The sequence below is a fragment of the Stenotrophomonas sp. NPDC078853 genome, assembly GCF_044901215.1.
Taxonomy (GTDB): Bacteria; Pseudomonadota; Gammaproteobacteria; order Xanthomonadales; family Xanthomonadaceae; genus Stenotrophomonas; species Stenotrophomonas lacuserhaii.
Window position 1 is genome coordinate 170,275 of the sequence record NZ_JBJDOQ010000003.1, and the last position, 115,343, is coordinate 285,617.

General features: G+C 67.2%; 90 protein-coding genes, 2 pseudogenes and 2 riboswitches (2 of these 94 only partly in view). Of the genes and pseudogenes, 47 read left to right on the forward strand and 45 right to left on the reverse strand.

Annotation, left to right across the window (positions count from 1 at the left end):
- Both smrA and ACI2JH_RS04675 read right to left on the reverse strand, forming a co-directional pair.
- A protein-coding gene (smrA, locus tag ACI2JH_RS04670; protein ID WP_182655385.1) for a multidrug efflux ABC transporter SmrA crosses the window boundary here: on the reverse strand, window positions 1-1,366 show its 5' portion. It extends 467 nt beyond the left edge of the window; 1,366 of the gene's 1,833 nt are visible here — the first part of the coding sequence; it begins with the start codon at window positions 1,364-1,366; the stop codon falls past the left edge of the window.
- Between the two features lie 89 nt (window positions 1,367-1,455).
- Window positions 1,456-3,015, reverse strand: coding sequence for a serine hydrolase (locus ACI2JH_RS04675; RefSeq protein WP_404735559.1), 1,560 nt, complete (start codon window positions 3,013-3,015; stop codon window positions 1,456-1,458).
- Between the two features lie 107 nt (window positions 3,016-3,122).
- Here ACI2JH_RS04675 and ACI2JH_RS04680 point away from each other — a divergent pair, with 107 nt between their 5' ends.
- Window positions 3,123-3,953: a DUF72 domain-containing protein gene (locus ACI2JH_RS04680; protein WP_404735560.1), complete on the forward strand. Its 831-nt coding sequence runs from the start codon at window positions 3,123-3,125 to the stop codon at window positions 3,951-3,953.
- A gap of 39 nt (window positions 3,954-3,992) precedes the next feature.
- Window positions 3,993-4,910 (forward strand): DMT family transporter, encoded by a 918-nt coding sequence (locus ACI2JH_RS04685; protein WP_101099933.1) that lies wholly within the window; start codon window positions 3,993-3,995, stop codon window positions 4,908-4,910.
- 5 nt (window positions 4,911-4,915) lie between these two features.
- Here the strand turns inward: ACI2JH_RS04685 and ACI2JH_RS04690 are convergent, their stop codons facing one another.
- The 4 genes from ACI2JH_RS04690 to ACI2JH_RS04705 all read right to left on the reverse strand — a co-directional run bounded on the left by ACI2JH_RS04690 (window position 4,916) and on the right by ACI2JH_RS04705 (window position 11,949).
- Entirely contained in the window at window positions 4,916-5,638 is a 723-nt protein-coding gene (locus ACI2JH_RS04690) for a pseudouridine synthase (RefSeq protein ID WP_404735561.1), read from the reverse strand.
- A 39-nt stretch (window positions 5,639-5,677) separates the two neighbouring features.
- Window positions 5,678-7,342, reverse strand: coding sequence for a diguanylate cyclase (locus ACI2JH_RS04695; protein WP_101099932.1), 1,665 nt, complete (start codon window positions 7,340-7,342; stop codon window positions 5,678-5,680).
- A 108-nt stretch (window positions 7,343-7,450) separates the two neighbouring features.
- Window positions 7,451-9,868: a putative bifunctional diguanylate cyclase/phosphodiesterase gene (locus ACI2JH_RS04700; RefSeq protein ID WP_404735562.1), complete on the reverse strand. Its 2,418-nt coding sequence runs from the start codon at window positions 9,866-9,868 to the stop codon at window positions 7,451-7,453.
- Between the two features lie 176 nt (window positions 9,869-10,044).
- On the reverse strand, window positions 10,045-11,949 hold the full coding sequence (locus ACI2JH_RS04705) for a DEAD/DEAH box helicase (RefSeq protein ID WP_404735563.1): 1,905 nt from the start codon (window positions 11,947-11,949) through the stop codon (window positions 10,045-10,047).
- A gap of 233 nt (window positions 11,950-12,182) precedes the next feature.
- Between ACI2JH_RS04705 and ACI2JH_RS04710 the strand changes: the two genes are divergently transcribed.
- Complete coding sequence (locus ACI2JH_RS04710) at window positions 12,183-12,416, forward strand: RNA-binding S4 domain-containing protein (RefSeq protein ID WP_101099930.1); 234 nt, start codon at window positions 12,183-12,185, stop codon at window positions 12,414-12,416.
- 30 nt (window positions 12,417-12,446) lie between these two features.
- On the opposite strand, the gene ubiM is transcribed toward ACI2JH_RS04710, so the two are convergent.
- The 4 genes from ubiM to ACI2JH_RS04730 all read right to left on the reverse strand — a co-directional run bounded on the left by ubiM (window position 12,447) and on the right by ACI2JH_RS04730 (window position 15,885).
- Window positions 12,447-13,628 (reverse strand): 5-demethoxyubiquinol-8 5-hydroxylase UbiM, encoded by a 1,182-nt coding sequence (gene ubiM, locus ACI2JH_RS04715; RefSeq protein WP_404735564.1) that lies wholly within the window; start codon window positions 13,626-13,628, stop codon window positions 12,447-12,449.
- 90 nt (window positions 13,629-13,718) lie between these two features.
- Window positions 13,719-14,108, reverse strand: coding sequence for an MAPEG family protein (locus tag ACI2JH_RS04720; RefSeq protein ID WP_101099929.1), 390 nt, complete (start codon window positions 14,106-14,108; stop codon window positions 13,719-13,721).
- A gap of 3 nt (window positions 14,109-14,111) precedes the next feature.
- Window positions 14,112-14,669, reverse strand: coding sequence for a DUF4019 domain-containing protein (locus tag ACI2JH_RS04725; protein WP_101099928.1), 558 nt, complete (start codon window positions 14,667-14,669; stop codon window positions 14,112-14,114).
- Window positions 14,670-14,727: 58 nt separating this feature from the next.
- Window positions 14,728-15,885, reverse strand: a complete 1,158-nt coding sequence (locus ACI2JH_RS04730; RefSeq protein ID WP_404735565.1) for a hypothetical protein — start codon at window positions 15,883-15,885, stop codon at window positions 14,728-14,730.
- A gap of 146 nt (window positions 15,886-16,031) precedes the next feature.
- Here ACI2JH_RS04730 and ACI2JH_RS04735 point away from each other — a divergent pair, with 146 nt between their 5' ends.
- The 7 genes from ACI2JH_RS04735 to ACI2JH_RS04765 all read left to right on the forward strand — a co-directional run bounded on the left by ACI2JH_RS04735 (window position 16,032) and on the right by ACI2JH_RS04765 (window position 23,423).
- Complete coding sequence (locus tag ACI2JH_RS04735; RefSeq protein WP_404735566.1) at window positions 16,032-17,507, forward strand: AlkA N-terminal domain-containing protein; 1,476 nt, start codon at window positions 16,032-16,034, stop codon at window positions 17,505-17,507.
- Window positions 17,504-18,001, forward strand: a complete 498-nt coding sequence (locus ACI2JH_RS04740; protein WP_349999679.1) for a methylated-DNA--[protein]-cysteine S-methyltransferase — start codon at window positions 17,504-17,506, stop codon at window positions 17,999-18,001. The genes ACI2JH_RS04735 and ACI2JH_RS04740 overlap by 4 nt, the downstream gene beginning before the upstream one ends.
- A 46-nt stretch (window positions 18,002-18,047) precedes the next feature.
- Entirely contained in the window at window positions 18,048-19,307 is a 1,260-nt protein-coding gene (locus ACI2JH_RS04745; RefSeq protein WP_404735567.1) for an ectonucleotide pyrophosphatase/phosphodiesterase, read from the forward strand.
- 295 nt (window positions 19,308-19,602) lie between these two features.
- Window positions 19,603-20,757 (forward strand): D-alanine--D-alanine ligase family protein, encoded by a 1,155-nt coding sequence (locus ACI2JH_RS04750; RefSeq protein WP_404735568.1) that lies wholly within the window; start codon window positions 19,603-19,605, stop codon window positions 20,755-20,757.
- A 308-nt stretch (window positions 20,758-21,065) separates the two neighbouring features.
- Window positions 21,066-21,929, forward strand: coding sequence for a pirin family protein (locus ACI2JH_RS04755; RefSeq protein WP_101099924.1), 864 nt, complete (start codon window positions 21,066-21,068; stop codon window positions 21,927-21,929).
- A gap of 91 nt (window positions 21,930-22,020) precedes the next feature.
- Complete coding sequence (gene aqpZ, locus ACI2JH_RS04760; RefSeq protein WP_319273887.1) at window positions 22,021-22,743, forward strand: aquaporin Z; 723 nt, start codon at window positions 22,021-22,023, stop codon at window positions 22,741-22,743.
- Window positions 22,744-22,961: 218 nt separating this feature from the next.
- Entirely contained in the window at window positions 22,962-23,423 is a 462-nt protein-coding gene (locus ACI2JH_RS04765) for a hypothetical protein (protein WP_349999684.1), read from the forward strand.
- 56 nt (window positions 23,424-23,479) lie between these two features.
- Here the strand turns inward: ACI2JH_RS04765 and ACI2JH_RS04770 are convergent, their stop codons facing one another.
- Window positions 23,480-24,331: a pirin family protein gene (locus ACI2JH_RS04770; RefSeq protein ID WP_404735569.1), complete on the reverse strand. Its 852-nt coding sequence runs from the start codon at window positions 24,329-24,331 to the stop codon at window positions 23,480-23,482.
- A 218-nt stretch (window positions 24,332-24,549) separates the two neighbouring features.
- Here ACI2JH_RS04770 and ACI2JH_RS04775 point away from each other — a divergent pair, with 218 nt between their 5' ends.
- Both ACI2JH_RS04775 and ACI2JH_RS04780 read left to right on the forward strand, forming a co-directional pair.
- A complete protein-coding gene (locus ACI2JH_RS04775) occupies window positions 24,550-26,631 on the forward strand; it encodes a carbon starvation CstA family protein (protein ID WP_101099920.1) in 2,082 nt (693 codons plus the stop codon).
- A complete protein-coding gene (locus ACI2JH_RS04780) occupies window positions 26,631-26,855 on the forward strand; it encodes a YbdD/YjiX family protein (RefSeq protein WP_057509146.1) in 225 nt (74 codons plus the stop codon). Before ACI2JH_RS04775 ends, ACI2JH_RS04780 begins: the two co-directional genes overlap by 1 nt.
- A 39-nt stretch (window positions 26,856-26,894) precedes the next feature.
- Here the strand turns inward: ACI2JH_RS04780 and ACI2JH_RS04785 are convergent, their stop codons facing one another.
- The 3 genes from ACI2JH_RS04785 to ACI2JH_RS04795 form a co-directional block, all read right to left on the reverse strand.
- Window positions 26,895-28,145, reverse strand: a complete 1,251-nt coding sequence (locus ACI2JH_RS04785; protein ID WP_101099919.1) for a DUF819 domain-containing protein — start codon at window positions 28,143-28,145, stop codon at window positions 26,895-26,897.
- A gap of 133 nt (window positions 28,146-28,278) precedes the next feature.
- The gene (locus tag ACI2JH_RS04790; RefSeq protein ID WP_404735570.1) at window positions 28,279-29,559 is read right to left on the reverse strand and encodes a sensor histidine kinase; all 1,281 of its coding nucleotides are present in this window, start codon (window positions 29,557-29,559) and stop codon (window positions 28,279-28,281) included.
- On the reverse strand, window positions 29,549-30,247 hold the full coding sequence (locus ACI2JH_RS04795) for a response regulator transcription factor (RefSeq protein WP_404735621.1): 699 nt from the start codon (window positions 30,245-30,247) through the stop codon (window positions 29,549-29,551). Before ACI2JH_RS04795 ends, ACI2JH_RS04790 begins: the two co-directional genes overlap by 11 nt.
- Before the next feature lie 132 nt (window positions 30,248-30,379).
- Between ACI2JH_RS04795 and ACI2JH_RS04800 the strand changes: the two genes are divergently transcribed.
- The 4 genes from ACI2JH_RS04800 to ACI2JH_RS04815 all read left to right on the forward strand — a co-directional run bounded on the left by ACI2JH_RS04800 (window position 30,380) and on the right by ACI2JH_RS04815 (window position 36,677).
- Window positions 30,380-32,083: an ArnT family glycosyltransferase gene (locus tag ACI2JH_RS04800; RefSeq protein ID WP_404735622.1), complete on the forward strand. Its 1,704-nt coding sequence runs from the start codon at window positions 30,380-30,382 to the stop codon at window positions 32,081-32,083.
- Window positions 32,084-32,190: 107 nt separating this feature from the next.
- On the forward strand, window positions 32,191-32,949 hold the full coding sequence (locus ACI2JH_RS04805) for a phosphatase PAP2 family protein (protein ID WP_404735623.1): 759 nt from the start codon (window positions 32,191-32,193) through the stop codon (window positions 32,947-32,949).
- Window positions 32,946-34,592, forward strand: coding sequence for a phosphoethanolamine transferase (locus ACI2JH_RS04810; RefSeq protein WP_404735571.1), 1,647 nt, complete (start codon window positions 32,946-32,948; stop codon window positions 34,590-34,592). Before ACI2JH_RS04805 ends, ACI2JH_RS04810 begins: the two co-directional genes overlap by 4 nt.
- Window positions 34,593-34,691: 99 nt before the next feature.
- Window positions 34,692-36,677, forward strand: coding sequence for a M2 family metallopeptidase (locus tag ACI2JH_RS04815; protein WP_404735572.1), 1,986 nt, complete (start codon window positions 34,692-34,694; stop codon window positions 36,675-36,677).
- Between the two features lie 70 nt (window positions 36,678-36,747).
- On the opposite strand, the gene ACI2JH_RS04820 is transcribed toward ACI2JH_RS04815, so the two are convergent.
- Both ACI2JH_RS04820 and ACI2JH_RS04825 read right to left on the reverse strand, forming a co-directional pair.
- The gene (locus tag ACI2JH_RS04820) at window positions 36,748-37,140 is read right to left on the reverse strand and encodes a hypothetical protein (RefSeq protein ID WP_101099914.1); all 393 of its coding nucleotides are present in this window, start codon (window positions 37,138-37,140) and stop codon (window positions 36,748-36,750) included.
- 58 nt (window positions 37,141-37,198) lie between these two features.
- The gene (locus ACI2JH_RS04825; RefSeq protein ID WP_101099913.1) at window positions 37,199-38,437 is read right to left on the reverse strand and encodes a multidrug effflux MFS transporter; all 1,239 of its coding nucleotides are present in this window, start codon (window positions 38,435-38,437) and stop codon (window positions 37,199-37,201) included.
- 284 nt (window positions 38,438-38,721) lie between these two features.
- A riboswitch (glycine riboswitch) is annotated at window positions 38,722-38,824 on the forward strand.
- A 61-nt stretch (window positions 38,825-38,885) separates the two neighbouring features.
- Between ACI2JH_RS04825 and gcvP the strand changes: the two genes are divergently transcribed.
- Complete coding sequence (gcvP, locus tag ACI2JH_RS04830) at window positions 38,886-41,753, forward strand: aminomethyl-transferring glycine dehydrogenase (RefSeq protein WP_404735573.1); 2,868 nt, start codon at window positions 38,886-38,888, stop codon at window positions 41,751-41,753.
- Between the two features lie 278 nt (window positions 41,754-42,031).
- Window positions 42,032-42,262: a hypothetical protein gene (locus tag ACI2JH_RS04835; RefSeq protein ID WP_182655369.1), complete on the forward strand. Its 231-nt coding sequence runs from the start codon at window positions 42,032-42,034 to the stop codon at window positions 42,260-42,262.
- Window positions 42,263-42,309: 47 nt separating this feature from the next.
- Here the strand turns inward: ACI2JH_RS04835 and ACI2JH_RS04840 are convergent, their stop codons facing one another.
- Both ACI2JH_RS04840 and ACI2JH_RS04845 read right to left on the reverse strand, forming a co-directional pair.
- A complete protein-coding gene (locus ACI2JH_RS04840) occupies window positions 42,310-43,692 on the reverse strand; it encodes an amino acid permease (RefSeq protein ID WP_101099910.1) in 1,383 nt (460 codons plus the stop codon).
- Window positions 43,693-43,774: 82 nt separating this feature from the next.
- The gene (locus ACI2JH_RS04845; protein ID WP_042613521.1) at window positions 43,775-44,485 is read right to left on the reverse strand and encodes an AraC family transcriptional regulator; all 711 of its coding nucleotides are present in this window, start codon (window positions 44,483-44,485) and stop codon (window positions 43,775-43,777) included.
- 119 nt (window positions 44,486-44,604) lie between these two features.
- On the opposite strand from ACI2JH_RS04845, the gene ACI2JH_RS04850 reads away from it, so the two are divergent.
- Both ACI2JH_RS04850 and ACI2JH_RS04855 read left to right on the forward strand, forming a co-directional pair.
- Window positions 44,605-46,719 (forward strand): catalase, encoded by a 2,115-nt coding sequence (locus tag ACI2JH_RS04850; RefSeq protein ID WP_404735574.1) that lies wholly within the window; start codon window positions 44,605-44,607, stop codon window positions 46,717-46,719.
- 21 nt (window positions 46,720-46,740) lie between these two features.
- Window positions 46,741-46,920 (forward strand): annotated as a pseudogene (locus ACI2JH_RS04855) (hypothetical protein); the annotation flags it as partial.
- A 28-nt stretch (window positions 46,921-46,948) separates the two neighbouring features.
- Here ACI2JH_RS04855 and ACI2JH_RS04860 read toward each other — a convergent pair.
- Window positions 46,949-47,722, reverse strand: a complete 774-nt coding sequence (locus ACI2JH_RS04860) for a hypothetical protein (RefSeq protein ID WP_349999701.1) — start codon at window positions 47,720-47,722, stop codon at window positions 46,949-46,951.
- A 167-nt stretch (window positions 47,723-47,889) separates the two neighbouring features.
- Here ACI2JH_RS04860 and ACI2JH_RS04865 point away from each other — a divergent pair, with 167 nt between their 5' ends.
- Both ACI2JH_RS04865 and ACI2JH_RS04870 read left to right on the forward strand, forming a co-directional pair.
- Window positions 47,890-48,864 (forward strand): L,D-transpeptidase family protein, encoded by a 975-nt coding sequence (locus ACI2JH_RS04865; RefSeq protein WP_404735575.1) that lies wholly within the window; start codon window positions 47,890-47,892, stop codon window positions 48,862-48,864.
- Window positions 48,865-48,868: 4 nt separating this feature from the next.
- Window positions 48,869-49,564: a M23 family metallopeptidase gene (locus ACI2JH_RS04870; RefSeq protein ID WP_404735576.1), complete on the forward strand. Its 696-nt coding sequence runs from the start codon at window positions 48,869-48,871 to the stop codon at window positions 49,562-49,564.
- A 102-nt stretch (window positions 49,565-49,666) separates the two neighbouring features.
- Here the strand turns inward: ACI2JH_RS04870 and ACI2JH_RS04875 are convergent, their stop codons facing one another.
- The 6 genes from ACI2JH_RS04875 to hflK form a co-directional block, all read right to left on the reverse strand.
- Complete coding sequence (locus ACI2JH_RS04875; RefSeq protein WP_404735577.1) at window positions 49,667-50,101, reverse strand: pyridoxamine 5'-phosphate oxidase family protein; 435 nt, start codon at window positions 50,099-50,101, stop codon at window positions 49,667-49,669.
- Window positions 50,102-50,305: 204 nt separating this feature from the next.
- Entirely contained in the window at window positions 50,306-51,523 is a 1,218-nt protein-coding gene (locus tag ACI2JH_RS04880; protein ID WP_404735578.1) for an adenylosuccinate synthase, read from the reverse strand.
- Window positions 51,524-51,729: 206 nt separating this feature from the next.
- Window positions 51,730-54,000, reverse strand: a complete 2,271-nt coding sequence (locus ACI2JH_RS04885) for a hypothetical protein (protein ID WP_404735579.1) — start codon at window positions 53,998-54,000, stop codon at window positions 51,730-51,732.
- A gap of 104 nt (window positions 54,001-54,104) precedes the next feature.
- Window positions 54,105-54,290: a DUF2065 domain-containing protein gene (locus ACI2JH_RS04890; RefSeq protein ID WP_404735580.1), complete on the reverse strand. Its 186-nt coding sequence runs from the start codon at window positions 54,288-54,290 to the stop codon at window positions 54,105-54,107.
- A 64-nt stretch (window positions 54,291-54,354) separates the two neighbouring features.
- On the reverse strand, window positions 54,355-55,218 hold the full coding sequence (gene hflC, locus ACI2JH_RS04895; RefSeq protein WP_042613511.1) for a protease modulator HflC: 864 nt from the start codon (window positions 55,216-55,218) through the stop codon (window positions 54,355-54,357).
- A complete protein-coding gene (gene hflK, locus ACI2JH_RS04900) occupies window positions 55,215-56,348 on the reverse strand; it encodes an FtsH protease activity modulator HflK (RefSeq protein ID WP_101099902.1) in 1,134 nt (377 codons plus the stop codon). Before hflK ends, hflC begins: the two co-directional genes overlap by 4 nt.
- A gap of 143 nt (window positions 56,349-56,491) precedes the next feature.
- On the opposite strand from hflK, the gene ACI2JH_RS04905 reads away from it, so the two are divergent.
- Both ACI2JH_RS04905 and pilH read left to right on the forward strand, forming a co-directional pair.
- Window positions 56,492-57,487, forward strand: a complete 996-nt coding sequence (locus ACI2JH_RS04905; protein ID WP_101099901.1) for a YhdH/YhfP family quinone oxidoreductase — start codon at window positions 56,492-56,494, stop codon at window positions 57,485-57,487.
- A gap of 88 nt (window positions 57,488-57,575) precedes the next feature.
- Window positions 57,576-57,947 (forward strand): twitching motility response regulator PilH, encoded by a 372-nt coding sequence (gene pilH, locus ACI2JH_RS04910; RefSeq protein WP_101099900.1) that lies wholly within the window; start codon window positions 57,576-57,578, stop codon window positions 57,945-57,947.
- A gap of 508 nt (window positions 57,948-58,455) precedes the next feature.
- Here pilH and ACI2JH_RS04915 read toward each other — a convergent pair.
- Window positions 58,456-59,355, reverse strand: a complete 900-nt coding sequence (locus ACI2JH_RS04915) for a DnaJ C-terminal domain-containing protein (protein WP_101099899.1) — start codon at window positions 59,353-59,355, stop codon at window positions 58,456-58,458.
- A gap of 190 nt (window positions 59,356-59,545) precedes the next feature.
- Between ACI2JH_RS04915 and ACI2JH_RS04920 the strand changes: the two genes are divergently transcribed.
- A complete protein-coding gene (locus ACI2JH_RS04920; RefSeq protein ID WP_404735581.1) occupies window positions 59,546-60,028 on the forward strand; it encodes a peroxiredoxin in 483 nt (160 codons plus the stop codon).
- A 41-nt stretch (window positions 60,029-60,069) separates the two neighbouring features.
- Window positions 60,070-60,639, forward strand: a complete 570-nt coding sequence (locus ACI2JH_RS04925; protein WP_101099897.1) for a bacterioferritin — start codon at window positions 60,070-60,072, stop codon at window positions 60,637-60,639.
- Between the two features lie 7 nt (window positions 60,640-60,646).
- Here the strand turns inward: ACI2JH_RS04925 and pbpC are convergent, their stop codons facing one another.
- The 6 genes from pbpC to prpB form a co-directional block, all read right to left on the reverse strand.
- Window positions 60,647-63,019 carry a penicillin-binding protein 1C gene (gene pbpC, locus ACI2JH_RS04930; protein WP_404735582.1) on the reverse strand — a complete coding sequence of 791 codons (2,373 nt, stop codon included), beginning with the start codon at window positions 63,017-63,019 and terminating at the stop codon, window positions 60,647-60,649.
- A 46-nt stretch (window positions 63,020-63,065) separates the two neighbouring features.
- Window positions 63,066-68,000: an alpha-2-macroglobulin family protein gene (locus ACI2JH_RS04935; protein WP_404735583.1), complete on the reverse strand. Its 4,935-nt coding sequence runs from the start codon at window positions 67,998-68,000 to the stop codon at window positions 63,066-63,068.
- A gap of 200 nt (window positions 68,001-68,200) precedes the next feature.
- On the reverse strand, window positions 68,201-69,385 hold the full coding sequence (prpF, locus tag ACI2JH_RS04940) for a 2-methylaconitate cis-trans isomerase PrpF (RefSeq protein WP_319278560.1): 1,185 nt from the start codon (window positions 69,383-69,385) through the stop codon (window positions 68,201-68,203).
- Between the two features lie 36 nt (window positions 69,386-69,421).
- A complete protein-coding gene (gene acnD, locus ACI2JH_RS04945) occupies window positions 69,422-72,037 on the reverse strand; it encodes a Fe/S-dependent 2-methylisocitrate dehydratase AcnD (protein WP_404735624.1) in 2,616 nt (871 codons plus the stop codon).
- A 149-nt stretch (window positions 72,038-72,186) separates the two neighbouring features.
- Window positions 72,187-73,344, reverse strand: coding sequence for a 2-methylcitrate synthase (gene prpC / locus ACI2JH_RS04950; RefSeq protein ID WP_101099894.1), 1,158 nt, complete (start codon window positions 73,342-73,344; stop codon window positions 72,187-72,189).
- A 30-nt stretch (window positions 73,345-73,374) separates the two neighbouring features.
- Entirely contained in the window at window positions 73,375-74,265 is an 891-nt protein-coding gene (gene prpB / locus ACI2JH_RS04955) for a methylisocitrate lyase (RefSeq protein ID WP_101099893.1), read from the reverse strand.
- Window positions 74,266-74,419: 154 nt separating this feature from the next.
- Here prpB and prpR point away from each other — a divergent pair, with 154 nt between their 5' ends.
- Complete coding sequence (gene prpR / locus ACI2JH_RS04960) at window positions 74,420-76,009, forward strand: propionate catabolism operon regulatory protein PrpR (RefSeq protein ID WP_404735625.1); 1,590 nt, start codon at window positions 74,420-74,422, stop codon at window positions 76,007-76,009.
- 44 nt (window positions 76,010-76,053) lie between these two features.
- Here prpR and ACI2JH_RS04965 read toward each other — a convergent pair whose 3' ends face one another.
- Window positions 76,054-76,521: a DoxX family protein gene (locus ACI2JH_RS04965; protein ID WP_404735584.1), complete on the reverse strand. Its 468-nt coding sequence runs from the start codon at window positions 76,519-76,521 to the stop codon at window positions 76,054-76,056.
- 136 nt (window positions 76,522-76,657) lie between these two features.
- On the reverse strand, window positions 76,658-77,257 hold the full coding sequence (gene pdxH / locus ACI2JH_RS04970; RefSeq protein ID WP_404735585.1) for a pyridoxamine 5'-phosphate oxidase: 600 nt from the start codon (window positions 77,255-77,257) through the stop codon (window positions 76,658-76,660).
- A gap of 86 nt (window positions 77,258-77,343) precedes the next feature.
- Here pdxH and ACI2JH_RS04975 point away from each other — a divergent pair, with 86 nt between their 5' ends.
- Window positions 77,344-78,123: a kinase gene (locus tag ACI2JH_RS04975; protein WP_404735626.1), complete on the forward strand. Its 780-nt coding sequence runs from the start codon at window positions 77,344-77,346 to the stop codon at window positions 78,121-78,123.
- A 26-nt stretch (window positions 78,124-78,149) separates the two neighbouring features.
- Here the strand turns inward: ACI2JH_RS04975 and ACI2JH_RS04980 are convergent, their stop codons facing one another.
- Window positions 78,150-78,353, reverse strand: coding sequence for a dodecin family protein (locus tag ACI2JH_RS04980; RefSeq protein WP_404735586.1), 204 nt, complete (start codon window positions 78,351-78,353; stop codon window positions 78,150-78,152).
- Between the two features lie 97 nt (window positions 78,354-78,450).
- Between ACI2JH_RS04980 and ACI2JH_RS04985 the strand changes: the two genes are divergently transcribed.
- The 5 genes from ACI2JH_RS04985 to mdtD all read left to right on the forward strand — a co-directional run bounded on the left by ACI2JH_RS04985 (window position 78,451) and on the right by mdtD (window position 83,052).
- Entirely contained in the window at window positions 78,451-78,993 is a 543-nt protein-coding gene (locus tag ACI2JH_RS04985; RefSeq protein ID WP_319278570.1) for a shikimate kinase, read from the forward strand.
- Window positions 78,990-80,102 (forward strand): 3-dehydroquinate synthase, encoded by a 1,113-nt coding sequence (gene aroB / locus ACI2JH_RS04990; RefSeq protein WP_404735587.1) that lies wholly within the window; start codon window positions 78,990-78,992, stop codon window positions 80,100-80,102. The genes ACI2JH_RS04985 and aroB overlap by 4 nt, the downstream gene beginning before the upstream one ends.
- Window positions 80,103-80,190: 88 nt before the next feature.
- Window positions 80,191-80,430, forward strand: a complete 240-nt coding sequence (locus ACI2JH_RS04995; RefSeq protein WP_101099886.1) for a WGR domain-containing protein — start codon at window positions 80,191-80,193, stop codon at window positions 80,428-80,430.
- A gap of 55 nt (window positions 80,431-80,485) precedes the next feature.
- Complete coding sequence (hemE, locus tag ACI2JH_RS05000; RefSeq protein ID WP_349999605.1) at window positions 80,486-81,559, forward strand: uroporphyrinogen decarboxylase; 1,074 nt, start codon at window positions 80,486-80,488, stop codon at window positions 81,557-81,559.
- A gap of 95 nt (window positions 81,560-81,654) precedes the next feature.
- Window positions 81,655-83,052 (forward strand): multidrug transporter subunit MdtD, encoded by a 1,398-nt coding sequence (gene mdtD / locus ACI2JH_RS05005; RefSeq protein ID WP_319278579.1) that lies wholly within the window; start codon window positions 81,655-81,657, stop codon window positions 83,050-83,052.
- 54 nt (window positions 83,053-83,106) lie between these two features.
- On the opposite strand, the gene ACI2JH_RS05010 is transcribed toward mdtD, so the two are convergent.
- A complete protein-coding gene (locus ACI2JH_RS05010) occupies window positions 83,107-86,631 on the reverse strand; it encodes a two-component regulator propeller domain-containing protein (RefSeq protein ID WP_404735588.1) in 3,525 nt (1,174 codons plus the stop codon).
- 156 nt (window positions 86,632-86,787) lie between these two features.
- Window positions 86,788-90,336 (reverse strand): ATP-binding protein, encoded by a 3,549-nt coding sequence (locus ACI2JH_RS05015; RefSeq protein WP_404735589.1) that lies wholly within the window; start codon window positions 90,334-90,336, stop codon window positions 86,788-86,790.
- 261 nt (window positions 90,337-90,597) lie between these two features.
- On the opposite strand from ACI2JH_RS05015, the gene ACI2JH_RS05020 reads away from it, so the two are divergent.
- The 3 genes from ACI2JH_RS05020 to ACI2JH_RS05030 are packed head-to-tail and all read left to right on the forward strand — an operon-like array spanning window position 90,598 to window position 92,334.
- Complete coding sequence (locus ACI2JH_RS05020; protein ID WP_404735627.1) at window positions 90,598-91,188, forward strand: YceI family protein; 591 nt, start codon at window positions 90,598-90,600, stop codon at window positions 91,186-91,188.
- Window positions 91,185-91,754 (forward strand): cytochrome b, encoded by a 570-nt coding sequence (locus ACI2JH_RS05025; RefSeq protein ID WP_404735590.1) that lies wholly within the window; start codon window positions 91,185-91,187, stop codon window positions 91,752-91,754. The genes ACI2JH_RS05020 and ACI2JH_RS05025 overlap by 4 nt, the downstream gene beginning before the upstream one ends.
- 4 nt (window positions 91,755-91,758) lie before the next feature.
- The gene (locus ACI2JH_RS05030; protein WP_101099882.1) at window positions 91,759-92,334 is read left to right on the forward strand and encodes a YceI family protein; all 576 of its coding nucleotides are present in this window, start codon (window positions 91,759-91,761) and stop codon (window positions 92,332-92,334) included.
- 36 nt (window positions 92,335-92,370) lie between these two features.
- Here ACI2JH_RS05030 and ACI2JH_RS05035 read toward each other — a convergent pair whose 3' ends face one another.
- Window positions 92,371-92,601 carry a glutaredoxin family protein gene (locus ACI2JH_RS05035; RefSeq protein ID WP_404735591.1) on the reverse strand — a complete coding sequence of 77 codons (231 nt, stop codon included), beginning with the start codon at window positions 92,599-92,601 and terminating at the stop codon, window positions 92,371-92,373.
- A 96-nt stretch (window positions 92,602-92,697) separates the two neighbouring features.
- On the opposite strand from ACI2JH_RS05035, the gene ACI2JH_RS05040 reads away from it, so the two are divergent.
- Both ACI2JH_RS05040 and ACI2JH_RS05045 read left to right on the forward strand, forming a co-directional pair.
- Complete coding sequence (locus ACI2JH_RS05040; RefSeq protein ID WP_101099881.1) at window positions 92,698-94,080, forward strand: L-serine ammonia-lyase; 1,383 nt, start codon at window positions 92,698-92,700, stop codon at window positions 94,078-94,080.
- Window positions 94,081-94,194: 114 nt separating this feature from the next.
- Entirely contained in the window at window positions 94,195-95,184 is a 990-nt protein-coding gene (locus tag ACI2JH_RS05045; protein ID WP_404735592.1) for an alpha/beta fold hydrolase, read from the forward strand.
- A 115-nt stretch (window positions 95,185-95,299) separates the two neighbouring features.
- On the opposite strand, the gene ACI2JH_RS05050 is transcribed toward ACI2JH_RS05045, so the two are convergent.
- From ACI2JH_RS05050 to ACI2JH_RS05060, 3 genes are read right to left on the reverse strand one after another with little or no spacing between them, the layout of a single operon-like run.
- Window positions 95,300-96,388: a homoserine dehydrogenase gene (locus tag ACI2JH_RS05050; RefSeq protein WP_404735593.1), complete on the reverse strand. Its 1,089-nt coding sequence runs from the start codon at window positions 96,386-96,388 to the stop codon at window positions 95,300-95,302.
- The gene (locus ACI2JH_RS05055; RefSeq protein WP_101099878.1) at window positions 96,385-97,623 is read right to left on the reverse strand and encodes an O-succinylhomoserine (thiol)-lyase; all 1,239 of its coding nucleotides are present in this window, start codon (window positions 97,621-97,623) and stop codon (window positions 96,385-96,387) included. The genes ACI2JH_RS05050 and ACI2JH_RS05055 overlap by 4 nt, the downstream gene beginning before the upstream one ends.
- Window positions 97,620-98,651, reverse strand: a complete 1,032-nt coding sequence (locus ACI2JH_RS05060) for a homoserine O-succinyltransferase (protein ID WP_191771836.1) — start codon at window positions 98,649-98,651, stop codon at window positions 97,620-97,622. The genes ACI2JH_RS05055 and ACI2JH_RS05060 overlap by 4 nt, the downstream gene beginning before the upstream one ends.
- Before the next feature lie 79 nt (window positions 98,652-98,730).
- Window positions 98,731-98,848, reverse strand: a riboswitch (SAM riboswitch).
- A gap of 251 nt (window positions 98,849-99,099) precedes the next feature.
- Between ACI2JH_RS05060 and ACI2JH_RS05065 the strand changes: the two are divergent.
- From ACI2JH_RS05065 to ACI2JH_RS05080, 4 genes and pseudogenes are all read left to right on the forward strand, one after another.
- Window positions 99,100-99,570 (forward strand): annotated as a pseudogene (locus ACI2JH_RS05065) (M23 family metallopeptidase); the annotation flags it as partial.
- Between the two features lie 77 nt (window positions 99,571-99,647).
- Window positions 99,648-101,249, forward strand: a complete 1,602-nt coding sequence (locus ACI2JH_RS05070) for a peptide chain release factor 3 (RefSeq protein WP_404735594.1) — start codon at window positions 99,648-99,650, stop codon at window positions 101,247-101,249.
- Between the two features lie 91 nt (window positions 101,250-101,340).
- Window positions 101,341-101,973, forward strand: coding sequence for a hemolysin III family protein (locus ACI2JH_RS05075; protein WP_101099874.1), 633 nt, complete (start codon window positions 101,341-101,343; stop codon window positions 101,971-101,973).
- A 444-nt stretch (window positions 101,974-102,417) separates the two neighbouring features.
- Window positions 102,418-104,394: an AsmA family protein gene (locus ACI2JH_RS05080; RefSeq protein WP_101116116.1), complete on the forward strand. Its 1,977-nt coding sequence runs from the start codon at window positions 102,418-102,420 to the stop codon at window positions 104,392-104,394.
- A 38-nt stretch (window positions 104,395-104,432) separates the two neighbouring features.
- Here ACI2JH_RS05080 and ACI2JH_RS05085 read toward each other — a convergent pair whose 3' ends face one another.
- From ACI2JH_RS05085 to mtgA, 3 genes are read right to left on the reverse strand one after another with little or no spacing between them, the layout of a single operon-like run.
- The gene (locus ACI2JH_RS05085; protein WP_182656827.1) at window positions 104,433-104,864 is read right to left on the reverse strand and encodes a CBS domain-containing protein; all 432 of its coding nucleotides are present in this window, start codon (window positions 104,862-104,864) and stop codon (window positions 104,433-104,435) included.
- Window positions 104,824-105,843, reverse strand: a complete 1,020-nt coding sequence (locus tag ACI2JH_RS05090; protein ID WP_404735595.1) for a glycosyltransferase family 2 protein — start codon at window positions 105,841-105,843, stop codon at window positions 104,824-104,826. The genes ACI2JH_RS05085 and ACI2JH_RS05090 overlap by 41 nt, the downstream gene beginning before the upstream one ends.
- A gap of 13 nt (window positions 105,844-105,856) precedes the next feature.
- Window positions 105,857-106,597: a monofunctional biosynthetic peptidoglycan transglycosylase gene (gene mtgA / locus ACI2JH_RS05095; RefSeq protein WP_404735596.1), complete on the reverse strand. Its 741-nt coding sequence runs from the start codon at window positions 106,595-106,597 to the stop codon at window positions 105,857-105,859.
- Window positions 106,598-106,679: 82 nt separating this feature from the next.
- On the opposite strand from mtgA, the gene ACI2JH_RS05100 reads away from it, so the two are divergent.
- The 3 genes from ACI2JH_RS05100 to ACI2JH_RS05110 all read left to right on the forward strand — a co-directional run bounded on the left by ACI2JH_RS05100 (window position 106,680) and on the right by ACI2JH_RS05110 (window position 111,808).
- Window positions 106,680-107,573, forward strand: a complete 894-nt coding sequence (locus ACI2JH_RS05100; RefSeq protein ID WP_404735597.1) for an Hsp33 family molecular chaperone HslO — start codon at window positions 106,680-106,682, stop codon at window positions 107,571-107,573.
- 144 nt (window positions 107,574-107,717) lie between these two features.
- Entirely contained in the window at window positions 107,718-108,566 is an 849-nt protein-coding gene (locus ACI2JH_RS05105; protein WP_042615260.1) for a hypothetical protein, read from the forward strand.
- Between the two features lie 239 nt (window positions 108,567-108,805).
- Entirely contained in the window at window positions 108,806-111,808 is a 3,003-nt protein-coding gene (locus ACI2JH_RS05110) for a TonB-dependent receptor domain-containing protein (protein WP_404735598.1), read from the forward strand.
- Window positions 111,809-111,946: 138 nt separating this feature from the next.
- Here the strand turns inward: ACI2JH_RS05110 and ACI2JH_RS05115 are convergent, their stop codons facing one another.
- A complete protein-coding gene (locus ACI2JH_RS05115; RefSeq protein ID WP_042615262.1) occupies window positions 111,947-112,546 on the reverse strand; it encodes a TetR/AcrR family transcriptional regulator in 600 nt (199 codons plus the stop codon).
- A 139-nt stretch (window positions 112,547-112,685) separates the two neighbouring features.
- On the opposite strand from ACI2JH_RS05115, the gene ACI2JH_RS05120 reads away from it, so the two are divergent.
- Both ACI2JH_RS05120 and ACI2JH_RS05125 read left to right on the forward strand, forming a co-directional pair.
- The gene (locus tag ACI2JH_RS05120) at window positions 112,686-113,603 is read left to right on the forward strand and encodes an alpha/beta fold hydrolase (RefSeq protein ID WP_404735599.1); all 918 of its coding nucleotides are present in this window, start codon (window positions 112,686-112,688) and stop codon (window positions 113,601-113,603) included.
- Window positions 113,600-115,343, forward strand: the 5' portion of a protein-coding gene (locus tag ACI2JH_RS05125; RefSeq protein ID WP_101116102.1) for an acyl-CoA dehydrogenase. The gene runs 737 nt beyond the window's last position; 1,744 of the gene's 2,481 nt are visible here — the first part of the coding sequence; its start codon is at window positions 113,600-113,602; its stop codon lies off the right edge, out of view. Before ACI2JH_RS05120 ends, ACI2JH_RS05125 begins: the two co-directional genes overlap by 4 nt.

The following is a 115,343-nucleotide window of genomic DNA, read 5'->3' on the forward strand; positions in this document are numbered from 1 at the left end:
ACAGGTTGTCGCGGATCGAACGATGCAGCAGCGACGTATCCTGTGTCACCACGCCGATCTGCCCGCGCAGGCTTTCCTGGGTGACCCCGGCGATGTCCTGCCCGTCGATCAGGATGCGTCCGCTCTCCAGGTCATACAGGCGCAGCAGGACGTTGACCAGGGTCGACTTGCCCGCGCCCGAGGGCCCGACCAGGCCGATCTTTTCGCCCGGCTTCACCCGCAGTTCCAGCCCGGCGATCACCCCGCCGCGCTTGCCGTAGTGGAAGTGGATGTCCTGGAAGTGCACGCCACCGGCACTCACCTTGAGCGGCACTGCGTCATCGCGGTCCTGCACGGTAAGCGGCTGGGAAATGGTGGTGATCCCGTCCTGCACCGTGCCGATGTCTTCGAAGATGCCGTTGATGGTCCACATGATCCAGCCGGACATGTTGTGGATGCGGATGACCAGGCCGGTGGCCAGGGTGATCGCACCGACCGTGATCAGCCCATCGTTCCACAGCCACAGCGCCAGCCCACAGGTGCCGGCGATCAGGAACCCGTTGACGATGGCGATGGTCAGGTCCATACCGCTGGTGATGCGCGTCTGCCGGCGATGCTTCTCCGCCAGTTCCTGGATCGATTCGGCGACGTAGGCCTGCTCGCGTCCGCCGTGGGCGAACAGTTTCAGCGTCGGAATGTTGGTATAGCCATCTACGATGCGGCCCATCGCCTTGGAACGCGCTTCGGAGGCGATCCAGGCGCGCTCCTTCGCACGCGGCACGAAGTACACCATGATCACCGCGTAGGCCAGCATCCACAGCACCAGCGGAATCATCAGCCGCCAGTCGGCCTGGGCGAACAGGAACAGCGCGGTGCCGGTGTAGACCACGATGTACCAGAGCGAATCGACCATCTGCACCGCCGATTCGCGCAGCGAGGTACCGGTCTGCATCACGCGGTTGGCCACGCTGCCGGCGAAATCGTTGTGGAAGAAGGTCAGGCTCTGGCGCACCACGTAGTTGTGCATCAGCCAGCGCGAGCGGTTGCTCAGGCCCGGCACGATGGCCTGGTTGACCAGCAGGTTGTGCAGCCCGACCAGCACCGGCCGGGCGACCACGCACACCGCCACCATCCACAGCAGGTCCGATGCGTGGCGCTGGAAGAATCCGGCACCGGGCTGCTCGGCGACCATGTCCACGATGCGGCCGAGGAAGTCGAACATCGCCACTTCCACCAGTGCCAGCAGCAGGCCGGCGACCAGCGTGGCCAGCAGCACCGGCCACACCGGGCGCAGGTAGAACAGGTAGAACTTGAACACGCTGCGCGGCGGCATACGCGTGTCCACCGGCGGAAAGACCGGGATCAGGGATTCAAACCAGCGGAACATCACAGTCGCTCACAACGGGGTAACCGGTTGATTATCCCATCGCAGGCCTGTCGTGGAGTGACGACCACTGGCCGTCATCCCCGCAAGCTTCACCCTTGCGGCACGAACAACAGATCCTGGAAGTCGAAGCTGAAATCGGTCAGCTCGGAGATCGCCTGCATGCGGACCTCGCGGACCTTCCCGTCCGGGTCCAGGCTGAAGTTGACGAACGCATCGGCGTTGAGCGAACGGTCGTCCCAGCGCACGATGAAGGTGTCGTGCTGCCAGTGTTCGAGCGTGCCGACCAGCTGCGCGGTCTTGTCGAACCGCAGGCGCAGCGCCTTGCCGTTGCCGGTGATGTGCATGTCCCCGTACCAGCGGTCGCGGTAGCGCCCGGCATACCGCTCCAGGGCCAACGATGGTGTGGTGCGCGCGGTGCGTGCCGCCTGGTGTTTGGCCCAGGCCGCGTCTGCCTTGTCACGGCTCTTGTCCACGGCCTTGCCGTAGGCATCCACCCAGTCATGCCGGTCACCACCCAGATAGGCATCGAGCACGCTCAGGGTGATGGCATTGAAGGCCGCGCCGGCTTCCTGGTTGGTCAGTACCACCACGCCCAGGTTCTCACCGGGCACCAGCGTCACCCGGGACACCATGCCCGGCCAACCGCCGGTATGCCATACCAGCCTGCGGCCGCGGAAATCGCTCAGGCTCCAGCCTTCGGCGTAGCCGGCGAAGTTCGGCCGCGCCGGCGCCAGTTCCGCCACCGCCGGCTCGGCCACCACCTGCGGGGTGATCATCTGCCACATCTGCTGCTGGCTCTTCGCTGTGAACAGCGCACTGCCGTCAGCCAACCTTCCCTGCGCCAACTGCACCTGCATCCAGCGCGCCATGTCATGCACGCTGGAGTAGATGCCACCGGCGCCGGCATTGTTCTGCCAGGTCAGCGGTGCCACCGTGCGCAGGTCCTTGAAATCGAACTTGGCATGGCCGACCGCGGCGTTGTCGCCGGGGCGCAGATGGTCGGCGTTGTAGCGGGTGCCGGCCATGCCGACCTTGTCGAAGATGCGTTGCTGCAGGAAGTCCTGATAGGACTTTCCGGAGACCTTCTCGATCACCTGCTGCGCCACCGCGTACAGGATGTTGTCGTAGGCATAGCGTTCGCGGAAGCCGCCCTTCAGCGGCACCTTGCCCAACCGTTCCACCACCTCGGCGTTGCTGTAGCCGGTGGTCGGCCAGAACAGCAGGTCACCGGCGCCCAGGCCCAGCCCACTGCGGTGCGAGAGCAGGTCGCGCAGGGTCATCTGCTGGGTCACGAAGGGATCGGACAGGCGGAACGACGGCAGGTGGTCGACCACCTTGTCGTCCATTTTCAGCTTGCCTTCTTCGGCCAGCAGGTTCAGCGACAGCGCGGTGAACGCCTTGGTGTTGGAGGCAATCGCAAACAGCGTATCGGCCTGCACCGGCTCCGGACGGCCCTGCTCGCGCACGCCCCAGCCCTGCTCCAGCACCACCTTGCCGTCCTTGACCACGGCCACCGCGATGCCCGGCACGTCGAAGCGCGCGCGTACCCGCTCCACGGTGGCATCCAGATCCTGCAACGGGGCCGGAGTCGCCGCAGTCGCCAGGGTGGTAAAGGCCAGCAGCATCGCGCCTCCGATCAGGGACTTCATCACGCACGTTCTCCAGAGTGGATGGCCGCGCCGAGCGGGCGCGCCGGGAATTCTCATCATGGTAACGGCCGGCGGTGCAGCCTTCCCCGTGCCAAAGGAGGGGTGGGATGGAGACAGGTGGAAAGACCAGAGGGGGTTCGACTTCCGCGCCGATCCGTTGCGGCATCGGCGGCTGGGTATTCCCGGAGTGGCGCGGTGGCATGTTCTATCCGGAAGGACTGCCACAGCGCGAGGAACTGGCATTCGCCAGCAACGCCCTGCGCTGCATCGAAATCAACGGCACGTTCTACCGCACGCCGACCCAGGCCCAATGCGCGCAGTGGGCCGCGCAGACACCGCCAGGCTTCCGGTTTTCGATGAAAGCCCCGCGTTACCTCGTGCAGCGGCGCGACTTGTCCGGCGTTGCCGAGGCCGCGCAGCCATTCCTGCAGGCCGCGCTGGGCCTGGGTGACCGGCTGGGCCCGCTGCTGTGGCAGTTCGCCCCCACTCACAAAGCCGATGCCGGCGCGCTGGCGGAGTTCATGCGGTCACTGCCAGCGACCCTGCAGGGCGTGCCGCTGCAGCACGCGCTGGAGGTACGCAACGCCGCGGCAGTGAATGCCACGCTGGTGCAGGCCGCACGCGCCCACAACGTTGCCCTGGTCATCGAAGACAGCGACGAGGCCCCGCTGCACGGCGACCTCAGCGCCGACTTCGTCTACGCCCGGATCAAGCGCAGCCAGCCGCGCCTCCGTGCCGGGCTGCCGGCCCCGTTACAGCAACGCTGGGCCGCGCGCGCGCAGGCGTGGGCACAAGGCGCTGCGGTCGAAGATCTTCCGTTGATCACATCGCCAGCCGATCCGACGCCGCGCGAGGTCTACCTGCTGTGCATCGGGGCGGGCAAGCGGCGCAACCCGGCAGCCGCCATCGCCCTGCAGCAGCGCTGCGACACACGCTGACCCATCGCCGCCGACGCTGGCTTGACGCACAATACCGCGATGAGCAGCCCCGATACCCGCAAAGCACTTTTCCAGATCCACTTCTGCGTGCTGCTGTGGGGCATCACGGCCATCCTTGGCAAGCTGATCACCCTGCCCGCACTGCCGCTGGTGTGGTGGCGCATGCTGCTGGTGGTGGCCATGCTGGCGCTGCTGCCGCGGGTGTGGCAGGGCCTGCGCAACATGCCCTGGCGGGTGGTCGCGGCCTACTCCGGCATCGGCGCGCTGGTCGCGCTGCACTGGCTCACCTTCTACGGCGCGGTGAAGCTGGCCAATGCCTCGGTCGCCGCCACCTGCATCGCGCTGGCCCCGGTGTTCACCTCCATCATCGAACCCTGGGTGGCCAAGCGGCCGTTCCAGCTGCGCGAACTGCTGTTCGGCATCGCGGTGCTGCCCGGCGTGGCGCTGGTGGTGGGCGGGGTGCCCGAAGGCATGCGCCTGGGGGTGCTGGTGGGTGCGATGTCGGCGCTGCTCGTGGCGGTGTTCGGTTCACTCAACAAACGCATGGTCAGCCATGCCGATCCACTGACGGTCACCGCGCTGGAACTGGGCGCCGGCACCCTGACCTTGACCCTGCTGGCACCGCTGATGCCGTTCCTGCTGCCCGCCCTGGCCAGCCCGCTGTGGGTGCTGCCGGACGTGCACGACGGCATCCTGCTGCTGGTGCTGGCCGGCTTCTGTACCCTGCTGCCGTTCGCGCTGGCGCTGGTCGCGCTGCGTCACCTCAGCGCCTACACCGTGCAGCTGGTGACCAACCTGGAGCCGGTGTACGCGGTGATCCTGGCAGTGGTGCTGCTGCGCGAACAACATGAAGTCGCAGGTTGGTTCTACGTCGGCGTCGCGGTCATCGTCGGGGCGGTCTTCCTGCATCCCCTGCTCAACCGTCGTCGCCCCGTCCAGCATCCCGAACTGATCTGACCTTCCTACCAGTCGACCTGCCCCGGCAGCAGCCCGCGCAGTTCCGGCTCGCTGAGGTTGCGCCACTGGCCCGGCTTGAGCGCGCCGATCTTGATGTTGTCGATGCGTACGCGGCGCAGCTGGGTCACCCGGAAACCGAATTCAGCCGCCATCAGGCGGATCTGCCGGTTCAGGCCCTGCTGCAGGGTGATGCGGAAACCGAACTTGGCGATGCGCGAGGTGCGGCACGGCAGGGTCATCTGGTCATGGATGCGCACACCACGCGCCATCGCGCGCAGGAACTCGTCGGTCACCGGCTTGTTCACCGCCACCAGGTACTCCTTCTGGTGGCCGTTTTCGGCGCGCAGGATCTGGTTGACGATGTCGCCGTTGCTGGTCATCAGGATCAGGCCTTCGGACTCCTTGTCCAGCCGGCCGATCGGGAAGATGCGCTGCTCATGCCCGACGAACTCGACGATGTTTCCCTTCACCGAACTTTCGGTGGTGCAGGTCACCCCGACCGGCTTGTTGAGCACGATGTAGACGTGGCGGCGGCCGCCCGGACGGCTGGCCTGGCGGGCGCGCAGGGGCTGGCCGTCGACCAGCACCTTGTCCTCCTCGCCGACCACCGCGCCGGTACCGGCGGGACGTCCATTGACAGTGACACGGCGTTCGCTGATCAGCCGGTCGGCCTCGCGACGGGAGCAGAAGCCGGTTTCGGCGATGTATTTGTTGATGCGGATGGTCATGCCCGCATTATCCGGCATTGTCGCGCCCACGGCATCCGTTCATAGCGGACGCACCGCGTCCAGCTGCTCACCATCCATCACCCGGTCACGCCCCGCGCGCTTGGCGCCGTACATCGCATGGTCGGCCCGGCGCAGCAGTGCGGCCAGGTCATCATGGTCGGGCCGCCACTGGGCCAGGCCGATGCTGGCGGTCAATGCCAGGCCGTCCACCTGCAGCGCCACCCCGGCCTCGGTGATCCGGCGCCCCACCTGCTGCAGCCGCGCCGCAGCGACATCGCGCGGAGCGCCCGGCAACAGCAGCAGGAACTCCTCCCCGCCCATCCGGAACACCTCGTCACGGCCTCGCAGGGCGCCGCGCAGGGCCCCGGCGACCGCCTGCAGCACCGCATCGCCGGTGTCGTGGCCGTGGCGATCGTTGATTTCCTTGAACAGGTCGATGTCGAGGAAACCGATCACCAGCGGTGCGCCCTCGGCACGTGCGCGTTCGATCTGCACGCCCAGCTCGCGCAGCCCGGCGCGGCGATTGGGCAGGCCGGTCAATGCGTCGGTGTCGGCCAGCTGGCGCATCTCATCACGTTGTTCGCGCAGGTTGCCCAGCCGCTGGTTGAGCGCATAGGCGGCCATCATCAGCAGCCAGGTCACCGCCAGCTGCAGGGCTTCGACACGGTGGGCCAGCAACCACTGGGCGCGCGCCAGGTCGGCCACGATCATCAGCAGGAACGGTGCCAGCGCGACCAACCCGATACTGGCCCAGCGGTCGTTGCGCGACCACGCCCATACCCCTGCCAGCAGGGCCGCCACGCAGCCGGCAAAATGGGCCGCCTCCAGCACATCCGACGTCCAGCCCAGCAACGTCCAGTCCATCCAGGGCACCAGCAGCGCCACCGCGAACAAGGCGCAACTCACGGCCGACACCACGCCACGCGACCGCGGCCAGGCGCGATGACCTGCATTGAGTCGCCATAGCATGGGTAGCAGCACGGCCTGTGCGCAGGCGGTCAGGCCTACCAGCCACCAGGCACTGTCCACCCCGATCGGGAACCATGGCTCGGGATACCCGCTCAGTCCCCCCAGCACCGCCTGCCACAGCACGAACACAGCGCAGGCACCGATGTACATCAGGAAAATGCGGTCACGGGAGGTAAAAAATCCCATCAGGGACGACAGCGCCAGCGCCAGCGCGACCGCCACGCAGGCGGTACGCACCAGCAGCCGGGCGGTATCACGCTGCTGCACCGGGCTCGGCGCGCCGAGCCGCAGCGTGGGCCCCCAGCGCTCCTTCAGCGGGGTCGCCCAGGACACATGGATCGGTTCGCGGCTTCCGGCACGCGGCACGGTCACCATGCCGATGCCCGCGCGGAACCGCGAGTCACGCGTACGCGCATCGCCCATGTTGCCGCAGATCTCGCGGTCGCCATGGCGGATGGACACCTCACCGGCGAACACATTGAACACGTCCAATGCCTGCGGCTGGCCGGACCATCCCCCCTCCGGCGCGGGGATATCCAGCTGCTGGCGCTGTCCGCGCAGCATGTAGCCCTCGCACGCGCGATGTGGCGTCGGCTCGTCGGTCGCCCCGCCCAGCAGCAGATAGTCGCGCACCGGCTGCGGCGCGGCGGCGGCATTGCACACCCACAGCAGGCTGGAAAGCAGCACCGCAGCCAGCCCCCATCCGCTCCTGTTCCAGCGGCCCGACCGTACCATCGTGCTCCCCACGCAACACCCGCCTGCTTGCCATCCGTGTCCGGAGATTATCGCAGCCCGGCCGATTTCACGCCGGACCGCCGCCGCGCGCGGGAGCGACGACGCGCTTCAACCGCGACCCAGCCACTTCCCGTGCGTGTCATGCCGCACCGGGTGCAGGGCGGTCTGGGTGATCCGCTCCAGCGGCTGCGGGCGTTCGATCGCATAGCCCTGCAATCCCTGCACGCCCATCTCCACCAGCTGCGCCGCCTGCTCTTCGGTTTCCACCCACTCGGCGATCACCTCCAGCTGCAGTTCGCGCCCCAGCGCGGCGATGGCGCGCACGGTGGCACGGCTGACCGGGTCGGTCTGCATGTCGCGCACGAAGGTTCCATCGATCTTCAGCAGGTCCGCTGACAGCTGCCGCAGGTAAGCAAACGAGGAAAGCCCCGAGCCGAAGTCATCCAGCGCGATGCGGCAGCCACGCGCCTTCACTGCATCGATGAATTCCCGCGCTTGAGCCAGGTTGCTGATCACCGCCGTTTCGGTGATCTCGAAGCACAGCCGCTTGGCCAGCGTGCGGTTGCGTTCCAGCAGGTCGTTGACGAAGGTGAGGAAACCTGGCTCGGCGATCGACTGCGCCGAGACGTTGACGTTGCACAGGCCCAGCCGCGCCACGTGCGCCGGACAGACCTGCAGGTGGCGGAACAGCATGGACAGCACGCAGCGGTCCAGCGACATGCCCATGCCATAGCGTTCAACGGCGCCAATGAATTCGCCCGGACCATGCAACACGCCCTGCTCATCGCGCATGCGCACCAGCACTTCGTAATGCAGGTAGTCCGGGGCGCCGACGGTGGCTATGCGCTGTGCGTACAGCAGCATCCGGCCGTCGGCGATGGCGTGGCTGACCCGACGCAGACGCTCGGCCTCGCCGCGGTGCTCGTCCAGCGCCAGCCGGTCTTCGTTGAAGCAGTGCACCCGGTTGCGCCCGCCCTGCTTGGCGGCGTAGCAGGCGCTGTCGGCCGCGCCCATCAACCAGTTCACGTCCGGCGTATCCGTGCGCACTTCGACCACGCCCACGCTGCAGCTGATCTTCAGCGTGTCGTCGCCGAACTGGATGCTGGCCTGGCCCAGCGTGCGGATCACCCGCTGCAGTACCCGCCGTGCCTCCTCCTGGCTCGCGCCGGCGAGAAACACCGCGAACTCGTCTGCTCCCAGCCGGCCGACCCAGTCCCCTTCGCGCACCGCCCCCTTGAGGTGTTCGGCGAAGGCACGCAGCATCTGGTCGCCTGCCGCGTGTCCGACCGCTTCATTGACCAGCTTGAAGTGGTCCAGGTTGAGATGGCACAGCGCATGCACGCCGCTGTCGTGGCGCACCTGCTGCAACGCCAGTTCAAGCTGCCGCTCGATCTCGCGGCGGTTGATCAGGCCGGTCAGCACATCGTGGCTGGCGTGGTGCTGCACCTGCCGGGCCAACACGTGGTTCTGGGTGACATCTTCGACAATGGCGAAGATCGACGTGCCCTGCTTGCCGCGGTGGACGGCGGTGCCGCTCCAACGCCCCCACATCAGGCTGCCATCGGCGCGCAGGAAGCGCAGCTCGCCGGCCTCCAGCTGACGGGGCCAGTCGATCTCCCCTTCGCCGTCCAGTACCAGCTCTCCTTCGGCCAGCAGCTGGCGCAGGTGCATGTGCACCAGCTGCTCGCGGGGCCGCTGGAGCAGATCGGACAAGGCCTGGTTGACCTCCATCAGGCCGCCGCCGCTGTCGATTTTCAGCATGCCCACGCTGGCCTGGTAGAACGCCGCACGGAAGCGCGTCTCCTGTTCCATCAGATCGATGCGTACACGCCGGGCCAGCAGCACCGCCACGATCGCGATCGCCACCACCGACAGCGCGCCGACGACGAGGGTGGTCATGCGCACCAGCGCGGACATGTTGACCAGCGCCAGCGAGAACCGGCGCGCCGTGTCCTGCAGTTGCAGGTCCAGTTGCTGCAGCCGCCGCTCATACCGCACTGCGTCCTGGGCCGGGATGGCCCCGCCGGACAGCCGCTGCTCCAGTTCGTTGCTTATCGCGGCGATTTCCAGCAGCGGCGAATCGGTTTCCCGCCACAGCTGCGAGGCCTCGCGGAAATAGGCGAGGTCGCGCCCATACCGGTAGGACAGGATCAGCCGGTTCACATCGCCGCGTGCATTTCCCCCGCGCAGGAACGCCGCGCGGGCCGCGTTGGTATCCGGCGGCTGCCGCTCCAGCGCCTGACGCGCCTGCAGATCAGCCAACGGCACGTCGAGCTGCGTGCGTGCCTGCTGCAGATCCGCCGCGTGGCCGCTTTCCAGATAGCGGTGCAGCGAGGCGACCGCCTGCTGTTGGGCACGCGACCAGTGGCTCTGGCCGACGATCCAGGCGGTAGAGGCAGCCTGCAGTTCCTGGATGAGCGCGGAGATGCCCACCAGGCCGACCGCCATGCCGGTGAGCAGTGCAAAGCGCAGTGTCAGGCCGCGTGCCCTTGCACGCTGCCGCGTCCCCGCACCGGCCTCAACCATACCTGGAACCCCCCGAATCCGTGGTAGATCCTGCTTGCTGCCTGCGCATCATGCACGCTGGAATCGGCGCTGTCTGCATCCCCGGTAGACCGCCCGCCGCTGGCCGGATGCCTGTCCAGGGACAAAAAAAACGCCAGCCCGGAGGCTGGCGTTGCATTCATCGGATCATGCGCGGATCAGGCGTTGCGCGGACCACGCGGCTTGAAGCCTTCGCGACGCGGCGGACGATCACCGCCACCCGGCGCACCCGGACCACCCGGACCGCTGCGGCGCGGACCGCCCTTGTCGAAGCGCGGCTTGGACGGCGCACGTGGTGCCTGGCTGATGTCCTCGCCCGGCTCCACGCGGCGCATGTTGAGCTGCTGGCCGGACACCCAGACTTTCTTCAGGTGGGTCAGCACGTCCTGCGGCATGTCGATCGGCAGGTCGAGCACCGAGAAACCGTCGTGGATGTCGATGCGACCGATGAAGCGGCTTTCCAGGCCGGCTTCGTTGGCGATGGCGCCGACGATGTTGGCCGGCTTCACGCCATGCTGGTGGCCCACTTCGATGCGGAAGGTTTCCATGCCCTGCTCCGGTGCACCGCGCGGCGGCATCTCACGACGCGGACGCTCCTGGAAACCTTCGCCTTCGGCGCGCGGGGCGCGGTCGAACTTCGGGCGCTCGCCGCGATCGAAGCGATCATTCCGCTCCGGACGGTCGGTGCGCTCGAACCGCTCGCGCGGGGCACGCTCTTCGCGCGGCGCACGCACCGGCGGCTGCAGCAGGAACGGGGTGTCACCCTGCATCATCTTGGCCAGCGCGGCCGCGATGTCGATCGCCGGCACGTTGTTCTCGCCTTCGAAGCGCTCCAGCAGCTGCCGGTAGAAGTCCAGGCCGCCCTGGCCCAGCGTTTCGCTGATGCGCGCGGTGAACTTGTTGACGCGGTTGTCGTTGACCGCTTCCACGCTGGGCAGCTGCATCTCTTCGATCGGCTGGCGGGTGGCGCGCTCGATCTGGCGCAGCATGCCCTTCTCGCGCGGGGTGGCGAACAGGATCGCCTCACCGCTGCGGCCGGCACGGCCGGTACGGCCGATGCGGTGCACATAGCTTTCGGTGTCGTACGGGATGTCGTAGTTCAGCACGTGGCTGATGCGTTCCACGTCCAGGCCACGCGCGGCCACGTCGGTGGCGACGAGGATGTCCAGCTTGCCTTCCTTCAGCATGGCGATGGTGCGCTCACGCTGGGCCTGCTGCATGTCGCCGTTGATGGCGGCGGCGGCCAGGCCGCGGGCCTGCAGCTTGCCGGCCAGCTCTTCGGTGCCGGCCTTGGTGCGGGCGAAGATGATCATCGCATCGAACGGCTCGACTTCCAGGATGCGGGTCAGCGCATCCAGCTTGTGCATGCCGCTCACCCACCAGTAACGCTGGCGGATGTTCGCCGAGGTGGTCGTCTTGTTGACGATGGTGACTTCAGCCGGATCCTTCAGGTAGGTCTGGGCGATGCGACGGATGGCCGGCGGCATGGTGGCCGAGAACAACGCCACCTGACGCTTCTCCGGCAGCTTCTTCAGCACCGCTTCGACGTCGTCGATGAAGCCCATGCGCAGCATTTCATCGGCTTCGTCCAGCACCAGCGTCTTCAGCTCGGACAGGTCCAGCGTGCCGCGGTTCAGATGGTCGATGACGCGGCCGGGGGTGCCCACCACGATGTGCACGCCACGACGCAGCGCGGACAACTGGGTGGCATACGGCTGGCCGCCATACACCGGCAGCACGCGGAAGCCGGCGATCTTCGACGAATAGGTCTGGAAGGCCTCGGCGACCTGGATCGCCAGTTCGCGGGTCGGCGCCAGCACCAGGGCCTGCGGCTTGCTCTGCTGCAGGTCGATGTTGGACAGTACCGGCAGGGCGAACGCAGCGGTCTTGCCGGTGCCGGTCTGGGCCTGGCCCAGCACGTCGCGGCCTTCCAGCATCGCCGGGATGGTGGCGGCCTGGATCGGCGAGGGGGTTTCGTAACCGACGGCGGCAACCGCCTGCATCACGGGCTCGGAAAGGCCGAGCTGCGCGAACTGCAGCGGCGCCTGGGTATCTTGGGACATGGGGAACTCCGAAGGCACTGCCACGAACGTGGCAGGCGAAAAAAGGGGGGTATTTTGCGCTTAGGGCGCCCTTCTGACGCGTGCCCCGGCGCTTTTTCGAGTGCATAGCTTACAGCACCTTGCATGAACGACGTGCACGGCGTGTCATCGCTGTCCCCCTGGCCGCCCCCCGGACCGGTGCGTGGGGCCCGCGCCTGCCTCACAATGGGCGCCATTCATTCCGGGAATACCCCATGCAGATCCTTGAATTCGACCTCGACGGCGAGTACGTCGAGCTGAAGCAGCTGCTCAAGCTGACCGACCTGGTCAGCAGTGGCGGCGAAGCCAAGATGGCCATCAGCGAGGGCCTGGTGCTGGTCGATGGGGCGGTCGAGCTGCGCAAGGCCTGCAAGATCCGCGCGGGCCAGCAGGTGGAATTCAATGACAGTGTGATCCGCGTGCTGGCGCTGCCACCCGAAGCCGGGTAATCCCGGCGCTGCCGGGTCCGTGGCCGGCTCCTACCCGGCCACCGGCTGGGTAAGCCGATTGGCGATCAGCCGGCGGAACGGGCGCACGCCCTGCGCGATGCGCAGCCCGGCCGCGCGCAGCAGCCGCGCCGGCACGCGATCATCGGTGTAGACCCGGGCGATGGCGTTGGTGGCTTCGTACAGCGCGCGGGAAGCCAGCCGGTGCTCGCGCTGGTAGCGCGCGAGCATGCGTGCATCGGCGATGTCCGCCCCCCGCGCCTGTTGCGCGACGACCAGCCGGGCAAGCCGCTGCTGGCTGGCCAGGCCCAGGTTGAACCCGTGCGCGGTCACCGGATGCATGCCCACGGCCGCATCACCGATCAGCGCCGCACCGGCGGCGATGAAGCGTTCGGCATACACGCCCACCAGCGGATACGCCTGCGGCGTGGTGACCGGGTGCATGTGGCCCAGCCGGTGTTCGAAGAACCCGCTGACCGCTTCACCGAACGCGACACCGTCCATCGCCAGCAGCGCCTCGGCCTGCCGCGGCGGCAGGGTGACCACCGCCGATGCCAGACCGTCGTTGAGCGGCAGCAGGGCCATGGTGCGGCCATAGCCGAACCATTCCCACGCCGTGTGGTGGTGGTCGCGCTCGACCTGCATCCGGCATACCAGCATCGTTTTGCCGAAGTCCTGCAGGCGCGCACCGATCCCCAGCATGCGCCGGGTGGAAGAGAACCGGCTGTCAGCCGCCACGACCAGTCGTGCCTGCACGGTGCTGCCGTCGTCGAGCAGCACCTGCTGGCCACCGTCGACCGCACGCACGCCCTGTACCTTGCGTCCGTCACGCAGCTCCAGGCCCGGCTGGTCATGGACGGCGTCCCACGCCGCGCGGCGGATGAGGTGGTTGGGCACCAGCCAGCCCAGCGGGTCGCCGCCGCGTCGGTCGCTGGCGAAGGTCAGGGCGAACGGCGAGCGCCCATCCAGCACCCGCGCGTCCCGCAGTTCGGCGATGTCCGCGGCAGGCAGCCGTTGCCATAGCTGCAGGTCCTGCAGGACCCGGCGCGAGGCATGGGTCAGGGCGATTTCGCGGCCGTCAAACGCTGCGTCCGCCAGCGCCTGGCGCGGCTGCGGCTCCACCACCGTGACCTGCAGTCCACTGCCTGCCAGCGCGCGGGCGAAGCAGAGTCCGGCCGGGCCTGCGCCCACCACCATCACATCGGTCACCTGCATGCTGCTTCCCCGCGATTTCATGTCCAGCAGCAGCATAGCGATGCGGGCACGCGCGGGGCCTTGATCTGGATCAGGCGCTGCGGTGACGGTTCACAACAGCGCCCACAGCAGCATCAAAATGCCAGCCAGCGACACCAGCCATGCCAGGCTGCGCACGTAGGGGATGCCGGCCGCATACAGCGGCACATAGGCCAGTCGCGCCCAGAAATACAGCTGCACCGCCAACGCCGTACTGCTGTCCTGCCTGCCCGCCACCACCACCGCGATGGCGGCGGCGGCGAACACCGCGAAGGTTTCCAGGAAGTTGGCCTGCGCCCGTTGCAGGCGCCCCGCCAGCAGCCCGGGCGGCGGCGCCTGGCCATCGCGGGCCGAGGCGTTCCATTGCGTGCCACGCTCGCGGGTGATCGCCGCAGCAGCCAGCATCACCTGCGCCAGCCCGAGCACACCGGCCCAGGCCAGCATCTGCAGTTCGATGGCCATCGCTCAGGTCCCCGGCGCGCGGACGCTGTAGCCGGCGAGACGCCAGACGCGGTCCTCATCCAGACGGAAGCTGACCAGTTCGCGTACCGGCTGGGCGCTCTTCTCGAACCGCGTGGGGTAGGTCACGTTGAGGTACAGACCTTCAGGCACCGCCGCACCGGCATTGAAGCGGACCCGGCTGATGCTCGGCTGGCCCCTGCCGACCAGCGCACCCAGTCGGGCGCGATCAGCGGCGACCTGCTTGGCGAACGCATCGCGGGCAACCGCCTTGCGTGCCACTGACGAGGCGCCATCCCACAGCTGTGCGGCCTGTCCGCCATCGACCAGGCGAACGGCCTGCAGGGCGGCAGCACTCATTTCGGCATTCTGCTTGTCCAGCTGGGCCTGCTGGGCCGGGGTGAGCTGCTGGGTCGGCGTGCCCGGCCGTGCGGCGGCCGGTGCGGCAGCCGGCGTGGCAGGCGCAGCGGCAGGTCGCGGCGCCGGCTGCGCGGCCGGCTGGGGCTGCTGCGCCCCTGCGGTGAACGGCAGCAGCAGGGACAACACCATCAACGAACGCTTCATCGGACACTACCTGTTCAGGAGAAGTGCCCGCAGTCTACGCCAGCTTCGGGATGCGGCTTCACGACTCCGGTGGCGCGTCTGCGGGCTGTAGTCCTGCGGCCGTGGAAGCATCCATCCCCAGGCTTCCCTGTGCGCCATCGTCGGCAGCCGGGGAAGCTCCCGGCGCAGGGGGCAGGGTCGCCACATCGATCTCCGACAAAGGGCTGTCCGAGGGGCACACCTCATCGGGGAAACCGTAGTCTTTCTTCAGTGCCTGGCCACAGCTGTTGACTGCATCCAGTTCCGCGCCTTCGCGTTTGCACTGCTGGTCGAAGGCCACCAGGAAGGCATCCTTGCGGCGCACGAAGTCATCGCCGCAGGCCCGCATCTGCTTGATCCGCTCCAGATCGTCCTGCACCGCATTGGTGCCGTCCAGGCCGTACTGGCGCAGTTCGTCGGCACTGAGCAGGCGCAGGCTGCGGTTGGGTACGGTCATCATCAGGTCGGCCACGCCCACCGCCACGCCGTTGCGCTGCAGGTAGTCCTTTACGTTGTCGTACACCTCGTGCAGTTCGCGGTTGAGTTCGGCGCGCGAGGTGGCCTTCGAACTGATCCGCATCATGCGATGGATCCCGACCTTGCCCGATACCAGGCGATTGTCACCGGCCGCCAGCACGAACACACAGGCGCTGTGGCAGATCGACCCTTCGCGCACCCAGATGGTCCAGTTCGATTCGCCGATGCCATCGCCGGCCACGATCGCCGACTCCACCTGGCCGCCGCTGGAATCCAGGTCCAGGATGCGCTTGTGGATCCCGAGTTGTTCGGCCACCACGGCCAGGCGCCAGCTCAGTTCGGCGAACCCCGGGTTGATCTTGCCGCTGTAGCGGACGCGCAACAGGCCTCGCTCCACGCAGGGCTGCAGTGCCTGCTCGATCGCGGTCCGGTCCAGCCCGGGAAGCGCTTCGCCATCGCCCTCGTTGGCGTAGTCGGTGCTGCAGCTGATCCAGGCCTCGCCGTTTTCCAGTGATGCCGTCGGCCATGCACGATCGGTACGCTCGGCAGGCGGGGCGACAGGGCGTGGGGCGTCGGCCACGTTGATCGATACCATGTGGTCGCCATCGGCGCCGGGCGCGCGCGTCGCCGCTTCATTGGCGGTGACGTTGCCGGGGTTCTCCAGCTTGCTGCACGAAGCGAGGGCGAGGCATAGCAGGGGCAGGCACCATCTGGGCGACATGAACCTTGGGACCGGGAAAGAAACACGACCCCAGTCTAGAGCCTGCGCCGCGTGTGACGACAACGCTTCCTGAATCGGCACCCGCCACTGGCATCCATGTCCGAAAATGGCGAGCCCCGCCCTGCCCTGCGGCCTAGACTGTGGCCATGTCCCCGACCGTCGCCCTTGACACTGCCACCTGCGAACGCGCCCGCCTGGCGCGCGACGCGCGCTTTGACGGCTCGTTCTTCACCGCCGTGCGCAGCACCGGCATCTATTGCCGGCCGGTGTGCCCGGCCCCGCCGCCGAAGCCGTCCAACGTCCGCTACTACCCCAACGCAGCGGCCGCCGCCGCCGCCGGCTACCGGCCATGCCTGCGCTGCCGCCCGGAGTTGTCGCCCGCCGCCCAGCAGGTACTGGAACAGGAGACGGTCCGTCGCGCGCTCGATCTGATCCACGCAGGCTTCCTGCAGGACGCCAGCGTGGCCGCGCTGGCCGGACGGGTCGGCGTCGGCGCGCGCCAGCTGCAGCGCGTGTTCGTGGCCGCGCTGGGCGTGACGCCGCTGCAGCTGCATACCACCCAGCGCCTGCTGCAGGCCAAGCAGCTGCTGACCGAGACCCGCCTGCCGGTCACCGATGTCGCGCTCGCTGCAGGCTTCAACAGCCTGCGCCGATTCAACGACGCCTTCCTGGCCGGCTGCGGCATGCCACCCAGCGCCATCCGCCGGCTGCCCGGCGTGGCAACCCGGACCGGCGAGGGCCTGCGCCTGCGATTGGGCTACCGGCCTCCGCTTGATTTCGGGCTGATGCTGCAGTTCCTGCGCCGGCGCATGATCCCCGGCATCGAGCGCATCGAAGAGGACGGCTATGCACGCGTCATCGGTCCGGCCGAGCGCCCCGCGCTGCTGCGGGTGCATGCCGACGCACGCCGCAGCGAGCTGGTGCTGCAGCTGGACGGCGTAGACCCGCGGCAGATTCCGCAGGTAGTGCGGCGGGTACGGCATATGTTCGACCTGGATGCCGACCTGCGCCAGGTACACGCCACCCTGCAGGGCGACCCCCTGCTTGCGCAGGGCATCGCGCTGCGGCCGGGGCTGCGCGTGCCGGGCGGCTGGGAAGGCTTCGAAGTGGCGGTGCGCGCGGTGCTGGGGCAGCAGGTCAGCGTGGCCGCGGCGACCACGCTGGCACGGCGTCTGGTGCAGGCGTACGGGCAGGTGCTGCCGGGCATGCCGGAGGGGCTGGACCGGCTGTTCCCGCAGCCTGCACAGCTTGCCGACGCCCCCTTGGAATCGATCGGCCTGCCGCGTACGCGCGCGGCCACCCTGCGCGCCCTGGCACGCGCCTGCGATGCGGGTGAGCTGGATTTCAACGCCGGCCAGCAGTTGCAGGAGTTCGTACAGCGCTGCGTGGCGTTGCCCGGGATCGGTGCGTGGACCGCGCAGTACATCGCGCTGCGCGCGCTCGGCCAGCCCGATGCCTTCCCGGCCGGCGACCTGGTGCTGCAGCAGATGCTCGGCACACCCGAAAAACGCCTGACCGAGCGCCAGGCCGAGCAGCGCTCGCAGCCATGGCGTCCGTGGCGGGCGTATGCCGTGCTGCACCTGTGGCATCTGTCCACCCCGTTTACCGGAGTTCCGTCATGACCCTGCACTACGATCGTTTCGATAGTCCGATCGGCGAACTGACCGTGGCCGGTGATGCGCACGGCATCGCCCACATCCTGTTCCCGCAGAACCGCCACGATGCCAAGGGGCGCGAGGACTGGATACACAACCCGGCCACCGTGCACGACGCACGCGAGCAGTTGCTGGCCTACCTGCACGGCGAGCGCACCCACTTCGACCTGCCGCTGGCACCCCGCGGCACGCCGTTCCAGCTGCGCGTCTGGAACGCGCTGGCCGACATTCCATTCGGCCAGACATGGAGCTACCTGCAGCTGGCGACCCTGCTTGGCCAGCCCACTGCCACCCGCGCAGTGGGCGCCGCCAACGGGCGCAACCCGCTGCCGATCGTGCTGCCCTGTCATCGGGTGATCGGCCGCAATGGCGCGCTGACCGGCTTCGGCGGCGGGCTGGAAACCAAGGCCGCGCTGCTGCGCCTGGAACAGGGGGATGGCGCGTTGTTCGTACGCCAGTGACATGGGGTGTCTTGGGTGCGTCATCGCCTCGCCTTAGAATGGCGTGATGACTCGACGCCCCTTTGCCTGGATGCTGGCCGCTGTCCTGCCGCTGGCTGCCTGTACCACCGCCCCGCCCCGTTCCACCGTGCCCACCACGCCCCCGGCCGTGGCGCAGGAAAAGCCCGCGCACAAGCTGCTGCTGGTATCCATCGATGGCCTGCGCGCCGATGCGCTGGACCGCGGCATCACGCCGAACCTGCAGCGCATCATCGACGGCGGGGTACGCGCGAAATGGATGACCCCGTCGTATCCCTCTCTGACCTTCCCCAACCATTACACCCTGGTCACCGGCCTGCGTCCGGACCATCACGGCATCATCCACAACAGCATGGACGTGGCCGAATTGGGCCGCTTCAAGCTGAGCGAGGCCGAGACGGTGACGCGGGTGGAGTGGTGGGGCGGCGAGCCGATCTGGGTCAGCGCCGAGCAGGCCGGGGTACGCACGGCGACCTGGTCCTGGCCGGGCAGCGAAGCGGAAATCAAGGGCATCCGGCCCAGCCAATGGCGCCGCTACGATGAAAGCATCGCACTGGAAGCCCGCGCCGACAGCGTACTGGGGTGGCTGCGGCAGACCGACGCCGCTGCACCGCGGCTGGCCACGCTGTATCTGGAAACCGTCGACAAGGCCGGTCATCGGCATGGTCCGGATTCGATGCAGTACACCGCAGCGGTCAAGCAGGCCGATGCCGTGGTGGGACGCCTGCTGGATGGCCTGCAGCAGCATGGATTGAGCGCGGACACCAACGTGGTGGTGGTCTCCGACCACGGCATGGCAGCGGTGGCGCCGGGCCAGGTGGTCGCCACCGAAGACATGGTGGACCCGCGGCTGGCACGCAACATCAGCACGGGCCAGTCGATCGGTTTCGAGCCGGTGGAAGGGCAGCAGGCCGCCGCCGAACGTGCACTGCTCGGCCGCCACGCGCACTACCAGTGCTGGAAGAAGCACGACCTGCCGGCACGCTGGCACTACGGCAGCAACCCGCGCATTCCGTCGATCATCTGCCAGATGGACGAGGGCTGGGATGCGCTCAGCCGCCAGAGCATCGCGCGCCGCAGCTACCAGGATCGGGGCTCGCACGGCTATGACAATGCGCTGCCGTCGATGCGTGCGGTGTTCATCGCGCGCGGCCCCTCGTTCAAGCAGGGCAAGGTAATCGCGCCGTTCGACAACGTGGATGTGTATCCGCTGCTGGCGCGGCTCTTGCAGGTGCCGGCGGCCGCCAATGATGGCGATGCCGATCGGTTGCTGGATGCCCTGCGCTGAGGTTGTGTGTGTGCCGGCCTGCGCCCGGCGACTGCTCTTCAAGCAACGTCAAGATCAACGTCAAAGGCTGCAGGGCTGCTTGCTGGCGGCGCGGGGTGGCCATGGTTGCCCTGGTAGCGCCGACCCATGGTCGGCGGATTGTGGGGGAAATGGGGTCTGATGATTTTTTCCGCCGACCATGGGTCGGCGCTACCGCTTTTCCTTCTTTCATCGCGCGGGTGGCGGCCAGGGTGGGCTGGGAGCGTAGACCTGCCCTACCATCTCTTGATCATTCACCTTGAAATGGTGCCAGCTCGTGGAAAAGAAGCACATTGCACTTCTGTACGGTGGGACGTCCCCGGAGCACGAGGTCTCCGTGCTTTCAGCCAAGGGCGTTTTCTGTGCCATCGATGGCACCCGCTACGATGTGACCCCCATTGGGATAGATCGCAAAGGACGATGGTGGCTGGGCCAACCGGGGCAGGCACCCGACGCTTCGACCTTTCCTTCCGCCCACCAGGTCATGTTGCTGCCCGGCGGACGCGGTGAGGCGCTAGCCCTCCACCAAACAACCGGCCAGGCAAAAGCAATCCGATTTGATGTAGTCCTCCCGATACTCCACGGCACCGGAGGCGAGGACGGCAGCGTCCAAGGAGTGCTGGAAACGGCAAACGTCCCGTATGTCGGTAGCGGGATCTTGGCCTCGGCCGTCTGTATGGACAAGCAGGTGACCAAGGCGCTGCTGCGCGACGCAGGGCTGCCCATCGCCAGGTTCATCACCGCCACGCGCGTCAACGCGCCCGACCATGCCGCTGTCCGCAATGCGCTGGGAGGCAACACCTTTTTCATCAAGCCCGCGCGCTTGGGCTCCTCGATCGGTATCAGCCAAGTTTCGGACGAGGCCAGTCTCCGCTCTGCATTGGCTCTGGCCTTTGAACTGGATGACAAGGTCATCATCGAGGAGCGCATCGTGGGCCGGGAGATTGAGTGCGGTGTTCTCCAGACCGGCTCCGATGATCTGCTGGCGACCTGGCCTTCTGAGATCGCCTTGGTGTCCAACGCACATGCTTTTTACACCTATGAAGCGAAGTACAAAGACCCGGAGGCGGTCCGGCTGGATGTCCGTGCGGAGGTCGATGAGGAGTGCGCGCAGCGCGTGCAGGATATTTCCCGAACCGCGTTCCGTGTGTTGGGCTGTGCAGGCATGGCGCGTGTCGATTTTTTCCTCACGCCCAGTGGCGAGCTGTTGATCAACGAGGTGAATACCATCCCAGGCTTTACCTCGCACAGCATGTATCCGCGGATGCTGGGGGAAGCGGACGTGCCCTATCCGCTGCTGCTTGACACACTGCTGAAACAAGCCTTCTGCCGCGTCAACGCCCAGCCAGCCCCGGCGACAGAACCTTGGAAGCCTGGATGCTTCGGTAGCGCCGACCCATGGTCGGCGGATGATCGGGGGAATGGGGTCTGACGGTTTCCGCCGACCATGGGTCGGCGCTACCGCTTTTTTTTCTTACGCGGGTGGCGGCCACCGGGACCTGACAGGGGCGTTGAGCGCCATGGATGGCGCGAAACGAGGCCCGCATGGATGCGGTTTTTGCCGTCCCCCGCCCAGCCCCACCGCCCGGCTCCAGACACGGAGTCCGCTTTTCGCAACAGCCACCCGCGAGGGGTCCCACCCGTGCGCACCGCGCAACAGCCTGTTGCCCATTCGGGGCATCCCCTGCCCCGCAGCCCGTGCGATCCTGCGCCCCTGTCCCCGCCAGCGAGATCGCCCGCATGACCACCATCATCGCCCCCCGAGTGCACGACATCGGCGGGCTGGAAGTCCGCCGCGCCGTGCCATCGCTGCAGGCGCGCAGCGTCGGCCCGTTCGTGTTCGTCGACCAGATGGGCCCGGCCCTGCTCGATGCCGGCACCGGCATCGACGTGCGTCCGCATCCGCATATCGGCCTGGCCACGGTGACCTTCCTGTGGGCCGGCGCCATCGGCCACCGCGACAGCCTCGGTTCGGACCAGGTGATCCGCCCCGGCGATGTCAACTGGATGACCGCCGGCCGTGGCATCTCGCATTCCGAACGCACGCCGCCGCCAGAACGCGAACACGGCCATCCGCTGCACGGCATGCAGACCTGGATCGCGCTGCCCAAGCAGTACGAGGAAGTTGAACCGGCCTTCCACCACCACAGTGCCGCCACCCTGCCCCAGCAACGCCGCAATGGCGCCTGGCTGCGGGTGATCGCCGGCCGCGCCTACGGCGAAGAATCCCCGGTCAAGGTGTTCGCCGATACGCTCAACGTGGCCATCGACCTGGACCCGGATGCGGAGATCGACATCGACACCGGCCACCGCGAACGCTCGCTGTACATCCTGGAAGGACAGGCCCAGCTGGACGGCGTGGATGTTCCCGCCCAGCACCTGATCATCCCGGCCGAAGGCGCCCGCGGCCGACTTCGCGCGAAGACGCCGGTCAAGGCGATGCTGATGGGCGGCGAGCCGCTGGATGCACCGCGCCATCTGTGGTGGAACTTCGTCTCCAGCTCCCAGGAGCGCATCGAGCAGGCCAAGCACGATTGGGAAAACGGCCGCTTCGGCACCATCCCCGGCGACGCACAGGAGTTCATCCCGCTGCCGGCCAGGTGATCCTTCATCGCGCATTGACATCGCCTTCACCGCCCTGACACGTAAATGGCGGCGTCCCGGCACCGCCGGGACCCCAATGGAGGCTGCTGCGATGAGCATGGGCAAGCGTCTTGCTGCCGAGTTCCTCGGCACGTTCTGGTTGGTCCTGGGGGGCTGCGGCAGCGCAGTCCTGGCCGCGAACTTCGGCGGCGATGGAAATCCACTCGGCATCGGCTTTCTCGGCGTCGCGCTGGCCTTCGGGCTGACCGTGCTGACCGGGGCGTACGCGTTCGGCCACGTCTCAGGCGCACACTTCAATCCGGCCGTGAGCATCGGCCTGTGGGCCGGCGGCCGCTTCGCCGGCAGGGATCTGGGCCCATATGTCATCGCCCAGGTGCTGGGCGGCCTGCTGGCCGGCTTCATCCTGCTGCAGATCGCCAAGGGCAGCCCGGCTTTCAGCATCATGCCCGGACAGGCAGGTGCTTTCGCCAGCAACGGCTATGGCGCACTCTCGCCCGGCGGCTACAGCGCGGCCGCCGCCTTCCTCTGCGAGGTGGTGCTCACCGCCGCGTTCCTGGTGGTCATCATGGGCGCCACCCATGGCCGCGCGCCCGCAGGATTCGCCCCGCTGGCAATCGGCCTGGCCCTGACCCTGATCCACCTGATCAGCATCCCGGTCACCAATACGTCGGTGAACCCGGCCCGCTCCACGGCGGTGGCACTGTTCGTCGGCAGCGGGGCCGTTTCGCAGCTGTGGTTGTTCTGGGTAGCGCCACTGTTGGGTGGGTTGATCGGCGGCATGATCTACAAGTGGCTGGGCAGTGCTCGCGACTGAGGCGCCAAGGCTTCGCCTGCCATGCACAGCGCCGGAATTTGGTTACCGATGAAACCGCGATTTGTGAAGTTGCTCACGTTCCGTTAAGGTCAAGGCATACCCGCCAGCTGGGCTGGCGGGCCGACGCGGCATCCGGGGATGGATGCCAGGTCGCAACGGCGACCACGCCGGCCCGCCACTGGCGGTGCCGTCGACTTGAACGCCTCTGGGGGAACTGCATGAAAACCGTCTCTGCTGCCATATTGCTGTGCCTGTGCGCCATCGCCGTTACCGCCCAAGCGCAAAGCGCACCCAAGTGTCCGTCGCTGCCGGCCGCCAGCAACCTGCAATGGCAGGAGCAGGCCACCGGCGATTTCCTGGTGTGCCGCGCCAGCACCCGCGATGGCCGTGAAGTCATGAGCCTGATGCTGACCGGAAACGATCCGGACCTGCGCTTCCCGCGCGCGTTGCGCCAGGAAAAGGACAGCTTCGCCGGCGAAGAACTCTACTGGTACCTGCCCGACCTCGGCGGCCAGGAACCCCCGGGCTTCGCCGACCGCCGCGTCAGCGTGGTGAAGATCGACAAGAACCGCTATGCGCAGCTGGCGCTGTATCCCGGCGACAGCGAAGAGCGCGCCGGCCTGCAGCAGATGATCCGCAGCATGAACCTCAATCCGGCAGCCGTGGCCGCCGGTCGCTGATCATGCGCCCCGTGTTGGCGGGGCCGGTGGACGACCGGCCCAACGCCACGGCGGCCTCAGAAACGGCCCTCCTGGAAGTCCACGAAGGCCTGCATCAGCTCCTGCCGGGTATTCATGACGAACGGGCCGTGCCGCATCACCGGCTCACGCAGCGGGCGACCGGCGACCAGGATCAGCCGCGCACCACTGCTGCCAGCGGCGAGGTGCAACGCATTGCCACCGCCCAGCACCGCCATCTGCTGCGCCGCCACCGGCCGCGCCTCATCTGCCACGCCGATCTGCAGCTCGCCTTCGAACACATAGGCGAACACGTTGTGGCCATCGGGCAGCACGTAGTCCCACGCCGCGCCGGCGTCCAGGGTGATGTCCAGATACACCGGATCGGTGGCCGGCTGGATGATCGGCCCGGCGGTGCCGTCGACCTCACCGGCGATGATCTTGACGCTGACGCCGCCCGCCGGGGTGACCTGCGGGATGCGGTCCGGGGCGAACTCCTGGTACTTCGGCGCGGTCATCTTGTCGCGCGCCGGCAGGTTCACCCAAAGCTGGAAGCCGCGCATGCGGCCACTTTCCTGCTCGGGCATCTCTGAATGCACCAGCCCACGGCCAGCGGTCATCCACTGCACGCTGCCCGGGGTGAGCAGGCCTTCGTTGCCGTGGTTGTCCTTATGCCGCATGCGCCCGTCGAGCATGTAGGTAACCGTTTCGAAGCCGCGGTGCGGATGGCTGGGGAAGCCGGCCAGATAGTCTTCGGCCTTGTCGGTGCCGAATTCATCCAGCAGCAGGAAGGGATCCAGGTCCGGCAGGGCCGAACCGCCTATCACGCGGGTCAGGCGGACGCCGGCGCCGTCGGACGTGGGCGCGCCTTCGATGGTGCGCAGCACGCGGGCCGCGATCTGGGTGCTCATGGAAACTCCAGCAAAGTGTCTATCCGCAAGATGGCGGCTGTCGGCGGCAGCGCCAAGCCCTCGCACCGCAACCCATTGTTCCAGCGGTGCCCGCCACGGCCGGGGAGCCGCCGTGACCGCGTTACGACCAAAGTACTAGCTGGGAAACACCCTGTCTGCATTGACCCGGCACTGGGCAAGGCGGACCCTTGTGATGTTCTTAAGGGAGAGTTCACCTCATGAAAGGCTTCTCAAAGCTGGGCTGGGCACTGCTCGCACTGCTCGGCGCATTCTGTCTGGGCACCGTGGCACTGCGCCGCGGTGAACCGATCAACGCCTTGTGGATCGTGGTTGCCGCGGTCTCCATCTACCTGATTGCCTACCGCTTCTACGGCCTGTTCGTGGCCAGCAAGGTGCTGCAGCTGGACCCCACCCGGGCCACGCCGGCGGTGCTCAACAACGATGGCCTGGACTACGTCCCGACCAACAAACACGTCCTGTTCGGCCACCATTTCGCTGCCATCGCCGGCGCCGGTCCACTGGTCGGCCCGGTGCTGGCCGCGCAGATGGGCTACCTGCCCGGCCTGCTGTGGCTGGTGGTCGGCGTGGTGCTGGCCGGTGCGGTGCAGGATTTCATGGTGCTGGTGCTGTCCAGCCGCCGCAACGGCCGTTCGCTGGGTGACCTGGTGCGCGAGGAAATGGGGCCTGTTCCCGGCACCATCGCGCTGTTCGGTGCGTTCCTGATCATGATCATCATCCTGGCCGTACTGGCGATGGTGGTGGTCAAGGCGCTGGCGGAGAGCCCGTGGGGCATGTTCACGGTGATCGCCACGATGCCCATCGCGATCTTCATGGGCGTGTACATGCGCTACATCCGTCCCGGCAAGATCGGCGAGATATCGGTGGTCGGCCTGATCCTGCTGCTCGGCTCGATCTGGTTCGGCGGCATCGTCGCGGCCGATCCGGTCTGGGGCCCGGCCTTCACCTTCACCGCCAAGCAGATCACCTGGATGCTGATCGGCTACGGTTTCATCGCTTCGGTGCTGCCGGTGTGGCTGCTGCTGGCGCCGCGTGACTACCTGTCCACCTTCCTCAAGATCGGCACCATCATCGCGCTGGCGGTCGGCATCCTGATCGTCATGCCCGAACTGAAGATGCCCGCGCTGACCCAGTTCGCCGCCAGCGGCGACGGCCCGGTGTGGAAGGGCGGGATGTTCCCGTTCCTGTTCATCACCATCGCCTGCGGTGCGGTGTCCGGCTTCCATGCGTTGATCGCCTCGGGCACCACGCCCAAGCTGCTGGCCAATGAAGCGCACGCGCGCTACATCGGCTACGGCGGCATGCTGATGGAATCCTTCGTCGCGGTGATGGCACTGGTCGCCGCCTCGATCATCGAGCCCGGCATCTACTTCGCCATGAACAGCCCGGCCTCGGTGATCGGTGCCGATGCGGTGTCGGCGGCGCACTACATCACCACCAACTGGGGCTTCACCATCACCCCGGAGCAGCTGGAAGCCACCGCGGTGGCCATCGGCGAGCCGACCATCCTGCATCGCGCAGGTGGCGCGCCGACCCTGGCCGTGGGCATCGCGATGATCCTGCACGAAGCGATCCCCAGTGCCGGCGATGCGATGATGGCGTTCTGGTACCACTTCGCCATCCTGTTCGAGGCGCTGTTCATCCTCACCGCCGTCGATGCCGGCACCCGTGCCGGCCGCTTCATGCTGCAGGACCTGCTGGGCAACTTCATCCCGGCGCTGAAGAAGACCGAATCGTGGACCGCCAACATCCTGGCCACCGCCGGCTGCGTCGCGCTCTGGGGATACCTGCTGTATTCCGGCGTGGTCGATCCGTTTGGCGGCATCCAGACCCTGTGGCCGCTGTTCGGCATCTCCAACCAGATGCTCGCCGGTATCGCGCTGATGCTGGGCACCGTGGTGCTGTTCAAGATGAAGCGGGACCGCTACGCCTGGGTCACCGCCGTGCCTGCGGTGTGGCTGCTGATCTGCACCACCTACGCCGGGCTGATCAAGATCTTCGACAGCAACCCGGCGCAGGGTTTCCTGGCCCAGGCCCACAAGTATCAGGACGCCATCGCCAGCGGTACCCTCACCGCCCCGGCCAAGACCGTTGGGCAGATGCAGCAGATCGTGGTCAACGCCTACGTCAATACGAGCCTGACCGTGCTGTTCCTGCTGGTGGTGTTCTCGATCCTGTTCTATTCGCTGAAGACCATCGCGGCCGCACGCCGCACGCCGCAGCGCACGGACAAGGAAACCGAGTACGTGAAGCTGCTGCCGCACCAGATGGCGGACCTGTGATGAGTACCGAACTGGTACCGGTCGGCCAGCACCAGGCCCATCGCCGCATCTGGCGACGCCTGGTGCAGACCGCGCGGCTGTGCTGCGGCATCCCGGACTACGACAACTACGTCCGGCATGTACTGGAGAACCATCCGGACCGCACGCCGATGGACTACAAGACGTTCTTCCGCGAGCGCCAGGAAGCGCGTTATGGCGGCAGGAACGGCGGACGCTGCTGCTGAGTCAGGCGAAAACGGCGGGGCTTAGGCCCCGCCGTTTTTTCATGCCCCGGCCATCCATTTCAGGATCAGGCCGGTGACGTACGCAAGGCCGGTGCCGGTGGCATAACCCACCGTCCCCAGCAGCACGCCCACCGGTGCCAGCGAAGGATGGAATGCGGCAGCGACCACCGGTGCCGATGCCGCCGCACCGATGTTGCCCATCGAACCGACGCCGAAGAAGAACAGCGGCGCGCGCAGCAACTTGGCCACGATCCACAGCACCAGCACATGGGTGGCCATCCAGATCAGGCCCAGCAGGAACAACCACGGACGATCCAGCAGCGACAGCAGGTCCATCTGCATGCCGATGCAGGCAATCAGGAAATACAGGAACACCGTGCCCAGGCGCGAGGCACCGGCAGATTCAAGCCGGCGCGCGCGGGTGAAGCTCAGGGCCAACCCCAGTGCCGTGGACAGCAGCACCACCCACACGAACGGGCTGTCCAGGCTGAACTGGCTGGACCAGGCCACGTTGGCCTTGAACCAGCCCGCCAACGGCGTGGCGATGGCATGCGCCAGCCCCACCCCGCCCAGCGCCACGCCGACGATCACCATCAGGTCGGTCAGGCTGGGAATGCGCGCGTTCTGCGCCTCGTAGGCACTGATGCGCGCTTTCATTTCATCGATGGCGCGGGTGTCGGCGCCGTTGCGCGCATCGATCTGCTGCGAGCGGTTGGCCAGGAACAGCAGGATCGCCATCCACAGGCTGGCGCAGGCCACGTCCACCACCGCGAACTGGCCGAAGGTGGTGGCATCGGTGCCGAAGACCTCGCGCATCGCCACCATGTTGGCGCCGCCGCCGATCCAGCTGCCGGCCAGCGCGGCCATGCCCGCCCAGGTATCACCGGCCACCGTCTCCGGATGGATCAGCTTCATCACCTGGAAGGAGACGATCGCACCCAGCATGATGCCGGCCGTGCCTGCGCAGAACACCAGCAGCAGCTTCGGACCCAGCTTGGCGATGCCCTTGAGGTCGATGGACAGGGTCAGCAACACCAGCGCTGCCGGCAGCAGTACATCGCGCGCGACCGGGTTGTACAGCGCGGTGCCATGGCCATCGATCAGTCCGACGGTGTTGTAGATGGCCGGGATGAAATAGCACAGCAACAAGGCGGGCACCCACGCGAAGATTTTCTTCAGCAGTGGCGTGGGACCACTGGCTGCCCAGAAAATGAGCGCAAGGGTGGCGGCGATGAGCCCCAGGCCGACGATGTCGCTGGAGATCAGGGCGGTAGCAGGTTCGGTCGGCATGCGGTCCTCTGTCGATCGAAAAGTGACGGGCGAAAAAAATGCCGCAGGAGGCGGCACCCGCTGAGCTTACCATCGGCCCTGCAGCGTGAGTAGCGGCGCGGGGGCCGGGCGAGGTCGCCACTGCGCGAGCGCCTCACTGCGGGCGCGAGGCACCGACATCCAGCGTGGCCAGGGTGCCGCGCGGCTTCACCGGTTCGAACCGCAGCGTCCAGCCCAGGTGTTCGCACAGGCGTGCGACCAGCTCCAGGCCGATGCCGCCGTGTTCGTTGCGCAACCCGCGCGCCATCCTCGCGTGGATCGCGGCGATCTCCTCCGGGCTCATGCCGTGCCCGGGATCGCGCAGGGTCAGCACGCCGCCGGATGAGAGTTCCAGCTGGATGTTCCCCCGCCCGCTGTTTTCGATGGCGTTGCGCAACAGGTTGCCGATCGCCGCCTGCACTACCGCAAGCGGCGCCACCAGGTCGACCGGCGCAGCCCGCAGGCCGACGGTGAGGTCTTTGTCGCCCAGCAGGTGGCGATGGTCGTCGATGATCTGTGGCAACAGCTGGTCCAGCGCGATGCGCTCGGCACGCGCGGCGAGCCGCGCCGGATCGCGCGCCAGCACCAGCAGCAGTTCGATCAGTGCCTCCATGTCGCCGGCGGTGCGTTGCACGCGCAGCACCTGCTGGCGCGCGCGCTCGGCCAGGCCAGGCTGTTCCAGCGCCAGCTCGGCCGCCCCGGTGATCACCGCCACCGGCGTACGCAGCTCATGGCTGGCGGTGCTGATGAACACCCGTTCGCGCTCGACGAACTGCTCGTTGCGCGCCAGGTAATCGTTGAGGGAATTGGCAATGGTATGCAGCTCGGCGCTTCCACGCGGATCCACGACGATGCGCTGCCCCGGCGCCCCCGGCTTCAGCGCGGCGATATCGCCGGCCAGCTGGCTCAACGGGCGTACCACCCGCTGCATGCCCAGGCGCGCCATGATCACCGTGACGATCACCATCACCAGCCCGGCCAGCAGCACCCAGCGCGTGGCGAACTGCTCCAGCGCTTCGAAGTCGGAGATGTCCAGGGCCAGTGCCAGCCGGCCCATGGTGTCGGTCTGCCGCACCATCACTGCTGCCTTGCGCTCGCCGATCGGAATGCCGTCATGCAGCCCGGGGTGCAGTCCGCGCAGCGCTGCCGGGGTGCCCGGCTGGTCCAGACGGAACAGGCTGAGCGTGTCCGAATCCTGCCAGCGGTAGTCCGGATCATCTTTGCTGTGCAGGATGATGCTGTCCATCTCGGAGTTCAGCAGCGCGCGCCACGCCGCGTGTTCGGCATGTTCATGCACGTTGTTGCCCACGCCGAACACCGCCAGCGAAATCAGCGCAAGGTAGGTCAGCAGCCAGCCCAGCACGCGCCGATACAGGGGGGCGGGCCTAGCGGCCATCGGTGGCCTCTCCTTCCTGCACGGCCAAGCGATAGCCTACGCGCGGCAGGGTGTGCACCAGCTTGCGCGCGAAAGGTCCGTCCACGCTGCGGCGCAGTTCGTAGACATGGGATCTGAGCAGGTCCCCATCCGGCGGTTCATCGCCCCACAGCGCGAACTCCAGCTGCTGCCGCGTCACGGCGGCGGGACTGGCACGCATCAGGACCTCCAGCAGTTTGCGGCAGGCCGGATACAGGTGCAGCACCTGGCCTGCACGCTGGGCTTCCAGCGTGGCCAGGTCCAGCACCAGGTCGGCCACCTGCAGGCGTTTGTGTGGGTTGCGCCCCTGCGCGCGCAACAGCAGCGCGTCCAGCCGGACTTCCAGCTCGGGCAATGCGAAGGGCTTGGTCAGGTAGTCATCGGCGCCGGCGCGGAAGCCGGCGATCTTGTCGGGCAGTTCATCGCGGGCCGTCAGCATGATCACCGGCACTTCCGAGGCGTGTTCGGCGCGCAGGCGACGCAGCACCTCAGGGCCCTCCATGCGCGGCAGCATCCAGTCCAGGATCAGCGCGTCGTAGACCTGCGTGGTGGCCAGGTGCAGCCCGGTGATGCCGTCCGGCGCTACGTCCAGCACATGCCCGCGCGACTCGAAGTAGTCGAACAGGTTGGCGACCAGTTGCCGATTGTCCTCGATCACCAGCAGACGCATGCGCGTACCCATCCCGTAATTCCCTGCATGGTAGCGCCGCCGGTGTCGGAATCCCGTGCCCCCGCGCTTCCGACGATTTTCCCACGCGCCCGGGTGGATAGTCCGGCTTTACCCGGACGCCCCCATTTGGCCCTGCCTTCCTCCCCCCGCGCGCGCTGGCGCCTGCCCCTGCTCTGGCTGCTGGCCGTGGTCGCGCTGGCTGCCGGCATCGGCATGCGCCTGCCACAACCGCCGGACGAGCCACGGTTCGTGCTGGCCGCGCGTGCCATGGTCGACTCCGGCCAGTGGCTGGTGCCACACCGGGGCAGCGAGTTCTATGCCGAAAAACCACCGGTGTATATGTGGATGCAGGCCGCGGCGCACCAGTTGCTGGACTGGAAGGGCAGCTTCCTGCTGCCCTCCCTGCTGGCCGCCCTGCTCAGCCTGTGGCTGGTGGCTGACCTGGCACGTCGGCTGTGGTCGCCGCGGTTGGCGCCCTATGCCATGGCGGCCCTGTTCTGCAGTCTGCAGTTCGGCCTGATGGCCAAGCGCGCGCAGATCGACATGGTGCTGGTGGCGATGACCACCGCGTCGTTGTGGGGCCTGCTGCGGCACCTGTGCGAACGTCCCAACCTGCCCGCACTGTGGCTGGCCGGCATCGCCGCCGGGGTGGGCACGGTCACCAAGGGGGTCGGTTTCCTGCCCCTGCTGATCGTGCTGCCGTGGTGGGCGTGGCGGCTGCAGTACCGGCGCAGGCACTGCCGGGACGCGCCTGGCCCGGCCCCGGCGACGCTGGCGTGGCTCATTCCCGCTTTCCTGCTCGGCACCGCCGTCTGGCTGGCGCCGCTGGGTTGGGCCCTGCTGCACCATCCCGACCCTGCCCTGCAGGCCTATGCGCACGAGTTGCTGTTCAAGCAGACGGCCACGCGTTACGCCCATGCCTGGCATCACCTGCAACCTGCCTGGTACTACCTGCAGGTGATGCTGACGCTGTGGCTGCCCGGCAGTCTGCTGCTGCCCTGGCTGGCGCGGCCGTGGTGGCGGCGGCTGCGTCGTACCGATGCACCCTTCTGGCTGCTGCTGGGCTGGGCCGCGCTGGTGCTGCTGTTCTTCACCATCAGCGCAGGCAAGCGCGACGTCTACGTGCTGCCGATGTTGCCGGCGCTGGCACTGGCCAGTGCCCCGCTGTTGCCTGGCCTGCTGCGCCGGATGAGTGTGCGTCGCTACCTTCTGGCCTACAGCATCGCGCTGGGGCTGCTGTCATTCACAGTCGGCGCCCTGCTGCTGCACGGCGCGCCCTGGGCGCTGGCGCAACTGGAACGGCGTGCGATGCCGATCGGTCTGCTGCCCGTGCTGGGCGGGAGCCTGCTTGCCCTGGGAGCCGCTGTGCTCGGCATGTGTGCATGGCTGCGGCAACGCCGCGCAGCATTGCTGGTGTTGTTGACCCACAGCCTGCTGTGGTGCGTGTACGGCGTGCTGCTGCTGCCCGCGGTGGACCCCTACGCCTCCGCTTCGGACCTGATGCAGCGCGCGGGGGAGCGTATCGGACCGCAGGCAGAACTGGGCCTGCTGGCCTGGCGCGAACAGAACCTGCTGCAGGCCGACCGACCGGCACGCGAGTTCGGCTTCAAGCGACCGTGGGACCTGCAGTGGCGTGATGCGGGCCGCTGGCTTACTGCTGCACCGCAGGCACGCTGGCTGCTGGTGCTGGATGCGGCGATGAGCCCCTGCGTGGATACCGCGCAGGTCATCGACATCGGCATCTCCAACCGCAACCGGTGGCAACTGGTGCCGGGAACCGCATGGTCCAGCGACTGTCATGCAGCGATGAGCGGTGCCAGCAACGCCGAAGAATGATCGAAAGCGCCACGCATTCGCGCTTTAACCAAAGGCGAACGGGGCTCCGATTTTTCTCCGACAGCATGCTACCTAGCATGGCCGCAGATCCTCAGATGGCCTTGACCATGCACCGCACCGCTGTTCCCGGATATCCACTCCCACGCGTTCGGCAGACCGCAGGCAGCGGATTCACTGCACGCCATCTCTGGTTGCCTTTGATCGCCGCATCCCTGCTTTCCAGCGTGCTGGTGCTGGGCGGCGACCAGTGGATCGCCGATCGCATCTTCGCACTGGAAGGCCACCAATGGCTGCTGCGCGAAGCGTGGATGACCAGCACGCTGATGCACAAGGGGGGCAAGTGGCTCAGCGTCGCTGCCACGCTTACGGCACTGATGCTGTGCTTGTACCAGTCGCGCCGTGGCAAGGATCGCCGCCTGCGCTGGGCGCTGTTGTATCTGGTGCTGGCCATCGCGCTGGGCACCGGCGCGGTATCGCTGCTGAAATCGCTTACCCACATGGATTGCCCCTGGGACCTTGTGCGTTACGGAGGCGAGCGCCCGTTCGTCGGCCTGCTGCAGGCCCGCCCCGCCGTCCTGCCCGCTGCTGCCTGCTTTCCCGCCGGCCAGGCCAGTGCGGGCTACGCGTGGGTGAGCCTGTACTTCTTCGCGCTGCTCTGGCGACCGGCATGGCGCTGGCGCGGACTGGCCATCGGGCTGCTCGCCGGCATGGCGCTGGGGCTTGCCCAGCAGCTTCGTGGCGCGCATTTCATGTCGCACGACGTCGCCACCCTGATCGTGTGCTGGCTGCTGTCGCTGGGCCTTTACGCACTCCTGAACGGCTATCTGCGGCGCCCGCTCGCACGCCCGACGGGAGCGCGCGCATGAACGCCACCGTCACTCGCACCCTGCGCCTGCCCGCCGTCGCCTGGCTGCAAGGCCGGCCGCGGCTCTCCACCGAGGCGCTGATTGCGCTGGCCAGCCTGTTCTTCGCCATCGCCGGCAATGGGCTGTTCTGGAACAGCGCGATGGCCACCCATCCCGGCAGCCTCCGCTATGCGCTGTCGCTGCTGCTCCTGCTGCTGGGCACGCATGCCTTCCTGCTTGGCCTGCTGGTCTGGCGCTGGAATGCCAAGGTGGTGGTCAGCACGCTGCTGATGCTGACGATGCTGGCTTCCCACTACATGGGCCGTTACCACATCTACCTGGATGCGGACATGCTGCGCAACGTGCTGGCCACCGACCGCCGCGAAAGCAGCGAACTGCTGACCGCGTCGCTGGCCGGTCCGTTGCTGCTGGGGCTGGTGCCCACGCTTGCGGTCTGGCGCCTGCAGCTCACCGACCGACGCTGGACGGGCGCGCTGTCGTGGCGCGCAGGCTTCCTGCTGCTGGCAGCCGGCGTTGCAGTGGGCGGCGCATTGCTGTCGTTCCAGGAGATTTCCGCCTTGATGCGCAGCCAGCGTGAAGTGCGTTACCTGGCGACCCCGGCCAACGTGCTGCTGGGCTTGCCCCGTGCGCTGCGCGGCGACAACCCGGTGCAGCGCGCGCCCAAACTGCCGATTGGCGTCGATGCACAGGCCATGCACCACGCGTCGGGCAGCAGGCCGCGGCTGCTGCTGGTCGTCCTCGGTGAAACCGCGCGTGCGCAGAACTGGGGCCTGAATGGCGGCAGCCGCCAGACCACCCCGGAGCTGGCGCAGAAGCCGGTGATCAACTTCCCCGACATGCATTCCTGCGGTACCAGCACCGAAGTGTCGGTGCCCTGCATGTTCTCGCCCTGGGGACGTGGCGACTATGACGAGAAGAAGATCCGTGCGCACCAATCACTGCTGCATGTACTGGACCACGCCGGCATCGGCGTACTGTGGCGCGACAACCAGTCCGGCTGCAAAGGCGTCTGCGAAGGGCTGCCGTTGCAGTCACTGGCCGATGCAACCACGCCGGGGCTTTGCGCCAACGGGCGCTGCCTGGACGAGATCCTGCTGCAGGACCTTCCCGCACAGGCGCGCGCGAAACCCGGTGACCGGGTCATCGTGCTGCATCAGCTGGGCAACCACGGCCCGGCCTACTTCGAGCGCTATCCGCCGCGCTTCCGCCGCTTCACCCCTACCTGCGATACCGTCGACCTGGGACGTTGCACCCGCGACCAGATCGCCAACAGCTACGACAATGCGCTGCTGTACACCGACCACGTGCTTGCCCAGGCCATTGGTACGCTGCAGGGCATGGAAGACTACGACACGGCGATGATCTACGTGTCCGACCACGGGGAATCGCTGGGCGAGAAAGGCCTGTTCCTGCATGGGATTCCGTACGCAATCGCGCCGGAAGAGCAGACCCATGTCCCGATGACGATGTGGTTCTCGCCTTCGTTCGCGCGCAACCGCGGGCTGGACCTGGAGTGCGTGCGCCAACGCGCTGGCCGGTACACCGACCACGATGCGCTGTTTTCATCGGTGCTCGGATTGATGCAGGTACGTACGGCTCTGTACGCGCCGCAGCGGGACCTGTTTGCCGCCTGCGAGGGGTGATCATCGGCAGGTGCCTCCGGCGCCCCCGACCTCTGCCCCTTGCGGCAGCGGGCCCGGCCCACTAGCCTTCAGCGGTCGTTCACCGCCCAAGGACCACCCGTGAAACACCGTCATCTCCTGCTGGCTTCGGCAATCGCCGCCGCCACGCTGTCGCTGGTCGCCTGCAAGAAGGAGCCCACCCCGGGCACCGTATCGGCAACCGCAACCGCGCCGGCCGGCGAAACCGCCGACCAGTTCGTGGCCCGCATCAATGCCGAATACAAGGCCGCGTACCCGGAGATGACCTCGGCGCAGTGGTTGTCCTCGACCTATATCAACAGTGATTCCGAGCGCGTGGCGGCCAAGGCCAACGAGCGCTCGTTGACCCAGCTCAACAGCTGGATCGAACAGGCAGCGAAGTTCGAAGGTCAGCCGATGTCCGATGACAGCAGGCGCGCCCTGCAGCTGCTCAAGCTGATGTCTTCGATGCCCGCCCCGCGCGACCCGGCCAAGCTGGCGCAGCTGACCCAGATCGCCACCCGCATGGAAGGCAGTTATGGCGCTGGCAAGTACTGCACCGATGCCAACGATCCGAGCTCCTGCCGCCAGCTCGGCGACCTGGAACAGGTGCTGTCCAGCAGCCGCGACTACGACCAGCAGCTGGATGCGTGGCAGGGCTGGCACGGCACCACCAAGAACATGCGTGGCGACTACCAGCAGTTCGTCGGCCTGGTGAACGAAGGCGCCAAGGGCCTGGGCTTCGCCGATGCCGGGCAGATGTGGCGCAGTGGCTATGACATGCCGCCAGAGCAGATCGGACCGGAAACCGACCGCCTGTGGGAACAGGTCAAGCCGATGTACGAGCAGCTGCACTGCTATGCACGCGGCAAGCTGGACGCCACCTATGGCAAGGACAAGGCCGAAGTGGGCAATGGGCTGATCGCCGCCCACCTGACCGGCAACATGTGGCAGCAGGACTGGTCCAACCTGTGGGACCAGCTGCAGCCGTATCCCGGCGCCGGCAGCCTGGACATCACCGCTGCACTGGAAAAGCAGTACCAGGGCAACCTCAGCGGCGCGCTGGCCAAGGCCGGCAGCACCGCCAACGTGGAAGGCCTGTACAAGGCGCAGCGCGAAGCCGAACTGCGCACCGCACGGCAGATGACCGAACGCGCGCAGGACTTCTACGTATCGCTGGGCATGCCGGCGCTACCGAAGTCCTACTGGGAAAACACCCAGTTCATCAAGCCGCAGGACCGCGACGTGGTCTGCCATGCCAGCGCCTGGGATATGAACATGGACGGCGATGTGCGCACCAAGATGTGCATCAAGCCGAACGAAGAGAACTTCACCACGATCTACCACGAGCTGGGCCACATTTATTACGACCTGGCCTACAACCCGCTGCCGCCGCTGTTCCAAGGCGGTGCCAACGATGGCTTCCATGAAGCGATCGGTGACACCATCGTGCTGGCGATGACGCCGAAGTACCTCAATTCCATCGGTCTGGTCGACAAGCCCGAAGAGAGCCGCGAAGCGGTGATCAACAACCAGATGCGCATGGCACTGTCCGGCGTGGCCTTCCTGCCGTTCGGCCTGATGATCGACCGCTGGCGCTGGGGCGTTTTCGATGGCTCGATCACCCCGGACAACTACAACAAAGCCTGGTGGGACCTGAAGGCGCGTTACCAGGGCGTCGCCCCGCCGACCACCCGTGGCGAGGAGTTCTTCGACCCGGGCGCCAAGTACCACGTACCGGGCAACACGCCGTACACGCGCTACTTCCTTGCGCGCATCCTGCAGTTCCAGTTCTACAAGGGCCTGTGCGATGCATCCGGCTACAAGGGTCCGCTGCACGAGTGCAGCTTCTACGGCAACAAGGAAGCCGGGCAGAAGTTCTGGTCGATGCTGAGCAAGGGCGCCAGCCAGCCGTGGCAGGCAACGCTGAAGGAACTCACCGGTGGTGACAAGCTCGATGCGGGCCCGATGATCGAATACTTCACCCCGGTCAATGCCTGGCTGAAGGAACAGAACCAAGGCCAGGTCTGCGGTTGGCAGGCCAGCGCCGCGGCGCCTGCTGCACCGGCAGCGCCCGCGCAACGCTGATCGATACACCCGGAATCCGGTAGCGCCGAGCAGGGCTCGGCGTTACCTTCGGACTCCATGCAACGCCTGATCAGTTGGCCTTGCCGGCCGCCATCTTCGCGGCAAGCGCGTCCTTGAACTCATCGAAACTGAGCCCCTGCGCATTGGCCTCGGCCTGGGCGGCGTCGCGCAGCGCGTCCGAGTACACCAGCCGCACCGGGGTACCCTTGCGTTCGTGCAGTTCGCCGGCCTGCATGATCAAGGCCAGCACCTGGGCGGCACTCTCACTCTGGCCGGCGATTCGGCCATCCATGCCCAGTACCCATTCGCCATCGCGGCGCACCACGCCAGCCAGCAGCGTGCGCTGCTGGTCGCGCAGTTCGGCATGCGGCTCGACCGGTGAGGCGTGCGCGGCTTCGCGGTTGGCGGCCTGGGTTTCGCGTCGCCGGCGGATGTCACGGCGCAGTTTGGAGGTGGTCGACATCAGGGGAGTACGGGCAATCGGGGCGGCAAGGATACCGCACGCCGCGCGCTGACCTGCTTCACGGCGCGCCCCCGCCTGCGGCCACCCGCAGCGCCTCCGCAGCGCGCTCGCGCCGGTGTTCCCAGTACCAGAACAGGAAGCCCACCGCGAAGAAGGCCGCCTGGCCCAGCGCCAGCTGCAGCGGCGAATGGCTGAGCAGCGGGGACACCAGCCCGGCCACCAGCGTGCTCACCATCAGTTGCAGGAACGCCTGCAATGACGAGGCCAGCCCGCGCTGGTGCGGATACATGTCCAGCACCGCCAACGCCAGGATCGGGAAGATCAGCGCCATGCCCAGGCCACCGATGAAGATCGGCAGCACCGCCCACGGCAGCACCAGCTGCGGGGCCGTGGCAACGTAGCCGATGTTCAGCACGGCCGAAACCGCACAGCAGATGAAACCGATGCTGACCTGGCGGGTCGGCGTGGTACGGCCGGCCATGCGCCCGGACAGGAACGAACCGGCCGTCATGCCGCCGATGGTCGGGATGAACAGCCAGGCGAATCCGCCCTCGCCCAACCGCAGGTGCTGCATCACGAACATCGGCGCGGACGCGATATACAGGAATATGCCACCGAAGTTGATGCTGCCGGCCAGCGCCAGCCGCATGAAGCGCGGGTTCGAGCCGATCCGCAGGTAATCGCGCACCAGCCCGCGCGGCGACAGCGGCGTGCGCGCGTCGATCGGGTGGGTTTCCGGCAGGAATCGCGCGGTGGCCACCAGCAGCAGCAGCGAGAACACCACCAGGAACCAGAAGATCAGCGGCCAGCCGGCACCGCTGAGCAGGATCCAGCCGCCGATGATCGGCGCGATGGCCGGTGCGATGCCGAAGATCATCGATACCTGGCTCATCAACCGCTGCGCATCGTGGCCGTGGTACAGGTCACGGATCACCGCGCGGCCGACGATCATGCCGACGCCGGCCGACAGGCCCTGCAGCGCGCGGAACATCAGCAGCGTGGTCAGGTCGGTGGACAGCGCGCAGCCGACCGAGGCGCCCACGAACACCACCAGCCCGCCGAGGATCACCCGCTTGCGCCCCCAGGCATCGGAAAGGGGGCCGTGCGCCAGGCTCATCAGCCCATAGAACAGCAGGTAGACGCTGACGGTCTGCTGCACCGCTACTTCATCCACCCCGAGCCGCTGCGCCAGCTGCGGGAACGCCGGGAAAATGGTGTCGATGGAGAACGGGCCGAACATCGCCAGGCCTGCGAGCAGCAGGGCCAGACGGCGGGTCGAAGGCGAGGCGGCAGTCATGGGAGCGTCCGGAGGTTCCGCGCAGGCCATGCGCGGCAGGCGCCAGCCCGTGTCCAGAAGAGACAGAAGGGCGGCGCCGGATGAATACGAGTAGTGCGCCATGATAGACCGTAGCGTTCGCCTTTGCCATTCGGTCCGGTCCGAAAACGTCTGGTCCCTGACCCCATCCAGCCGCGCATCCGTGGGGGCCGACCGCTATAATCGGGGGGCAACAAGGTGGGAGAAGCAGGACACCGCTGCCGAAGGCGCAAACGCCCGTAATCGCTCAGGCCCGTGACCACCCGCATCAAAACTCTGGAGAGACCGGTTCGATCCGGCGCCGAAGGGGCACGAAGCCGCGCACATGCGTGCTTCCAAACTCTCAGGCAAAAGGACAGAGGGGCGCCCCCGCAGGCTGCTGATCGGCAGCCTGCCCACGTGCGTGCCCTTTCCCGACGGATCCTTCGCCATGTCCCAGAACACCCCCTCGTTGCGCGAGCTTGAACACCACAACGCGTTCGTCGAGCGCCACATCGGCCCCAACGATGCGGAGATAGCGCAGATGCTGAGCGTGGTCGGCCATGCCTCGCTGGATGCGCTGACCGACGCCATCGTGCCGGCCCGGATCAAGTCGCCTGCGCCGCTGGCGCTGCCCGAATCGATCAGCGAAGTGCAGGCACTGGCCAAGATCCGCGCCATCGCCGACCAGAACACCGTGCTGCGCAGCTTCATCGGCCAGGGCTACTACGGCACCCACACGCCGAACGTCATCCTGCGCAACATCCTCGAAAACCCGGCGTGGTACACCGCCTACACGCCGTACCAGGCTGAGATCTCGCAGGGCCGCATGGAAGCGCTGATCAACTTCCAGACGCTGTGCGCGGACCTGACCGGCATGGAAATCGCCAACGCCTCGCTGCTGGACGAAGCCACTGCGGCGGCCGAAGCGATGACCCTGGCCAAGCGTTCGGCCAAGTCGAAGTCGGACACGTTCTTCGTGCATGACGCGGTGCATCCGCAGACGCTGGAACTGCTGCGCACCCGCGCCGAACCGCTGGGCATCGTGCTGCGCGTGGGTACCCCGGCCGAAGCGCTGGAAGCGGAGGCCTTCGGCCTGCTGCTGCAGTACCCGGACACCTTCGGCCAGGTGGCCGACCACAAGGCGCTGGTCGATGCCGTGCACGCCCGCGGCGGCCTCGTCGCGGTGGCGACCGATCTGCTCGCATTGACCCTGCTGGCGGCTCCCGGCGAATGGGGCGCGGACATCGTGGTCGGCAACAGCCAGCGCTTCGGCGTGCCGTTCGGCTTCGGTGGCCCGCATGCCGCCTTCATGGCCTGCCGTGATGCCTACAAGCGCTCGATGCCCGGCCGCCTGATCGGGGTCTCCATCGATGCGCAGGGCAATCCGGCCTACCGCCTCACCCTGCAGACCCGCGAGCAGCACATCCGCCGCGAAAAGGCCACCTCCAACATCTGTACCGCCCAGGTGCTGCTGGCGGTGATGGCCTCGATGTACGCGGTGTACCACGGCCCGGACGGACTGACCCGCATCGCCCGGCGCACCCACCGCCTGGCGGCGATCCTGGCCGCTGCCCTGCGCAGCAACGGCGTGGCCGTCGGCAGCGACTTCTTCGATACGCTGCACGTGACCGGCATCGACGCCGCCGCCATCCACGGCGCCGCGCGCGCGGCCGGCTACAACCTGCGTGCCATCGACAGCAGCTCGGTCAGCATCAGCCTGGACGAAACCGCCACCCGCGAGGACGTGGTCGCACTGGCCGCGGTATTCGGTGCACAGGCCGACGTGGATGCGCTGGACGACAGCACTGCCGACGCCATCCCGGCCGACCTGGCCCGCCGCAGCGCTTTCCTGACCCACCCGGTGTTCAACACCCACCACAGCGAGCACGAACTGCTGCGCTACCTGCGTTCGCTGGCCGACAAGGACCTGGCGATGGACCGCACGATGATCCCGCTGGGTTCGTGCACCATGAAGCTCAACGCCACCGCCGAGATGATCCCGGTGACCTGGCCGGAGTTCGGCAACATCCATCCGCTGGTGCCGGCCGACCAGGCCGTGGGCTACAAGGCGCTGATCGAGGGCCTGGAAGCCATGCTGGTGGAATGCACCGGCTACGACGCGGTGAGCCTGCAGCCCAATTCCGGCGCGCAGGGTGAGTACGCCGGCCTGCTGGCGATCCGCGCGTATCACCGTTCGCGCGGCGATGACCACCGCGATATCTGCCTGATCCCGGATTCGGCGCATGGCACCAATCCGGCATCGGCGCAGATGTGCGGCATGAAGGTCGTGGTCACAAAGACCGATGCCAACGGCAACGTCGATGTCGACGACATCCGCCGCAATGCGGAAAAGTACAGCGACCGCCTTGCCGCGCTGATGGTCACCTACCCGTCCACGCACGGCGTGTTCGAGGAAGAGATCGTGGAGATCTGCGAGATCATCCACCAGCACGGCGGCCAGGTGTACACCGATGGGGCCAACATGAACGCGCTGGTCGGCGTGGCCAAGCCGGGCAAGTGGGGCTCGGACGTGTCGCACCTGAACCTGCACAAGACCTTCTGCATCCCGCATGGCGGCGGTGGTCCCGGCGTCGGTCCCTGCGCGGTGAAGTCGCACCTGGCCCCATTCCTGCCGCGCGTCCTCGGTGGCGAAGGGGATGTCGGCATGGTCTCGGCGGCGTCCTTCGGCAGCGCGTCGATCCTGCCTATCAGCTGGATGTACATCACGCTGATGGGCAGCGAAGGCCTGCGCAAGGCGACCCAGGTTGCCCTGCTCAACGCGAACTACATCGCCACCCGCCTGGCCCCGCACTTCAAGACCCTGTACACCGGCCGCAACGGGCTGGTGGCACATGAGTGCATCCTGGACGTGCGCCCGCTGGAAAAGACCAGCGGCATCGGCGCCGAGGACATCGCCAAGCGGCTGATCGATTTCGGCTTCCACGCGCCGACGCTGAGTTTCCCGGTCGCCGGCACGTTGATGGTGGAGCCGACTGAGAGCGAATCCCAGCACGAACTGGATCGCTTCATCGACGCGATGATCCAGATCCGCGAAGAGATCGCCGCGATCGAAGATGGCCGCCTGGAGCGTGAGGACAATCCGCTGAAGAACGCACCGCACACGGCCACCGCAGTGACCGCAAGCGAGTGGACCCACGCCTACCCGCGCGAACTGGCGGCGTTCCCGCTGGCCAGCCTGAAGCAGTCCAAGTACTGGCCGCCGGTGGCCCGGGTGGACAACGTGTACGGCGACAAGAACGTGATGTGCGCCTGCATCCCGGTCGATGCGTACAAGGATGACGAAGTCGACGCCTGATCGGCCTCCCGGGGCATCCACGGTCAACCACAAGGCCCGCGCAAGCGGGCCTTGTGCGTCATGGGCAGTCGTTCGCCATCGCCATCATGAAGAACGACGACAAACAGGCACGCAGGCCCCTGACGGGTGCGCACCTGCTTCCCTGATGGGTCTGATGCGACGGTAGCGGGACGATGCTGGCACGTTCCGGCGCGACAGCCCGGAACGGCCCCGCATCAATCGGGGCACGCCCGCTTCCTGCAGCGCAGGAAGCCTCTCGTCACTAGTGGAGACATTCCATGAAACGCATCAGAACACTGCCCGCCATCGCCCTGCTCACCGGGTTCCTTGCCGCGCCGGCAGCCTTTGCGCAGAACAACGCCGAGCAGCGCGGCATCATCGACTGCGGCATTCAATACGCCACCTGCATAGTCACCCAGAACATCTTCACGTGTTCGGCGGAATTCGCTCTGTGCCTGCTGGGCGGTGGCGGTGGCAACGGCTCAGCCGCCATGGACCGCCGTGACTGACAGCGTCCCACGCGTAGCGGTACGGATCGCTACGCCTTCATGGCCGCTCAGCCTGCGCTGCCGCGCAGACGCCGGGCGGTGGCGCTGCAGCCGGCGATGAACAGGGTCAGCACCACCATCGACAGGAACTGCAGGCGGGTCTGGTCGCCGTACAGCAGCAGCGCGAAGATCAGCGCCAGGATGCCCAGCGCCAAGGCCGTCAACCAGGGGAAAGCAGCCATCCGGAACGGCAGCGACACACCGGCGCGGTCCGCCCGCCGACGCAGCACGAGCTGCGACAGCAGCGACAACGTCCACACCAGCAGGCAGGTGGAACCGACGATGTTCAACAGCACCGGCAGCACCCTGTCCGGGAACAGCAGTTCCATCACCGTGGCGGCGAAGCCGAACAGGACGCTGGCCAGCACCGCCAGCACCGGCACCTGGCGACGGTCGGCCCAGCCCAGCACGGCGGGTGCCTCATGGCGCTGTGCCAGCGAGAAGATCATCCGCGACGCACCGTACAGATTGGCATTGAGCGCCGACAGCAGGGCGATCACCGCAACCAGCGTGATGGCCGTACCGGCACCGGGGATATTGGCCGCTTCCAGGACGGCGGCGAACGGCGACTTCAGCGCCTCGCTGGTCCATGGCACCACCGCGATGATGACGCTCAGCGAACCGATGTAGAACACCAGGATGCGCCACGCCACGGTGCGGATCGCGCGCGCGATGCTGCGCTCGGGATCCTCGGTTTCGGCTGCGGCGACCGCCACGATCTCGGTGCCGCCAAAGGCGAAGATCACCACCAGCAGCGCCGCGCCCACGCCGGCCAGCCCGGTCGGGGCAAAGCCGCCGTTGCCGGTGAAATTGGACAGGCCCGGCGACGTCGCATCCGGCAACCAGCCCAGCAGAAGCGCCGCACCGATGGCGATGAAGCCAAGGATCGCGGCCACCTTGAGGATGGCGAACCAGAACTCGAACTCACCGAAATTCTTCACCCCCAGCAGGTTGATGGCGGTGAAGAACAGCATGAAGGCCAGTGCCGCCATCGGCACCGACAGGCCGGTCCATACCGTAGCCAGCAGGCCGGCCGCGCCCACCGCTTCGGCGGCGATCACGATCACCAGCTGCACCCACCACAGCCACCCAACGGTGGCACCGGCGGTCGGCCCCAGGGCGTCGGCGGCATACACTGAAAAGGCGCCGCTGGTGGGCTTGTTGGCCGCCATTTCGCCCAGCGCGTTCATCACGATGATCACCAGCGCACCGGCCACCAGGTAGGACAGCAGCACGGCCGGGCCGGCCAGCTGCACGCCGACCCCGGAGCCAAGGAACAAGCCGGCGCCGATGGCACTGCCCAGCCCCATCATGATCAGCTGGCGGGGCTTGAGCGCATGCCCAAGGCGGGTGGTCGAAGCAGGAGCGGCAGGCGTCGGGTTGGCGGGCATCGAAGGACACTGTGTGCGGCAACAAGGCCGTCACATTACCTTGTCCAGCGCGCCGGTGGGATAGGCCGGATGGCCTGCCGGCTCAGCCGCCGGCCAGTTCGGTGATGCGGGCCCGGTAGGCGCGGGGAGAAACCCCTGCCTCCGCCTTGAACTTGCGGGTGAACGCGCTCTGGTCGCTGAAACCGCACGCCTGGCCGATGCTGGCGATGCTGTCGTTGCCATGCAGCAGATGCATGGCCATCTGGATCCGCAACCGGGTAAGCACCTGCTGCGGGGTCATCTGGAATACCTTGCGGAAGCTGCGCTCCAGCTTGGACAACGAGAACCCGGTGATGTCCAGCAGGGTCTGCATGCGCACGTTTTCGGCGTAATGCGCATTGAGGTGCGCCAGCGCCAGCCGCAGGTGCTCGTACTGCGCGCCCAGGCTGTGTTTCTGGCCGAGGTCGCGGGAAATGCCGATCAGCCCCTTGATCTCCCCTTCCACCACGAGCGGACGCTTGCAGGTCAGGCACCAGCCCGGCTCGCGATTGGCGAACAGGTGCAGTTCCATCAGGTTTTCGATCACCGCCCCACCGATCACCCGGGCATCCTGGTCGGCGTAGTCCGCGCTCAGTCCGGTCGGGTAGATCTCCGCTGCGGTGCGGCCGATCACCTCCTTGCGCGACTTCAACCCGAGCCGGCGCAGCATGGTCTGGTTGATGTGGGTGTAACGCCCCTCGCAATCCTTCATGAAGAACAGCACGTCCGGGATGGCGTCGAACAGGGCTTCGATGTCGGCAGGTTCAACACGCATGGACACAGCATAGCCGACCGCCGTTTTCCCTGCGCACTCACCTGCCCGGGACCCGGGGTTAACACCTGTGGCCCCACAGTCAATGGGAGCACCCCGCCAAACCCCTCAGGAGATCCTCGATGGCCGCCAGCAAGCCCTCCGGCAAGCGCGCACCCGCCCAGCCCACATCCGCACCGTCGTCCAATGAGGCGCTGGAGCAGCGCGGCCAGGGCGATGAACTGCACCAGCTGGCCGGTGGCTCCCACCCGGTCCTCACCAGCAACCAGGGCATTCCGGTTTCCGACAACCAGAACTCACTGCGTGCAGGGCCGCGTGGCCCCAGCCTGCTGGAAGACTTCCTGCTGCGCGAGAAGATCACCCACTTCGACCACGAGCGGATCCCGGAACGTATCGTGCATGCGCGCGGCAGCGCCGCCCATGGGTACTTCGAGCTGACCCGTTCGCTGGGCAAGTTCACCCGCGCGAAGGTGCTGACCGAAGTCGGCGTCAAGACGCCGGTGTTCACGCGTTTTTCCACCGTAGCCGGCGGCGCGGGCTCGGTGGACACCCCGCGCGACGTGCGCGGATTCGCGGTGAAGCTGTATACCCCTGAAGGCAACTGGGACCTGGTCGGAAACAACATCCCGGTGTTCTTCATCCAGGATGCGCTGAAGTTCCCCGACCTGATCCACGCAGTGAAGATGGAGCCGGACCGTGCCTTCCCGCAGGCCGCCAGCGCCCATGACACGTTCTGGGACTTCGTGTCCCTGATGCCTGAATCCATGCACATGATCATGTGGGCGATGAGCGATCGCACCATTCCGCGGTCGCTGCGGATGATCGAAGGCTTCGGCATCCACAGCTTCCGCCTGCTCGACGACGCCGGTAACTCCACGTTCGTCAAATTCCACTGGCGGCCCAAGCTGGGCCTGCAGTCGACCGTCTGGGACGAAGCCCTGAAACTGCAGGGTGCCGACAATGACTTCCAGCGCCGCGACCTCTTCGAAGCGATCCAGCGTGGCGACTTCCCCGAATGGGAACTGGCCGTGCAGCTGTTCACCGAAGAAGAGGCCGAGCAGTTCCCGTTCGACCACCTGGACCCGACCAAGATCGTCCCCGAATCGCTGGTGCCGCTGCAGGTGATCGGCAGGATGGTGCTGGATCGCTGGCCGGACAATTTCTTCGCCGAAACCGAACAGGTGGCGTACTGCCCGGCCAACGTGCCGCCCGGCATTGATTTCAGCAACGATCCGCTGCTGCAGGGGCGGTTGTTCTCCTATCTGGACACCCAGCTGATCCGCCTGGGCGGGCCGAATTTCCACCAGATTCCGGTCAATGCACCGAAGTGCCCGTTCGCCAACCACCAGCGCGATGGCCACATGCAGATGCAGGTGCCCAAGGGCCGGGTGGCCTATGACCCCAGTTCGCTGGAAGCGGACACGCCGCGAGAAACGCCGGCCGGTTTCCGCAGCCATGCCACCGCCGATGACGGGCGCAAGGGCCGCACCCGCGCCGAAAGTTTTTCCGACCACTTCAGCCAGGCGCGGATGTTCTTCCGCAGCCTGGAGAAGCCGGAGCAGGCGCACCTGGCGTCCGCGCTGGTGTTCGAACTGTCCAAGGTGGAAACCGCGGCGGTGCGCGAGCGCACTGTCAGCCAGCTGCGCAATATCGATGACAGCCTGGCCCAGCGCGTGGCCGATGGCCTGGGCATGGACGCACTGCCGGCCCCTGCCCCGGCCGCGGTCCCCGCGCAGGACCTGCCCAATGCCCCGGAGGTGCGCACCATCGGGCGAGGCAAGGACACCCTGCAGGGCCGATGCATCGGCATCCTGTTCGATGAAGGATCCGATGCCGGCACCATCGCCGCATTGCGCAACGCGGCGCAGAAGGCGGGCGCCGAGGTGAAGCTGGTGGCGCCCAAGCTGGGCGGCGGCGTGCTGAGCGACGGCAAGCGCCAGGCCGCCGATGGCCAGCTTGCCGGTACGCCGTCGGTGGTATTCGATGCGGTCGCGGTGGTGCTGAGTGCGGAGGCCGGCAAGGTGCTGTCCAAGGAGTCCGCCGCCGTTGATTTTGTCAGCAACGCGTGGGCGCACCTGAAGGCCATCGGCCACGACGAGGGTGCCAAGGCGCTGCTCAAAGCCGCCGGCGTCGGCAGTGATCCGGGCATCGTGCAGGCGTCCGATGCCAAGGGTTTCATTGCGGCCGCCGCGACCCGCCAATGGGCACGCGAACCGAAACTGCGCCTGCTGGCTTGATCCCCTGAGAGGAGAAACCTAATGACCCAAGGTGATAAATCCGCCTACACGGACAAGCAGAAGCGCAAGGCGGTGCACATCGAAGAGAGCGAGAAGGACAAGGGCCGCTCGGCCAGTGATGCCGAACGGATCGCGTGGGCCACGGTCAACAAGCAGGATGGCGGTGGCAACAAAAGCGGCAGTGGCCGCAAGGATGCCAAGGACAGCTGACCCGGCTGGGGGTGGAACGTCAGCGGGCGGTTCGGGCCGGCGGCGACGGCGTCGTTGCCGCGTTGCGCCGTACGCCCGCTGCCTGCACACGGCGTACGGCGGCGATCGGAACCGCCTCTGCCCGTCGCTGTGCCGGCCACCACAGGAACACGAACGCGCTGCTGGTGCCCAGCAGCCGTGCCTGCCCCGCCAATGCCGTGGCATCGCCGATCAAGTGCACGGTCACCGCATCACCTGCGCGACGATCGCGGATGTCGTTGCCGCGCTGGGATACGTAACCGGCTGCCGCCACCGCCATGAACAGCGTCACGGCCACGGTCATCGCGGTCAGCGGACGCATCCGGGTCGCTTCCCAACTGGTGAACACCGAACGCCCCAGCAGCAGTCGCCATAACCGGTTGCGACCCTTCAAGCGAGCGGCCGTTTCCGGATTGCGCAGGCGCAGCGTCTCCGGCCAGGTCACCAGCAATACCAGCAGCACGCCCAGCAGCAACAGGCCGATGTATACCGGGTCGCGCACGCCGGCGACCAGGAAGTCACTGGCCTGCAGGTAATCCAGGATCGATATCCCGAATCCGCGATAGAACCAATAGCTGCACCACAGGCCCAGTGCCGATACCAGCAGGTAAGCGGTGGTGAACAGCAGCGCCGGCTCGCGCTGCATGCGGCGCGAAGCCTGCAGCACGATCGAGTCTTCGTTGCCCTCCGCGACCGGTATCAGCGACCAGTCGAACGCCTTGGGCGGCGGCGGCGCCGGTGCGCCTGCAGGCGCTGGATTGTCACTGCTGTCCATGGCATCCCCTTGTCTGCTGCGTAGCATCGGCCAAGTTGCAGCGCAGCGGTAGTGTCTCGCTTGCCCCGCACTCGTCCGCGCCGGGCGCTCAGCCGCCCGTCAGCCTTTTCACGGTGGCTGCGCATGGCCCATGGGCATGGTGGAGGCATTCGAACAAGGAATTCCCGATGCTGCCCAAGCGCCTGCCCCTTTCTTCCCTGCTGATCGCCTGCCTCGGCCTGTCGGCCGCGCCACTGGCGATGGCCCAGGCACCGGCACCTGGCGCCCCCGCCCAGACTGCCGGCGCCCAGCCGGTGAACATCGAGCCACGCTCGCCACTGCATGCGCAGGTATTGCTGGACCGGGCGAACTTCTCGCCCGGCCAGATCGATGGTGAGGTGGGCTCGAACCAGCGCCGTGCTGTGTCGGGCTTGCAGGCCGCACGCGGACTCAAGGTGACCGGCGAGCTGGACGAGGAAACCTGGCAGGCGCTGCAGGCCGACAGCACCAACATGCTGGTGCGCTACACGCTCACCGCCGAAGATGTGGCCGGTCCATTCCAGCCCACGCCGAAGGGGCCTGCCGCGCAGGCGCAGCTCAAAGCGCTCGGATTCGGCTCGGTGGCCGAAGCACTGGGCGAGCGCTTCCACGCCTCCCCGGACCTGCTCAAGGCGCTTAACCCGGGCGTGGATCTCAGCAAGGCCGGCACGTCGATCCAGGTGCCGAACATCGGCAGCGGCGCCGTGCCGAAGGCGGCCAAGGTGTTGATCGACAAATCCGATTCCACCCTGCAGCTACTGGACGACCAGGGCAAGGTCCTGGCGCAGGTACCAGTCTCCTCCGGCAGCCAGCACGATCCCTTGCCGATCGGCGAGTGGAAGATCCTCGGCGTTGCGCGTGATCCCACCTTCCACTACAACCCCAAGCTGTTCTGGGACGCGAAGAAGGGTGACAGCAAGCAGACCCTGCCGCCGGGCCCGAACAATCCGGTGGGCGTGGTGTGGATCGACATCTCCAAGCCCCACTACGGCCTGCACGGCACGCCCGAGCCGGGCCATGTCGGCAAGACCGAATCGCATGGCTGCGTGCGCATGACCAACTGGGATGCGCTGCGCGTGGCCGATGCCGTGGGACCGTCGTTGTCCGTGGTGATGCAGGAGTAAGCCGATGCGCGTGATGCCGTTGATCGCAGTGGGGTTGGTGGTGGGTATCGGCACCGGTTGGTGGCTGTTCGGCCAGCGCGGCGCGGCGGTGGATATCGCGCCGGTGGATCCGGCTTCGGTGATTGCCGTGCCGGGTGAACCGGCGCGCTCGCCTTCGGTGACGCCCGAAACCGTGTCCGGACCATCTCGTTCATCGCTACAGGTGACCGCTGCGGCGCCGACCCTGCCGGTTGCACCGGTGGTCGCCACGCCTGCCACCGCGCCCGCGTCCAGCGGACTGCTGTTGCCGGTGCAGGGCATCTCGCCTTCGCAGTTGCAGGACACCTTCACCGATGCGCGCAGCGAGGGCCGGGTGCACGATGCCATCGACATCATGGCGGCCGAGGGCACGCCGGTGCTGGCGGCGGCGGACGGCCATGTCGAGAAACTGTTCGACAGCGACAAGGGCGGGCTGACGATGTACCAGTTCGACCCCGATGGCGTGCATTGCTACTACTACGCACACCTGCAGCGTTACGCCGACGGGTTGGCGGAGAAGAAGCAGATCAAGCGGGGCGAGGTGATCGGCTACGTAGGCAGCACCGGCAACGCCAATCCGCAGGCACCGCACCTGCACTTTGAAGTACATGTGCTGGGGCCGGAGAAGCAGTGGTGGAAGGGAGATTCGATCAACCCGTATCCGTTGCTGACGGGGCGCTGATTCCCAAGGTGCCGCTGCGCTCGCCGACCATGGGTCGGCGCTACCAATGCGGGGTAGTTCGGGTAGCGCCGAGCCATGCTCGGGGGGCGCTCTGTCCGCGCGTCAGACGCGCAGCTCACCCTGGTCTTCGCCATCCCACCAGGCGATGCGCGAGGCACGCACGTGCAGCAGCACCAGTCCGGGTGTATCGATGCCCTGCTCGAACCAGCGCTCAAGGTCTTTCACCCAATGCTCGGCGAAGGTCGCCTTGTCCGTATGCAGATGGCAATGGCCCTGCACGGCGACGAAGATCGGCGGCTTGCCCAGCAACGACTTGGCACCGGTGAAGGAGAGTCCCACCTTCGGATCGCGGCGGATATCGGCCACCATGCGCGTGTTTTCGAAGGTGAAAAACCAGCTGTCACCGTCGTAGTCGACGTCGCCGTTGTTGCTCATCGGCCGCGCCGCATGCTCACCCCCGTCGGTGGTGGTCTGCAACATGACGAAATCGATGTCGGCCATCTTCTTGGCCAGGTCCTGCAGGGTGTAGGCGGTCATCGGTGATTCCTGGTGGGTGATGCGCCGAGGGTGGAGCGGCCGCGGTAAATGCACCGTGTAGGACCAGCGAGGGCGATGTGCAGTGTCATCGCCGGTCACGCAGGTGTAAAACGGCAGAGGGCGTGGCGACCGATGGTCGTCACGCCCTCTGGTGGAGCCCGCCGAGCATGGCTCGGCGCTACCGGGTTGTCGCGTCGTCTGGGATCAGGCGAACGGGTCCTGCAGGACCATGGTGTGGTCACGGTCCGGACCGGTCGACACGATGCTGATCGGGCAACCGGCCAGCTCTTCCAGCGAACGCAGGTAGGCACGTGCGGCCGGCGGCAGGTCGTCCCAGTTGGTGATGCCGTGGGTGTTCTCGGTCCAGCCCGGGAACTCCAGGTACACCGGCGTGCACTCTTCCCAGCCCTGGCCATCCAGCGGTGCGTATTCGGTGCGCTTGCCACGGTATTCGTAGGCGATGCAGATCTTCAGCTTTTCCATGCCATCCAGCACGTCCAGCTTGGTGATGCACAGGCCGCTGATGCCGTTGATCGCCACCGCGCGCTTAAGCGCCACGATGTCCATCCAGCCGCAGCGACGCGGCCGACCGGTGGATGCACCGTACTCGGCGCCACGGTCACGGATGCCCTGGCCGATTTCATCGTCCAGTTCGGTCGGGAACGGGCCACCGCCCACGCGCGTGGCGTAGGCCTTGGCGATACCCAGCACGTAATCGATGGAATCAGCGCCCACGCCGGCACCGGCCAGCGCACCACCGACGGTGGTGTTGGAGCTGGTGACATACGGGTAGGTGCCGTGGTCGATATCCAGCAGCGCGCCCTGCGCCCCTTCGAACAACACCCGCTTACCCTGCTTGCGCAGGTCGTGCAGGATGCCGGCCACGTCGGACTTCATCGGCTGCACGTATTCGCCGAAGGCCAGCGCTTCGTCGAAGGTCTGCTGGAAATCGACCGCATCGGTGCCCAGGTACTTGGTCAGCACGAAGTTGTGGTAATCCAGCGCGGTGCGCAGCAGTTCTTCCAGCTGCGCCGGGTAATGCAGGTCGGCGATGCGGATGCCGCGACGCGCCACCTTGTCTTCGTACGCCGGACCGATGCCACGGCCGGTGGTGCCGATCGCCTTGCCGCCGGCAGCGCGTTCGCGCGCCTGGTCCAGGGCGATGTGGTACGGCATGATCAGCAGCGCGGCCGGGGAGATGACCACGCCATTGCCGATCAGGCACAGCGCATCGGCGCGCAGGATGCCCGACGGAATCAGGTGCAGGACGGTCTTCTTGCCATTGATGACCAGCGTGTGGCCGGCATTGTGGCCGCCCTGGAAACGTACTACGGCACCGATTTCCTCGGTGAGCAGATCGACGATCTTGCCCTTGCCTTCATCGCCCCACTGGGCACCAAGCACTACGACAGACTGACCCATGACGGGCTCCTCGAATTGTGTGCGGCCATCGGGGCCGCGGACGGGTAACCGTGGCGAGGCTGGCCAGCGCGGGGTGGCGGCTCCAACGGGGAGGCGCCGGCGATGGAGGGCCCGGACACGGAAAAAGCCGAACGGGAGGCCCGTCCGGCTTTTGTGCATTATCCGGGTTTCGGGGGTCAGCTGCCACCCTGTGGCAGCGCCATGGGTCAGCCCGTGTTGGGCTCGGCGGCGGCCTGCACCGGCGGCGCATGGGTGAACATCCGGTCAAACGGGGTCGAGGGCCGTGGCTCGCAGCCGAAAGCCTCGTCGAATCCTTTCAGCGAACGCCCCAACTCGGCCCGGAACGGGCCCGGTGGGTGGTGGTCCTCGCTGATCTTCGCCCGCAGCTGGGCCGCGGTGGGGTTGGCTGCGTGCAGTCCGGCCGCTGCGACGAAGAACCGCCGGAGATCGAACGCCCTGCCCTCGCGCGCGGCCTCGGCCTCCCCGGCACGCCGGCTGGCGCTCAATCCCCGCAGGTCACACGCTGCCTCGCCACGTACTCGCTGGGGATCGAGCTGGGGCTCGCCGCTCCACAGGTCCCCGATGCGCTGGCCGATGGCCGCGTTCTCCTGTTCCATCATCGCCTCGCCCAGTGCGCTGAGGGTGCACCCATCGACCATCAGGTGACCCAGTTCGTGCCCGAACATCGCGCCCAGCGTCGCCCATTCGTGCTCCGCCGATGTCGCCGCTGCCTGCACGCTTCCCAGCAGCGCCGGCGTGGTGAACACCTGCCCGTCCCGCACGTTGGTGCCCATTGCGAGGTGATGGGCGGGACTGCCGGCGCGGCTCGCTCCGGCCAGGTCCTCGATGATCTCGATATCTTCCCGCACCTTGAGTCCGGCAAGGCGCTGCAGGTTGATCGCAAACGAAGGCGACGCCTTGAAGCCGCTCCACTCGATGTCGCGTCCGTCATCCAACCGCAGGCTGGCATCGTGCAGGACGTCCTGCAGCAGGCGTTTATCCTCCACCGGCAATGACGATGCCGCCAGGTCCTCCAGATAGACCTGCTTCACACCCTCGAACAGGGCCCGTGCGCGGGTTTCCAGTGCGGGGCTGGCGCTGCTGCCGTACCACGCCCCAAGCAGGCGGCGCCCGCCACGGGAATCCTCCAGCCGGTGCAGGAGCTGTCCGGGTTCGCGCCCGGTCTGCAGCAGATGCTCCATCCGTCGCGCCTGCTGGCAGCGCAGGAAGGCCTTCCACTCGGGCAGCGAACGGCTGCCCAGCAGGCCCTCCAGGCTCCGGCAGGTTTCCACGCTGGTGAACAGCGCGGTCATGGGATCCAGCCTGAGCACGCTCCACACCTCGACCCAGGGGAAACCCGGCAATGCATGGATCGCCTGGGACAGACTGTAGGAACCCATGCGCATCGGTTCCATCGGCACGCGGGCCAGCTCGGCTTCCATGTCGAAGATGCCGTCAGCCGCTTGCTCTGCCTCGGCCTGCGGCATACCGGTGTGTACCAGCAGCCGGGCGATATCGGCCTTGTGCGCCAGCACGGCCGGATGTGCAGGCGGCAAGCCATGAAGTCCAGCGGGCTCGGCCGGTTGCAGCGCCAGTCCGACGGCAAGCACGCCGGCGCGGAAGTAACGTTCCAGCCCCAGTACGGTCTCCTGCCCCTCCAGCATCGAGGCGCAGATGTGTCGCATGACGTCGTCCATGCTGGCCAGCGCTGCGATTTCATCGCGCTGCGCAGCGAACGCGCTCCACGACCAACCGCCGGCGTCCCGTGCACTTGCCCAGGTCAAGGCAAGTGCCTGCTCCGCGCCCAGCGCATCCGGCGATGCGTGGGACAGGTCTTCCAGCATCTGCTCCTGGACGGCCTTCCTGGCCTCGCTGAAAAAACTGGGCGCGACGGGCCCGGCAGGATGCTGGAGTTTCCAGAACCCGTTGGCGTACTGGTCCAGGTCGGTACACGGATCAGCGAACCAGGCCGCGATCCCCTGCCACAGCAGCGACTGACCGCCGCCCACGCTTTCTTCGGCCACCATCAGTGCCTCCTGTCCGGCCAACTCCGCCAGCGGATGACTGATCTGCGGCAACACTGCGGGATGGAACGCATGCAGCGCGGTGGCCTGTTGCGCATCAGACTGCGTGGCCCCAGCGGGCGGGCCGCTCGGCGAGACGACGCTGCGCGGCAGCAGCTTGCCGATTCCAGCGGCCGATCGGCCGGGCTGCAACGGGGGTGTGGCCGGCGAAGGCGCCGGGGCGTCGCTGATCCTCGCGGCAGCACCGGCGAGATGGCTCCCCGCCAGCAACATCACCGTACCTGCGGCCAAGGTGGCGCGCGCATTCCAAGGCTGGTTCGCCACCCGCCACACCATGCCGGCGGGCTGCCGCGGCACACGCTGCAGATGGCCGGAGACCGGCCTGCCCCGTTGCGTCTGGAGATACTGGTCACGTCCCTGGGCGCTGCGCGCCATACCATTGCTCACTGGCATCGTTGTTTCCTCCACGCCATGGAGATCAAGACGCTAGCAACGGCTCTTTCAGCGAGACATAGCCGGACACGACAACGCGCGAATTCTGCAGGAGAGCCGCATACCTAGTGGCGTGCCCACCACAACAGGCTCAAGCCGGCCAGCAACACCAGCCCGCCGAAGCTGCGCAGCGCCGCCCCGGGCAGCTCCATCAAACGTGCGGCCATGCGTTTCCACGCCAGTGGCGCGGCAAACAACAGCAGGCCTTCCAGCACGGCCACCAGGCACAGCGCGGCGAACAGGTCTTTCATCCAACTGCTCCACAAAAAGCACGGGGCCCGGACATGCCGGGCCCCGTGCGGAAACGCCGGCGACTCAGCGGTCGCTTTTCAGGTACTGCAGGAACGGATCATTCTTGTCCAGCACGATCACCCCGTTGCCATCGGTCAACGAGTTGCGATAGGCCTCCAGGCTGCGGGTGAATGCAAAGAACGATGGATCGGCCGAACCGGCCTGGCCGTAGATCCGCGTCGCTTCGGCATCACCTTCACCGCGCATGCGCTGGGCATCGCGCTCGGCTTCGGCCACCAGCACCGTCGCCTCGCGGTCGGCCTGGGCCCGGATGGTGAGCGACTGCTCTTCGCCCTCCGCCCGCAGCTTGGCCGCTTCCTGCTTGCGCTGGGCGCGCATGCGCTCGTACACGTCGTTGATCACCTGGCTGTCGGTCGGCAGGTCGATCTGCTTGATGCGCAGGTCGATGATCTGCATGCCCAGGCCCTGCACGGCTTCGTTGATGCCGGTCAGCTGGTCGGCGATCAGTTCGCTGCGGTCACCGGACACCAACTCCGTCAGCGAACGCGAGTTGATCTGGTTGCGCAACGAGTCGGTGATGATCGGTGCCAGGCGGGCGTTGGCCACGCGCGGATCGCCGCCGGTGGCACGGAAGTAATCGCCCACGTTGGAGATGTAACCGATGGCGAAGAAGTCGACGCTGACGTCCTTCTGTTCGGCGGTGAAGTAACGCGCCGGCGCGGTGTCGAGCACCTGGAAGCGGCGATCGAACACGCGCACCGTTTCCACCAGCGGCACCTTGAAGTGCAGGCCCGGCTTGATGTCGGCCCGGACCACGCGGCCCAGGTTCAGCACCATGCCGGTCTGGTCCTCACGGACCACGAACACCGACCCCAGCAGGCCGAACAGGATCACGACCACCAGGCCGATCCACAGTGAACTCCTCATTGGCTGCCCTCCTCACGGCCGCTCGGTCGTCCCGTCGGACGGCCCACGGGCCGGCCTGGATCACGCGGAGTGGAGCTTGCACTGCCGGTCACGGCAGGCAGCACGACATCCGGGTTGGACAAGGGAAGCTGCGCTGCACCGGTCGGGCGCGTTTCGCCCGGGAACGGCACGTACAACACCTGGCGGCTGTCGCCACCGATCACCTTGCGGTTCTCGGCCAGCACCTGCTCGACCGTTTCCAGCCACAGGCGCTTGCGGGTTACCTCCGGCGCGTTCTTGTACTGCTGCTGCAGCAGCGTGAAGCGCTGGGCATCACCTTCTGCACGCGAGACCACGGCGGCCTTGTAGCCTTCGGCGGTGGTACGGGTACGGGCGGACTGGCCGCGCGCTTCCGGAACCACCTTGGCCGCGTAGGCCTGGGCTTCGTTGATCAGCCGTTCCTTGACCTGCTGCGCACCATTGACCTCGTCGAAGGCCGGCTTCACTTCTTCCGGCGGACGCGCGTCGGGCAGGGTCAGGCCGGTCACGGTGACGCCGGTGCGATACGCGCCCAGCAGGGTCTGCAGGCGGGTTTCGGCGGCGGTCGCCAACGGGCCACGGTTGTTGAGCACCGAGTTCAGGTCGGCACGACCGACTTCTTCGCGCACCGCGCTCTGCGCCGACTGCTCCAGCACCTGGTTGGCATCGAAGGTGCCGAACAGGAACAGGCGCGGGTCGTCGATGCGGTACTGCACGTTGAGCGAGACGTTGACGATGTTCTCATCGCGGGTCAGCACCGGCACCGAGACCGAGAAGGTCTTGATCTCCGTGGCGTTGACCTTGGTCACCGACTCGATCGGCCAGGGCAGCTTGAAGCTGGGGCCTGGCTGCAGGATGCGCGAGAACTGGCCGAAGCGCAGCACCACGCCACGCTGCTGTTCGCCGATCAGCTGGAAGCTGGAGAACAGCAGCAGCAGGACCGCCGCAATGACGATCCAGCGGACGATGCCGCCATCGAACATGTCTTTCAACGGCCCCGGGAACCCACCCCAGCCACCACCAAATCCGCCGCCGCGGGGCTTGGAAGGCCCCCGCCGGTTGTCTTCGGGACGTTGTCCGTCCCTGTTGCCGCCGGGTGTATTCCAGGCCATGCACGCTCCATCTGAATTGGGCCGCGCCACGGGCCCTTCCCGTGACACCAGCCTTGTACCGGTTTCCCTGATTCTACAAGATGGGGCGGACCAGGAGGATTGGAAGGGGGTAAGGTGACATTTCCCCGTCAGCGAGCGTTCCAATGTCCCTTCCGGCCACCTTCAGCGCCTTCCGCATCCACAAGGACGACCACGGCCACCACAGTGGTATTGCGCCGCTGCAGGTGGACGATCTTTCCCCCGGACAGGTGCTGATCCGCGCGCAGTGGTCGTCGGTCAACTACAAGGATGCCCTGGCCGGGACCGGCCGCGGCCGCATCCTGCGCCGGTTCCCACTGGTCGGCGGCATCGACGTGGCGGGCGTGGTGGTCGCTTCGAGCGACCCGGCCTGGCGCGAGGGCGATGCGGTGCTGGCGACAGGCTGCGGCCTGAGCGAAACCCGTGACGGCGGCTACAGCCAGTACGTCCGGCTGGAATCCAGTGCGGTCATCGCCCTGCCCGCCGGGCTGACCCCGCGCGAGGCGATGGTGCTGGGCACCGCCGGCTTCACCGCTGCGCTGGCCCTGCTGCGCATGCAGGACAACCGCCTGACGCCCGGGCATGGCCCACTGGCAGTGACCGGTGCCAGCGGCGGGGTCGGCAGCCTGGCCGTGGATATCTTCAGCCGCGCCGGCTACGCCGTGCATGCGGTGAGCGGCAAGCCGGAGCAGGCCGACTGGCTGCGCGCGATCGGTGCCAGCGAGGTCCTGCCGCGTGATGCGCTGGCCGACACCGCGCCGCTGCAGTCGGCGCGCTTCGGCGGTGGGCTGGACAATGCAGGCGGCCCGATGCTGGCCAGCCTGCTGGCACAGACCGTCGGCTACGGCAGCGTGGTCAGCGCGGGACTGGCCGCCGAGGCTTCGCTGGAGATGACGGTGATGCCGTTCATCCTGCGCGGCGTCTCGCTGCTCGGCGTGTCCTCGGCCAGCGCCCCGCGGGCGCTGCGCGAGCAGGTCTGGGAACGTCTGGGCAGCGACTGGAAGCCGGCGCACCTGGAAGCGATCTGCACGCGGGAAATCGGGCTTGCCGAGCTGCCGCCGGTCTTTGAAAGCATGCTGTCGGGCGGCTCGCGCGGGCGTACCGTGGTACGGATCGACTGAACGTCGCAGGCGGGCGACGGACGGCACGTTGTCGGCTTCTCCGCAAGGCAAGCGGCGCACTACACTGCGGCATCACCTGGGGAGCAACATGGCACGCATCCTGATCGTCGACGATTCACCATCGCAGCTGTTGGGGATACAGCGCATCGTCGAGAAGCTGGGCCACCAGATCCTGACCGCCACCGATGGGGCGGCCGGCGTGGAAACCGCGCGCGCCGAACTGCCGGACCTGGTGCTGATGGACGTGGTGATGCCCAACCTCAACGGCTTCCAGGCCACCCGCACGCTGGCCCGCGATGAAACCACGCGCCACATCCCGGTGATCCTGGTGACCACCAAGGACCAGGACACCGACCGCATGTGGGGCATGCGCCAGGGCGCGAAGGCGTACATCACCAAGCCGTTTTCCGAGGACGAGCTGTCCGAGGTACTGGAACGCGTGTTCGCCGGGCAGCCCTGACGGGGTTGGGGTCGAACGGGTGAAACCCCCTCGCGGGTGGCTCCAAAGCCGCAGCTTTGGGTGGGACGGGCGGTGGGGCTGTGCGGGGGACGGCAAAAACTGCGTCCATGCGGGCCTCGTTTCGCGCCATCCATGGCGGTCAACGCCCCCGCCCCGCGCCCCCGCCCGGGCCCCCTGACAGGTTCCGGTGGCCGCTACCCGCGTAGTAAAGAAAAGAAAAGCGGTAGCGCCGACCCATGGTCGGCGAGCGCAGCGGGCCGTTGGCGGGAACATTCCGCCGACCATGGGTCGGCGCTACCAGATGACCGCCATGGACCTGTCGAAGGCGGGGCGGGGTGGGTTGGCGGGGGCGTTGAGCGCCATGGATGCGAAAAGCGAGCCTACAGGGACGTACTTGCGGCGTGTCCTGCACAGCCACCCCGCCCCGCCAACACGCAGCCCTGCAGCTTTTGACGTTGACGTTGACGTTGCCTGCGCCTCAAGCCGTGCGCAGCACAACACCCCCCCCTCAGATCGACTCGCCGAACGCCTTGGCCAGGTTGCGGTAGGCCTCGGCCTGGGCCTCATCGCTGGCCGCCGGCGCCACGATCTCCAGTTCAACGATCTGGTCACCGTCCGGGTTGCCCGGCAAGCCCCGGCCGCGCAGGCGCAGCCTGCGCCCGGCATCGGATCCAGCGGCTACCTTCAGTTCCACCGCACCGCCCAGCGTCGGCACGCTGATGCTGGTGCCCAGCGCCGCCTGCCACGGCGTCACCTGCAGGGTGTACAGGATGTTGCGACCGTCCACTTCGAACTGCGGGTGCGCGGCATATTCCACTTCCAGCAGCAGGTTGCCGCCGTCGGTGCCCTGCCCGCCCAGCCGGATCACCTGGCCCGGCTTGATGCCCTTCGGCACGCGCACGTCCAGCTGGCGGCCGTTGACCGTGATCCGCAGCGTATCGCCGTTGTAGGCCGCTTCCAGCGGGACGGAAAGCTTGGCCCGGGTATCGCGCTGCGGGGCATGGCCGCCACTGCTGAAGCCCGGACCCGGGCCACGCCCGGCGCCGCCGCGCTGGCGTGCGAACAGGCTTTCGAAGAAATCGCTGAAGCCGCCGTTGGCACCGCCTGCGCCGCCACCGAACACTTCCTCGAAATCGAAGCCACCGCCGCCGCCGTAGTTGGGCGGGACATTGAACTCCTCCCCCGGACGATAGCCCTGGGCCTTGAGCTGATCATACGCCGCGCGCTTCTGCGGATCGCGCAGCGCCTCGTACGCCTCGTTGATGCCCTTGAACTTTTCTTCCGCCCCGGCTTCCTTGCTGACATCCGGGTGGTACTTGCGCGCCAGCCGCCGGTAAGCGGTCTTGATTTCCGCGTCGCCCGCGCTGGGTTCCACGCCCAGCGTGGCGTAGTAATCCTTGAATTCCATCGTGCTACCTCGATTGATCCGTCGGCACCGGGGGCGCCAACCCGCGCCTATTCTAGCGGCTGCCGTGTGCAGGCCCGGATGGTGTCTGCCCCATTGGCCAGCAGATCGGGCGTGCACACGGGATTTTCAATCCGTTGACACGGCCCTTCCATCAACGTGCCTACGCTGCTTGTTTACCAGGAGCCCACCCATGAGCATCCAAGCTGGCGACCCGATCCCCGAAGTCACGCTGAAACGGATCCGCGACGGCGTGGAGACGGTGGACACCAAAGCCCTGTTCGACGGCCGCAAGGCGGTGTTGTTCGCCGTGCCCGGTGCCTTCACCCCGACCTGTTCGGCCCGTCACCTGCCCGGCTTCATCGAACACTTCGCCGAATTCCGCCAACGCGGCATCGACGTGTACTGCGTGGCAGTCAACGACCCGTTCGTGATGAAGGCGTGGGGCGAAAGCCAGCACGTCCCCGACGGCTTGCTGATGCTGTCCGATGGCAACGGCGAGCTGGCCCGCGCGCTCGGCCTGGAAGTGGACGCCAGCGCGTCCGGCATGGGCATGCGCTCGCGTCGTTTCGCCCTGTACGTGGAGGACGGCACGGTGCGCGAAGCCTGGATCGACGCCTCCGGCGCGTTCGAGGTGTCATCGGCCGAGCACGTACTGGCGCACCTGCCGCACTGATCAACGCGCCACCGCAACCAACGAAGGAGAACAGGCCAGCCATGTCAAAGCCAGCCAAGCACCCGCATCCCGCCCATCCCGCCGGCATCAGTGATCGCCAGATCCTGCGCGACAACGCCCGGCGCAATATCGAAGATGGTGCGATCACCGATACCTACAACGCCGACCGCAAGGCGGTCATCCGGTTGCTCAACGATGCGCTGGCCACCGAATACGTGTGCGTGCTGCGCTACTACCGCCACTACTTCATGGCCAAGGGCATGCTCGCCGATGCGGTCAAGGCCGAGTTCCTGGAGCATGCGCAGCAGGAGCAGGCGCACGCCGGCAAGCTGGCTGAGCGCATCGTCCAGCTGGGCGGCGAGCCGGACTTCAACCCGGATACCCTGACCGCACGCTCGCATGCCGAGTACAAGGAAGGCACCGACCTGCGCGACATGGTGCGCGAGAACCTCATCGCCGAGCGCATCGCCATCGACAGCTACCGCGAAATGATCAACTTCGTCGGTGACAAGGACACCACCACCAAGCGCATCCTGGAAGAGATCCTGGCCCAGGAAGAAGAGCACGCCGACGAGTTCGCCGACCTGCTGGATGGCTGGATCGGCAAGTAGACCGCCCTCAGCGCACCACGTTGAACCGCACCTGGGTCCAGGCTCCATCGCTGGCCAGTGCGGTCAACGTATGCCGTCCCGGCTGTTCAAAGCGCTGGCTGAAAGGCTGGGCGCCGCGGGTGCGGGCGATCCAGCGCCCGTCCAGCAGCCAGTCGATGTCGTGCTCGCTGCCCAATGCGCGCAGCTGCAGGCGCACGCCATCGACGGCGCCCGGTGCGCGCGCCACCGAAGCGCCGTCGTTGAGTCCATCAATGTGCAGGGCGATGCTGGCCTGGCGCCCGTCGTCGCGGCAATCCGGCGCCAGCGCAGGCAACTGAGAGGCGGTACGTGCTGCCTGCGGCAACCACGGTGACAGCAGCGCCGGCCATCGCGCGACCTCACGGTCCTCCACGTCGTGCGGGGCGCTGCAATCTGCGGAAAGGCGCCGTCCGCTGTGCGCGTCAGCCTGGTAGCGCTGCCGCCCCGGCTGCCAGCGCCGCGCATCGCGCTCGGCGAAGGTCGGTGGCACGTTGCCCTCGAGCAACCACGCGCTCAGTCGCCGCTGGCACAATCCATCGGGTAGTTCACTGGCCAGGCCACCGGTCGGCCAGCACACATCGGCCTGGCTGACGGTAGCCGGACGCGGCGCTGGGGCGCTGGCGCGGCCCTGCCGTGGCAGGCTGTCAACCACCTCGAACATCAGCGGCAGTGCAGTCACCGCCCCGTACTGTCCCGGCAATGGCGTGCCGTCCGGCCGCCCCACCCAGACCCCCACGGTGTATTGGCGCGTGCTGCCGATCGCCCAGGCATCGCGGTAGCCGTAGCTGGTGCCGGTCTTCCACGCGACCCGTGGCCGCCCCCCGAGGTCGAAGGTATCGGTGCCCTGCCCCGGGCGCGGATTGGCCTCCAGCATTTCGCGCACGATCCACGCCGCCCCCGGCGATACCAGCCGGCGATCCAGCACCGGATCCGACGCGGTGTAGCGCACGCGGCCGGCGATGCCATCGCGGTTCAACGCCGCGAACGCGCCGACCAGGTCCTCCAGCCGCGCGCCGGTGCCGCCCAGGATCAACGACAGGTTGGGCGAGCTTCCGCGTGGAAAGCGCAGCTGGATCCCGGCATGGGACAAGCGCGCGGCGAAACGCGCCGGCCCGACCCGATCCAGCAGGTCCACCGCCGGCACGTTGAGCGAAAGGCGTAGTGCGGTGGCTGCGCTCACCGGACCATTGAAGGCCTCGTCGAAGTTGCCGGGGCGGTAACCGCCGAAATTCTGCGGTGCATCCACCAGCAGGCTTTCCGAGTGGATCAGCCCGTCATCCAGTGCCATCGCGTACAGGAACGGCTTGAGCGTGGAACCCGGCGAACGCCAGGCCTGCACCATGTCCACGTGGCCCAGCCGCTGGCGGTCGCCGAAGTTCAGCGTACCAACGTAGGCGCGTGCCTGCAGCGTCTGGTTGTCGACCACCAGCAGCGCCGCCGACGTCCGCTCGGGCAGCGTGGAAAAGTAGCTGGAAAGCCGGCCCTCCAGCGTGCGCTGCAGGTCGATGTCGATGCTGCTTTGGATGCGTGGCTGGCCCGGCTGTGCGGCATGCAGGCGCTGCGCCAGCAAGGCGGCATGCAGGGGCGGACGCAGCGAACGGGTCACCACCGTTTCCACGCGTGCATCCTCCACCTCTTCGGCGGACCAGCGCCCCAGCGAGGCCATCCGTGCCAGCACCTTGTCACGCGCCTGCTGCGCTGCCTGGGGATGGCGGTCCGGACGCAGCCGGCTGGGCGCCTGCGGCAGCACGGCCAGCAGCGCTGCCTCGGCGTGCGAAAGCTGCGCCGCTGGTTTGCCCAGATAGGCCCAGCTGGCCGCTTCGACGCCCTCGATGGTGCCGCCGTAGGGCGCGCGCTCCAGGTACAGGGTCAGGATCTCGCGCTTGGACAGGTGCACTTCCAGTTGCAGCGCGCGCAGCATCTGCTTGGCTTTGCCCCATGGCGTGCGCGTGTGCGGGTCCAGGATGCGCGCCACCTGCATGGTCAGCGTCGAGCCGCCCGACACGATGCGCCCCTGCCCCAACATCTGCATGCTGGCACGCAGCAGCGCAACCGGATTGATGCCGGGATGGCGCCAGAACCAGCGGTCCTCGTAGCCCAGCAGGGCCTGCAGGTACAACGGGGACACCTGCTCGACCGAAGCGGGGTAGCGCCACACGCCTTCGGCATCGGCGAAGGCGCGCAGTGGGCTGCCGTCGCGCGCGACCACCAGCGTGCTGGTGTCACGCTGCTTCGGCAACGGCGGTGGGAACGCGAGGTCCAGCAGCAGCGCCGCCAACAGCAGCGCCACGCTGCACCACCTCAGCCACGGCCACAGCGGCCGCAGGCTGCGCCGCAACCGGCGCAGGCCGCGTTTGATCACTGGCGGCCCCGTCGGCAGGCCGCCGCGTGGCGGCCCGCCCGCCGGCTCACGGTTGCACCACCGTGATCGTGCTCGGGTTGCTGCGGCCGACGCCGCGAAGCTGCGGACGGTACATGTCTTCCACCAGCGACGGCGGCACCGTGTAGGTACCCGGAGTGACTGCGCGCACCAGATAGAACAGCGTCGCCTTGCTGCCACGCGACAGGTTCAGCGCCGCAACGTAGCGGTCATCGCGGAACTCCTCGTGCTTCACGTCGGCGGCATCGCCACGTGAACTGATGCCGATGCCATCCACCACCACGTCGGCCCACTGCTTGGCATCACCCAGGTTGAAGTTCTCGATTTCCAGGCCCGCTGGCAGCAGGTCGGTCAGCAGGGCATCGGGCATGCTGCTGTCCGGGGTGACGGTCACGCGCACGATCAGCGCCTCGCCTTCCTTCAACGGACGCGGCGTCCACGGCTTGCCGTCGGTGCCGAACCAGCTGCGCTCTACGCCGATCACGCTGTTGTCCGGCGCCGGCGCGGTGCGCGGAATGCCGGCCACGTCGATGCTGGCGAACATCGGTGGCTCGCCGCTGGGCGCGAAGCGCACGCCACTGCCCAGCTGCGCGGCATCGAAACTGCGGCCGAACAGGCGGCGCTCACCGACGCTTTCGGTCTGCGCGCCGATCACCAGCTCACCGGCCACCAGCTTCTTCTGGTTCGCGGCCAGCGCCTTGCCCAGGCGGGCGATGGCCACCTGTTCCTGGGTACTCAGCCACATCCAGCCACGGTTGCGGCGGGTATCCAGCTCACGTCCCAGGTCCACCGAACGCGCGTCCCAGGCCGGCTTGGCCAGGTTGTGTTCGTGGGTCAGGGCGATCATCAGCGCGTCATCGCGGATCGCGCTGCCGTAGTCACCGAAGTACGACGGCCGTTCGCTGCTCGGCTTGGCGAAGCCGGCCGTGATGGCCGCCTCGCCGCGCTTGCGGTCACCCTGCAGCGACAGCGCCACGCCCAGGTGCACCAGCGGCAGGCCGCCGATGGCCTTGGCCCGTTCGTTGTCATACAGCGTGCGCAGGGTGCCCAGTGGCGCGCGGTTGACCCGCGCCAGCACGTAGCCGGAGTAGGCCTGGTTGGCGAACTTCAGGTTGTCGCGGCGGTCCTGGCCGTAGAACTGGTTGCCGCCGGACAGCAGGTCCTCGCTGAGCCGGTTCAACGCCTTCTGCAGCACGTTGTCGGGCACGGCGAAACCGGCATCGCGGGCATCCAGCAGGAACTCGGTGATGTACGGCGTCAGCCACGGATTGACGTAGCCGTCGTCGCCCCACATGGAGAAGTTGCCGTTGGCCACCTGCATGGAGGCCAGGCGACCGAAGGCGCCTTCCATGCGCTCGCGACGCACCTTGGCATCCAGCCCGTCGGCGCCGAGCATGGCCGAGGTGGCCTGGTCCAGGATCAGCGCGGCGTAGCCCTTGCTGGTGGTCTGTTCGGCGCAGCCATACGGGTAGTTCAGCGCGCCCTGCAGCGCGCTGGCGAACGGGATCGGCGGCAGCGGGCTGACCAGCAGGCGCGCGGTCACCGATTCCGGCATCAGCCCGTCCAGCAGGCTGCCATCCAGGCTGACCGCAGCCAGCGGATCCAGCGTGCGTACCTGCGAGCGCAGCACCTGCGGCCACGCCGCGCGCACCGGCAGGTCGTAGCGGCGATCGGCCTTGAAGCCGTTGCCGTCCACCCGCACGCGCACCTTGGCCACGCTGTGCCCTTCGCGCGCGCTCAGCGGGAAGCTGAGCGTGGTCTTGGCGTCGGTCGCCAGCTGGACGGAGCGGGTGCCCTCGGCCAGGCTCAGCGGGCCTTCGGTTTCCACCCGCACGGTGAACTGGCCCGGCTTGCCGGTGAAGTTCTGCACATCCAGGGTGACCGTGCTGCGGTCGCCCGGGGCCAGCACGCGCGGCATGCTGGCTTCGGCCAGCAGCGGAGCGCGGACTACGGTCTGGACATCGCGCTTGCCGTAACTCTCATCGGCATACAACAGCGCCGACACCCGCAGCGTACCGTTGAAGTCCGGCACCTTCAGCCGGACCCGGGCATTGCCCTTGGCATCGAGCTTCACCGGCCCGGTGAACAGGTCCACGGTCTGCACCCGCGCCGTCGGCCGCTTGGCCTGCGGCAACGCCGCCAGCGCCATGTCGCCACCGAACTTCAGCTTGCCGCTACTGCCGTCGAAGCTCTCGATGACGCGGCTGTAGATGTCATAGGCATCGATGCCCAGCCGGCGCTGCGCGAAGAAGTGCGCGGCCGCGTCGGGCACCGGGAAGCGGGTGATGTTGAGGATGCCCACGTCCACTGCGGACACGGTCACGTGCGCGACCTTGCCGGCCAGCTGCGGCACGCTGACGGTGACCGGCAGGTCCTGCTCCGGACGCATCTGCCTGGGCGCCACCAGGCCCACGGCCACCGTGCGCGCCTTGCGGTCCATCGGCACGTGCACCACGCCGACCGCGCGTGCCGGCGTCACCTTGCTCGGTGCGCTGCCGCCGCGGAACACCAGCGCGGTGATGTACACATCGTGGCGCTCCCACTCAGCAGTGACCGGGATCTTGAAGGTGCTGCCCGGCTTGGCGTCTATATCCTGCACGTAGATCATGCGATCGGTTTCCACCATCAGCAGGCCCCGGCCTGCATGCGGCGGCGTCACCGTCACTTCCAGCGTGTCGCCGGCCTTGTAGCCGGTCTTGTCCAGGCCCAGCTTGACCTTGTCCGGGCGTGCATCCAGGCCACGGTTGTCATCGCCCCAGCTCCAGCCTGCGCGGAACGGGTAGCGGCTGGTCAGGCCGGTGGCCGGATCGAACACATCCACCCGGTACTCGCCCCACTCCACGGGAACGTCGAAGGCCACCGCGCTGGTGCCGGCATCGACGCTGCGGGTGTCCTTGTTCTCGAAACGACGGGTGAAATCGTAGTCCCAGCGATTGTCGTTGAACGCCCAGTGATAGTCGCGAAGCTCGCGTACCAGGGTGACCTTCAGCCCCTTGGCGGGTTGCGGCTTGCCGGCCGCGTCCACGCGCACCAGCTCGAAGCGCGCGGTGCCGTTGGCATCGGCGCCATCGTCCGGGTTGAACAGCGGGCGCACGCCGACCAGCGCCGCGGCCGGCCACATCACCCGCTTGAGCGTGCGATTGACGGTGCGTCCACCGGTTTCATACAGGCTGCCGGACAGCACCACCGCCACCGGGGTCTTCGCCTTGGCGGCTTCTTCCGGCAGGTCCACATCCTGCTTCAGCCTGCCATCGGCCGGCAGCGTGGTATCCACAACATCCTTGGCTTCGCGCGGCAGGCTCACCGTCGGGTCGCCGAAGAAGTAACCCGGCAGGCCTTCCACCGGCTTCTGTTCCACCGCCACCGCCAGGCGCGCGGTGAAGCGATTGCCGTCGGCCGGCGCGCCATACAGATAGGCACCGTCGGCCTGAAGGCGCAGCGCATCACCCGGCTTGAGGCTCTTCTGTGCGCTGTCCAGGTCCAGCTTCATCCGCTCCGGGAGGAACTCCTCGATACGCAGGGTCATGCCCTGGATCGCTTCCTTGCTGGCCGGATCGGTACGGAACTCGACCTGCCAGCGGCCGGTCGGCGCATCGGCCGGGATCAGCTGCTCGAAGTTGAAGTAGCCCTGTTCGCCGGGCTGCAGCTGGGTTTCGCGGAATATCTTGCCATCGGGCTGCTTCAGCCGCAGGAACACCGGCTGGCGTGCCTTGGCATCCTTGCCCGGTGCGACCGGCTTGCCATCGTTGTCGCGCAGCAGCGCGGACAGCCGCACGGTCTCGCCGGGACGGTACAGGTCACGCCCGGACCAGGCGAACACATCGAACCAGGCGTTGTCCCGCCCGGCCACCGCGAACTCGCTCAGGTCCAGCGCGGGCTGGTTGAACGGCAGGAAGCTGGTGTCCTTGCCGCTGCCAGCGACCAGCACGTGGCCGGCATCCAGGGTGTAGTCCAGCAGCGCGTTGCCATTGCCGTCGGTGCTGCCGCGCAGGACCACTTCGCCCTTGCCGTCGAGCACGCGCACGTCCACCTTCTTCAGCGGCGCACCATCCTCCAGCGAGGCGGTATGGACGAACAGCCTGTCCTTGTAGGCCCGTGTATGCAGGCCGATGTCGCTGACGCTGAAGAACGCCGTATCGAACTCACCATCGAAGGCGCCGGTGCGCTTGAGCACGGCGAAGTACAGTCCCGGCTCCTGCAATTCCTTGATGTCCTGGGTCGGCAGGTAGGTCAGCACGCGTTCGTTCTGCTTGCCGCCGAGGATGAAACGGTTGACGTAGACCGGCTCGGCCAGGCGGCTGATCGGGGTGCGTTCGCTGTAGTCACTGTCCAGTTCCCAGCTGCCGCGGCGGCCACCGCGCTGGTACTGGCTGAAGAAGGTCGGCAGTTCCTTCTCGCGCACGCGCAGGAACTCCACGTCCACTTCCGGCACGTTCACCGACACCACCGGCAGGCCGCGGCTGTCGCGCGCCGGCAGCACGCTGCCCTGCGAGGCGAAGCCGGCCACCGGGGTCAGCTCGCCGCTGAATACCTTCTGCCGCAGCTCCTTGCCCAGCCGGCTGCCATCGGCGGCCAGCAGGTCGGCCGACACCACCAGCGAGTATTCCTTGGCGGCTTCCACGAACGGGTAGCGCAGGGTCTTGCCGTCCTCGGACAGGGTCCAGCTGCTGTCATCGGTGCCCACCTTCTCCTCGAAGCGCACCAGCGCATCGAAGTCCTGGGTGCCGACCAGCGGGCGCGAGAACTCCAGCGCCAGCGACAGTCCATCGTTCTTCTGATCCGGGTAGGCGCGCAGCAGGGTGAACTCGGTCACCTGCTCGGCCTTGGCGGTGATCGCCTCGCCGCTGGCGGCGGGCAGCTGCCCGCTGTCGTTGCGGTTGCAGCCGGCCAGGCCGGCCAGCAGGCTTCCCGCCACCAGGGCTGCCGCCCATCCCCACTTCCGAAGCCGCAGCGGACCGGTCATGTCGTCACTCCTTGAACAAGGCGTGCATTATGCCCCGCGCGCACCGGTCGTGGCGGCCGCGCTGCTGCACCTGATGGGTGACAACCGTTGCACCTGGTGGGTGACGACCGTTGGTCGTCACGCTGTTGCTGCCCGGGGCTGTGACGACCAACGGTCGTCACCTACCGGGCTGGACGGTCGTCACCCAGCAGGCATTCGGGTCAAAGGGTATCGGCGGGGACGCGTACGGTGCCTTCCATCAGCACCCGGGCGCTGCGGCTCATGATCGCCTTGGTCACGGTCCACTGCCCGTCCACAAGCGCCGCCTCGGCCCCTACCCGCAACGTGCCCGAAGGATGACCGAACACGACGGACGTGCGTGCACCGCCGCCGGCGGCCAGGTTGACCAGCGTGCCCGGGATCGCCGCGGCGGTGCCGATGGCAACCGCGGCGGTGCCCATCATCGCGTGGTGCAGCTTGCCCATCGACAGTGCACGCGCATGCAGGTCGATCGAGCCGGCAGCGATCGCCTTGCCACTGGAGGAAACAAAGTCCTGCGCCGGGGCCACGAACGCCACCTTGGGCGTGTGCTGGCGGGTGGCGGCCTGTTCGATGCGCTCGATCAGCCCCATGCGCACCGCGCCGTGCGCGCGGATCGCTTCGAAGCGTTCCAGCGCCGCGCGGTCTTCATTGATGGCCGGCTGCAGTTCGGTGCCGGTGTAGCCCAGGTCGGCGGCGTTGAGGAAGATGGTGGGGATGCCGGCGGTGATCATGGTCACCGTGAAGGTGCCCACGCCCGGCACCTCAAGCGCATCGACCAGGTTGCCGGTCGGGAACATCGCCCCGCCATCCTGGTCGTCTGAAGGGTCGAGGAACTCCAGCTGGATCTCCGCCGCCGGGAAGGTCACCCCGTCCAGCTCGAAATCGCCCATTTCCTGCACCTGGCCATCGCGCATCGGCACGTGGGCGATGATGGTCTTGCCGATGTTGGCCTGCCAGATACGCACGGTGCACAGCCCATCGCGCGGCACCCGTGCCGGGTCGATGAAACCATTGCTGATGGCGAACGGACCGACCGCCGTGCTCAGGTTGCCGCAGTTGCCGCTCCAGTCCACGAAGGCGGTATCGATCGACACCTGGCCGTACAGGTAATCGACATCGTGGTCCGGTACCGAGGCCGCCGAAATGATCACGCACTTGCTGGTGCTGGAGGTCGCCCCGCCCATGCCGTCGGTGTGCTTGGCATACGGATCGGGCGAGCCGATCACCCGCATCAGCAGCGCGTCGCGCGCCGGACCAGGAACCTGCGCGGCGAGCGGAAGATCCTGCAGGCGGAAGAACACACCCTTGCTGGTACCACCACGCAGGTAGGTGGCAGGAATGCGGAGCTGTGGAAGAAAGGTCATGGGGTCAATCCAGCAGGAAGAGGGTCGGCGAGGTCGTCATGCACCCTGCGATGCCTCCAGGAAATCCTGCGCGAAGCGCTGCAGCACGCCGCCGGCCTCGTAGATGGACACCTCTTCGGCGGTATCCAGGCGGCAGGTCACCGGCACCTTCAGCTGGCTGCCGTCGCGGCGGTGGATGACCAGGGTCAGCTCCGCACGCGGCAGCCGCGCACCGGTCACGTCGAAGGTTTCAGTGCCGTCGATGCCCAGCGTCAGGCGGGTCACGCCCGGCTTGAACTCCAGCGGCAGCACGCCCATGCCGATCAGGTTGGTGCGATGGATGCGTTCGAAGCCTTCGGCCGCGATCGCTTCCACGCCTGCCAGGCGCACGCCCTTGGCCGCCCAGTCACGCGAACTGCCCTGCCCGTAGTCGGCACCGGCGATGATGATCAGCGGCTGCCGACGCAGCATGTAGGTTTCGATCGCCTCCCACATGCGCATCACCTGGCCTTCCGGCTCAACGCGGGCCAGCGAGCCCTGCTTCACCGCCCCGTCGACCACGGCCATTTCGTTGATCAGCTTGGGGTTGGCGAACGTGGCACGCTGCGCGGTGAGGTGGTCACCCCGGTGCGTCGCGTAGGAATTGAAGTCCTCTTCCGGCAGGCCCATCTTTGCCAGGTACTCACCGGCGGCGCTGCTGGCCAGGATCGCGTTGGACGGCGACAGATGGTCGGTGGTGATGTTGTCGCCCAGCACGGCCAGCGGACGCATGCCGCTGAGGTTGCGGGCACCGGCCAGCGCGCCCTCCCAGTACGGCGGGCGGCGGATGTAGGTGCTCTGCGGACGCCATGCGTACAACGAACTGATCGGCGCGCCGTGCTCCACCTTGAAGGTGAACATCGGGTCGTAGACCTTGCGGAACTGTTCGGGCTTCACGCTGGCCTTGACCACCGCATCGATCTCTTCGTCGCTCGGCCACAGGTCCTTCAGAGTGATCGGGTTGCCCTGCGCATCGACGCCCAGCGCATCCTTTTCGATATCGAAACGCACGGTGCCGGCGATCGCATAGGCCACCACCAGCGCCGGCGATGCCAGGAACGCCTGCTTGGCGTACGGATGGATGCGGCCATCGAAGTTGCGGTTGCCCGACAGCACCGCCGTGGCGTACAGGTCACGGTCGATGATCTCCTGTTGGATCACCGGGTCCAGCGCGCCGCTCATGCCATTGCAGGTGGTGCAGGCGAAGCCGACGATGCCAAACCCCAACTGCTCCAGTTCACCGAGCAGGCCGGCCTCTTCCAGGTACAGCTGCACCGCCTTGGAGCCCGGTGCCAGCGAACTCTTCACCCACGGCTTGCGGGCAAGCCCGGCGCGGTTGGCATTGCGTGCCAGCAGCGCCGCACCGATCACGTTGCGCGGGTTGCTGGTATTGGTGCAACTGGTGATGGCGGCGATGATCACCGCGCCATCCGGCATCAGCCCACCGGCCTGCTCGACCTTGCCGGAGGCCAGCTTGGCTTCATCGGCAATGCCGCGCGCGGCCAGTTCACTGGTGGCCACGCGCTTGTGCGGGTTGGACGGGCCGGCCATGTTGCGCACCACGCTGGACAGGTCGAACTGCAGCACGCGCTCGTACTGCACCTGGGCCAGGTCATCGGCCCACAGACCGGCAGCCTTGGCATAGGTTTCCACCAGCTGCACCTGCGCTTCCTCGCGGCCGGTCAGGCGCAGGTAGTCCAGGGTCTGCTGGTCGATGGAGAACATCGCTGCGGTGGCGCCGAACTCCGGCGTCATGTTGGAAATCGTGGCGCGGTCGCCGATGCTCAGCGCGCTGGCACCGGCGCCGAAGAACTCGATCCACGCGCCGACCACCCGCGCCGCGCGCAGGAACTCGGTCAGCGCCAGCACGATGTCGGTGCAGGTGATGCCAGGCTGCGGGCGGCCGGTAAGCTCCACGCCGATGATGTCGGGCAGGCGCATCCACGAGGCGCGACCGAGCATCACGCTCTCTGCTTCCAGGCCACCGACGCCGATGGCGATCACCCCCAGCGCGTCCACATGCGGGGTGTGGCTGTCGGTACCCACGCAGGTATCCGGGAAGGCCACGCCATCGCGCACCTGCACCACCGGCGACATCTTCTCCAGGTTGATCTGGTGCATGATCCCGTTGCCCGGCGGAATCACGTCCACGTTCTTGAACGCCTTGCGGGTCCAGTTGATGAAGTGGAACCGATCTTCGTTGCGACGGTCTTCAACGGCGCGGTTGCGCTCGAAGGCAGCCTTGTCGAAGCCGGGATGTTCCACCGCCAGTGAATGGTCGACGATCAGCTGGGTCGGCACCACCGGGTTGATCTGCGCCGGGTCACCGCCGGCATCGGCGATGGCATCGCGCAGGCCGGCCAGGTCCACCAGCGCGGTCTGGCCAAGGATGTCATGGCAGACCACGCGGGCCGGAAACCAGGGGAAATCAAGGTCCTGGCGGCGCTCGATCAGCTGCCGCAGCGAGGCTTCCAGGGTCGCAGGGTCACAGCGGCGCACCAGGTTTTCCGCCAGCACGCGCGAGGTGTACGGCAGCGTGGCGTAGGCGCCGGGCTGGATCGCATCGACCGCCTCGCGGGTATCGAAATAGTCCAGCGTAGTGCCGGGGAGGTTCTTGCGGTACGACTGGTTCATCAGGGGGCTGGTCATGGCTGGCTCTTGGACTATGGCGGGCCGGGCGTCGCCTCACCGGCAGGGACGGCGTTGCGAGGCCACAACGGAACCGGGACGGCATCGCCGTCCCGCTCCGCACGGCACCCTGCACGAGGGTGCCGGGTCATGCATCAGGCGCGCTTGTCGATCGGCACGAACGCCTGGTCTTCCGGACCGGTGTAATTGGCACTGGGGCGGATGATCTTGCCATCGATACGCTGCTCGATGATGTGCGCGCTCCAGCCGGAGGTGCGCGCGATGACGAACAACGGGGTGAACATCGCCGTCGGCACGCCCATCATGTGGTAGCTCACCGCGCTGAACCAATCCAGGTTCGGGAACATCTTCTTGATGTCCCACATCACCGTTTCCAGGCGCTCGGCGATGTCGTACATCTTCATGCTCGACTGCTCTTCGGACAGTTCGCGGGCCACGTCCTTGATCACCTTGTTGCGCGGGTCGGACACGGTATACACCGGGTGGCCGAAGCCGATCACCACTTCCTTGCGCTCCACGCGCGCCTTGATGTCCGCCTCGGCTTCATCCGGGCTGTCATAGCGCTTCTGGACCTCGAAGGCCACTTCGTTGGCGCCGCCGTGCTTGGGACCGCGCAGGGCGCCGATGCCGCCGGCAATGGCGCTGAACATGTCGCTGCCGGTGCCGGCGATCACCCGGCAGGCGAAGGTCGAGGCATTGAACTCGTGTTCGGCATACAGGATCAGCGAGGTGTGCATCGCCTTGACCCACGAATCCTGCGGCTTTTCGCCGTGCAGCAGGTGCAGGAAGTGGCCGCCGATGGAGTCATCGTCGGTTTCCACGTCGATGGCGCGGCCGTTGTGGCTCCAGTGGTACCAGTACAGCAGCATCGACCCCAGGCAGGCCATCAGCTTGTCGGCGATGTCACGCGCGCCGGGATGGTTGTGATCGTCCTTTTCCGGCGAAACACAGCCCAGCACGGACACGCCGGTGCGCATCACGTCCATCGGGTGCGCCGACGGCGGCAGCTCTTCCAGCGCAGCCTTGACCGCTGCCGGGATGCCGCGCAGCGACTTCAGCTTGGCCTTGTAGGACACCAGCTCGGCGCGGGTGGGCAGCTTGCCGTGCACCAGCAGGTGGGCGATTTCCTCGAACTCGCTGGTGGTGGCCAGGTCCAGGATGTCGTAGCCACGGTAATGCAGGTCATTGCCACTGCGGCCGACGGTGCACAGCGCGGTGTTGCCGGCAGCAGTGCCGGACAGGGCGACGGACTTCTTCGGCTTGAAGGTCGGGGTGGCGGTCGTATCGTTCATGGTTTTCCTCCCGGAAATCGTGGCAGCAGGTTACTTCCTGGCGGCAAACAGCGCATCGAGCTGCTGCTCGAAGGCGTGGTAGCCAATGCGGTCGTAGAGTTCGTTGCGGGTCTGCATGGCGTCCACCACGTTGCGCTGGTGGCCGTCGCGGCGCACCGCTTCATACACGCTTTCGGCCGCCTTGTTGGCTGCGCGGAAGGCCGACAGCGGGAACAGCTGGATGGCCACGCCGGCCGAGGCCAGCTCGTCACGGCTGAACAACGGGGTGGCGCCGAATTCGGTGATGTTGGCCAGCACCGGAACCTTCACCGCATCGACGAAACGACGGTAAGTGTCCAGGTCGTAGGCGGCTTCGGCGAAGATGCCGTCGGCGCCGGCTTCCACGCAGGCGATGGCGCGCTCGATGGCCGCATCCACGCCGTCGACCTGGATGGCATCGGTGCGCGCGATCAGGAAGAAGTCCGGATCGGTCCTGGCATCGGCAGCGGCCTTGACCCGGTCCACCATCTCGCCCTGCGGGACGATCTCCTTGCCCGGGCGGTGGCCGCAGCGCTTGGCACCGACCTGGTCTTCGATATGGCAGGCGCCGGCGCCTGCCTTGATCAGCGACCTCACCGTGCGCGCGATGTTGAAGGCGCTCGGCCCGAAGCCGGTATCGATGTCCACCATCAGCGGCAGGTCGCACACATCGGTGATGCGGCGCACGTCGATCAGCACGTCTTCCAGGGTGTTGATACCCAGGTCCGGCAGGCCCAGCGAACCGGCCGCGACGCCACCGCCGGACAGGTAGATGGCGCGGTAACCGGCGCGCTTGGCCAGCAGGGCATGGTTGGCGTTGATCGCACCGATCACCTGCAGCGGTGATTCAGCAGCCAGGGCCTGGCGGAAGCGGGCGCCGGCGGAAGCAAGGGAAGCAGTCATGCAGCAATCCTGTCAGGGGTCACCCCAAAAGAGCGCAAAGAGCGTGCCAACACGCAAGTGATTGATTCACTTGAGTCCTGCACGTGGAACGTTGAAACATATGAAACATTGAAACCGATGTATCATGAAACACCCCTGCCAACCGCGACGCCCTGTGTACCTGCCCCGCCATCCCGACAGCCCCGGCGATACCGATCCCATCCAGCCGGTGATCTGGACAGTGAGCGTGTCCCGGCTGACCGGGCTGCTGGGCGATGTCATACCTGAGTTCGACCGCCGCGCCCGCATCGAGCAGATCAACCTCGGCTTCGAGGATGCCGTGGCAGTGATCAACCAGCGGCTGCGACAGGAACCCTGCGATGTGGTGATTGCCGGCGGTTCCAATGCCGCCTGGCTGCGCAGCCGGCTGGACGTGCCGCTGGTGCCGATCCAGGCCAACGGCTTCGACCTGATGGAAGCGCTGGCACGCGCACGCCGCATCGCCCCGCGCATCGGCCTGGTCACCCATGCCAGCGACGTGCCGACCTTCGGCAGCTTCCAGGACAGCTTCGGCCTGCAGATCGAGCACCGCCGTTTCGTCACCCGCGAAGACGCGCGCGACTGCATCGCCGACCTGCGCGCCAACGGCATCGAAGTGATCGTCGGCACCGGCATGGCCATCGACCACGCCGAAGCAGCCGGGCTGCAGGGCGTGCTGCTGTACTCGGCCGATTCGGTCCGCCAGGCCTTCGAACATGCGCTGGAGCTGACACACACCCTGGCGCGTTCGGGCAGCCGCCGCATGCCCGCGCGGCAACGCCGCGGCAGCCGCGCCGGCCAGGGCACCGCGCTGCTCGGCGAGAGCAGCGTGATGGTCGAGGTCCGCCAGCACATCGCGCTGTACGCCCCGCATGACAGCACCGTGCTGGTCAGCGGCGAAACCGGCACCGGCAAGGAACTGGTGGCCCGCCAGCTTCACGCTGAAAGTGGCCGACGCGGCCGCTTCGTCGCGCTGAACTGCGGCGCGATCAGTGAATCGCTGCTGGAATCGGAACTGTTCGGTTACAGCGATGGCGCGTTCACCGGCGCCCGCCGCGGCGGCCGCGTCGGGCTGGTCGAAGCATCCGACGGCGGCACGCTGTTCCTGGATGAAATCGGCGAGCTGCCGTTGCCGCTGCAGACCCGCCTGCTGCGCGTGCTAGAAGAACGCGAAGTGCTGCGCGTGGGCGCCACCGAGCCCACGCCGGTCAACCTGCGCGTGGTCGCCGCCACCCTGCAGTCGCTGGAGCAGCGCGTTCAGGCCGGGCAGTTCCGCCGCGATCTCTACTACCGGCTGGCGACGTTGCGCATCGTGTTGCCACCGCTTCGCGCGCGACGCGGCGACGTCGCCCTGCTGGTGCAACACTTCTTCCAGCAACTGCGTGGCATCGACGCCCCGCTGGACGATGACGCGATGGCGCTGTTGAGCGCAGCGCAGTGGCCCGGCAACGTGCGCGAACTGCGCAACCTGATCGACCGCCTGCGCATCCATTGGCAGCCTGCCGAAGGCAGCATCGGTGCGTCCCGGTTGCTGTCACTGGCACCGGAACTGGCGCACGACGCGGCCTCCTCGCCTGTACTGCAGCCCCCTGCGGGACGCCCGTCCAGCGCGCAGCTGCAGCAGCTGCTGGCGGCCCACCGCAACGATCGCGAGGGCATGGCGCAGGCGCTGGGGATATCGCGCACCACGCTGTGGCGCTGGCTGCGCGCAGCCGGGCTGGGGTGAGGCGCTGCGAGGGCTGCCGACCAGCGGCCGTCACCGACCACGTCCTACCCCCGCGCAGCCCAGCGCGCATCGAGTGCGAAACGTCCGCTTCCGGCCAGCGCCAGCCACAGCAGCAGCACTGCCAAGGGCACCTCGGTCAGATAGAAGAACCAGCTCAGCCAATCCAGCACGCCCAGTCCTGCGGGGATGCGTGCGATGCCATCGGTGAGCGCGGCCACCACGCAGATGGCCGCCAGCACCACGGCTGACGGACGACTGAGCAGGCCGAGCACCAGCAGGGCCCCGGCCACCCATTCGATCGCGCCCAGCACCGGGGCGCTCAGCCCCGGCCACGGAATGCCCGCATCGTGCAGCGTCGCCAGCATGCGGTCGCGGCCAGGCACGGTGAACAGCTTGTTCCAGCCAGACACGCTGAACATCACGCCTGCGACCACACGGCCGGCCAGCATCACCCACGCCTCCGGCCCGACACGCAACGGGGCAACGGACCACAACCGGCGCACAAGCTCCATCCCGACTCTCCTTTCCTGCAAAAGAAAGCGAGGCTGCGACGGTCCACCCTGCCGGCACATGAAGCGGCCATCAGCCGGGGCCTGCGGCAACGCACAGCGACATGCAGATCACGTCATGGCACGCACGCCGCGTGCCTCAGGGGTACAGCAGGCGCTTGCTCCAGCTGCCGTCGGCAGCCTTCTCGTAGCACCAGCGCTCGTGCAGGCGGAACTGCGCGCCGTACCAGAACTCGATGCGGTCCGGCACCACCCGCAGCCCGCTCCAGCCCGCCGGGCGCGGTACGTCCTGGCCATCGAAACGCGCCTCCACCGCGGCGACCCGCGCATCGAATTCCTCGCGCGAATCCAGCGTACGGGACTGGATCGACGCCCACGCGCCGATCTGGCTCAACCGCGGGCGCGATGCAAAGTACGCATCGGCCTCGGCAACGCCGACCTGCTCCACCGCCCCTTCGATGCGCACCTGGATGCCGGCCTCGCGCAGGCTGCGCCACAGGAACAGCAGCGCCGCCTGCGGATTGGCCTGCAGCTCACGCCCCTTGTGGCTGTCCAGGTGGGTATAGAACACGAAGCCACGTGCATCGAAGGCCTTCAGCAATACGGTGCGCGCGGAGGGGCGCCCGGAGGTATCTGCGGTCGCCACGGTCATCGCGTTGGGCTCGATCTCGCTGCCCTGCCGGGCCTCGTCGAACAGCGCCGAGAAGGTGGACAACGCTTCGGTGTAGAGATCGCTCATGACACGTCATTCCTGAAGGGATTGGGCTATTGTGGCGGCATGAAGGCGACTGCGTACACGAACACGACGACGGGTTTCCGGACACGTTGGCAGAACAGGCGCTCGATGACGCGCTGGCCAGCGGCGCGCAGGTGCCGGTATTGGCCATCAGCGGCCTGCAGGGCAGCGGGAAATCAACCCTGGCCGCGCAGGTCGTGGAGCGTGCGCAGGCACGTGGCCTGCGCGCTGCGACGCTTTCGGTGGACGATGTCTACCTGACCCGCGGCCAGCGCCAGCGCCTGGCGCGCGACGTGCATCCCCTGCTGGTCACCCGCGGTCCGCCCGGCACGCATGACCTGCCGCTGGCGCACGCGGTGCTTGATGCAGTGATCGCGCGCGCTCCCACCGCATTGCCACGCTTCGACAAACTGGCCGATGAACGGCTGCCCCCCACACAGTGGCAGGCCCTGGATCAACCGCTGGACCTGCTGGTGTTCGAAGGCTGGTTCCTGGGTACCCCGGCGCAGCCGGCCGAGGCACTGCAGGAACCGCTCAACGCGCTGGAACGCGAAGCCGACCCCGACGGTCGCTGGCGGCGCTGGTGCAATCAGGCACTGGCCGATCACTACGCGCCACTGTGGCAGCGCTGTGACCGGCTGTGGTTCCTGCAGCCGCCGGATTTCGCGGTGGTGCCGCGCTGGCGCTGGCAGCAGGAACAACACCTGCAGGCCGCCCAGCCCGGACGCAGCGGCATGACCCGCCCGCAGCTGGAGCGCTTCGTCCAGTACTACGAACGGGTCAGCCGGCAGGCACTTCGCACCCTGCCAGCGTTGGCCGACCGGGTGGTCGCGCTGGACGTCGAGCGCTGCATCATCGAGGCCCGCTGAGTTGCGACCGCCCCGGCCCTGAGCCTTCATTCCACCAGGAAGGTGACCTTCAGGCTGACCCGCCACTCGGTGATTTCACCGTTGCCGCTGGTTACCACCTTGGTCTCGTTGATCCAGGCGCCCTGGATGTTCTTCACGCTCTCGGAAACCTTTTTCAGGCCGCTGCGTACCGCATCTTCGACACTGGTCTTGGACGAGGCATTGATTTCGATGACCTTGGCGACCGACATGGTGCTGCTCCGGGTGGCGCGCGGGAGAGTCCGCGCCGGCCAAGGCTGGGCCGTGGAGGCGTAAAGGAATGTCACGGAGGTGTTAGCATCACAAGGCATGAATCCAGCACCGAACCTGATCCTGATCGGCCCCATGGGGGCCGGCAAAACCTGCATCGGCCGTCGCCTCGCCGAGCGGTTCACGCTGGACTTCATCGACCTGGACCAGGTCATCGTCGACAACGCCGGGGCCAGCATTCCCACCCTGTTCGAACTGGCCGGCGAAGCCGGCTTCCGCCAGCACGAACGCCAGGCCCTGCAGCAGGTGCTGGCCGGCCATGGCCAGCTGGTGTCCACCGGCGGCGGCGCGGTGCTGGATGCGGGCAACCGGGAGGCGATCGCCGCGCATGGCTACGTGGTCTACCTGCGGGTCAGCGTGGCCGCCCAGCTGGAACGCCTGGCACGTGACAAAGGCCGCCCGCTGCTGCAGCGGCCGGACCGCGAACAGGTGCTGCAGGACCTGGCCTACCATCGCGATCCGCTGTATCGGCAGCTGGCCGACCTGACCCTGGACACCGACCTCTACACCGCTGCCGAAGCCACTTCCCATCTGGTGGTGAAGCTGGCCGCGCACTGGCAGCGACAGGACCTCATCGCATGACCGACATCCCCCACCTGCACGTCGCCGTCGGCGGCGAGCATCCCTATTCCATCACGATCGGCCCCGGCCAGCTGGCCGATGGACCTGCGCTGGCCCGCCATGTGCGCGGCCGCCACGTTCTGCTTGTCAGCGACAGCGAGGTCGCCCCGCTGTACCTGGCCGGCGTACGCAGCGCACTGCTGCAGGCGCGACCGGACCTGAGCATCGGCGAACACGTTCTGCCGGCAGGCGAGGCTTCCAAGAACCTTGCCGAGTTCGGACGTGCCATCGAAGCACTGGCCGCCCTGGGCGCCACCCGCGATGCCTGCGTGTTTGCGCTGGGGGGCGGCGTGGTCGGCGACCTGTCCGGCTTCGCGGCTGCCTGCTGGATGCGCGGCGTGGACTGCGTCCAGCTTCCCACCACGCTGCTGGCGATGGTCGATTCGTCGGTGGGCGGCAAGACCGCCGTGGACCTGCCCGCAGGCAAGAACCTGGTGGGCGCTTTCCATCCACCGCGCGCGGTGGTTGCCGATACGGACGTGCTGGCCACGCTGCCGGCGCGCGAGCTGCGCGCAGGGCTGGCCGAGGTGGTCAAGTACGGGGCACTCGGCGATCTGGTGTTCTTCGCCTGGCTGCAGCAGCACGCCCAGGGCCTTGTCGCCGGCGACAGCAGCCTGCTTGCCGAAGCCATTGCGCGCAGCTGCGCGCACAAGGCGGCGATCGTCGAACGCGACCCGCGGGAAAAAGGCGAGCGCGCCCTGCTCAACCTCGGCCACACCTTCGGCCATGCGATCGAGACCGAGCAGGGCTATGCCGCCCCGGGCCGCGATGCGCTCAACCATGGCGAAGCGGTCGCGGTCGGCATGGTGCTGGCGGCGCGGCTTTCCACCGCACTGGGGCGGGCACCGGCCGCCGATGCCGATCGCCTGGTGGCGCTGCTGCAGTCCCTGCAGCTGCCGGTCGCCCTTCCCGCCGGCCTGGCGCCGCAGGCGCTGTTGGAGCGCATGCGGCTGGACAAGAAGAACGTGGCCGGACGCCTGCGGCTGGTGCTGTGGCGTGGCATCGGACACGCTGAAGTCGTGGCCGACGTGCAGGACGACGCGGTGCTGGACGTGCTGGCCAGCGGTTGAGCGGACGCAGCTGTACGCCGGGGAACCCGCAGGTGCGCACCGCCGCCAGCGTGAGCCGCCGGGCGTGGCCCGGCGCTACACTTGCGCCATGCATGCCTTCCTGCAACAACCCGCGATCGGCTCCGAGGCGCCCCGCTTCCTGCGCCTGACCCTGCTGCCCGACCTGTTCGGCGGCTGGGAACTGCTGCGCGAATCGGGCCGCATCGGCAGTCGCTCGCAGCTTCGACGCGAGCTGTACCTGGAAGAGGCCGAGGCCCGCGCGGCCTTCGACAAAGCGCGCGATGCAGAGCTGCATCGAGGCTATGCAGTCCTCCACTGCAGCGCCTGATCGCCCCATCCCGGAACAGCGCCCCACGCCCCACCCGCACAAGGAACACCCTTACGTGACCAGTCCCCTCCGCAATGATCGCCTGCTGCGCGCCCTGCGTCGCGAACCGGTAGACCAAACCCCCGTCTGGCTGATGCGCCAGGCCGGCCGCTACCTGCCGGAGTACCGCGCCACGCGCGCCAAGGCCGGCAGCTTCCTGGCCATGGCGAAGAATCCGGAGATCGCCTGCGAAGTCACCCTGCAGCCACTGCGCCGCTTCCCGCTGGACGCGGCGATCCTGTTCTCCGACATCCTGACCATCCCCGATGCGATGGGCCTGGAGCTGTACTTCGTCGAGGGCGAGGGTCCCAAGTTCCGGCATCCGGTCCGCGATACCGCCGCCATCGCCCGACTGGCGGTGCCGGACATGGAGCAGGAACTGCGCTATGTCATGGACGCGGTGCGGGTGATCCGGCGCGAACTGGATGGCCAGGTGCCGCTGATCGGTTTTTCCGGCAGCCCGTGGACGCTGGCCTGCTACATGGTGGAAGGCGGCGGCAGCAAGGATTTCGCGCGCATCAAGGCGATGGCGCTGAACCACCCGCAGGAACTGCATCGGCTGCTGGAGGTGGTGACCGATGCGGTGATCGCCTACCTTGGCGCCCAGCGCGCGGCCGGCGCGCAGGCGCTGCAGGTCTTCGACACCTGGGGCGGCGTGCTGTCCCCGGCGATGTACCGGGAGTTCTCACTGCGCTACCTGCAGCGGATCTCCGCCGAACTCGAACGCGGCCAGGGCAGCGAGCGCACGCCGCTGATCCTGTTCGGCAAAGGGACGGGCCTGCACCTTGAAGCGCTGTCGCACACCGGCGCCGATGCGCTCGGCCTGGACTGGACGCTGGACCTGGACGAGGCCGTGCGCCGTACCGGCGGAAGGGTCGCGCTGCAGGGCAACCTGGACCCGACCACCCTGTATGCCAGCCCCGAAGCGATCACCACGGCGGCAGGGCGCGTGCTGGATACCTATGCGGCCGGCAATGGCGGGTCGCGCGAAGGCCACGTGTTCAACCTCGGCCATGGCATGTCGCCGGACATGGATCCGGCCAGCGTGCAGGTGCTGGTGGATGCCGTGCACCGGCTCAGCGCGCGCTGACGCTTTTCCCGACGTGGCGGCAAGGCGTGCGTTGATCGCGCCATGACCGCCCTTCGGCGATGATGGCGCCTCCCGATCGCGCGGATCCCGGCCCGATGACAGCAAGCTACGCCTCCATCCGTCCCCTGCTGTGGCTGGTGTCGCTGGCGATCTTCATGCAGATGCTGGACTCCACCATCGTCAACACGGCACTGCCGGCGATGGCGCGCAGCCTGGGCGAAAGCCCCCTGCAGATGCAGTCGGTGGTGTTCAGCTACGCGCTTGCGGTGGCCACCTTCATTCCCGCATCGGGCTGGATAGCCGACCGCTTCGGCACTCGCCGCACGTTCCTGGTCGCGATCATTCTGTTCACCCTCGGGTCGTTGGCCTGCGCCCTGGCGCAGAGCCTGCACCAGCTGGTCGCCGCACGCGTGCTGCAGGGCATCGGCGGGGCCATGCTCCTGCCGGTCGGTCGGCTGGCGGTGATGCGTTCGGTGCCGCGGGAAGATTTCCTGCGCGCGATGAGCTTCATCGCGATCCCGGCGCTGATCGGTCCGCTGATCGGCCCCACGCTGGGCGGCTGGCTGGTCGAAGTCGCCTCCTGGCACTGGGTATTCCTGATCAACCTGCCGATCGGGGTGATCGGTTATTTCGTGGCCATGAAGGTCATGCCCGACCACTACGCCGCCCATCGCAGCCGCTTCGACCTGCGCGGCTACCTGATGCTGGCCTTCGGCATGGTGGTGCTGTCGCTGGCCCTGGATGGCATCTCCGGGATGGGTACCCCGCATGCGCTGGTGATGCTGATGACGGTGGCCGGCCTGGCCGCGCTGGTCGGCTACTGGCTGCACGCAGCCAACTCCACCGCGCCGCTGTTCTCGCTTGCCCTGTTCCGCGTGCCCAGCTACCGCATCGGCATTCTCGGCAATCTGTTCTCGCGCATCGGCAGCAGCGCCATGCCGCTGCTGATTCCGCTGCTGCTGCAGGTCGGCATGGGCATGAGCCCGATGAATGCCGGCCTGATGATGATCCCGGTCGCAGCGGCCGGCATGGTCGCCAAGCGGCTGGCGGTCAAGCTGGTGGAGCGCTTCGGTTATCGTCGGGTGCTGATGACCAACACCGTCCTGGTAGGCATCGCGATGGCCAGCTTCGCGCTGATGTCGCCGGAACAGCCGCTGGGCTGGCGACTGCTGCAGCTGGCACTGTTCGGCGCGGTCAATTCGCTGCAGTTCACGGTCATGAACACCGTGACCCTGCGCGACCTGGACGTGGGCTTTGCCAGCGCGGGCAACAGCCTGCTGTCGATGGTGATGATGCTGGCGGCCGGCTTCGGCGCTGCTGCCGCCGGCAGCCTGCTGGCGGCCTTCGCGCCACTGGAGTCACATGGCGCCACCGCGGCCCTGCACGCCACGTTCCTGTGCGTGGGCGCGATCACACTGACCTCCACGCTGATCTTCTGGCAGCTGCCCGATACCGGTCCGGAGCCGAAGCAGATCGAGGAAGTGGCCGAATAGGTCTGCAGGCGGGCGATATGGCGGTGCCGACCAGGGTCGGCACGAGGGATCGCACTACGCCGACATCGCCCGTGCGATGGCTTCGGCCAGCAGATCCCCGGTCACCGGCTTGCGCAGGAAGCCCTGCATGTCCGCAGCGGCGACGCGCTCGGCCAGATCGCCATCGGTGCGCGCTGTCACCGCCAACAACGGCAGCGCGTGCCCCTGGTTGCGCAGGTGCAGTGCCAGGTCGAAGCCGCTCAGCCCAGGCAGGTCGAGGTCGAGCAGGCCGATGTCGAAGCGCTCACCGGCCATCTCGCGCAGCGCCGCCAGGGCGTGCTCGGCATGCACCACCTCGTGCCCGCGCGCGCGCAGCAGGCCACCGACCACCTCGGCAACGGTCGGATCGTCCTCCACCAGCAGGATGCGCAGCGGAAGCGCCGGTGTCCGTCGCCCGTCCGCGGCCGGCGCATCGGCAGCCTCAAGCGGGTGCAACGGCAGCGGCAGCTCCACGCGGAAACGCGTGCCGCGTCCCAGCTGGCTTTCCACGATGATGTCACCGCCCATCGCCAGCGCCAGCTCACGGCTGATCGCCAAGCCCAGCCCACTCCCGCCGTACTGGGCTGCGGTACGTGCGCCGTCGGCCTGTTCAAAGCGCCGGAACAGGCGCTTCTGCAGCTCGTGGCTGATGCCGGGGCCGGTGTCGGCGACCTCGAAGCAGAGGCCGCATGCGTGGTCGCCAGCGCGCGCCAGCAGGGTGATCGAACCGCGCTGGGTGAACTTCACTGCATTGCCGAGCAGGTTCAGCAGGATCTGCCTCACCCGCAGCGGATCACCCTCTGCGGCCAGACCCGGGGCCAGCTCGTTGTACAAGGTGAACTGCACCGCCTTCTGACGGGCCAGCGGCGCGGTAAGTGCCTGCACCTCGGCAAGCAGCGCGTGCAGGTCGATGCTCTGCGCCTGCAGCTCCAGGCGACCGGACTCGATCCGCGCCAGGTCCAGCGCATCGTTGACCAGCAGCAACAGGTGCTCGCCGGCGCTGCGGATCGATTCGGCCTGGCTGCGCTGGCGGGTGTCCAGTGGCGATGACAGCAGCAGTTCGGTCATGCCCAGGACACCGGTCATCGGCGTGCGCACCTCGTGTCCCAGATTGGCCAGGAAGCGGGTCTTGGCCGCTGATGCCTGCTCTGCCACTTCCTGCTTGTGCACGGCCATCTGGTAATCGTGGCGCCGATGCAGGCGCCGCCGATACAACCACGCGAAGCCGCTCAGCAGCAACAGCGACGCTGCGGCCAGCACCAGCACACCGGTGACGCTTCGCCACCAGGGTGGCAGCACCTGGAACTCGAGCGTCTGGATCCGCGACCAGACGTGGTCGGCAGAACGCGCCTGCACTTCCAGTGCGTAGCGGCCCGGCGGCAGCGCCGAGAACACCCGCTCTCCGCCCGCCCCGCCATCCACCCAATCCGGGTCGTAGCCAGCCAGCCGGAAGCGATAGACATTCGATGCCGCATCACTGAAGGAAAGCAGTCGCGCCACGATGTGCAGGTCACGGTCGCCATCTTCGATGGTCACCGCGGCAGCGTGGGTCAGGTCGACCACCTTGTCACCGCGGCTTACCTCGACCCGTTCGATCACCAGCGGCGCCTGCCGCGTTGGCGGCCCCACCTTGAGCGGATCAAACACCACCAGCCCGGCCGGCGTGCCGGCCAGCAGGTGTCCACCGGTGGCGGAGACCAGCGTGTTTTCGCGGAATTCCTGGCTTGGCAGGCCGTCGTGCACGCCGTAAAGGCGCACGCTCGGCGTGCGCGGATCCACCCGCAGCATGCCGCGTGGGCTGCTGGCCCAGACGATACCGCCGGCGTCGACCGCCAGTCCGTTGGCCGCCAGCGCCGGATAGCCCTGCACCGCGCCGATCGCCCGGTGGCGCTGTAGCGCATTGCCGTTCCACCGATGCTGGACCAGGCGACCATCCTGGGAGAGCCAGACCTGGTCGTCGGCCGCCAGCACCATGGCGTGCACCGCACCCGATGGACCACCATCGACCTGGACGAAACGCGCACCCAGCGCATCCCACTCCTGCACGCCGGCACTGCTGGTCAGCCACGGTCGGCCGCGAGGCCCGCATTCCAGGCTGGTGGCAAGCTGTCCGGACTGCAGCCCCCCCTGCCCCAGCGGTACGTCGTGCAGCAGGTGTCCGTCCAGGTCGCGCGCCTGCACACCGGCAGGCGACATCGTCCAGACCTGGTCAGCGCACACCGCGATGTCCTGGACGTTGCCCTCCATCACCGCATCCTTGCCCGCGTCCCTGCCCCAGCGCAGCACCCGGCGGCTGGCCGGGTCATAGCGCTGCAGGGCGTCCATCGAGCCGATCCAGACCCGCCCGCGCGCGTCCTCGGCCACCGACATCAACCAGTGGTTGCCGTTGACCCAGGTCAGGTGCTGCTGCACTTTCCCGGTCAGCGGGTCCAGCTTGTCCAGCGCGCCATGGCCCCCAACCGTCCACACGCCCCCATCGCGCGAGGCGGCCGTGCCCAGCACGAAGGCGTTGCGCAGCGATGACGGCTCGTCTTCCAGCCGTGCCAGTACCGAAAACTGCCACCAGCGCGGCAGCAGGTGCCACAAGCCGGCATTGGTGCTGGCCAGCCAGATGCCGCCTTCGCGGTCCTGGAATGCGCCAGTCCAGTTCGGGCGCACCCGGCCGCGCGCCAGTGCACTGTAGAGCGGCACCTGCTGGTAATGGCCATCAACGCCGCGCCCAAGCCCGGAACGGGTGTCCAGCCAGTAGCCCCCCTGCTCGTCGTGCAGCATCACCCCGAGCACCTGGTCGTTGTCCGGGACCGGCCAGGGCGCGGGTTCGAAACGTCCGTCGGCACGCCGCACGATCACACTGCCGAGCGTGTTGATCCACAGGCTGCCATCGGCGTCCGCAGTCATCCCGTTGATCACTGCATCTGCGGGCAGCGCGTCCGGCATGCGCTCGAAATCGGTACCGGTCCAGCGCGCCAGGCCCCGCTTGGTGCCGACCCACAGCGTGCCGTCCGGCAGCGTTGCCAGGAACGGTACGCTGTTGGATGGCAGGCTGCGCGGGTTGCCCGGCTCGGGCAGGAACCGCTGCAGTCTGTCCTGCGCATCAAGGCGGTACAGGCCGCCCTCGTAGGTGCCGAACCAGATCGCACCATCAGGGGTGGAGGCAACACTCCAGACCGTGTTGCTGGTCAGCAGCGGCTGGCTGGCGCGGTCATAGAAATGCATCTGCTTGCGATCGGCGGACAAGCGCACCAACCCGGCGTTTTCCGTACCGATCCACAACTGGTTGCGCGCATCGGCGAGTACCGTCCAGATCCGGTTGTCGCGCAGGCCATCCTCGGCGCGCCAGATGCGATAGCTGCGGCCATCGAACCGCGCCAGCCCGTCGTTGGTGGCGATCCAGAGGTAGCCCAGGCGGTCTTCGGCCATCCGGTTGACGGTGTTGGAAGGCAGGCCGTCGAATACGGTGAGCTGCCGTGGCGTAGGCGGAACCGGCTGCGCCAACGCACGCGCAGGCGCAAGCAACAGCCAGCCTGACAGCAACAGCGTCATCGCCGTACGCAGACCCATCAACCTTGCCATCTCCGCATTGCCGTCCCTCACCTGCCAGACCGCGCGTTCAACGCAGCGGTGGATGCGACAGCACATCGCCGTCCCGGCATGGTAAACCGAAGCCCGCCTCTTCGCGCAGGGCGCGGCACGCCCCATCCGTTGTCGGCGGTGGCTTCACTGCGAAGGTCGGCGCTGGCGCGCCCGGGCAATCGCTTCGACCAACATGTCCCCGGTCACCGGCTTGCGCAGGAAGCCATCGAATCCCGCCGCCAGCACGTCTGCTTCGGCATAGGCATCCGAACGCGCGGTCACCGCCAGCAGCGGGAACTCATGCGCCAGCGCGCGTAGTTGCCGCGCCAGCGCCAGGCCGTCCAGTGCGGGCAGGTCCAGGTCGAGCAGCCCCACGTCGAAGGCCGCCGTGGAGGCTTCTGCCAACGCGGCCAGCCCATGCAGTACGTGGACCACGCGGTGCCCGCGCGCTGACAGCAGGCCGACGATGACACGGGCCACGGTTGGATCATCTTCCACCAGCAGTATCGCCAGCCCGGGCAGATCAAGCGACAGCAGACCGGTGCCGGACTCCGGGGGATGCGCCTCCATCTGCCACGGCAGCGGCAGTTCCACACGGAAACAGGCACCTTGGCCGGGCCGGCTCTGCACGCCGATGCGGCCGCCCATTGCCACGGCAAGCTCCTGGCAGATCGCCAGGCCCAGCCCGGAGCCGCCGAAGCGCGAGGCGGTGCGCGGTCCGTCGGCCTGTTCGAAGCGCTCGAACAAACGCGCCTGCTGCTCGACACTGATGCCCGGCCCGGTGTCGGTGACCTCGAACACGATTCCTGCCCCGCCATCGGACAGCTGCACCGCCAGGCGCACCTCGCCACGCTCGGTGAATTTGATGGCGTTGCCCAGCAGGTTCATCAGGATCTGCCGTACCCGCATTTCATCGCCGCTGGCCGAGACATGACCGGGCACGTTCACCTGTCGCTGGAAGGCAAGCCCACGCTGCCCTGCCAGCGGCTCCATCAGGCCCTGCACTTCGTCCAGCAGTGCCTCCAGGCCGAACGGGCGGATGTCCAGTTCAAGCCGGCCGGCCTCGATCCGTGCAAGGTCCAGCGCATCGTTGACCAACCGCAACAGGTGCGTGCCGGCCTGGTGGATGGCCCCGGCATAGCCGCGCTGCTGCTCGTCCAGCGGGCTGTCCAGCAACAGCTCGCTCATCCCCAGCACACCGGTCATCGGCGTGCGTACTTCATGGCCCAGCGTGGCCAGGAAATGGCTCTTGGCCTGGGATGCCTGTTCGGCAAGATGCTGTTTGTGCAGCGTCAGCTGCCACTGCTGGCGCCGACGCAGCCGCAGCCGCACGTACCACGCCAGGGCAGCCAACAGCAGCGCGCTGGCCAGCACATACAGCAGCAGCGCCGCGCCACTGCGCCACCACGGTGGAAGCACCTCCATCCGCAGGTCCGGGGCGATGGTCCAGTCGCCGCCGGCGCGTCGCGCCTGCACTTCGATGCGGTAGCTGCCTGCGGGCAGGCGCGACAGCGTGCGCTCGCCGTCGACAGCCGGCACCCAGTTCAAGTCATACCCGTCCACGCGGAAGCGGTAGGCGTTGCTCAGCGGGTTGGCGAAGGAGAGCAGGCGTGCGTTGATCTGCAGATCGCGATCATCCGGCCCCAGCACGACCGGGGCATCCAGGGGCAGCTCCTGCCACCCTTCGCCATCGTCGCGGCGCACCCGCAACGCACCGACCACCAACTGCGATGGCGGCAGCCGTGCGTCGGGCTGGTTCGGATCGAAGCCTACCAGGCCGATCTTCGATACGGCCAACACCCTGCCTGCGGCATCCTGCGCAGGCGGGCGACCGTTGAACTCCGCATCGGGCAATCCGTCGCGCTCGGTGTAGATGCGCAGCTGTCGCGCCAGCGGATCCCAACGCATCAGGCCACGCGAACTGGTGGCCCATATCTGTCCGTCGGCCGCGGGCACCAGTCCGCCGATCGACACCGGCGGCACGCCTTCTGCCGCAGCAACCTGCTCGCGCAGGTTCAGGCCCAGGCCGTCCCAGTCGTAGCGTTCGAATGCCCCCTGCCGTGCCAGCCACACACCGGTGGGCGAAACCCAGGCGATATCGAAGATCGGCCCGCGCGAAACGCCCGGCACGGCCAGGAACGCGCTGTCCTGGAAGCGCAGCACGCCCATGTCGCCCACCACCCATGGCTGCCCACGGGGATCGAAGCGGATCTGTTCGATCGGCGCTTCACTGCGTCCAGGCAGATCGCTGGAACGTATTTCCTGCAGGAGTCGCCCGCCCGCGTCGCGGTGCTGCAGGCCATGGTTCATCACTGACAGCCACACCGTTCCATCGGGGGCGGCGCGCATCAGGTCGATGCGCTGGCGCAGGTCCGCGCCGCCATGGATCAACCAGTCGCGATGGCTGCCGCGGCGGGGGTCGTACACCGTGATGCGCCCTGCGCGCCCCAGCCACAAGGTGCCCTCGGGACGCGGCAGCAGCGACCAGACCGCACCGCTGCCGATGGTCCGGTCACTGACCAGCAGCGACAGCGTGCCCTTTGCATCTAGCCGATACACGCCCGGCGCCGCCCCGATGTAGAAGTCCGTGCCGTCGCTGGCCGCGCTCAGCAGGTACTGGCTGTCCAGCGGCTTGCCGTCCAGCTGGTACCAGGTCGAGAAACGTTTCCAGTCCGGCGGCAGGTAAGCCAGCCCCTGGGTCAACAAGGCGATCCAGATGCCGCCTTCGTGGTCCTGCAGCAGATCCACCACGCCGCTGTGCACGGTCAGGAAACCACTGCCACGGTCGCCTTCCAACCGGCGCAGCCGTTGCTCATCGCCGCGCAGCAGCCCATCTGAGCTGCCTACCCAGAAGCCGCCCTGGCGATCATGCAGCACCTTGGAGGAGCGCAGGGTGTCGCCCTGTGACCACTGGGGACGCTGGACCGCATCGTGCGCGTCGATGTGGAACATGCCATCGGACTGCGTGCCAACCCATACGCCGCCGGCCGCATCGCGACTGAGCCGCAGCACCGCAGTGGCGCCCAGGGTCGCCGGCGCGATCCGATCAAAGCCAGTGCCGTTCCAGCGCGCGACACCCCGCTCGGTACCGACCCACAGGCGTCCGCGCCCATCGACCAGGCTGGAAAAGACCGTGTCACCGGGAATGCTGTGCCGATCATGCGGATCATGACGGAACAGCTGCACCTTGCCCGCTTCGTCGCGTCGGCAAAGCCCGTAGGCGCTGGTGCCGATCCACAGCGCCTTGTCGTGTTCGGCCAAGGTCCAGAACTGTCCGTCACAGGCCTCGTTGACGTCGTCAAGCGTTTCAAAGGCGTCGCGGGCCGGTCCCATGCGGACCAGGCCCACGCCGTTTATGCCCAGCCAGAGGCGGTCCTGGACGTCCACCAGCAGTGTTTCGATCTCATCGCCAGGCAGGCTGCCCTCGGCCTGCGGATCATGCCGCCAGCTGCGCAGCGACACGCCGTCATAACGCGCCAATCCGCCATCGGTCGCAGCCCAGATGTAGCCCTGGCGGTCCTGCGCCAAGGCCGTGACCATCCGCGATGGCAGGCCTTCCGCCGGGCCCAGCCGCCGTAGCCGGGGGGTTTCGGCGGCATCCTGCGCGCCCGCCTGCGCCTTGCAGGGGAACAGCCCTGACAACAGCAGGCCGGCCACTGCCAACAGCCATCCCAGCGCCCGTCCTTGATGCATGTGCTTGGCCATCGCTCCCCCTTGGATGCAGGCGATTGTCACACAGCCTTGACGATGCGTCCGGCGAGCGGGATGCTGGCGGTGGCATTGCCGACGGGCCTTGGCAGGCAAGGACCATCGGCACCATGATCTGTTGCAGCCATGTGGCTGCTCGCGAAGCCGGTGGCGTGCGTATGATCGTCACGTCCCCCTGCAGGAGCCCACCGCGTGCTGCGACGCCTTACCCTTGCCTTGCTGCTGTCCGCGCTGCCCGCGGTCAGCATGGCGGCCACGCCGACGTACCGGCTCGACCCAGTACATACACGGGTCCTGTTCGCCATCGAACATGCCGGCTTCTCCAATGCGCTGGGCACCGTATCCGGCAGTGAGGGCGAATTGGCGTTCGATCCCGCCGACTGGGCCGCTTCCCGCCTGGACGTGCGTATCCCGATCTCCCACCTGGACCTGGGCGATGTCAAATGGAACCAGTCCGCGCTGGCACGCAACCTGCTCGACGGCGAACGCTTTCCCGAAGCACGCTTCGTGTCCACCAGCGTCGAGCAGATCGGTGAAACCCATGCCCGCGTCAAAGGAGACCTGACACTTCGTGGGGTTACCCGTGAAGTCGTGCTGGAGGTCAAGCTCAACGCCCTCAAACGGCATCCGTTGCCGCCGTTCCGCCGCACCGCTGGTTTCTCGGCGACGGCCACGCTCAGCCGCCGCGACTTCGGCATCACCGCATGGTCCAGCATGATCGGCGACAGCGTGCAGCTGCGCATCGAAGCGGAGGCCGTTCGCGACCGCAACGCCGGTGATGACGAACCTTCCGCCGCCCCCGTTCCGCCCGAGCCGTCTGACAGGAGCACGCCATGACCCGTCCTAATGGGCAGCGCTGGGGTGGCGTGAGCCAATCCCTGCACTGGTTGATCGCATTGCTGATCCTCACCCTTGGCGTGGTCGGCCTGACCATGGGCGAGCTGCCGAAGACGCCGAAGTATTTCTGGGTCTACACCGCGCACAAATCACTGGGCATCAGTGTGCTGGCGCTGGTGGTGCTGCGCCTGGGCTGGCGCCTGCATGCCGGCGCACCGCCGGCGGTGCCCGGCACTCCAACCTGGCAGGAACGCATCGCCAGCGCTACCCATGGGCTGCTGTATGTCCTGATGTTCGCCATTCCGTTGTCCGGCTGGATCTACGACTCGGCAAGCGGGCTGCGTCCGTTCCGCTGGTTCGGCCTGGTCGACGTGCCCAAGCTGGTGGCGCCGGATCCGCAGAAGGCAGCTGTTTCCCACGCCATCCATGAATATGGTTTCTGGCTGTTGATCGCAGTGGTGCTGGCGCATGCCGGTGCCGCGCTCTACCACCACTTTTTCCAACGCGATGCCACCCTGGCGCGCATGCTGCCGCGCGGCTGGCTCGCCTCTTCGCAGAAGGACTGATTCGATGAGCATCAAACTGAGCACCCCATCGGCCGTCGCCGCCGCGCTGGCCGGCCTGCTGGCCGCCTCGCCTGCCCTGGCCGCCGACTACGTGCAGGCGGCCGGAGCGCCGGGTTCCAACCTGGCCTTTGCCACCAAGTACGACGGCGAGGTCTTCGCCGGCACCTTCCCCGGGTTCTCCACCCAGCTCAGTTTCGACCCGGCCAACCCTGCGGCCGGCAAGCTCGAGGTGAACATCCCGCTGGCCGGTGCGAAGAGCGGCAACAGTGACCGCGACTCCACCCTGCAGGGCGCGGACTTCTTCGATGTCGGCAAGTTCGCCACCGCGCGATACTCCGCCAGCGGCTTCCGCGCACTGGGCAGCGACACCTACGCTGCCGATGGCACGCTGGAACTGCGCGGCGTCAGCAAGCCGGTGACCCTGACCTTCACCTGGACCCCCGGCACCCAGCCGGTACTGAAGGGCAAGGCCACCGTCAAGCGCCTGGACTTCGGCGTGGGAGGGGGCGACTGGGCCGACACCAAGAGCATTCCGGACGAAACCGCGATCAGCACCGTGGTGACGTTCAAGGCGAAATGACCAACGCGGTCCGCCAGCGCCGGGCAAGGTCCGGCGCTACGGATCCGGGTGCCTCCATGCCGCCAGTGCAGCGGCGTCGAATGGCCAATCCAGCTCGCGGTCCGCAGCGGCATCACGCAGCACCGGCACGCGCGCTCCATACCGGGGTTCCAGCGCGGGATGCCCATCGATGAACACCGGATCGAAATCCGGGAAACGCGCTTGGGCGAGCACGGCCAAGGCCTGGTCACACAGCTGGCAGTCATCACGCTGGTACAGGATGAACACAGGCAGGGCTCCGATGGCTTTGCTGCGGCGCAGCCAAGGATGCGCTGCGGCAACCGCTAGAATAGCGTCTTTCCCGGTACCCGCAGCACGGCATCCATGGCAGTCAGCACGTTCGACGTCTTCAAGATCGGCATTGGCCCGAGTTCCTCGCACACCGTAGGCCCGATGAAAGCGGCCGAGCGCTTCGTGCACCGCTGGCTGCTCGATCCCGGCCGGCTGCAGGACGTGGTGCGCATCCGCGCCGATGTCTACGGTTCGCTGGCACTGACCGGTCGCGGACACGGTACCGACAAAGCGGTACTGCTGGGGCTGGAAGGCCAGCGGCCGAACCTGATCGACCCGGACATCATCCCGGCCACGCTGGAACGCATCCGTACCAGCAGGCGCATCAACCTGATGGGCCAGCATGAAATCGTCTTCGAGGAGAAGCGCGACCTCGGCCTGAACAAGCGCCAGAAGCTGCCCTACCACACCAACGGCATGCGCTTCACAGCGTACGGCGCCAACGATGAGCTGATTGCCACGCGCGACTATTACTCGGTCGGCGGCGGCTTCGTGGTCAACCAGGATGATGCGGCCGACGACCGCATCGTACCCGATGAGACCCCCCTGCCTTATCCGTTCAAGAGTGGCGATGAACTGCTGGCGCAGACCGCGCGGAGCGGGCTGAGCATTGCCCAGCTGATGTTCGAGAATGAGAAATCCTGGCGCAGCGAAGACGAGATCCGCGACCAGCTTCGCGAAATATGGGAAGCGATGCAGGCGTGCGTGGCCCGCGGCATCCGCCAGGAAGGCGTACTGCCAGGCGGACTGAAGGTCGGCCGGCGTGCCCCCGCCCTGCACCGCGAACTGTCGTCCAAGCCGGAAGCTGCGATGCGTGATCCGCTGACCACGCTGGACTGGGTCAACCTGTACGCGCTGGCGGTGAACGAAGAAAACGCCGCCGGTGGCCGCGTGGTGACCGCCCCCACCAACGGCGCCGCCGGCGTGCTGCCTGCGGTACTGCATTACTTCGACCGCTTCTGCCCGGGGGCGAACGAACAGCGGATCTTCGACTTCCTGCTGACCTCGGCGGCGATTGGCATCCTGTACAAGGAAAACGCCTCGATTTCCGGCGCCGAAGTCGGTTGCCAGGGCGAGGTGGGTGTCGCCTGCTCGATGGCCGCCGGTGGCCTGGTCGCCGCGCTGGGCGGCAGTCCCAGCCAGATCGAAAATGCCGCCGAGATCGGCATGGAGCACAACCTGGGCCTGACCTGCGATCCGATCGGCGGTCTGGTGCAGATTCCCTGCATCGAACGCAATGCGATGGGCGCGGTGAAGGCGATCAATGCCTCGCGCATGGCGATGCGCGGCGATGGCAAGCACAAGGTATCGCTGGACAAGGTCATCAAGACCATGCGCGACACCGGCCGCGACATGCAGGACAAGTACAAGGAAACCAGCCGCGGCGGCCTGGCGGTGAACGTCATCGAGTGCTGACCGCAGCTGCCTGCGGGGGTCGTGGCGGGTGACGACCGTTGGTCGTGGTGGGTGACGACCGTTGGTCGTCACGCTTTTCCGGTTAACCTCAAGCTTTCCCCCCCGGAGACCACCATGCGCCTGCTGGCCACCGCCCTGCTTGCCTGCCTTCCAATCACCACGCTCGCCGCCGATAGCTACGGCGCCCGGCTGGAAGGCTTCGACTATCCCCATCCGGTAAAGATGTTCGCGCTGCAGTCGCAGCGCCAACCACTGGAAATGGCCTACCTGGATCTTTCGCCGCCGCGTGCGCCGGTCGGCACGGTGGTCCTGCTCCACGGCAAGAATTTCTGTGCTGCTACCTGGCAGGAGAGCATCCAGCCCCTGCTTGATGCCGGCTATCGGGTGATCGCGCCAGACCAGGTGGGCTTCTGCAAATCCAGCAAGCCGCAGGGGTATCAGTATTCGTTCGGCCAGTTGGCCGCCAATACGCATGCCCTGCTGCAGCAGCTCGGCGTGCAGCGCGCGCACATCGTCGGCCATTCCATGGGCGGCATGCTGGCCGCCCGCTATGCGCTGCTGTACCCGGATGCCACGCAGTCGTTGTCGCTGGTCAATCCGATCGGCCTGGAGGACTGGAAGGCGTTGGGCGTGCCGTGGCGCAGCGTGGATGCGTGGTATGCCAACGAGCTGAAGACCAGCTTTGAATCCATCAAGAAATACCAGCTTGATGTGTATTACAACGGCGACTGGAAGCCCTCGTTCGAGCGCTGGGCGCGGATGCAGGCCGGCATGTATGCCGGCACGGTCAAGGACGCTGTGGCATGGAGCCAGGCGCTGACCTCGGACATGGTGTTCAACCAGCCCGTCGTTCACGAGTTGAAGAACATCCGCGTGCCGACCACGCTGTTCATCGGCCAGAAGGATCGCACGGCCATCGGCCGCGACCTGGCCCCTCCTGCGCTGAAGGCAACGCTGGGCGACTACCCCGTGTTGGGCAAGGCAGCCGCTGCGGCGATACCCGGCGCGCAGCTCGTGGAATTCGCCGAACTGGGGCACTCGCCGCAGGTACAGGATCCCGCACGTTTCAATGCCGCATTGCTGCGCGCGCTGAAGGCGCCGTAAAGAACGTGGAGGTGCCGGCAGGGTCGGCACCTCTGCCCACGGCCCGGGGCGTCCTGCAACGGGCGGAGCTGCAGTTCACCGCATCAGCGCCCTGCGTGCCTGCAGATCCGCGGGCTCAACGTCGTTCGGTTGTCTGCGTCCGCGCAATGCGCAGCACGTCATCCAGCAACGCCGCTGCCGTGACCTCCGCACCTGCGCCCGGCCCCTGGATCAGCAGTGGCTGATCGTGATATCGATCGCTGTGGATCGCGACACGGTTGTCCGTTCCTGCACCCGAGGCGAGCGGATGGTCTGCCGCCAGCGACTGCACACCAACGCGTGCGGCCCCGGCTTCGACGCGACCGATGAAGCGCAGCACCTGGCCCGCTTCGCGTGCATGCAGCCAGCGCTGGTGGAGCGGTGCATCCAGCTGCGTCAGCTGCTCCAGCGCCTGCGCATGCGGCAGCATGGCCAGCGCCGCCGGCACCAGCGAATCGACCTGCACCTGTCCATCGGCGAGGCCCAATCCGCTGGCGCGCGCCAGTATCAACAGCTTGCGACGCACGTCCTCTCCAGAGAGATCCAACCGTGGATCCGGCTCGGTGAAGCCGGCAGCGAGCGCTTCCCGCACCGCCACCGAAAACGGCTCGCTACCGTCGTAGCGGTGGAACAACCAGGCCAGCGAGCCGGACAGTACGCCTTCGATTCGGTGGATGCGGTCACCGCCTTCGACCAGCGCGCGCAGGCTGCTCAGCAGCGGCAGGCCCGCTCCGACCGTCGCACTGTCGCCGTAGCGCGCGCCGCTGTCGGCACAGTGCGCCGCAATCTGCGCTGCACGCTGCTGCTGCGCGCCCTGCCCCAGCTTGTTGGCGGTCACCACGTGCACGCCGCGCGCCAGCCAGAGCGCGTGTTCGGCCGCGACGCTTTCACTGGCTGTGGCGTCCACCACCACGTCTCCGGCGCGCAGGCTGTCGGCCTGCTTCCACGGTGCTGCGGCGGCCGTCAGCCGGGGGGCGCGCTTTATCTCATGCAGCGGCCGTTCCGGCGCACCGTCGCAGGCCAGTACCGCGCGCGAGTTGGCCAACCAACGGAACGGCGGCAAGGCGAGCCCGCGTGCCTGCAATGCCTGGTAACGGGCGACGAACGCGGTGCCCACCGTGCCGGTTCCCAGCAACGCAAGCCGCCCCGAGGAGGCGCGCGAGAGGTCGATGACCTGGGCGTTCATGCGTCCACGACCTGTTTCTGCCGGGCCTGTGCATCGACCACGGCCGCCGCCCGGTCCAGCGCGGCGGCAAGGTCGGCAAGCAGGTCGCGTTCGGATTCGATGCCCACCGACAAGCGCAGCAGACCTTCGCTGATACCGGCGGCCTGGCGCGCCTGCACGGTCATCGCAGCATGGGTCATCGTCGCCGGATGCGCGACCAGGCTCTCCACGCCGCCCAGCGATTCGGCCAGGGTGAAGTACTGCAGGCCATCGACGAACGCGCGCACCGCCGCATGCGGATCGTCGCCCTCGCAGTTCGCCAGTTCGAAGGACAGCATGGCGCCGAAACCGGATTGCTGGCGTGCGGCGATGGCATGCCCTGGGTGGTCGGCGAGGCCGGGGTAGTACACCGCGCTCACCGCGCGATGGGCGGCCAGCAGCGGCACGATCGCCGCGGTGTTTTCCTGGTGCACGCGCAGGCGTGCATCCAGCGTGCGCAGGCCGCGCAGGGTCAGGAAGGCATCGAACGGCGAACCGGTCAGGCCCAGTGCGTTGGCCCACCAGGTGAGCTGCTGTACCAGGTCCGGATCGCGCGCCACCACCGCCCCGCCAACCACGTCGCTGTGGCCGTTGATGTACTTGGTGGTGGAGTGCAGGACCAGGTCGGCGCCGAAGGCCAACGGCTGCTGCAGGGCGGGCGAAAGGAAGGTGTTGTCGACCACCACCCGCGCGCCGGCCTTGTGCGCGGCATCGATGACGAAGCGCAGGTCGGTGATGCGCAGCAGCGGGTTGGACGGGGTTTCCACCAGCACCAGCTTCGGCGAGCTGGCCAGCGCGTGGGCCAGCGAGCGCGGATCGGTCAGGTCGGCGGTGACCAGCTTGAACTGGCCCTTGCCGGCCAGCGCGTTGAACAGCCGCCAGCTGCCACCGTAGGCATCGTGCGGCACCACCAGGGTGTCCTCCGGGCCCAGCAGCGCCTGCAGCACCAGGTTGATCGCGCCCATGCCGGTCGCCGTCACCACCGCGCCGGCGCCGCCTTCCAGCTCGGCCAGTGCCTCGCCGAGCAGGTCGCGGGTCGGATTGCCGCTGCGGGTGTAGTCGTACTGGCGCTTGTTGCCGAACCCATCGAAGCTGAAGTTGGAGGACAGCACGATCGGCGGGGTCACCGCGCCGTGGGCGCTGTCGCGGTCGATGCCGGCGCGCACTGCGGCAGTGGTGCGGCTACAGGACGGCGTGCCGTTGATGTCGTGGCTCATGCGGTTTCTCCCGGGATGCGGATGGCGTTGGCGAGGATCGCGTCGATGCGATCGGTTTCTTTCAGGAAGGCGTCGTGGCCGTAGGGCGAGCGCAGCACGCGCAGGCTGCCGCGCGGGCCCAGTCCTTCGACCAGGCTGACCAGGTCGGCCAGCGGCACCAGGCGGTCACCTTCCACGGCCACCACGACGGTGGGCAGCAGCAGCTGCGCCGGTTCGATGCGGTGCAGGTCGATGGATTCGGACAGGCGCAGCCAGGCGGTGACCGGCGTGCGCGCGACGTACTGCGCGGCGGCCGCGTCCAGGTAATCTTCGGCGGCCACGCGTACGCGCCCATTGATCACTTCCGGGGCGGCGTCGAAGCGCTCGCTGAACTCTTCCGGCGTGCGGTAGCTGAGCATCGCGAACTGGCGTGCCAGGGCCAGGCCGTTCTCGTCACTGCACTGCAGCTGGCCCAGTGCAACGGCGCGTCGCTGCAGGGCGCGCCAGGCGGCCGCGTAGGGGTGCGCACGATGCGCGCCGCTGACCACCACCAGCCGCTGCACGCGCCGGCGGTGGCGCAGGCCGAACTGCTGGGCGACCAGCGCGCCATAGGAATAACCGACGAACGCCTGCAGCTGCGCGATGCCGAGGTGATCCAGCAGGATCGCCAGTGCATCGGCCTGGTCGGCGGTATCGATCGGCACGTCCAGCGCGCCATCGGCGCCGATGAAATCAAACGCCAGCACGCGCAGCCGCTGCGGGTCGAGGGTCCGCCCCGGGCCGACCAGGCCTTCGGCCCAGCCTTTCTCGCCGAACTGGGCATTGGCGGCCACGTGGCGGTTGGCGGAAATGCCACCGGCCAACACCACGACGGGCGCGTCGGCGGGGCCTACCCATTCGTAGCGCAGGCGGATCGGACGCGGGCCGGCATGGCGCATGTCCAGCACCGCGGCGAACTCACCGCGTGCGGCATGCACGCGGTCTTCGACCGGCACGCTGACGGGAACAAAGGAGTCGGGGCGGAGGGCGGTGCTGGGGGCGAAGCTCATGGCGGCATCCAATAAGGAAAACGGCCATCGAGCCTTCGCGGGGCTCGCGTCCAAGTCCTGCCCGTTCCGGGCACGGCTCGAACCATCTTCCGGTAGACACGGGGTCCCCGCAGGATTTGGCACCTACGCTGACGCTTGCGCGCCTGCGGGCTGCCCCGGCTTCAAAGGGCCTGTCCCTCTGCCGGTCTCGATGGTGGAGCCACGATGCCAGCGAATATCCGGCCTGTCAATCCTTTCATGCGGATGAAGCGATGGATTCATTCGCAACTTCCGCGGGGGCCTGCGCGGGCTGCTACAGTCCGCCCTCCTGCTGCCACGCTGATCCTCGATGCGCCGCCTGCTGCCGTGCTGCCTGATCCTGCTGCCCCTGTGTGCCCGGCCCGCGATGGCGGCAGATACCATCGACTGGCGCGCCGGCTGGGGTTTGTCAGGCGCCCCGGCAGCGGATTCGTTCGCTTACCAGTTACCGTTTGATGCGCGGCGCTTCAGCGTGGGCCAGGCTCCGCAGGGCCGATTCAGCCACCGCGACGCCGAAAACCGCCATGCAGTCGACTTCACCCTGCCCGAAGGCACGCCGGTACTGGCCGCGCGCGGCGGCCGGGTGACCCGGGTGCAGGCGGGCTTCAGCGGCAATGGACTGGATCCGCAGCATGACCGCGGGCGCGCCAACTATGTGCGCATCATCCATGACGACGGCAGCATGGCCGTCTACGCGCACCTGCAGCACGAGGGCGTGCTGGTGCATGAAGGCCAGCAGGTGCAGGCCGGCCAGCCGATCGCGCTGTCCGGCAACACCGGGTACAGCACTGCCCCGCACCTGCATTTCGCCGTGCAGCGACAGCGCGGCACGCAGCTCGAGTCGATCCCGGTGCGCATCGTCACCCCGCGCGGCCAGCTCCACTTCGAAAAACAGCCCTGATCCCCTCCGTCACCTTTTTTCGGCGATAATCATCGGCTTACTTCATTGATCTGCGCCCCGGGCGGGCGCCCCCTGCCATGTCCGAAGTCGCCACCGAAGCCGCGCGCCGCCGCACGTTCGCCATCATTTCCCATCCTGATGCGGGCAAGACCACGCTGACCGAAAAGCTGCTGCTGTTCGGCGGTGCGATCCAGATGGCTGGCTCGGTCAAGGGCCGCAAGGCTGCACGCCACGCCACGTCCGACTGGATGGCGCTGGAAAAAGAGCGCGGCATCTCGGTGACCTCATCGGTGATGCAGTTCCCCTACGAAGGCAAGATCGTCAACCTGCTCGACACCCCCGGCCATGCCGACTTCGGCGAGGACACCTACCGCGTGCTCACTGCGGTGGACTCGGCGCTGATGGTGATCGACGTGGCCAAGGGCGTGGAAGAGCGCACCATCAAGCTGATGGAGGTCTGCCGGCTGCGCGACACGCCGATCATGACCTTCATCAACAAGCTCGACCGCGAGGGCAAGGAACCGATCGACCTGCTGGATGAGGTGGAAAGCGTGCTGGGCATCCAGTGCGCACCGGTGACTTGGCCGATCGGCATGGGCCAGCGCCTGAAGGGCGTGGTCCACCTGATCACCGGCGAAGTGCATCTTTACGAGCAGGGCCGCAACTTCACCCGCCAGGACTCGACCATCTTCCCGTCCATCGACTCGCCCGGCCTGGCCGAGAAGATCGGCGCGCAGATGCTGGCCGACCTGCGCGATGAACTGGAACTGGTCCAGGGCGCCAGCCACCCGTTCGACCTGGACGCCTACCGCGCGGGCAAGCAGACCCCGGTGTTCTTCGGCTCGGGCGTGAACAATTTCGGCGTGCAGCCGCTGCTGGACTTCTTCGTCGAACACGCCCCGTCGCCGCAGCCGCGTGCCAGCACCGGCCGCGCCGTGCAGCCGAAGGAGAACAAGCTGACCGGCTTCGTGTTCAAGATCCAGGCCAACATGGACCCGCAGCACCGTGACCGCGTGGCGTTCATGCGCGTGTGTTCGGGCCGTTTCGCGGCAGGCATGAAGACCCTGCACGTGCGGACCGGCAAGGACATGAAGCTGGCCAACGCGCTGACCTTCATGGCCAGTGATCGCGAGATCGCTGCCGAAGCGTGGCCGGGCGATGTCATCGGCATCCACAACCACGGCACCATTTCCATCGGTGACACTTTCACCGAAGGCGAGGCGATCACCTTCACCGGGATCCCGAATTTCGCCCCGGAACTGTTCCGCCGCGCACGCCTGCGCGACCCGCTCAAGCTCAAGCAACTGCAGAAGGGCCTGGCGCAGTTGTCCGAAGAGGGGGCGACCCAGTTCTTCCGTCCGCTGATGAGCAACGACCTGATCCTCGGTGCGGTCGGCGTGCTGCAGTTCGACGTGGCCGCGTACCGCCTGAAGGACGAATACGGGGTGGAAGCCACCTTCGAGCCGGTCAGCGTGGTCACTGCGCGCTGGGTTACCTGCAGCAACGAAAAGAAGCTGGAAGAGTTCCGCGAGAAGAACGCGCTGAACCTGGCGGTGGATGCGGCCGGCCAGCTGGTCTACCTGGCGCCGACGCGGGTCAACCTGCAGCTGGCGCAGGAACGCGCGCCGGACGTACGCTTCTCCGCTACCCGTGAAGCGGCGTACACCGCCACGTCCTGAACCACGGCGGTGGCCGGGCGTGCACGCGCCGGCCATCGCGGCGATGATAGGGGAGATGCAGGTCCCCCTCCCTGCGACCCACTCGTCCCACATGACCTCTGTTGAATCGATCCGCGAGGAAATCGCCAGCGCGCTGACCCATGGCCTCGGTGCGGTGTTCGCCCTGGCGGGCAGCGCTGTGTTGATCACCCTGGCCGCCATCAACGGCGATGGCTGGCAACTGTTCAGTTCGATCGTGTTCGGCGTGGCGTTGCTGCTGCTGTACACCGCCTCCACGCTGTACCACGCGATCCAGCACCCGGTGGCCAAGGGGCGACTGAAGGTCTTCGACCATTGCGCGATCTACGTGCTGATCGCGGGCACCTATACGCCGTTCATGCTGATCGGTCTGCGCGGCCCCTGGGGCTGGAGCATGTTCGCCGCGATCTGGACGCTGGCCTTGGCCGGGGTGGTGTTCAAGCTGTTCTATACCGGCCGTTTCAAGGCCCTGTCGACCGGCATCTACATCGCGATGGGCTGGCTGATCGTGGTGGCGATCAAGCCGATGCTGGCGGCGATCGACCTGTGGACGCTGGGCTGGCTGCTGGCCGGCGGGCTGTCCTACACGTTGGGCACTTACTTCTACCACCGCGAATCGATCCGTTATTCGCACGCGATCTGGCATCTGTTCGTGATCGGCGGCAGCGTGTGCCACTTCGTCGCGGTGACCGCGCAGGTGTTGTGATTTTCCGCGCTTGCGCGCGGGCTTGAAGCAACGTCAACGTCAAACGCTGCAGGGCTGGTTGTTGGCGTGGCGAGGTGGCCCTGGTAGCGCCGACCCATGGTCGGCGGAATGTTCCCGCCAACGGCCCGCTGCGCTCGCCGACCACGGGTCGGCGCTACCGCTTTTCTTTTTTTCTTACGCGGGTGGCGGCCCCGGAATCTGTCCGGGGGGCCGGCCGGGTGGGGCTGGGCGGGGGCGTTGAGCGCCATGGATGGCGCGAAACGAGGCCCGCATGGATGCAGTTTTTGCCGTCCCCCGACCAGCCCCACCCGACCGGCCCAACCCCAGCTGCGGCTTCAAACAAGCCACCCGCGAGGGGATCCCACCCTTTCGACGCCCTCCCCTGCACGCCATCCGAATGCCTGCTTCGCACCGCGTGCACGATGAACGGGCAACCATGCCCGCGTGAATGACATCCCGCCCGCTGCCGCTGCACGTACCTCCCGCTGGCGCCCGCGCCGTCCGACCACCAAGCGGGGGCAACGCTGGCTCGCCGTGCTGGTGTTCCTGCTCGCCGCGATCCTGCTGCTTATCGCCTTGTGGGACTGGAACTGGTTCAAGGGGCCGGTGGAACGTGTGGTGCAGGCAAAGACCGGACGTGCTTTGCAGATCGGAAACCTGGATGTGGACCTCGGCCGGGTGACCACGATCCGCGCCGACTCGATCACCTTCGCCAATGCCGAGTGGGCCAAACAGCCGAAGATGGCCAGCGCGGATCGCGTGGAGATCGACGTGCGGGTGTGGCCGCTGCTGCGGGGCAGCGTGCAGCTGCCGGAAATCCGCCTGACCCGCCCGGATGCGCTGCTGCAGACGGCGCCCAAGGCCGATCAGGCCGGCAATTGGGACTTCATGGGCGAAAGCAGCGGGGGCGAACCGCTGCAGTTGCGTCGGCTGCATATCGACGACGGCCGCCTGCAGTTCCTGGATGAGCGCGGCCGTACCAATATCCAGGTCGCAGTGCGCAGTGGCGAGCCGAAACAAGCCCATGCCGCACCGCCGCTGCTGGTCAGCGGCAAGGGCTCTTGGCAGGGCAATGCGTTCACCTTGAATGGCAATACCGAATCCCCACTGGAACTGACCAACAGCGGGCATCCGTTCCGAATCCATCTGGATGGCCGGGCCGGCGCGACCCACGCCGTGGCCAGCGGCACCCTGATCAACCCCTTCCAGTTCCAGACGTTCAAACTGCAGTTCCGGTTGAGTGGACAGGATATGGAAGACCTGTATCCCCTGCTGGGCATCGCCCTGCCCTCCACCCCGCCGTATCGCCTGGACGGCCAGTTGAGTCGGGACCATCAGGTCTGGCAATACCAGAAGTTCAACGGCACGGTCGGCGACAGTGACCTCGGCGGCGATGTGAAGGTGGAAGTCGGTGGCGAGCGACCGCGCCTGACCGCCAATCTGGTGTCCAAGCGGCTGGACTTCGATGATCTCGCTGGTTTTGTCGGCGCACCCCCGAAGACCGGCGGCGAAGAGACCGCCAACGCCGAACAGAAAGCGGAAGCGGCGCGGCTGGCCGCCAAGCCGACCATCCTGCCCGACACGCCTTACAACCTTGGCAAGCTTCGCTCGATGGACGCCGACGTGCGGTTGCGGGCCCAGCGGATCAACGCGCCCAGCCTGCCGCTGGACGACATGGACGCGCACCTTTTCCTCGATGACGGCCTGTTGCGGCTGGAACCGCTGAACTTCGGCGTGGCCGGCGGCGACATCCGCAGCACCGTCCGGATGGACGCGCGCCGCCCGCAGATCGCCACGTCATTGAAGGCCAGCGTGCGCCGCGTGCAGCTTGGCCGGCTGTTCCCGGATGCCAAGCTGGCCGAACAGGCCTCTGGCGGCATCGGCGGGGAAATCGACCTCACCGGCAACGGCAACTCGATCGCCGCCATGCTCGGTAGCAGCGACGGCACCGTGGCCGTCGGCATGGGCAAGGGCCATGTCGGCAACCTGATCATGGAACTGGCCGGGCTGGATGTTGCCGAATCCCTGAAATTCCTGTTCACCGGCGACAAACAGATACCGCTGCGCTGCGCCTTCGCCGACTTCGGGGTAAAGGATGGGCTGATGGACAGCCGGGCGCTGGCGGTGGACACCACCGACACGCTGATCATCGGCGAAGGCACGGTCAACCTGAAGAACGAGCAGATGGACCTGCTGCTGAAGCCGCGTCCGAAGGACATCAGCATCCTGGCGCTGCGCTCGCCGCTGCGGATCAGTGGCACCTTCAAGGATCCCGGATTCCGGCCGGACTTCAAGGCACTCGGGCTGCGTGGCGCGATCGCGCTGGCACTGGGCAGCATCGCCCCGCCGGCCGCCTTGCTGGCGACCTTCGAACCCGGTCCGGGCAAGGACAGCGACTGCGGCGGCAAGTACGCCAAGTGAGGGTAGTGACGGCCGCTGGCCGTCAACCCCACCAGGCCTCACCCGGCCACGATGTACTGCTGCAGCTGTTCCAGCTCCTGCGCCTGTGCATCGATCACTGCCTTGACCAGGTCACCGATGGAGATCACCCCCAATACCTTGCCGTTTTCTACGACCGGTAGATGGCGGATGCGGTGATCGGTGACCATCTGCAGGCAATGCGCCACGTGCGCCGTAGGTGCGACGGTCACCAGCTTGGCGGTCATGATTTCTTCTACCTGCGTATCGCGCGAGGAGCGGTCCCGCAGCACGATCTTCCGGGCGTAATCACGCTCGGAAAGGATGCCGGCCAGCACCGGGCCATCCATCACCAGTACCGCGCCGATGCTTTTTTCCGCCATCAGCCGGATCGCTTCGATCACCGCCGTATCCGGCCTGACCGCATGCACTTCAGGAGACTTGCCGTCCAACAATTGCCGAACCGTGGTCATCTGCCTGCCCTCCAAGGGTGGGTTGCCCCCCGGAGTCTGCCACGCCCGGGGCGATGCAGGCGTCAAGCAGGTACAGCGGGCGCTGCTTTGACTCTTCATAGAGCCGTCCCAGGTACTCGCCGATCAGCCCCAGCGCGATCAACTGCACCCCACCCAGGAACAGGATCACGGCCATCATCGTCGGCCAGCCGGCGACGCGGTCGCCATACAGCGCCGCCTTCAGCACCACGCCCATGGCGAACACGAACGCGCCTGCAGCGGTCAGCAATCCCAGATAGGTTGCCGCCCGCAGCGGCACGGTGGAAAAGCTGGTGATGCCTTCCAGCGCGAAATTCCACAGCCGCCACAGGCTGAACTTGCTTGAGCCCATCAACCGCGCATGGCGCTGGTAGGGCACTGCGATGCGCTTGTAGCCGACCCAGCTGAACAGGCCTTTCATGAAGCGGTGGCGTTCGCGAAGCTCGCCCAGCGCCCGCAGCGCGCGTGATGACAACAGGCGGAAATCGCCGGTGTCGGCGGGGATCGGGGTGGGCGAAAGGCGGCCGATCACCCGATAGAACATGTTGGCCGTGGCCCGCTTGGTCCAGCTTTCCCCGGCGCGGGCCAAGCGCGTGCCGTATACGTTGTCGTAGCCTTCGCGCCAGCGCGCGACGAATTCCGGAATCAACTCCGGCGGGTCCTGGCAGTCGGCATCCAGGATCATGGCCGCACCTTCGCGCACCTGGTCCAGCCCGGCAGTCAACGCGGCTTCCTTGCCGAAGTTGCGCGACAGCCGCAGCGCCGAAACCCGCGCATCCTGGCGCGCCAGCTCGCAGATCACCTGCCAGGTCCGATCGCTGCTTCCATCATCCACGTACAGCATGCGGCCGTCGACGTCGGCCAGGCCGGCGAACACTGCCGACACCCGCTCGTGCAGGTTCGGCAAGGCCTCTTCTTCGTTGTAGGCGGCGACGACGACGGTCAGTGGTTCTGGGCGCATCGCAGGATTGTACTCAGTCATCCCGCAGATACCCGCCGCCGCCCAGTTGGCGCGCCTGGCGCTGGATCCAGTTCGCCCTGCGCTGTACGTAAGGGCCCGGCCGGGCAGCGTCGTAGCGTCGCGGCGCCGGCAGCACCGCCGCCAGCCGCGCGCTCTCGCCAGGGGTCAAAGCCGACGCGTCCTTGTTCCAGAACTGCCGCGATGCCGCCTGCGCGCCGTAGATGCCGTCGCCGAACTCGGCGATGTTGGCGTACATTTCCAGGATCCGGTGCTTCGGCCAGAACGTTTCGATCAGCAGCGTGTACCAGACCTCCAGGCCCTTGCGCAGCCAGCTGCGGCCCTGCCACAGGAACAGGTTCTTGGCCACCTGCTGGCTGATCGTGCTGGCACCGCGCACCCGGCCACCGCGCGCATTGTGGTCACGCGCTTTCTCGATCGCCTGCAGGTCGAAGCCGTTGTGCAGCGGGAAGCGCTGGTCTTCTGCGGCCACCAGTGAAATCGGCAGGCTGGGCGCCATCTGCCCGAGGTCGCGCCACTGGTGGTGCAGGCGGTACTTCCAGTCGCCCTGCCCCAGCGCTTGGCCGTAGCGCCAGACCATCACCGTGGAAAGCGGCGGATCGATGAACCGCAGCACCAGCACCTGCAGCACGCTGAACGCCGCCAGCAGCACCGGCAGCCACAGCAGACGCCGCCAGCGCCAGCGCGGCCTTGCCGCGACAGCCTCTACCTTGTGGTTCTGGTCCCCTGGCCCCATTGATGGCTCACTCTTCTTTCAAACGGTTGTCGGCACATTATCCGGCAAGCCCCCTCCCTTATATACGCGCGGCCCCGAATCCATGACCGACCACACCGACTCCCTGTTCCGCTTCCTGCTCCCCGATGCCGGCGTTCGTGGCGTACACGTGCGCCTGCAGGACACCTGGCAGGAGATCCTCTCGCGCGGCGACTACCCGGCCGTAGCCGCTGGCCTGCTGGGCGAGGCCACGGTGGCCGCAGCGCTGTTCACCGGACACACCAAGGTCGACGGGCGGCTGTCCATCCAGCTGCGCAGCAGCAGCGCACTGCGCACGCTCTTCGCCGAATGTACTGCCGCCGGCACCCTGCGCGGCATTGCGCGGGTGGCCGACGGCGAGGATGCGCCGCGTGAGCTGACCGCGCTGGGCGATGATGCCGTGCTTGCCATCACCATCGAAAACCCCGGCCTGGACCCGCGCGAACCGCAGCGCTACCAGAGCCTGGTCGGACTCACTGCAGCCAGCCTTGATGAGGCGTTCGAGGACTATTTCCGCCAGTCCGAACAGCTGCCCACCCGGTTGCTGCTCGCCGCGGACGGACAGAGCGCCGCAGGCCTGCTGCTGCAGAAGCTGCCGGGCGAAGAGGGCGATGCCGACGGCTGGACCCGCACCAGCGCCCTGTTCGAGACGCTGGGCAAGGCCGAGCTGCTGGCCACGCCGGCCGAGGAGCTGGTACGCCGGCTGTTCCATGAAGAACAGCCGGAGGCGATGGGCGACAAGCCGCTGCGCTTTGCCTGCTCATGCTCGCGCGAGCGGGTGGAGGCGATGCTGCAGTCGCTGGGCGAAGAAGAAGCCCGTGCAGCGGCGGAAGCAACCGGATCGATTGATGTGAAATGCGAATTCTGCGGACGGGAGTATCACTTTCCGTTGACGGAATTCGGGATACTGTTCCACGGTGCCGGAGCTTCCGTGCCGGCCCCTGAGCGGCTGCAGTAACCGTTTCCGCCCCAGCATGCCGACCATCTTCGCGAGTTCGTGTTCTGGGGAGGACAACGACTTGTTAAAGAATCATAAACAGCCTAGTCTCGAGTTCCCGCCTCTGCGGGAACTTGCCCTGCATCTGACTGTCTGATTGGACCCATGCCGAACTTCCTGCGCCTGCCACTTGCCCTGCTGATCGCCCTCGGGACGGTCACGGGCGCACATGCGCAGGCCAAGGACACCCGCACGGTCATCCCGGTCTGGAACAAAGGCAGCGGCAAGGTCGAAGCCCTGCTGTATCTGGAGCCTACCGGCGAACAGATGGCCGGGGCGCGCTGGCATTTCGGGCGCAGCTCGTTGGATGCGGCCTTCGGCCTGTCCTCCGGCGATTCGCTGGGACTGCTGTGCAACAGCAGCCGCGGCACCAGCATCAGCGGGCTTGCCAGTCATTGCATGCTGGCCAGCCTGGGCGATGACGAAGACACGCTGTCACGCCGATTCAGCGCCACCGCCGCGTTCAACCGCGCCGGTGGGCGCGTGGGGCTGACCGCCGGCGCTGGCCGCGACACCCTGCCGGCGTGGCTGGCAGGACCGAACAAGTCGCCCTCGCTGCGTGCTGAACAGAACGATCTCACCGTGTTCGGCCAGAAGAACATCGGGCGCGAAGGCTTCGTATCCATCGGCGGCACCTACGCGAAAGCGCGCCTGGTGCCGTTGGCTGACGCGGCGCCCTCGATCGTGGACCGCTGGGACAGCAAGAGCATCAGCATCGGCGCAGGCTATGGGAACTTCAGCGGCAACATCATCGGACGGGTGGTCGATGTGCCCGGCCAGCCCGGCAAATGGGAAGGCCTGGGGGTCGGCTTGACATGGCGTACGCCGTGGTCTGGGCAGTTGACGGTCGGTGCGGAGAACGTCGTGAGCCGTGGCAAGAACCCGTTCTCACCACGCAATGAGAGCAACGATGACGGCACGGTTCCGTACGTGCGTTACGAGCAGGATCTGTAAGCGCCTGATCCAGTTCAATTATTTTTGAATACGCCCCGAATTCCGGGGCGTTTTCGTTTCCGCGCTGCCTGAACGGGTTTGCCGAATTTCACCAAAATCACGCGAATCATTAACAAAGCTTTAATTTTCGAAAAGACGGAAGTAGTATCGGGATCAGCCCAGCGATTTTTGGAAGCGCCATTCGCTTTCGTCGCGGGCCACACCACGTAGCTACCAAGTCCACTTGGAGAGAGAGCCCAATGAACCGCAACAGCAATAAACTGCGTGACGCCGTCGTCATCGCGCTGATCACCAGCGCTGCAGGCACCGGCGCCGCCGTCGCGCAGGAAACCTCCGGCACCACCAACCTGGACCGCATCTCGGTCACCGGTTCGCGCATCCGTCAGGTCGACGTCGAAACCGCCCAGCCGGTGCTGACGATTTCGCGCCAGGACATCCAGAACCAGGGCTTCAGCTCGGTCGCGGACATCCTGCAGAACATCTCCGCCGCGGGCAGCCCGTCGTTCAGCCGCGCTTCGCCGCTGACCTCCAACCAGGAAGCCGGCGGTCAGTACATCGACCTGCGCAACCTGGGTCCGCAGCGTACGCTGGTGCTGGTCAACGGCAAGCGCCTGGGCATTTCCCCGGACGGCTTCCAGGACGTGTCGACCATCCCGACCGTCGTCGTCGAGCGCATCGACGTGCTGAAGGACGGCGCCTCGTCGATCTACGGTTCGGACGCCATGGCCGGCGTGATCAACATCATCACCCGCAAGAACTTCGACGGTGCTGAAGCCAACTTCTACACCGGCCAGTACAGCGAAGGCGACGGCAAGAAGGAAACCGCCGATTTCATGGTCGGCTTCTCCGGTGATCGTGGTTCGGTCACCGTCGGTGCCGAGTACCACAAGGAAGAGGCCGTCTGGGCACGCGACCGCTTCTTCTCCGATGACACCTACCCGGGCTACCCGCAGTTCTCGACCACGACCGTGGGCCAGTATGGCAACTACAACCGCCTGGCGAACCAGTTCAACCGCAACGCCGCAGGCGCGCTGGTCCTGAACGCCGCAGGTGCACCGGTCCGTCGTACTGCCGCATGGTCGGTCGCCAACCAGGGCAGCGATGCCATCGGTGCCGGTGACTTCCACCCGCAGAGCGCCACCGACGTCAGCAAGTCGTCCGACCAGATGCACCTGCTGACCCCGCTGGAACGTCGTTCGCTGTACGTCAACACCAACTACGACATCACCGACAACGTCCGCTTCACCAGTGACCTGTCCTACACCAAGCGTGAGTCGAACCGCCAGATCGCCGGTTACCCGCTGCAGTCGTCCGCCACCGGTACGCCGATGGCCGGTGCCGTCTACCGCACCAATGCCGACGGCAGCCGCACCTTCGTCAGCAACGGCAGCTATTTCAACCCGAACGGCAATGCCGACCTGTACCAGGCCGACGTCGCCGGAGTGGTCGGTGCCAATGGTCTGCCGCTGGTCAGCCAGACCAACAACGTCGACTTCCGTCGTCGTGGCTGGGAAGTTCCGCGTACCACCGACAGCGACCTGACCACCTGGCGCTTCACCGCCGGCCTGGAAGGTGCGTTCGAAATCGGTGACCGTTACTTCAACTGGGACGTGGGCTACCTGTTCAACGAAAACCAGTCGAACATCACCAACAACGGCAACTTCCACATCCCGTCGCTGCGTAACGCAGTGGGTCCGTCGTTCCAGAACGCCCAAGGCCAGATCGTCTGCGGCACCCCGGGCAACGTGATCGCCGGCTGCACCCCGTGGAACCCGTATGCTGGTTACGGCGCAGGCGGCGAGCAGTACTCGCTGGCCGATCCGAACGTGCAGAACTACCTGTTCCGCGAAGAGCATTCGACCGGCAAGACCACCACCAACAACTACTTCGCCAACCTGTCGGGCACCATCGTCCCGCTGCCGGCTGGCGACCTCGGCTTCGCGGTGGGTTACGAATACCGCAAGGAAGACGGCGCGTTCAACCCGGACGCCATTGCACAGTCGGGCGAATCGACCAACCTAGCATCCGGCCCGACCTCCGGCGCCTATTCGGTTGACGAGTTCTTCCTGGAACTGAACATCCCGATCCTGGCTGACCTGCCGTTCGCCAAGGAACTGACGCTGGACGTGGCTACCCGCTACTCCGACTTCAACACCTTCGGCGATACCACCAACAACAAGTTCGGCCTGAAGTGGCGTCCGATCGACGACCTGCTGCTCCGTGCCACCTATGCCGAGGGCTTCCGCGCCCCGACCATCGGTGACCTGTACGGTGGCACCTCGCAGACCTTCACCACCGGCTTCGCCGACGTCTGCGACAGCATCTATGGTTCTGCTCGTGGCTCGGCCCGCTGCCTGGCTGACGTTCCGGCGAACTACCGCCAGCTGCGCCAAGGTTTCGTCCCGACCGCCAGCGTCGCTGACCAGACCCCGGTTCCGTTCACCGCCGGCTCCAATCCGAACCTGACCCCGGAAATGTCGGAGTCCAAGACCGTCGGCTTCGTCTACAGCCCGAGCTACGTCAGCGGCCTGACCGTCGGTGTTGACTGGTGGAGCATCCGCATCGACGACACCATCGTCACGGACAGCCCGAACCAGATCCTGGAAGACTGCTACATCGGCCTGGTCGAATCGCGCTGCTCGCAGTTCACCCGTGACCCGGCCAACGGCTTCATCGTCGGCGACCTGGTGTACGGCAACCGCAACGCCGGTTACACCGAAACCGAAGGCTTCGACGTCGATATCGGCTACGGCCTGGATACCGATTTCGGCCGGCTGACCGCCAAGTGGGCAACCACCTACGTGGGCAAGTACGAGACCAAGGCAACCAACGACGCCGAGGTCATCCCGAGCCAGGCCAACGGTTACGGCAGCACCTTCCGCGTGCGGTCGAACTTCAACCTGGGCTGGACGCTGAACGACTGGTCGGTCAACTGGGGCCTGCGTTACTACTCCGGCACCAAGGAAGACTGCTACTTCGACGATCGCTGCAGCCTGCCGGACTTCCAGGCTCCGGAAACCCAGGGCACCATCACGCCGATGAACGAAACCGGCAGTGTGACCTTCCACGATCTGCAGGTGTCCTATGCAGCGCCGTGGAACGCCAACATCTCCGTCGGTGCCAACAACGTGTTCAACAAGGTGGGTCCGCTGTTCTTCTCGCAGCAGAACTCCAACTTCGCGTACTACGGCGGCTGGGACATCGGTCGTTTCATCTACCTGAAGTACAACCAGAAGTTCTGATCGATCCACTGATCAACAACGTCTGAAACAACGGCCCCGAAAGGGGCCGTTGCTTTATGCGGGGCAGTGGTTCCTCCAGCACGCAAGCACGAAAAAAGCCGCTTCGCAGCGGCTTCTTCTTCATCCAAGCGGCTGTGATCAGCCCGGGATCAACGTCTCGATCACGTGCTCCACATAGGCCTCGAAGTCCTCGCGCGCCTGCTTGGGCTGCTGCAGCTGCAGCGACAACTGCAGGAAACCGACATAGGCCGCATACGCCAGCCGCGCGCGGTGCCGGGCATCGGTCGAGCTCAGGCCGGCCTGGCGGAACGAGGCGATCAGGTAGTCCATGCGCCGCTGCGATACACGGTCTATCACCGGGCGCACCATCGGATGGTCCAGCGCCTTCAACAGTTCGCTGTAAATGATGTGCGGCTGCACTTCGTGCGCCACCACCTGGAACAACTGGCGCAGGCGCACGCGCGGGTCCGGCACCTCTTCCAGGCTGCCGAAGACCTGTTCCTGCTCGAACAGTTCCCAGCGCTCCAGCGCGGCCTGCAACAGGGCATCGCGCGACGGGAAATGCCAGTAGAAGCTGCCCTTGGTCACGCCAAGGCGGCGCGCCAACGGCTCCACCGCGACGGCGCTGACACCTTGCTCGGCAATCAGGTCGAGGGCGGCCTGGGCCCAGTCTTCGGCGCTGAGGCGGCTGTTGCGGCCGGCGCGCGGTTCGCCGGCGGGAGTTTCGGATTCGCTCATCTGCTGATTTAACCATACGCCGGGGTTCGTTGCAGTATGCCTATGTATATAAAGACGTTAAGCGGGATCCGGCCTCCCGTTGCAGCGCACCATACGTGACAGTATTGACATCGAGCCGAATCGCTCCATACTATTCGGTATGGTCACATCCCCCACTCCCGCTCTGTTGCCCTCCCTGCGCCTGGACGCGGCGCATGGCGCGGTGCTGGCGGCCACGGTCGACAGCGCCGGGCGCCGCGGGCCGATCCTGTTCGCACACGGCTTCGGCCAGACCCGATACGCCTGGAATGCCTCGGCCCGCGCCCTGGCCAGCCATGGCTTCCAGACCCTTGCCTACGACGCGCGCGGCCATGGCGATTCCGACTGGAATCCAGCTCACCTGCCCTACCACGGCGATCAGTTCGCCGATGACCTGATCGTGCTGGCCGGCGAGCAGTCGCGCCCACCGGTGCTGGTTGCCGCCTCGATGGGCGGCCTGTTCGGGCTGCTGGCCGAATCGCGCTGGCCCGGCCTGTTCTCGGCGATGGTGCTGGTGGACATCACCCCGCGCTGGGATACCGCCGGGGTGGAGCGCATCCTCAGCTTCATGACCGCCCACCCGCAGGGCTTCGCGTCACTGGCCGAGGCCGCCGACGTGATCGCGGCCTACCTGCCACATCGTCCGCGCAAGTCCGAAGATTCCCTGCGCGCGCTGCTGCGCGAGGACGGCCATGGCCGCTGGCGATGGCACTGGGATCCGCGGCTGGTGGCCGAACTGGCGCGCGACAGCGAACAGCACCAGGATGCATTGGCCGATGCCGCACGCAAGGTGAAGTGCCCCCTGCTGCTGGTCAGTGGCGGCCGCAGCGAGCTGGTCAACGCCGGCACCATCGCCGATTTCCTCGCACTGGCCCCGCATGCCCGCCACGTACAGCTGCCGCAGGCCACGCACATGCTGGCCGGCGATGACAACGACGCCTTTACCGCTACTGTGTTGAACTACCTGGACGTGTTGCCCCCGGCCCTGGCCGCAACATCGTCCGCCGAACCCGAGCACGTCACCGGAGTACGCTCATGAGCATCGTTCTTCCCTTCCTTGCCCTGTTGCTGGCAAGTGCATTCGCGGCCTATCACCGCATGCGCCTGATCACCTGGACGATCATCAGCGTGGCCGTGTTGGCCGTGTGCTGGTTCGTGCCCTACATCAACCAGACCGCCACCCTCGTCGCGGCCGCCATCGTGGCGGTGATCGCCGTCCCGTTGCTGCTGCCCTTCATCCGCAAGCCGCTGCTGACCGCGCCGATGATGAAGGTGTTCCGCAAGGTGCTGCCGCCGTTGTCGCAGACCGAGCGGATCGCCCTGGAAACCGGTTCGGTCGGTTTCGAAGGCGAGCTGTTCACCGGTGATCCGGACTGGAACATCCTGCTGAACTATCCCAAGCCGCAGCTCACCGCCGAAGAACAGGCCTTCATGGATGGTCCGGTGGAAGAACTGTGCAAGATGGTCAACGACTGGGAAATCACCCACGTCCACGCCGACCTGCCGCCGGAAATGTGGGCCTTCATCAAGAAGAACCGCTTCTTCGGCATGATCATTCCCAAGCAGTACGGCGGCCTGGGCTTCAGCGCGCTGGCCCACCACAAGGTGATCCAGAAGCTGGCCTCGGTGTCTTCGGTGGTCAGCTCCACCGTCGGTGTACCCAACTCGCTGGGCCCGGGTGAGCTGCTCAACCATTACGGCACCCAGGAGCAGAAGGACCAGTACCTGCCGCGCCTGGCCGATGGCCGCGAAGTGCCCTGCTTCGGCCTGACCGGCCCGTTCGCCGGCTCCGATGCCACCTCCATTCCTGATTACGGCATCGTCTGCCACGGCGAGTGGAACGGCGAGCGCGTGCTCGGCGTCAAGCTGACCTTCGACAAGCGCTACATCACGCTGGCCCCGGTGGCCACGCTGATCGGCCTGGCGTTCCGCATGTACGATCCGGACCAGCTGATCGGTGAAACGCGCGACATCGGCATCACTCTGGGCCTGCTGCCGCGCGAGACCGCCGGCGTGGAGGTCGGCCGTCGCCACTTCCCGCTGAACTCGCCGTTCCAGAACGGCCCGATCAAGGGCAAGGACGTGTTCATCCCGCTGACCCAGCTGATCGGCGGTGCCGCGATGGCCGGCAAGGGCTGGAACATGCTCAACGAATGCCTGGCCGTGGGCCGCTCGATCACCCTGCCCTCCACCGGCAGCGGCGGGGCCAAGGCCGGTGCGGTCATCACCGGTGCCTACGCCCGCATCCGCAAGCAGTTCGGCCTGTCGGTCGGTCGCTTCGAAGGCGTGGAAGAGGCGCTGGCCCGCATCGGCGGCAAGGCCTACAAGATCAGCGCGCTGGCCCAGGCCACTGCCGCGGCGGTGGATCGCGGCGATGTGCCGTCGGTGCCCTCGGCCATCGCCAAGTACCACTGCACCAGCATGAGCCGTGAAGTGATCTCGGACATGATGGATGTGATCGGCGGCAAGGGCATCATCCTGGGGCCGCGCAATTTCGCCGGCCGCAGCTGGCAGGCCGCGCCGATCGCGATCACCGTGGAAGGCGCGAACATCATGACGCGCAGCCTGCTGATCTTCGGCCAGGGCGCCATCCTGTGCCATCCGTGGGTGATGAAGGAAATGAAGGCCGCGCAGGATCCGGACCGCAAGGCCGGCCTGCAGGAGTTCGACCGCAGCCTGTTCGGGCACATCCGCTATGGCATCTCCAACGCCGTGCGTTCGTTCTGGTTCGGCCTTACCGGTGCCCGCTTCGGTGCCGCGCCGGGCGATGCCTACACCC

What these genes read in the sequence shown, in the direction of transcription:
- ACI2JH_RS04790 (WP_404735570.1), bottom strand. Translation starts at nt 29,559, where the DNA reads ATGGCCGCTAGGCCCGCCCCCCTGTATCGGCGCGTGCTGGGCTGGCTG.
- ACI2JH_RS04745 (WP_404735567.1), top strand. Translation starts at nt 18,048, where the DNA reads ATGACTCGACGCCCCTTTGCCTGGATGCTGGCCGCTGTCCTGCCGCTG.
- ACI2JH_RS05030 (WP_101099882.1), top strand. Translation starts at nt 91,759, where the DNA reads ATGAGCATCAAACTGAGCACCCCATCGGCCGTCGCCGCCGCGCTGGCC.
- ACI2JH_RS04680 (WP_404735560.1), top strand. Translation starts at nt 3,123, where the DNA reads ATGGAGACAGGTGGAAAGACCAGAGGGGGTTCGACTTCCGCGCCGATC.
- ACI2JH_RS04870 (WP_404735576.1), top strand. Translation starts at nt 48,869, where the DNA reads ATGCGCGTGATGCCGTTGATCGCAGTGGGGTTGGTGGTGGGTATCGGC.
- ACI2JH_RS05015 (WP_404735589.1), bottom strand. Translation starts at nt 90,336, where the DNA reads ATGCATCAAGGACGGGCGCTGGGATGGCTGTTGGCAGTGGCCGGCCTG.
- ACI2JH_RS05070 (WP_404735594.1), top strand. Translation starts at nt 99,648, where the DNA reads ATGTCCGAAGTCGCCACCGAAGCCGCGCGCCGCCGCACGTTCGCCATC.
- ACI2JH_RS04735 (WP_404735566.1), top strand. Translation starts at nt 16,032, where the DNA reads ATGTCCCCGACCGTCGCCCTTGACACTGCCACCTGCGAACGCGCCCGC.
- aroB (WP_404735587.1), top strand. Translation starts at nt 78,990, where the DNA reads ATGACCGACATCCCCCACCTGCACGTCGCCGTCGGCGGCGAGCATCCC.
- ACI2JH_RS04695 (WP_101099932.1), bottom strand. Translation starts at nt 7,342, where the DNA reads ATGGTACGGTCGGGCCGCTGGAACAGGAGCGGATGGGGGCTGGCTGCG.
- hflK (WP_101099902.1), bottom strand. Translation starts at nt 56,348, where the DNA reads ATGGCCTGGAATACACCCGGCGGCAACAGGGACGGACAACGTCCCGAA.
- ACI2JH_RS05055 (WP_101099878.1), bottom strand. Translation starts at nt 97,623, where the DNA reads ATGAGCCACGACATCAACGGCACGCCGTCCTGTAGCCGCACCACTGCC.
- ACI2JH_RS04825 (WP_101099913.1), bottom strand. Translation starts at nt 38,437, where the DNA reads ATGACTGCCGCCTCGCCTTCGACCCGCCGTCTGGCCCTGCTGCTCGCA.
- ACI2JH_RS04795 (WP_404735621.1), bottom strand. Translation starts at nt 30,247, where the DNA reads ATGCGTCTGCTGGTGATCGAGGACAATCGGCAACTGGTCGCCAACCTG.
- ACI2JH_RS04720 (WP_101099929.1), bottom strand. Translation starts at nt 14,108, where the DNA reads ATGGCCATCGAACTGCAGATGCTGGCCTGGGCCGGTGTGCTCGGGCTG.
- prpC (WP_101099894.1), bottom strand. Translation starts at nt 73,344, where the DNA reads ATGAACGATACGACCGCCACCCCGACCTTCAAGCCGAAGAAGTCCGTC.
- ACI2JH_RS04860 (WP_349999701.1), bottom strand. Translation starts at nt 47,722, where the DNA reads ATGGACAGCAGTGACAATCCAGCGCCTGCAGGCGCACCGGCGCCGCCG.
- ACI2JH_RS04725 (WP_101099928.1), bottom strand. Translation starts at nt 14,669, where the DNA reads ATGAAGCGTTCGTTGATGGTGTTGTCCCTGCTGCTGCCGTTCACCGCA.
- ACI2JH_RS04935 (WP_404735583.1), bottom strand. Translation starts at nt 68,000, where the DNA reads ATGACCGGTCCGCTGCGGCTTCGGAAGTGGGGATGGGCGGCAGCCCTG.
- ACI2JH_RS04915 (WP_101099899.1), bottom strand. Translation starts at nt 59,355, where the DNA reads ATGGAATTCAAGGATTACTACGCCACGCTGGGCGTGGAACCCAGCGCG.
- ACI2JH_RS04675 (WP_404735559.1), bottom strand. Translation starts at nt 3,015, where the DNA reads ATGAAGTCCCTGATCGGAGGCGCGATGCTGCTGGCCTTTACCACCCTG.
- ACI2JH_RS05100 (WP_404735597.1), top strand. Translation starts at nt 106,680, where the DNA reads ATGACCGACCACACCGACTCCCTGTTCCGCTTCCTGCTCCCCGATGCC.
- ACI2JH_RS05025 (WP_404735590.1), top strand. Translation starts at nt 91,185, where the DNA reads ATGACCCGTCCTAATGGGCAGCGCTGGGGTGGCGTGAGCCAATCCCTG.
- ACI2JH_RS04705 (WP_404735563.1), bottom strand. Translation starts at nt 11,949, where the DNA reads ATGTCCCAAGATACCCAGGCGCCGCTGCAGTTCGCGCAGCTCGGCCTT.
- ACI2JH_RS05110 (WP_404735598.1), top strand. Translation starts at nt 108,806, where the DNA reads ATGAACCGCAACAGCAATAAACTGCGTGACGCCGTCGTCATCGCGCTG.
- ACI2JH_RS05105 (WP_042615260.1), top strand. Translation starts at nt 107,718, where the DNA reads ATGCCGAACTTCCTGCGCCTGCCACTTGCCCTGCTGATCGCCCTCGGG.
- ACI2JH_RS04980 (WP_404735586.1), bottom strand. Translation starts at nt 78,353, where the DNA reads ATGTCGGTCGCCAAGGTCATCGAAATCAATGCCTCGTCCAAGACCAGT.
- acnD (WP_404735624.1), bottom strand. Translation starts at nt 72,037, where the DNA reads ATGAACCAGTCGTACCGCAAGAACCTCCCCGGCACTACGCTGGACTAT.
- ACI2JH_RS04850 (WP_404735574.1), top strand. Translation starts at nt 44,605, where the DNA reads ATGGCCGCCAGCAAGCCCTCCGGCAAGCGCGCACCCGCCCAGCCCACA.
- ACI2JH_RS04925 (WP_101099897.1), top strand. Translation starts at nt 60,070, where the DNA reads ATGTCAAAGCCAGCCAAGCACCCGCATCCCGCCCATCCCGCCGGCATC.
- ACI2JH_RS04865 (WP_404735575.1), top strand. Translation starts at nt 47,890, where the DNA reads ATGCTGCCCAAGCGCCTGCCCCTTTCTTCCCTGCTGATCGCCTGCCTC.
- ACI2JH_RS05090 (WP_404735595.1), bottom strand. Translation starts at nt 105,843, where the DNA reads ATGCGCCCAGAACCACTGACCGTCGTCGTCGCCGCCTACAACGAAGAA.
- ACI2JH_RS04685 (WP_101099933.1), top strand. Translation starts at nt 3,993, where the DNA reads ATGAGCAGCCCCGATACCCGCAAAGCACTTTTCCAGATCCACTTCTGC.
- ACI2JH_RS04890 (WP_404735580.1), bottom strand. Translation starts at nt 54,290, where the DNA reads ATGAAAGACCTGTTCGCCGCGCTGTGCCTGGTGGCCGTGCTGGAAGGC.
- ACI2JH_RS05115 (WP_042615262.1), bottom strand. Translation starts at nt 112,546, where the DNA reads ATGAGCGAATCCGAAACTCCCGCCGGCGAACCGCGCGCCGGCCGCAAC.
- ACI2JH_RS04770 (WP_404735569.1), bottom strand. Translation starts at nt 24,331, where the DNA reads ATGAGCACCCAGATCGCGGCCCGCGTGCTGCGCACCATCGAAGGCGCG.
- ACI2JH_RS05050 (WP_404735593.1), bottom strand. Translation starts at nt 96,388, where the DNA reads ATGAACGCCCAGGTCATCGACCTCTCGCGCGCCTCCTCGGGGCGGCTT.
- ACI2JH_RS05020 (WP_404735627.1), top strand. Translation starts at nt 90,598, where the DNA reads ATGGCGGCCACGCCGACGTACCGGCTCGACCCAGTACATACACGGGTC.
- ACI2JH_RS04740 (WP_349999679.1), top strand. Translation starts at nt 17,504, where the DNA reads ATGACCCTGCACTACGATCGTTTCGATAGTCCGATCGGCGAACTGACC.
- ACI2JH_RS05045 (WP_404735592.1), top strand. Translation starts at nt 94,195, where the DNA reads ATGCGCCTGCTGGCCACCGCCCTGCTTGCCTGCCTTCCAATCACCACG.
- ACI2JH_RS05010 (WP_404735588.1), bottom strand. Translation starts at nt 86,631, where the DNA reads ATGGGTCTGCGTACGGCGATGACGCTGTTGCTGTCAGGCTGGCTGTTG.
- ACI2JH_RS05085 (WP_182656827.1), bottom strand. Translation starts at nt 104,864, where the DNA reads ATGACCACGGTTCGGCAATTGTTGGACGGCAAGTCTCCTGAAGTGCAT.
- hflC (WP_042613511.1), bottom strand. Translation starts at nt 55,218, where the DNA reads ATGAGGAGTTCACTGTGGATCGGCCTGGTGGTCGTGATCCTGTTCGGC.
- ubiM (WP_404735564.1), bottom strand. Translation starts at nt 13,628, where the DNA reads ATGCAGGTGACCGATGTGATGGTGGTGGGCGCAGGCCCGGCCGGACTC.
- aqpZ (WP_319273887.1), top strand. Translation starts at nt 22,021, where the DNA reads ATGAGCATGGGCAAGCGTCTTGCTGCCGAGTTCCTCGGCACGTTCTGG.
- ACI2JH_RS04875 (WP_404735577.1), bottom strand. Translation starts at nt 50,101, where the DNA reads ATGACCGCCTACACCCTGCAGGACCTGGCCAAGAAGATGGCCGACATC.
- ACI2JH_RS04765 (WP_349999684.1), top strand. Translation starts at nt 22,962, where the DNA reads ATGAAAACCGTCTCTGCTGCCATATTGCTGTGCCTGTGCGCCATCGCC.
- mtgA (WP_404735596.1), bottom strand. Translation starts at nt 106,597, where the DNA reads ATGGGGCCAGGGGACCAGAACCACAAGGTAGAGGCTGTCGCGGCAAGG.
- ACI2JH_RS04905 (WP_101099901.1), top strand. Translation starts at nt 56,492, where the DNA reads ATGTCCCTTCCGGCCACCTTCAGCGCCTTCCGCATCCACAAGGACGAC.
- pdxH (WP_404735585.1), bottom strand. Translation starts at nt 77,257, where the DNA reads ATGAGCGATCTCTACACCGAAGCGTTGTCCACCTTCTCGGCGCTGTTC.
- ACI2JH_RS04710 (WP_101099930.1), top strand. Translation starts at nt 12,183, where the DNA reads ATGCAGATCCTTGAATTCGACCTCGACGGCGAGTACGTCGAGCTGAAG.
- pilH (WP_101099900.1), top strand. Translation starts at nt 57,576, where the DNA reads ATGGCACGCATCCTGATCGTCGACGATTCACCATCGCAGCTGTTGGGG.
- ACI2JH_RS04820 (WP_101099914.1), bottom strand. Translation starts at nt 37,140, where the DNA reads ATGTCGACCACCTCCAAACTGCGCCGTGACATCCGCCGGCGACGCGAA.
- ACI2JH_RS04810 (WP_404735571.1), top strand. Translation starts at nt 32,946, where the DNA reads ATGAACGCCACCGTCACTCGCACCCTGCGCCTGCCCGCCGTCGCCTGG.
- gcvP (WP_404735573.1), top strand. Translation starts at nt 38,886, where the DNA reads ATGTCCCAGAACACCCCCTCGTTGCGCGAGCTTGAACACCACAACGCG.
- ACI2JH_RS04775 (WP_101099920.1), top strand. Translation starts at nt 24,550, where the DNA reads ATGAAAGGCTTCTCAAAGCTGGGCTGGGCACTGCTCGCACTGCTCGGC.
- prpF (WP_319278560.1), bottom strand. Translation starts at nt 69,385, where the DNA reads ATGACCTTTCTTCCACAGCTCCGCATTCCTGCCACCTACCTGCGTGGT.
- ACI2JH_RS04885 (WP_404735579.1), bottom strand. Translation starts at nt 54,000, where the DNA reads ATGCCAGTGAGCAATGGTATGGCGCGCAGCGCCCAGGGACGTGACCAG.
- ACI2JH_RS04785 (WP_101099919.1), bottom strand. Translation starts at nt 28,145, where the DNA reads ATGCCGACCGAACCTGCTACCGCCCTGATCTCCAGCGACATCGTCGGC.
- ACI2JH_RS04805 (WP_404735623.1), top strand. Translation starts at nt 32,191, where the DNA reads ATGCACCGCACCGCTGTTCCCGGATATCCACTCCCACGCGTTCGGCAG.
- ACI2JH_RS04690 (WP_404735561.1), bottom strand. Translation starts at nt 5,638, where the DNA reads ATGACCATCCGCATCAACAAATACATCGCCGAAACCGGCTTCTGCTCC.
- ACI2JH_RS04835 (WP_182655369.1), top strand. Translation starts at nt 42,032, where the DNA reads ATGAAACGCATCAGAACACTGCCCGCCATCGCCCTGCTCACCGGGTTC.
- ACI2JH_RS05060 (WP_191771836.1), bottom strand. Translation starts at nt 98,651, where the DNA reads ATGAGCTTCGCCCCCAGCACCGCCCTCCGCCCCGACTCCTTTGTTCCC.
- mdtD (WP_319278579.1), top strand. Translation starts at nt 81,655, where the DNA reads ATGACAGCAAGCTACGCCTCCATCCGTCCCCTGCTGTGGCTGGTGTCG.
- ACI2JH_RS04700 (WP_404735562.1), bottom strand. Translation starts at nt 9,868, where the DNA reads ATGGTTGAGGCCGGTGCGGGGACGCGGCAGCGTGCAAGGGCACGCGGC.
- ACI2JH_RS04965 (WP_404735584.1), bottom strand. Translation starts at nt 76,521, where the DNA reads ATGGAGCTTGTGCGCCGGTTGTGGTCCGTTGCCCCGTTGCGTGTCGGG.
- prpB (WP_101099893.1), bottom strand. Translation starts at nt 74,265, where the DNA reads ATGACTGCTTCCCTTGCTTCCGCCGGCGCCCGCTTCCGCCAGGCCCTG.
- ACI2JH_RS05075 (WP_101099874.1), top strand. Translation starts at nt 101,341, where the DNA reads ATGACCTCTGTTGAATCGATCCGCGAGGAAATCGCCAGCGCGCTGACC.
- ACI2JH_RS04755 (WP_101099924.1), top strand. Translation starts at nt 21,066, where the DNA reads ATGACCACCATCATCGCCCCCCGAGTGCACGACATCGGCGGGCTGGAA.
- ACI2JH_RS04845 (WP_042613521.1), bottom strand. Translation starts at nt 44,485, where the DNA reads ATGCGTGTTGAACCTGCCGACATCGAAGCCCTGTTCGACGCCATCCCG.
- ACI2JH_RS04880 (WP_404735578.1), bottom strand. Translation starts at nt 51,523, where the DNA reads ATGGGTCAGTCTGTCGTAGTGCTTGGTGCCCAGTGGGGCGATGAAGGC.
- ACI2JH_RS05040 (WP_101099881.1), top strand. Translation starts at nt 92,698, where the DNA reads ATGGCAGTCAGCACGTTCGACGTCTTCAAGATCGGCATTGGCCCGAGT.
- ACI2JH_RS04920 (WP_404735581.1), top strand. Translation starts at nt 59,546, where the DNA reads ATGAGCATCCAAGCTGGCGACCCGATCCCCGAAGTCACGCTGAAACGG.
- ACI2JH_RS04730 (WP_404735565.1), bottom strand. Translation starts at nt 15,885, where the DNA reads ATGTCGCCCAGATGGTGCCTGCCCCTGCTATGCCTCGCCCTCGCTTCG.
- ACI2JH_RS04995 (WP_101099886.1), top strand. Translation starts at nt 80,191, where the DNA reads ATGCATGCCTTCCTGCAACAACCCGCGATCGGCTCCGAGGCGCCCCGC.
- ACI2JH_RS04780 (WP_057509146.1), top strand. Translation starts at nt 26,631, where the DNA reads ATGAGTACCGAACTGGTACCGGTCGGCCAGCACCAGGCCCATCGCCGC.
- ACI2JH_RS04840 (WP_101099910.1), bottom strand. Translation starts at nt 43,692, where the DNA reads ATGCCCGCCAACCCGACGCCTGCCGCTCCTGCTTCGACCACCCGCCTT.
- ACI2JH_RS05120 (WP_404735599.1), top strand. Translation starts at nt 112,686, where the DNA reads ATGGTCACATCCCCCACTCCCGCTCTGTTGCCCTCCCTGCGCCTGGAC.
- ACI2JH_RS04985 (WP_319278570.1), top strand. Translation starts at nt 78,451, where the DNA reads ATGAATCCAGCACCGAACCTGATCCTGATCGGCCCCATGGGGGCCGGC.